The sequence below is a fragment of the Nocardia sp. NPDC055029 genome, from assembly GCF_053608525.1.
This window is the reverse complement of record NZ_JBSGVQ010000021.1, coordinates 1-114,646: the sequence shown is the minus strand read 5'-3', so window position 1 is coordinate 114,646 and position 114,646 is coordinate 1. Positions and strand designations below refer to the sequence as shown.

Genomic DNA, 114,646 nt, shown 5'->3' with positions numbered 1-114,646 from the left:
GGCTGTGCGACACGCTGCCGGATCTGCTCACCGACGGCGGCGTCGGGCTGGTCGTGCATTCGGCGCTCAGCGACCCGGAACGCAGTGTGCGCCAGTTGCGCGATCGCGGGACCGACGCGCGGGTGGTCGCCGAGGGCATCGTGCCGTTCGGGCCGGTGATGCGGGCCCGCGCCGGGTGGCTGGCCGCCCGCGGCTTCATCACCCCCGGCCAGCGCTACGAGGAATTGGTGGTGATCCGTGTCGATCGAACATCGTCCCGCGTCGTCGGCGACCCCGCCTGAGCCACGGCGGATCGTGCTCACCGACGACGGGCCCGCACTCGTCGACGGCCCCGTCGATGTCGTCACCGCCGACGGCACCGTGCTGCACTGCGACCGATTCGTGGTGGCGCTGTGCCTGTGCCGGCGGTCGAGCACCTACCCGCTGTGCGACACCAGCCACCGGCGCAGGCGACGCCGCGATCAGGAAGGCGACCGATGAACCCCCTCGTCGCGCCCCGACGTCCGCTGCCTGCCCCGCGCGGCGAGCTGTCCGCCGCCGTCGTCGAATCACTCAGGCGCCCAGCGGGTTCCGCGGTGCCGACGGCCGACGGCGCCGATCCCTACGGTGAGGATCTCCTGCTGACCCTGCACACCTGCTACGAACTGCACTACCAGGGCTTCGCCGAGGTCGACGAGAACTGGGAATGGGACCCCGACCTGCTGCGCCTGCGTCGCGACCTGGAACGGCGGTTGCTCGCCGCGCTGTCGGCCGACGTCCCCGGCGGCGACGACATCCACGCCGAACTCGACCGCCTGCTCGAACCCACCTCCGGCACCGACGGCGTCGCCGGCTTCCTCGCCGACCGCGGCACCCCCGACCAGCTGCGCGAGTACTTCGTGCACCGCTCGATCTACCACCACATCGAGGCCGATCCGTACGCGTGGGTGATCCCGCGCCTGCGCGGGCAGGCCAAGGCCGCACTGGTCGCGGTGGAATTCGACGAGTTCGGCGGCGGCCGCGGCGATCGCGTGCACGCGCAGCTGTTCGCCGACCTGCTGGCGGGCGCCGGGCTGAACCCCGGCTACCTGCACTACCTCGACGCGGTGCCCGCACCGATGCTGGCCCTGGTGGACATGATGTCGCTGTTCGGTCTGCATCGCGGCCTGCGCGGCGCCCTGGTCGGGCATTTCGCCGCCACCGAGATCACCTCGTCCCCCGCCGCCCGCCGCCTCGCCGACATCGCGCGTACGCTGCTGCCGCATCCCGCCTGCGTGCGTTTCTATACCGAGCACGTCGTCGCCGACGCCGTCCACGAACAGGTCATGCGCCGCGATGTCATCGCCGAACTGCTTCGTGCCGAACCGGAAACGGCGGCGGGGCTCGTCTTCGGCATCCAGGCGACGACCCTGCTCGAAGACCGATTCGCCGAACACGTCCTCGAATGCTGGCGCGCCGACCGCAGTTCGCTGCGGCAGGAGATCACCGATCCGCGAACAGCCGCCGGACCCGGCTGAAGGTGATGGCGACCGGATAGCCGCCCCTGGCCTGGTCGAACGGATCATGGTCGGCGACCAGATGATCGGTGATCGAATGCAGTACGTGCCAGCCGACTCCCGTCTCGTCGACCGGCTCGGTGTCGCCGCAGACGGCGTCCACCGAGACCCGGATCCGGAACTCGTCGGCGACGACATCGCAATGGATCTGGGACGAGGCGACGGCACCCAGGATCAGGCAGGTCGCCGCCTCGTCGAGCGCGACCCGGAGGTCGTCGACCTCGTCGACACCGAAACCGGTGATCAGGGCGATGGTTTCGGCCAAGGCCCGCAGCATGACGAGCTGCTCGAGATCGGCGTCGATCGTGATGTGGATCGACGTCGCGTGTTTGGACTCTGCAATGATCCGGTCGCTCGAATCCACGGTGGCCTCCTCCCGAGCTGACTGCACCGGAGTGGTTCACCGTGCGCCTACCCAGGATTGGCCGGACCGAAACACCGCGTGGACCGATCGGCCCTCAGCGCTCGCCGGGCTCGGGCTCCGATGCCTCGTCGAGGGATTCGTAGTACCGGAACAGCGGCCGGACGCCGACCAGGTCGAGCGCCCGCTCCACTTCGCGGCCTTCGGTGAGCAGGCGGAGATCGACGCCGGCGGCCCAGGCCTCGCTCTTGGCGGTGCTGAGCATGGCGGCGACCCGGATGCTCAGGAACTCGGTTTCGCGCAGATCCACCACGACGATGCGGGCGCTGGAATGCACCGCGCGGTCGAGCAGTGCCAGGAACGGCGGCATCCGCGCCGCATCGAGCTCGGTGCCGGTGTTCAGTACCCAGCAGCCGGGTCGTCCGGGGTCGCGCAGACTGAGCTCGGCCGCGGCGGGCGCCGATGGCCCGCGATACCACCGCAGCCGGCTCGACAACCGGCGATCCAGAACGACAGCCATAGAACCTCCTGTACGACAGGGTCGGCTGGAGGTCTCAACCTAGGACAATTCTGGCACGCGGCGCCGCTGGTGTCACTGCGCAGGCGCGTGCTCGGCGAGCGCCTGCTCGCGCAGCAGGCCCAGGGTGCGGGACAGGATCCGCGAGACCTGCATCTGGGAGACGCCGAGCTGCTCGGCGATCTGGCTCTGGGTCTTGGACTCGTAGAACCGCATGACCAGCACGCGCCGCTCTTCGCTGGGCAGTGCGGCGATCAGCGGGCGCACCGTCATCGCGTCCTCGGTGAGCTGGTAGCAGTGTTCTTCCACGCCGAGGGTGTCGGTGATCGCCTGGCTGGCGTTGTCCCGGTCGTCGTGGGTGAATTCGTCGATGGAGTTGGTCTGGTAGCCGTTGGCGGCGACCAGGGCCCTGGTGATCTCGACCAGATCGACCTCGAGCGCGTCGGCGAGCTCGCGGGCATTGGGCAGCCTGCCCAGCTGCTGGGACAGTTCCTCGGTGGCGGGCCCGACCCTGAGCTGGATCTCCTTGAGCCTGCGCGGGACGCGCACGGCCCAGGTGTGGTCACGGAAGTGCCTGCGCACCTCACCCATGATCGTCGGGATCGCGAAAGACAGGAACGACGATCCCCGGCTCACGTCATAGCGGTCGACGGCGAGGACGAGCCCCACCCTGGCGGTCTGGTCGAGATCGTCGAACTGTTCCCCGCGGCCCGCGAACTTGCGCGCGATGTGGTCGGCCAGCGGCAGACACAGCCGGATCACCTCCTCGCGGACGGCGTCGTAGTTCTCGTCCCCTGGTGGCAGCGCGCGCAGCTTCTCGAACCAGGGCTCGATGTTGTCGTAGCTGTCGCCGCGCGAGTGGGATCGCCGGGTGGTCGTGTTGTCGGCTGTCTCTGCTTCCGATGTCATTCGCCGATGCCTCGCTTCCAAACGGTTGCGGATATCCATGGGGTACCCATCGGTGCCACCGCTATGTCTTATTCGGAGCGAAGCCTGTCCCGGCTCAGGTCGCGGCGGGTCCGTGCACCCGCCGGATCCAGCCGAATTCGACGGTCGCCGGGTAGCCGTCGCCGACCGGATCGAAGTCGCCGTATTCGATGCGCAACGAGTCGGTCAGCGTCGCGACGACGTGCCAGCCGAAGGACTCCTCGTCGAGCGCGGACGGCGTGCGGATGACCGTCGCGATGCGGGCGCCGAGGGTGCCGTCGCCGGTGGTGAACACGCAGTCGAGCTGGGTGTCCGGGGCTGCGACCAGCATCAGCGCGGTCGCCACCTCGTCCAGCGCCAGGATCAGGTCGGTGACCTCGTCGAGGGCGAACCCGCGCACCAGCAGCACGGTCTCGGCCAGCGAGTGCACCATGGTCAGCTGGTCGAGTTCGGCCGGAACCTGGAACCCGACGGTCTTGGACCGGGGCGCGGTGTCGCGATCGTCTGCTCGCACGCCACCTCCCTGATCCACCGTCAACCGACTGGTCGGAGGGTACCCGGGCCGCGCCACGCCATTCACGCGTCCGCCCAGCGATTTCCGGGCTGCCTACCGTAGGCTCATTTCGGGTCGTTGCCGGTCGATTCGGGCTGGTCCGGCGGCTTCCCGGATCTCTTCCGGAGCGCCAGGACCACCGCGACGACGGCTATCAGAGCCACGATTGCGAGGATTTCCATAGGCGGCGCATACCCCACCCGCCGATCTCCAACCGCTGTTTGCCCTGCGGACAGCGCGGTAGTCCGACAGAGACGGTGTCCACTCGACTGGAGGCGATCATGGGTTTTCCCGAACACCAGCAGCCGCCAACTCCGCCCGACGAGGACGCGGGCACGCCGTGCGAGCAAGCTGGACCCGAACCGGATCAGGAGGGCCCCGCACTGCGCGGGCCGACCGGGGCGCCGATTCCAGGCGACGCGAGCATCCGCGCCCAGCAGGGCGGCGCGCTGACCACAGCCCAGGGTTTGCCCACCGCCGATACCGATCACGCTCTCAAGGCGGGCCCGCGCGGACCGGTGCTGCTGCAGGACATCCACCTGCGGGAGAAGATCACCCACTTCGATCACGAGCGCATCCCCGAGCGGGTCGTGCACGCGCGCGGTGCGGGCGCCCACGGCGTGTTCGTCGCCAACGGCGCGGCCGCCGAGCTGACCCGCGCGACGTTCCTCGCCGCCGACGCGCGCACGCCGGTGTTCGTCCGGTTCTCCACGGTGCTCGGCTCCCGCGGTTCGGCCGACACCGTGCGCGACACCCGCGGTTTCGCGGTGAAGTTCTACACTGACGACGGCGTCTACGACCTGGTCGGCAACAACATCCCGGTGTTCTTCATCCAGGAGGCGATCAAGTTCCCGGACGTGATCCACGCGGGCAAACCACAGCCGGATCGCGAGATCCCGCAGGCACAATCCGCGCACGACACGTTCTGGGATTTCGTCACCCTGCACACCGAAGCCACCGCGCACACCTTCTGGAACATGTCCGACCGGGCGCTGCCGCGCTCGTTCCGGATGATGGAAGGCTTCGGCATCCACACCTTCCGGCTGGTCGCGGCAGACGGCACCACCAGCCTGGTGAAATTCCATTGGAAGCCACGGCTCGGCGTGCATTCGCTGCTGTGGGAGGAAACCCAGCTCACCGCGGGCTTCGATCCCGATTTCCACCGCCGGGATCTGGCCGAGGCGATCGCGGCGGGCACCACGCCGGAATGGGATCTCGGCGTCCAGGTGTTCCCGGACACCCCCGATCATCTCTTCGAGGGCATCGATCTGCTCGATCCGACCAAGATCGTGCCGGAGGAGCTCGCGCCGGTGCGGATCATCGGCACACTGCGGCTCACCGCGAACCCGGTGAACTTCTTCGCCGAGACCGAGCAGGTCGCGTTCTGCCCGAGTCATCTGGTGCCCGGCATCGAGGTCACCGACGATCCGCTGTTGCAGGGCAGGCTGTTCTCCTATCTCGACACCCAGCTCAGCAGGCTCGGCGGCCCGAATTTCGCGCAACTGCCGATCAATACCCCGCACGCCGATGTCAATGACCTGTTCCGGGACGGTATGCATCAGACGGCCGTGCACCCCGGTATCGCCCCGTACAAACCGAATTCGCTGGGTGGCGGATGCCCGTATGCCGCGAGTCTGGCCGACCAGGCCTACGTCGAATCACCGACACCCATCCCGCCGCCGACCGCCAAGCTGCGGACCACGGCGAACAGTCCGGAGGCGGTGTCGTTCGCCGACCACTTCTCGCAGCCGCGCATGTTCTATCGCAGCCTCACCAAGGGCGAGCAGCGGCGGCTGGCCGACGCCTTCTCGTTCGAACTCGGCAAGTGCACCTCCGACACGGTGCGGCGACGTGCCCTGCGGATGCTGGTCAACGTCGACGACGAGCTGGCAGGCTACGTCGGCGGACAACTCGGACTCGACCCGCCCGCCCCGGACTCCGACCGCGTGGAACTCGCGCCGAGCCCCGCGTTGTCCCAGCGCAAGGGCGGCTTTCCGGTCGACGGCCGCACCGTGGCCGTGCTGGTGGACGACACCGCCACAGCCGGCGCCGTCGAGGAGGTCACCGACGCTCTCGCACAGGCCAAGGTGACCCCGTTCGTCGTCGCGGCGCACGGCGGTGCTGTCGGCGGTGTTCCGGTGGCGCGAACCTTCGCCACCATGCGATCGATCGAATTCGACGGCGCCCTGCTGCTGGGCGGCCCGCTCGATCCGCGGGTGGACCTGCTGGTCGAGGAGATGTGGCGGCACGGCAAGGCGATCGCGGCAGTCGGAGCGGCGGCGGAGGTACTCCAGCGCAACGGCGTCGACTTCGACGCACCCGGAATCACCGTCGCCGACGCCGTGACGGCCACCAGCGCGCTGCTCACGGACCTGGGTGAACATCGCGCCTGGGCCCGCATCGAACCCGAGTCATGAGCAGGCTCAGACAGAACTGTCCGGCTCGCGCCGCCGTTGAATCAGGGGGCCGACCAGCCAGACCCCCGTGAACAACAAGGCGAAGCAGATCCCCGCGACGATCGAGGCGCCCATGCCTGCCACGGTGTCGAAGATCAGCACGGTGACTCCGGTCAGCGCGACCCCGAGCAGGATCATCCCGGCGAACGCGTAACGATGGGCAGACGCGACGAGGTCGGCGAGCTGATGCCTGCGGAACAGCAGCCGGTGCGTGGCGACCGGGGCGACAAGCAGCACCGTCGCCGCGACCGACGCGACGACGGTGACCAGGTAGACCACCTGCATCGTCGTGTCCAGGATAGTGAACCTGGCCTGGAACGGCAGGGTCAGCAGGAAACCGGTGAGCAGCTGCACGCCGGTCTGCACGACCCGCAGTTCCTGCAGCAGATCGGCCCAGTTCCGATCCAGCCGCTGGATCTCGGTCTCGCCGCGAGCCTGCTTGTCCCATTCCGCGTCGTCGCGTGCCGTGCTCATCGCCCGATTCCTCTCACCCTATTCCGGGCATGCCCCCAGGCGTCGTCCCGAAACGGGCAGGGGCAGGTCAGGCACCGGATTGAAGCACTGCCGAACGGCTACTACCGCTACATGGACCACAGCACAGCCCCGCTCGTCGCCGCGGTCGCCGATTACCGCGGCTCGGGTCGATACGGATTCACACCACCGGGTCATCGCCAGGGTCGCGGGGTCGACGGGCGGGTGCTCGCCGCACTCGGCGCCGACGCGTTCGCCGGCGACATCCTCGCCGCGCCCGGCCTCGACGACCGGTTGTCCAGAGCAGGCCTGCTGGCCGAAGCCGAGGAACTCATGGCCGACGCCGTCGGCGCCGACTCCACGTTCTTCTCCACCTGCGGCAGCTCGCTGTCGGTGAAGGCGGCGATGATGGCCGTCGCGGGCGGCAAGGACGGCGGACTGCTGGTGGCCAGGGACAGCCACAAATCGATCGTCGCCGGGTTGATCTTCTCCGGGGTGCAACCGCACTGGATCACCCCGCGCTGGGACGCCGAGCGGCACTTCTCGCATCCGCCGTCACCCGCCCAGGTCGAGCAGGCCTGGCGCGACCATCCCGACGCCGCGGGCGCGTTGATCGTCAGCCCGAGCCCCTACGGCACCTGCGCCGACCTGCGCGGGATCGCCGAGGTATGTCATGCCCGCGGCAAACCGCTGATCGTCGACGAAGCCTGGGGCGCGCACCTGCCGTTCCACCCCGACCTGCCCACCTGGGCGATGGACGTCGGCGCCGATGTCTGCGTGGTGAGCGTGCACAAGATGGGCATGGGTTTCGAACAGGGTTCGGTGTTCCACGTGCAGGGCGACCTGGTCGATTCGGCCCGGCTCAGCCGCTGCGCCGACCTGCTGATGACCACCAGCCCCAACGTCCTGATCTACGCCGCCCTGGACGGCTGGCGAAGGCAGATGGTCGAATTCGGCAACGACCTGCTCGGCAACGCGCTGTGGCTGGCCCGCCGGACTCGTTCCGCGCTCGCCGAGATCGCCGGCTTCGACGTCATGCACGACGAGTTGCTCGGTGTCGAAGCCTCCCACGACCTGGATCTGCTGCAGGTCCTCGTCGACGTCTCCGCCACCGGCGCGACCGGGTACGCCGCCGCGGACTGGCTGCGCGCCCACCGCCAGATCGACCTGGGACTCACCGATCACCGGCGGGTGCTGGCGACGCTGTCGGCCGCCGACGACACCCAGTCGGTCGACGCGCTCGTCGACGGCCTCGCCCTGTGGCGCGCCGGCCTCGGCGAGCCCGCGCCGCTCGAGATCGCGCTGCCGACACCCCAAGACCTGCAACTGGAGACGGTGATGCTGCCTCGCGACGCGTTCTTCGCCCCGACGGAGCTGGTGCCCGTGCACGAGGCGGCAGGCCGGATCGCGGCCGAACAACTCACCCCGTATCCGCCGGGTATCCCCGCGATCGTGCCGGGGGAACGCATCGGCGCGGCGGTCGTGGACTACCTGCGCACAGGTGTCGCCGCGGGCATGAATGTGCCCGACGCGAGCGATCCCCGCTTGCATGCGATTCGGGTCGTCGCCGGGAGCTGAGCTGTTTGTGTCCCGCGGACCCGGGTAGGCGGTCTGTGGGTCCCCAAGACGGCCCACCGGCCACCGTCGGTGGCCGAGAGATCTGTCTGAAAGGAATGCCACATGGGTATCGCGGACAAGGCGAAGAACAAGGCCGAGGAGCTGGCAGGCAAGGCCAAGGAAGCCAAAGGCAAGGCCACCGACGACCGTGATCTGGAGAACGAAGGTCGCGGCGACCAGGTGAAGGGGAACCTGAAGGACGCGGGGGAGAAGGTCAAGGACGCCTTCCGCGACTGACCAGCCGACTCGAGCGGGCCATCGGCCGACTTACGGCCGGTGGCCCGCGGCTGTGCCGTCCTGCTCATGGACGGTGAGCAACAGATGATCGAAGCGGGCGCGGGTCGGCGCGTCGGCGCCGCCGAGCGCGGTCACCGCCGGCATCAGCGCCTCGCAGAGATCGCGCAGTTTGATGTTGGTCTCCTGCGAACGCCAGCGCAACACCCGGAAGGCCTGCTCGGCCGAGATGCCGTACACCGTCATCAACGCGCCCTTGGCCTGCTCGATCAGCGCGCGGGCCGCGACGATCTCCGGCACCGCCTCCTCGATGGTGTCGCGGCGTTCGTCGTCGACGGTGTCGGTGACATCGATGTAGAAGCCCTCGGTACCGGTCACCGCGCCGGTGGTATCACGCATCTGATCGCCGACGACCAGCACGTGGCGGACGGCGCCGGTGGTGTCGACGAGGCGATGGTGGCTGCTGAAGGGCAGTCCGGTGCTCACGACCTGGGCGAGCGTGTCGGCGACCTCGGCGCGGTCGTCGGGGTGCTTGTGCGCCAGCAGCAGTTCCGTCGTCGGTGTCACCGAGCCGGGGGCGTATCCGTGCAGCGCCGCGACCTCGTCGGACCACTCCCAGCGCTGCTCGGCCAGCCAGAACCGGAAACGTCCTGTTCGTTTCGACCCGGGAACGTCGGGTGTCAGCCTGGACTCGTCGCGCACCGCACTATCTTGCCCTGCCCGGTACCCGCTGTACACGGATCGTGCGTCACTCGGCGGAGTCGGGCAGCAGTTCCGCGATCAGCGGGCGAGGGCGAAGATCACCGCGATCAGTCCGGCCATGGCGACGACTTCGCCGACCAGGTCAGGAGATGTCGGGCCCTAGATCGCGCCTGATACGCGTGACCATGCCTTTCGCGAATTGCCTGCCGAGGGCCGGGGAGATTCGCTCCAGGTACCAGAGCATCTTTCCCCACTTGGGCACCACGATGATCGCCTCTCCGCGAAACACCCCATGCAGTGCGCGTTCGGCGAGTTTCTCCGGCGCCAGCGGCCGAAACCGCTCCCAATAGCCGAGGATCTTCTCCTCGCTGACGCCGTTCATGTTGATCCGGCCGTACTTGCCGCCGGTCAGAATCGGGGTCCGGATCACACCGGGGCACAGCACCGACACCTGCACGCCGTGCCGCTGCGCTTCGGTGCGCAACGTCATCGACAGGGCGACGACAGCATGCTTGGTGGCGCAATAACTGCCTTGTCCCGCCGTGGTGATGAGCCCGGCGATCGAGGCGGTATTCACGATGTGTCCCGAGCGCTGTTCGATCATGACCGGGTAGACAGCCTGGATGCCGTAGGCGACACCGCGCAGGTTGACGTCGATGACGTCGTTCCAGTCATCGACTGAGTAGGAGTCGATCTCACCGCCCACCCCGATACCCGCGTTGTTGAACAGGTAGTCGATCCGGCCCGACTGCCGCACGATGTCGTCGACGGCTTGCTGGAACGACGGGTAGCTGCGCACGTCCACCTCGATCGCGTGCGCCTTGCCGCCGCGGCTGCGCAGGCGGTGCGCCAGCTCCTCGGCGGCCTCCCGTTGGCGATCGGCGAGCCACACCTCGGCGCCCCCGTCTGCCAGCGCCTCGGCGAGCGCGGCTCCGATGCCGGAAGCACCTCCGGTCACCACTGCGATCTTCCCTGACGCGCTGGTCGCCATACAGCGGAATTGTATTCCGCCATTCCGCGCCGAGTCCACCATTCAGCCTCGGCGCAGCGCGGTGCGCAGGCCGCGCCGGATCGGTCCCGGCTCGGTGGGCGCCGTGGCGGCGAACTTGCGTTCGGAGGCCGTTTCCGGGGCGTCGTCGCTGGTCGCGAGGAGGAACGAGTCGGGGAGGGCGAGTTTGTTGATGGTGCGCAGGCTCAGCAGGTACTGCCGGGGCAGCGGGCCGGTGGTGTAGGGCAGGTCGTACTTGTCGCACAGTGCGCGCACCCGCACCGCGATCTCGGCGTAGCGGTTGCTGGGCAGGTCGGGGAACAGGTGATGTTCGATCTGATGCGAGAGATGGCCGCTGAGGAAGGCCATGACCGGCCCGGCGTCGAAGTTGGCGGTGCCGAGCATCTGGCGCAGATACCACTCGCCGCGGGTCTCGTGCTCGATCGCGGCGGGGGTGAATTTCTCTGCGCCGTCGGGGAAGTGGCCGCAGAAGATGACGACGTAGGCCCAGAGGTTGCGCAGCGCGTTGGCGGTGATGCCTGCGGTGAGGGTGCGGCGCCAGTGCCGTCTGCTGAGGAGGGGGAAGAAAAGATAGTCCTTGGCCGCCTGCCTGCCGATCTTGCGGACCAAGGCCCTGGTGTGCGCGGCCTTCTCGGCGTCGGTCGGCGCGCGGTCGCGCTCGGAGTACAGGCCGTGCAGGGCGATGCCCCACTCGAAAGTGGCTGCCAGGAGGAGGTTTTGGAGTGGTTGCAGGAGCAGGCGCGGGCGCCACTGCTGATCCCTGGTGACGCGCAGGACGCCGAATCCGACGTCGTCGTCCATGCCGACCACGTTCGTGAACATGTGATGGCGGTAGTTGTGCGAGTACCGCCATTGCGAAGACACCCCCGCCATGTCCCATTCCCAGGTGCGGGAATGGATTTCGGGATCGTTCATCCAATCCCATTGGCCGTGCGACACATTGTGCCCGATCTCCATGTTCTCGATGCTCTTGGCCGTGGCCAGCGCCGAGGTGCCCGCCAGCCAGCCCAGCCGCGACCCGGTACAGGCCAGCAGCACTCGCGCGCTCGCGTCGAGGATGCGCTGGAACGCGATCGTCCGCCGGATGTAGTCGGCGTCGTGCGTGCCGCGCCGGTCCTCGATGTCGCGGCGAATCGCATCGAGTTCCTCGCCGAGCGCGTCGACATCGGCTCTGCTCAGGTGCGCGTAGACCGCGACTTCGGTAATGGCCATGGGGGTCCTCGCCTGGTCGTAGCACCGATTCTACGGACTTCTACAGCGATCGTCTACAACGTAGACAAACGATATAGACGTCCACGGAACCTGCCGTGAGACGCGGTCGGGGTCAGAAGGCCGGGTCGGGGAGCGTCGCGGTGAGGCCGGTGAGCAGGATGTCGAGGCCGCGTTCGAGTTCGGCGGCGCCGTCGTAGGCGGCCAGCGTCGGGGCGAGCTCGCGCACCAGCGGGAACTCGGTGATCGGCAAGCGGTGCAGGCCGAGGCGCAGGACCTCGTCGGATTCCTCCGGCCGCTCCACCACTTCCTGGAGCTCGTTGAGCACGTGACCGTAGAGGAAACCGAACAGGGCGCGGTAGACGTGCAGTGCGTCGGCGCCGGTGAAACCGGCCCGGGTGAGCAGCTGCAGGATGTGCTCGAGCGGGCGGACCACCGCGACCGGGCGCATGCCGAGCGGCGTCGACAACGGCCGGGTCACCAGCAGTGGAACGACATTCGGGTGCGCGAGCGCCACCGCGCGGAACGAGCGGGCCACCGCGCGCAACTGTGCCGCCCAGTCGGGGTCGTCCGCGTCGACCACCAGCTGTTCGAACACCAGCTCGGCCACGCCGTCGAGCACGGCGGCCTTGTTCGGCAGGTGCCGGTAGATCACCATCGGGTCGCGCCCGACGGCCTCGGCCAGCCTGCGCATCGATAGCCCGTCGACGCCGTCGCGATCGACGATCATCAGCGCGGCGGACAGTACAGACTCCCTGGTCACCGTGCTGACGGGACGGCGGGCACCATCTGTCGAATCCTCGGCCATGGCGGCACCTCCGTCTGTTAGTTGTAGTTGTCAGTGTAGACCTACAACGTTGACAAGGGTGGGACATCGGCGTCTACTTGAGTGGTACAGGTCCCCGGAGCTGATACCGATTCCTCGGATCCCGGACGAAAGGACCGAACATCATGCGCATCCGCGAAGATCATCGATCCGGCCCTGCCGCGGCTCCCGCCCGCCATCAAGTACCGCCGCTGTACACGCCGCGGCTGCGGATGCGGGCACGCTCCTCGGCGGATCGATACATCGACGGCGCATGGTGGCCACGGTCGGACGACCTGGCCGCCGAACTGCCCGATCTGCTCGCGGTGCTGAGCGTGCGGCTCGGCCCGGTCTGGCGCGTCGTCTACGACCCGTCGTGCTGGGCGCAGGCGCCCGCCCGGATCACGGTCGCGGGGGAGACGGTCCGGCTCGACTCCTACCACTTCGAACTGTGGAACACGATGTATGTGTTCGGCCGCGACGCGAGCATGCTCGTGCTCCAGGTGATCCCCGCCGACACCGACGAACGTGTCGCCCACGAGGCCCTGATGGCCGCCGCATCCGATGCCGCCGAACCCGAGGCGACCCTGGAACCCCCGGAGCGTCCGCGCCACATCACCAACCACCAGGCCATGGGCGCGCCCGAACAGGACCGGCAGCCGTTCGGCATCCCGACCCGCACCCCGCGACTGCTGTTGCGCGCCCACGAAAGTCACGCCGAACTGTTCGACGGCGCCTGGTGGCCGCGGACGGCGAATCTCACCGCCGAACTCCACGACCTGATCAGCGCGCTCACACCCCGCCTCGGCCGGACCGCGCGAATCAGCTTCGACTGGAACGCGACCAGCCGCAACCAGCGCCGCATCGACCACCCCGACGACGTCGACCCGCAAGTCCCCGACGTCGACCAGCTCCCCGACACCATGCACCTCGTCGGCGTCGACGGCGTCCACCTCACCCTGCTGGTGATCGCGGCCGACACCCCACCCGACGTCGCCGACGCCCAGCTCCTGCACGCCGCAGGCCGGGTCGCCCACGACCCACCAGCACCGGCTGACCACGCGCCATGAGTGCTCGGCGCTGTCAGTCGGGCCGCCGCCCCGGCTGTGACCCGCTCGAGCGGTGACGCCCCGCCCGGCGGGACCGGGCGGGGCGGCGGTTTCCTTCGTTCAGGCGGCGATGGCGCGGCGGCGGGGTTCGAGTGCCGCGGCGACCAGGTAGCTGCCACCGCCGGCGATGGCCAGCACCCAGTAGGGGCTCGCGCCGTCGAGGAACAGCGCGGCCGAGGAGGTGAGGGCCAGCCAGGCGCCGAGGGCGTATTGCAGGACGTCGCGGTAGGCGGCCCCGCCTGCGAGGTAGAGCAGGCCGACGATGAGGCCGGAGCCGGTCGGCCACAGCAGCATCTTCAGATCGTCTTGTGCCAGTGCCGAACTCAGCGCGGTGATGACGAAGAACAGCGCGCCGAAACCGATCAGCCAGGACACGGCGAGCAGATTGCCGACCACCGCGTCCTTGCCGGTGACACCGCGCTGGGCCTTCATCGTCACGATGCTGGTGACGACCATCGCGATGGCCAGCCCGGCGATCAGCAGCACGCTCGGCACCGCGGCGGGCAATCGCAGGACGGGATCGTCGCCGTGGGACAGGGCATACGCGCCGTGACCGAGCAGCCACGCCATCCCGAAACTCAGGTAGGACGGACGGTTGTCGAGCAGAACGCGCAGCGCGGACGGACGGGTCTCGGTGGTGGAAACATGCTGGGACATAAGGGTTCTCCTGTGCGGTGGTGGTGAATCAGGGGACGATGACGACTTTGCCGACGACGGTGCTCGACTCGGCGAGTTCCATGGCGCGGGCCGCTTCGGCCAGCGGGACGCGGGCGGCGACCTGAGCGCGCAGGTCACCGCGCGCGGCGAGATCGAAGACCTGGCTCAGGTCCTCGGTGATACGGGCGCGGAAGCCCGCCCGGTTGCGCTTGCCCGCCCACAGATTGAAGAAATGCGCACTGCGCTTGTTGGGCAATACATTCCACAGCAGGATCCGGCCGAGCAGCTTCAGCACCGGCAGCCGCGAGTTGCCCGCGTCGTTCTTGGTGGCCGCTGTGCCGTAGGAGACCAGCGTGCCGTGCGGCGCGAGCAGCGCGAACGAATCGGTGATGCCGGGGCCGCCGACATGATCGAACACGGCGTCGACGCCGTCGGGGGCGATCGCCCGCACCTGCCGCGGCACATCGCCGCGATAGTCGACCCAGCTCGCGCCGAGCGCGCGCACGGCCTCGGCATTGCGCGCCGACGCTGTCCCGATGACGTGAATTCCGTTGGCGCGGGCCAGCTGGACGAGCGTCGAGCCGACCCCGCCGTTGGCGCCGTGCACCAGCACGGTCTGCCCCGGCCGCACCTTCGCGGTCCGGAACAGCATCTGCCAGGCCGTGATCCCGTTGACGACAAAGGTTTCCGCCTCGGCGGCATCGAGCGCCGCGGGCACCGTCACCAGGTCGGCAGCGTCGAGCACGGCATGGCTGGCCCAGCCGCCGATCTTGGTCAGCGCGGCGACCCGGGTGCCGATCAGCGCCGGTTCGACACCGGCCCCGACCGCGGTGACCGTGCCGACCAGGTCGTAGCCGGGCACGAAGGGAAAGGCGGGCTGGTCGTAGTACTTGCCGCGACGCATCTGCTGCTCGGCGAAGGAGACACCGCTCGCCTCGACCCGGACGAGTGCTCGCCCGGCGCCGGGCGCGGGCAGATCGCGCCGGGTGACCAGCAGCCCCTCGGGTTCGACGCGGCCGGGCAGGACGATTTCGGTGGCGATGGTGGACATGAGAACTCCTAGTGTGTGACTGGTCAATCACTCGATGGGTCGAAAAAATGCCCCGCGAGGGGGCAGTCAGGGGTCAGTGGGCGTGGGGGTGGCGGATGCCCGCGGTGACGATCTTGGCCCAGGGGCTGTCGTTGCCGTCCAGGCCGAGTGTGGTGATCAGGTGGCAGAGCTGCCCGAAGGCGATGAACCGCTGGACGTACTCGTCCGCGGCGCCCGAGCGCTGTTTGGCGAGGTCGGTCACCCTGGCCAGCCCGTCCCGCATCGCCGCGCCGATTTCCGGCACGTCCGCCACGGATTGCGCGTGGACCTGCAGCATCAGCAGGCTCTTGTCGCCGATGAGCTCGGCGTAGGCCCCGCCCATGTCGTAGAGGATCTGCTCGGGACTCTCGGCATTCGACCGCGCCGCACCCGCCGACATCGCCGCCTCGATCCGATCGAAGCACCGCTCGAGCGCCGCGACGAACAGCGCGACCTTGCCGGGAAACAGCTTGAACACGTACGCGGGCGAGATCTGAGCCGTCGCCGCCACCGTACTGATCGGCGTGCCGTGATAACCGGTCCTGGCGAACTCGACTATCGCGGCATCGACAACAGCATCGCGCCGCAGATCCGATCGGGAGAGGGTGACTCCGCTCTTGCTCATGTGAGTGACCGTACACTCACTCTTTCGGTGGTGTCAATCCCCGGTGGTGCGGAGCGGTTCACCCGTTCCGGGTGATGTCGGGACCAGCCCGCGAGTGGTTCGCTTGGCCTCGGAACTCCGTGCCCCGCCCAGGGAGGAATGTTTGTGAGCGCGTACCCGCCGATCGCTGAGCAGTGATCCGGTGTCGCGGACGAGCGGTCCCGACGTCAGGAGCGCCCCGCGCGGGGCGCTGATACCACTGGCGTTGGCGCAGTTCATCTGTAGCTTCGCGGGCTCGAACGACCTCGACACCACGGTGCAGGGCGTGCAGGTGGCGATCACGATCTTCCTGCTGGTGATGGCCGCGTTGATGATTCCCGGTGGCAAACTCACCGAGCGATACGGACGTCAACGCTGCTTTCTGGCCGGACTGCTGGTGTACGGCATCGGCGCACTGCTCAGCGCGGTGGCGCCGGGGCGGCTGTCGGGCCTGTCCCGCAGCGTGTCGAATCTCGGCTCCTCCCTCGGCACCGCGCTGACCGGCACCATTCTCGTCGCCGGTCTCACCGGCCACGCCTACGCCGCCGCGATGATCACCCTCGCAGGCATCGGGGGTCCTCGGCTTCATCGCCGCCACGCTCCTTCCTGATCGCACCATCACCGATCCCGTGTCATCCGGTACCGCCGAGAGTTAGGAGTCGTCATGCCGAAGTTGGAGATCAAGAGAAAGTCCGAACTCTCTCGAAAAGAGGTGTCCGAGCGGCTGATCGCGATAGGCAAGGCGCTGGCGAGCGGCTCGGAGGTGGAATTCGGCTCGGAGGGCGATTCGCTCGAGATCGTCGTCGCCGACCGGGTCAGCTGGGAATTCGAGATCGAGGTCGACGGTACCGAGACCGAAATCGAAATCGAGATCACATGGCGCGACGATCCGGTCGCTACACCGCCGGAACCGAAAGCCGCGGCTCCGGCCAAAACCACGCGTCGTACACGTGCTCGTAAACCGCCCGCCAAATAGTCGACGATCGGCGCCGTCGTGCTGAATCCTCGTGCTGGGCTCAGCCCGGTGAGATCGGCTCGAACGAACGGATCTCGTCGGCACCGGGGCCCACCACCCCCGCCGACGATTCCGGCATTTCGTTCCACGCGCCCGGCAGGTCGCGCAGCGGCTCCGAGACCACGAGTCGGGTCTCGGGGCCCAGCCTGCGCAGCACCTCGACCTCGGGGTGCAGTGCCCGCAACGCGGCCATCTCGGTCGAGAAGAACAGCGACCGCGATTGCCGCTCGCTGGAATAGCGGAAGACCAACAGGTATTCGCCGTCGGTTGTCGCGACCGTCATCTGCACCGGATGGTCGACTCCGTGCGCGTGCCCGACGTCCTCGACGAAACCGACCGCACGGGCGACAGCACCGAGGGGATCGTCGACGAGACCGAACGTCAAGGCCAGGTAGAACAGGGTTTCGGAGTCCGTCGAACCCTCGATGTCGGCGAAGAGCGCAGGTTCGACCGCCGCCAGCAGGTCGCGCCGGGTCTCGTGGAAGCCGCGCAGGGCACCGTTGTGCACCCACAACCACCGCCCGTGCCGGAACGGGTGACAGTTGCTGCGTTGCACCGCCGTCCCGGTCGAGGCTCGAACATGCGCGAGCAGCATCGGTGTGCGCACCTGACCCGCGATCTCCCGCAGGTTGAGATCGTTCCAGGCTGGTTCGATGCTCTTGTACACCGCGGGCTCGGCACCGAGGCCGTACCAGCCGAGACCGAAGCCGTCACCGTTGGTGGTGGTCGCGCCCAGACGTGAGTGCAGACTCTGGTCGATCAGGGAGTGTTCAGGGCGGAACAACAGATCCTCGGCGAGGATCGGCTCACCCGAGTACGCCATCCACCGGCACATGAATCCATTCAAGCAGAACGGAACCGCCGGCGATAGCTGTCAGATTGCCGCGTCGGCGAGCATTGTCCGGACGATGGCTGCCCACTCACGCAGGGTGGTACGGGCCGATTTCTCGGACGTGTGCAGGACCCGGCCTGCCACGGTGCCGCGCAGCACTGTGATGGTGAGATCGCGGATCACCGGGTAGCGCGGATGTGCCACCACTTCCGGGCCGAACAGTTCGTCGACGACGCGGACGAGGTCGCGGCCCGCGGCGCGTTCCGCGTGCTGGAGTGCGGCGGCCAGATCTGGGTCGGTGCGGGCGGCCGCCCACAGCTCCAGTTCGGCTTGGGCGGCCGGGCGGGTCATCGACTCGTAGAGAGCCGCCAGCGCCCGGTCGACCGGGTCGGCGTCCGCGTCGAACCGCGCCGCCGCGGCAAGGGCCGCCTGTTCGTTGCGCTGGACCAGGTTCTGCACCAGGGCTTTCGACAGTTCGGCGATGGTCGGGAAGTGGTGCAGCAGCGCGCCGCGGCTGAGTCCGGCCGCTTCCTGGACGGCGACGGTGGTCAGCGCGGAGTAGCCGCGCCGCACCAGCAGGTCGGTCGCCGCGTCGAGGATGCGGGCGCGGGTGGCCTGCTTCTGTTCTTCGCGCGTTGCCAACTCGGGCCCTTCTCGTCGTCGGCCGACGATTTCACAGTCACTATTGACTGTCAATGCTCCGACCCGCCATGCTTTCGACAGATTCTCCATCCCGGCACCTCGAATCCAGAAGGACCCCACCGTGTCGAACAGCAGCACGAACTCCGGCGGCCAGCCCGCGCCCTGGTACGAGAACTGGACCGAAGGCCCCGATTCGCCATGGCGGCATCGCCCTGATCCGGACTTCGAGCGCGAGTACGCCACGCTCACCTACGAGCGGGACGGGCGGATCGCCAGGATCACCTTCAACCGCCCGGACAAGGGCAACGCGATCACCCCGCACACCCCGCGGGATCTGGCGCACGCGGTGGAACGAGCCGACCTGGATCCGCGCGTGCACGTCATCGTGGTGTCCGGGCGCGGCAAAGGGTTCTGCGGCGGCTACGACCTCGATATATTCGCCGAGCAGGGCTTCGCGGGCGCGGACGGTCCGGACGAGGTCACCGGGACCGTCCTCGATCCGGTGGTCAACGCCGTCAACCACGATCCGCGGGGCATCTGGGACCCGATGATCGACTTCGCCATGATGAGCAGGTTCACCAAGGGATTCGCCAGCCTCCTGCACGCGAACAAGCCGACCGTGGCGAAACTGCACGGCTTCGCGATCGCGGGCGGCACCGACATCGCGCTGCACGCCGACCAGATCATCTGCGCCGACGACACCAAGATCGGCTACCCGCCCACCCGCGTCTGGGGCATCCCCGCCGCGGGCATGTGGGCGCACCGCCTCGGCGACCAGCGCGCCAAGCGCCTGCTGTTCACCGGCGACTGCATCAGCGGCAAGCAAGCCGCCGAATGGGGTCTCGCGGTCGAATCCTGGCCCGCCGACGAACTCGACGACCGCACCGAAGCCCTGGTACAGCGCATCGCCCGCATGCCGGTCAACCAGCTCATGATGGCCAAACTCGCGCTCAACTCGGCCCTGCACACCCAGGGCGTCGCCAACTCGGCCATGGTCAGCACCGTCTTCGACGGCATCTCCCGCCATACCCGCGAGGGCTACGCCTTCCAGACGCGCGCCGCCACAGCCGGTTTCCGCGAAGCGGTCCGCGAACGCGACGACCCGTACGGCGACCACAAGCGCGCCCAGTTCGAGCGCTGATCCGCGGCACTCAGGGCGTGACGATGGGGAAGGCCGGGTCGAATTCGTCGAGCAGAGTCCCGAACGTGTCGAGCATCGTGCGGTCGCCGTCGACGGTGATCTTGCCGCCATCGACCAGTCCCGCCGCGGTCTCGGGTTCGATCAGCACCGAGGTCAGGAAGGCCTTCGGGCCTCGCACCGTCAGCTGCGCGTCACCGGACTTGCCGCGCCGGGCATTGAGCACCCCGCGCCGGACCCACATCGTCCACTGTTCCCCGGCGTCGGTGAAGTCGAAGTCCATCCGCAGATCCACGCTCGCCGCCTTCTCGCCGATGATGTGCACCGAGACGAAGTCGAACAGGATCTCGATCGGCATGGCCAGGATGGAGTCCTGGCTGGCCGTCACATACGGCGGCGGCTGCGTGCCCTCGCGCAATTCCAGCGCCGCGGACAGGAAGATGCCACGCCACTGCGGCCCCTCGGCCTGGTAACCCATCTGCTCGTAGGCATCGGCCTGCAGGTCCTTGGCCCGCTGGTTGTCCGGCTGGGCGAACACCAGCTTGTGCAGGATCTCGGCCGCCCACCGGTAGTCGGCGGCGTCGATCGCGCGCTGCCCCTCGGCGAGAATATTGTCGGCGCCCGCGAACTCGACGAATCGTTTGGCGGCCTCGACCGGCGGGTGCGGATGCAGCGAGACCGGATCGCCGTCCCACATGCCCAATTCCTTGGTGTACACCGCGCGCACATCGTGGTGCAGGGTGCCGTGGTACCCGCGGTTGGCCCAGTTGCGCCCGAGTTCCTCCGGGAGCTCGATCACCTCCGCCGCTTCCAGCGGTGTGTAGCCCTTGTTGGCCAGGCGCAGCGCCTGGTCGTGGATGTATTTGTAGGTGTCACGCTGGGATTCGAGGAACGCGGTGACCTTGTCGTTGCCCCACACCGGCCAGGTGTGCGGCCCGTAGTGCACCTCGGCCTCGTCGCCCCAGCGTTCCAGGGTCTCGTCGAGATAGCGGGCGAAATTGCGGGCGTCGCGGGTGCGGGCGCCGCGCAGGGTCTGGATGTTGTGCAGGCTGTGGTTGGCGTTCTCCGCACAGGTCAGGGCCTCGAGCTGCGGTATCCAGATGTGCATCTCCTCGGGCGCCTCGGTGTCGGGGGCGTAGAGGAACTCGAATTCGATGCCGGCGATCTCGCGCCGCGTCCCGGTTTCGGTGATCAGATCCGTCGGCGAGATATAGGAAATCTCCGGCCCCTGGGAGGTGGCGATACCGATGCCGCAGGTGACGAACCCCGCGGGCCGGGCGGCAGCATCGAACCGAATGCGTAGGAACTGCGGCGCGCCATGGCATTTCCGGCGACCACGTTCTCGCCGATGGCGAACTTGTCGAACTGGTGTCCCGGCGCGATGATCGGCACCTTGCCCGAGGCCACGTCCTCGGCCGACACCACGCCCTTCACACCGCCGTAGTGATCGATATGGGTGTGGGTGTAGATCACGGCTTTGACCGGCTTGTCGGTGACGTGCTCGCGAATGAGCGCCATAGCCTGTTTCGCGGACTCGACGCCCGCCATGCAGTCGATGACGATGATGCCGTCGTCGCCCTCGACCACGGTCAGGTTCGCGATGTCGTTGTTCCGTGCCTGGTAGACGCCCTTGGTCACCTCGAACAGGCCACCGATGCTGATCAGCTGCGACTGCCGCCACAGACTCGGGTTCACCGTGTCCGGAGTCGGCGGGTCGTTGCGCAGGTAGTCGAATTCGGCCGGGTCGAAGACCACCTTCGCGCTGTCCGCGCCGGAATACACCGGGCCGGGCAGCGGCGCGATCAGTCCGCGCTGCGCATCGGTGAAATCGGCCCTGTTGTCCAGGTCGTAGCGCTGGGTAGCCGCGCGATTGGTCTCCGCCGTCGCAGCGGTGGCGGGCTTCGCCGATCGGCACATGGGCGCTCCTGTCGGGGGATTGGCGGCCTTTCCCCGATCGTGGCCCGGCAGGAGCGGCCCCACATCACCCGTCCCGGATGAACTCCGGGATCGATTCACACCGGCGCGTTGCGCCACCAGCGCTCGTAGAGGTCCTGGCCCGAGGTGCCGCCTGCGACGCCCATCGCGCAGTTCTTCCGGGTCGGGTCGTCGAAGCGGAGCAGTAGCTCACCCGTCGGGCCTGCCACGTCGGTCTTGTCGTTCCAGGTGATGTGGCCCTGACCCGTCGGTCGGGTCCAGTTCTCTTCGCCGATGAATGTCGCATCCGGTGCGGGGTCGAATTCGTCGGCGGGTTTGCCGATTCCGCACCGCACCACGATGCGGAACACCGGATCGCGATTGCCGTTGCACGCCAACGCGTTCATCGAATCCCGCGTCTGCCGCACGTCGATGGGCCGGTCGCCGTCGACCGCGACGCAGCGCAGGCCCTGGTATCCGCTGTCCGCCTGCGTTGCCGGGAGCAGTTGCGGGAACGCCTTGACCACCCATTCGTGGGCCGCCCAGGAGTTCGGCTCGGCCTGCGCGAGCGGTGTGCTGGACGGAGCGTTCGACGACGTCGCCGAATCCCGTGTCACCACAAAGGCACTCGCGATCGCCACCGCGGCCACCAGGGCGAGTGCCCCGACCCAGAGACCGGCTTTGCCCCGCCGTCCCGGTCGTTGCGCGGTCGAACCGGGATTCTGGCCGACCCCGAGCGCGGTCGCCGCCGCGATGGCGAGCGCACCGCAGCTCGGGTAGCGCTGCGCCGGATCCTTGGCGAGCGCACGGGCGATCACCGCATCGATCCCGCCGGGCAACTCGGGGACGGTGGCTCTCGGTCGCGGCGGCGGATCCTGCAGATGCGCCATGATCACCGCGTCCATCGTCGCGCGCGGGAACGGTTTCGTGCCGGTCAGCAGTTCGTGGAGGGTGCAACCCAGCGAGTAGACATCGGCGCGATGATCGATCGCCCCGCCGGTCAGCTGTTCCGGCGCCGCGTAGGCGACGGTCGCCAGGATCGATCCAGCCTGGGTCAGCGCCGTGGTCGCGGCCACCGCCTTGGCGATGCCGAAATCGGTGAGTGCGACGCGGTCCTGTTGTCCTGGTATCGATTCGACGAGGATGTTGGCCGGTTTGACGTCGCGGTGCAGCATCCCCGCCCGGTGCGCGTGATCGAGCCCGCGCCCGACGGCGGCGACGATGTGCGCCACCCGATCCGGGGGCAGCGCCGCGCGGTCGCGGATCAGGGTGGCGGCATCGGGCCCGTCCATGAACCGCATCGCGATCCAGAGCCTGCCGTCCTCGACGCCGCGGTCGTAGACGCCGATGATGTTCGGATGATCCAGCCGGGCGGCGAGTTCGGCCTCGCGGATGAACCGCGCCCTGAACTCGGGATCGGCACTGTATTCCGCCGACAGCACTTTCACCGCGTCCAGCCGCGGCAACCGGGGATGCGCCGCCACATAGACCGTGCCCATACCGCCACTGCCCAGCACCCGCTCGATGCGATACCCCGCGAAAATGGTGCCCGGCAGCAACTTCCGGCTATCCACTGTGCACCAGTAGCGCGTATTGGGCCGAGATCAGCTGATGGACCTCCGTCGGATTCCGGCCGACGAGGGCAGCGGTGTACCGGCCGTACAGGACATGGCAGCGCGCCTGGGCGGGCCACTGCGGTTGCTGATCGAGGTTGTAGCAGTACACATCCGGCACTCCGGCGGGTGTGTCGAGCTGCCTGGACTGGTCGGCCGCGCGCATCTCCTCGGTGAACACCCGGCGCGCGCTGACCGCGTCCGGAAACCGTTCGAGCAGATTGTGGTGGTTCATGGCGACGAGTTCGATCGGTTCCTTGAAACCGAGATGCTTCATCAGCCGGGTGGCACGCGGGCCGAACACCACCCCGCTGATGCGCAGCGTGGACGACCAGCCCGCGTTGGCGTCGATGTCGGTGGCGATCACCGTCGGATACGACCAGTGCCCCGGCCCGTAGGGCAGCAGCCGCGACAGCATGCCCTCCCGATCCAGGGGCAGTTCGGCGAACCGGTCCGGCGCGGTCGCCGGAAAGTCACGCAGTCTGGGCAGCTGGACGTCGAATGTCTTGCGCACGAGCCCGGTCAGCACGGCCTGATCCGGAGTGGTGTGCGCGGCGAGCACGCTGACGACGAAGGACCCCTGCGCGATCGTCGCGGCCATGGTCGGCACCGCGGGACGCCAGTGCACGAACGCCGCGGGATACTCCGCGATCCGGACCGCCACATTGTCCGGGCTGATCGCGGCATCGGTGGCGTTCATCTGCCGCGCGGCCAGCTGTGCCCGCATCTCGTCGGGGAAACGCAGCAGCAGCACCGTGAGCAGGCGTCCCGCGCCGATGGCCGGCGACTTGCCACGGAAGTCGACGTCGCTGCCGCTGACCGCGAATCCGGCCAGCATGCCTTGTGATTCGAGCACGTCACGGACGGGCTCGGCCAGAATTCCGGCCGCTTTCAGCGGGGTCGGCAACGGCGCGGTCCGGTTCGCGACATCCTTGGTCAACGACGGATCCACCTCGACCGGATCGAGCGCGGCTTCGCCCATCCGCACCGATTCCAGCACCCGCCCGTCCTTCTCGGTCCCGGCACGCGACGGTGTCAGCGGGTCGACGCTGTTGGCTCCGACGTCGAGCACCGCCAGGTCCAGGCGTCGCGGAGCCGGCTCGCCGGGCCGCACGCATCCGCACAGCACGATGAGGGCCGCGGCAAGTACCGCCACGGCTCGAAGGCTGTCATAGCGGCGCATCCGGCCACCACCGTTCTCTGAGGACGGAGCCGGAGATGTCGCCGCTGACGCGAAGGCGGCAGAAATTGCGATCCGGTCCGTCGAACATCACGTCGAGTCGGCCGGTGGTCGCGCCGTCGCTCGTGGTGACCGTTCCCCACCGCACCCGCCCGGTGGAAGCGCCGCGCGTCCACAACTCTTCCCCCTCCAGCTGGACGATCGGCGTCCACTCGGCGATCGGGGTCCGGTCCCAGTTGCAGACGACGGAGAGCACGTCGACCGGGTCGCGGTCGCCGAGACAGCTCACCCCACCGACCTCGACCGGCTGATCGAAGGAGATGAAGTTCTTGTTCTCGTCGGCGTACAGGCAGGTGTTGAGTTCCTGGTAACCGACGGCGCCGGGCGCGACCGGCAGCAGGTTCGGGAAGGTCTCGGCAACGAGGGCGGCCGCACCCCAGGCCGACGAATTCGTGGTCACCCTGGTGGGGGCGCTCTCGGCCGACTCCGCCGAATCGCCGCGCCCGATGCCGACCGCCAGCGAAACACCTACCGCGACAACCGCGATCGCCGCACCGGCCAGAATTCCGCGACGGCGCACCGAACCGGTCTCGGTTCCGCCGCCGATCCCGGCCGGCAACGCCGCGTGCGCGGCCGCGGCCAGCGCACCGCAGCTCTGATAGCGGTCCGCGGGATCCTTGGCCAGCGCCGTGGCGAGGACCGAGTCCAATCCCGCTGGTACCCGGCGGTTTTCGACAGACGCCAGGGGCGGCTCGGCGTAGAGGTGCGCGTACATCACCGCCGCCGGGCTGTCGCGCGGATACGGCACCGTCCCGGTGAGCAGCTGATACAGCGTGCAACCGAGCGAGTACACATCGGCCCGATGATCGACCGCGTCGCCGCTGATCAGCTCGGGCGCCGCATAGGCCAGCGTCGCGGAGAATCCCGTGCCCTCGGACAGGGTGCCCGCACCGTCCGCGGTGCGCGCGATACCGAAGTCGGTGACCAGCACCCGATCCGGTTGCCCCGGTTCTTCGGCGAGCAGCAGATTCGCGGGCTTCACGTCACGATGCTGCAAGCCGACCCGATGGATCTCGTCGAGCCCGTTGGCGGCCTCGGTCAGGATCCGCAGCGCGCGCTCGACCGGGACCGCCGCGTCGCGCCGGATCAGTTCGGCGACATCGCCACCGTCGACGTACTGCATCGCGATCCACAGGCGGCCGTCGTGCTCACCCCGGTCACGCACCGCGACCACATTCGGATGCTGCAGCCGCACCGCGACTTCGGCCTCGCGCAGGAACCGCGCCCGGAACTCCGCGTCACCGGCGTGCCGGTCGGACAGGATCTTCAGCGCGTCGTGCCGCGGCAGGCGGGGATGCCGCGCCAGATACACCTCACCCATGCCGCCCGCGCCGAGCCGGCGCTCGATGCGGTACCCGGCGAAATCCATGCCGTCAGAAGGGTGCATCAGGCCACCACCGGTCATACAGTTCCTGCCCCGTGCCCGCACCGACCACGACGACCATGCAGAAGTTGCGTGTCGGCTCGTCGAAAGACAGTCCGAGGACGCCGCGCTGCCCCATGGACGCCGTCATGGTCGACCATTTCACGCGGCCGCGCCCGGACGCGCGTTCCCAGCGCTGATCGCCGAGGACGACGACCCCTTCCTCGTCCACCAGGTGATAGGTGCTGCGGTTCGCCGAACACTGCACGTCCACATCCCGGATCGGGTTCTGGTTGCCGGTGCACCGGATGTGCGCGACATGATCCGGGGCCCGGTCGAGGTCGGCGGCCTCGCCGGTGCCGTCGACGATGGCGGCGCACCGGATGCCCTGATGCCCGGTCCGGGTGGGCGTCGCGGGGAGCAGCTGTGGCAACGCGTCGACAACGAAGGCGTATCTGCCCCAGGTCAATCCGGCCCGGCCGGTCGGCGCAGGAGGACTTGCCGTGGAATCGCTCGAATCGCGGGTGGCCACTACGACACCCGCGATCGCCACCACCAGGGTGACGGCCACCGCGGCGGCGACGGTGTACCACCGTGCGCGGCGTGCCGGCTTCGGCGCCGGTACACGGACTGTGGTCCGCGGCGGCTCGGCCGGTGCGGGAATGTCGGCCGCCCGGACCGCGAAAGCCGTCTGATCCACCGGTTGTCCGAAGGCGCTCGCTGTCGCCGCCGCCAATGCCCCGCAGGACGAATAGCGCTCGTCCGGGTTCTTCGCCATGGCGCGCGCGATCACCGCATCGATGGCGGGTGGCAGATCCGGCCGCAGCGCGCCTGCGCTCGGTGGTGGCTCCAGCAGATGCGCCTGCATGACCGCGACCACCGAATCGCGGGGGAACGGTTTGGCGCCGGTGAGCAGTTCGAACAGCGTGCAGCCGAGGGCGTAGACGTCGGCGCGGTGATCCACCTGCCGGTCGGCCAGCATTTCCGGCGCGGCATAGGCGAGCGTCGCCACGACGGTCCCCACCTCGGTGAGCGCGGTCCCGTCGCCCGCCGCCCTGGCGATCCCGAAATCGGCGACCAGTACGCGATCAGGCATGTCGTCGAGCTGTTCGATCAGGATGTTCGCCGGTTTGACGTCCCGGTGCAGCATGCCGGATCGGTGCGCCTCGTCCAGGCCACGCGCCGTCTCGGTGACGATGTGCACCGCGCGCTGCGGCGGCAACGCGCCGTCGCGGCGGAGCAGACCGGCCGCGTCGACACCGTTCACGAACTCCATCGCGATCCAGAGCTGACCGTGCTCGACACCGCGGTCGTGTACCGCGACGATGTTCGGATGATCCAGCCGGGCGGCCAGTTCCGCCTCGCGCAGGAAACGGGCCCGGAATTCGTCGGCGGCGCCGGAGTTCTCGGGCAGGACCTTCACCGCGTCCCGGCGCGGCAGGCGCGGATGCCGGGCGACATACACCGTGCCCATACCGCCGCGTCCGAGCACCCGCTCGATCTCGTATCCTGCGAAAAAGGTTCCGGTGGTGAGTGTTTCGACCATTCATCTACTCGCTGTTCACCAGCAGCGCGTACTGCGCCGCAGCTCGTTGCTGCACATCCCGGTAGTCCCGGCTGAAAACCAGTGCGACATAACGTCCGTGCCTGAGCAGGCAGCCGAACTGGTTCATCGACGCGGTGGACTTCAGCGACTCCGTGCAACGGACGTCGACGAGACCGGTCGGTGCCGCGACGTCCACCCGACCCTCGGCGGTGGTGAGACGTGCGAAGAACTTGGTCGCCGTCGCCGCGTCGGCGAAGCGCATGAGCCGGTCGAAACGATTGAGGCCGAGCAGTTCGATCCGCTCTGCGGAGGGCCCGTTGAAGCGTTCGGTCCCGCGCGGCCCGTACACGAGGCCGCGAGCCTGCACCAGGCTGTTCCAGCCCGCGTTCTCGCCGAAGTCGCCCAGAATCACCACCGGGAACGGCCAGCGCCCCGGCGCTTCCGGGACCATCCGGCCCAGCATGCCGTCGCGATCCAGCGCCAGGTCGGCGAATTTCTCGGGCTGGGTCACCGCGAAATCGCGGAGCAATGGCAGCTGTACGTCGAAAGTCTTGCGCGCCATCGAGACCAGGGCGTCGTGATCGGGGGAGATGTGTCCGGCGAGCACGCTCACCACGAACGAATCCCGCGCCACCGTGGCCGCGATGGTCGGTTCCGTCGGACGCCAATGACCGCGTGCGGTCGGGTGTTCGGGAATCGTGACGGCGACATTGCCTGCGGCCAGGGCGGCGTCGACGGAGTCGATCTCCATGGCTGCCCGCTGTGCCGCGGCGGAATCCGGGAATCGCAACAGGATGACCTGGAGCAGCCTGCCGCCACCGATCGCGACCTGGCCCGGTGTATCGGTGGAGCCCACGCTGAAACCGGCGAGCATGCCGTGCCGTTCGAGGACGGCGCGGACCGGATTGGCCAGCAGCGCAGCCGCTTTCGCTGCGGTCGGCAGGGGGACAGCCCGGGAGGTGAGCCCGTATCGCAGGGCCGGATCCACGTCGGCGGGATTGGCCATGACCTCCGCCATCCGCACCGACTCGAGGACCCGGCCGTGATAGTCGCTGCCGTGCGCGGGCGCGAGCAGCGGCGTGCGGCTGTACGGGCCGACATCGAGTGCGGCGGGGTCGGGCACGGGAGCCGGATCGCCCGCCACCGTGCAGCCCGAGGTCACCGCCAGCACCACACCCAGCGCCAGGAGCATGCGCACGAGCTTCACAACGGGGCCTCCGTCCACCAGCGTGCCCGCAGATCCGCGCCCGACGGCGCCCCGGTGACGACGATGTAGCAGAAATCGTGTCCCGGATCGTCGAAGTACAGCCGCAGGTACCCGACTTCCGCGGACATATAGCCGAGGTAGGTTCCCCAGTGCAGCGTGCCCGCGCCAGAAGGGCGAGTCCACTGCTCGTCGCCCTCGGCACGATCGAAGGTGACCGGCGGGGCGATCGGGGAACGGTCCGCGTTGCACACCACTTCGACCGTCTGGACGGGTTCCCGATTGCCGTTGCAGACGACCCGTCCGGTCGGGACGAGGACATCGACCGAGACGTCCCGCATGTTCTCGTCGATCGGCCGGCAACCCCAGATCTCCTGGTAGCCGGTGCCGAACTGCGAGGCGGGCAGCAGCGTGGGAAAAGCCTGCGCGAGATAGGTATACGCGCCCCACGACACCGCGTCCACGTTGGTCTGCGGGCCGAGCGTGGTCGCGTTCGGCGAGGATCCGGAACCGTCGCGGCCCAAGCCGACCGCCGCCGTCGTCGCCGCGATCAGCGCGACAGCCAGCGCGGATCCGATCAACAGCCGACGCCGCCGGGTAGCCGGGCGCGGCAGCCGCGGCGCCGCCCCGAGCCGGACCGTCGACTGCGCCGCCGCGTGTACCGCGGCAGCCAGCGCGCCGCAGCTCGCAAACCGGTCGGCGGGATTCTTGGCGAGCGCGGTGGCGATCACCTCGTCGAATCCCGGTGGCGCACCCGCGCTTTCCGGTGGGGGAGGGGGCTCGTTCAGGTGCGCGTACATCACCGCGGCCGGGGTGTCGCGGGCGAACGGCACCGACCCCGTCAGCAGCTCGTACAGCACACAGCCGAGCGCGTACACGTCGGTCCGGTGATCCACCGGCCCACCGCTGATCTGCTCCGGCGCGGCGTAGGCCGGCGTCGCGCTGAGCCCGCCACCGGTCGACATCGTGGGTTCGTCGGTGGGCCTGGCGATGCCGAAATCGGTGACCAGCACCCGGTCCTGGCGGCCGTCCTGCTCGGCGACCAGGATGTTGGCCGGCTTCACATCCCGGTGCAGCAGGCCCTTACGGTGCAGCGTGTCCAGGCCTTTGGCGACCTCGGTGACGATCCTGACCACCCGGTCCAGCGGCAGCGCCGCGGGTCCGCGCCGGATCAGCTGCGCGAGGTCGACGCCGTCGACATACTGCATCGCGATCCACAACCGGCCGTCGTGCTGGCCGCGGTCGCGCACCGCGACCAGATTGGGATGGTGCAGCCGCGCCGCGATCGTGGCCTCGCGCAGGAAGCGCGCGCGGAAGACCGGATCGCCGGTGTGCCCGTCGGCCAGGATCTTCAGCGCGTCCTTGCGGGGCAGTCGTGGATGCTGGGCGAGAAACACCGTGCCCATGCCACCCATACCGAGGCGTCGTTCTATCCGATACCCGGCGAAATCCATGCCATCAGTGACAGTCAACCGCACTGCCTTCCCCGACCGAACAGCACCGGGACCCTTCCGGCGCGTGCCGGCCGTCCTCCGCGAGGTCATGCGATGAGGCGCAACCGTTTCGGATCGGAGCAGCCGACGGGGGCGACTATAACCCTTCCACGCCTCTCTATAGCGTAGGTATACATCGTTGACACCGCGGGGATCGCGGCGAAGACTTGGTGGCACACCGAGGCCTGCGGAAGAAGTTCCACCATGCCGGACAATACCGTCTCCGGACAGTCCTACGACAACGCGTCCACGGCCGTCACCCGGGTGGCTCAGAACAGTGTCTTCGAACGATTCGCCCGCGCGGGCTTCGTCATGAGCGGCATCGTGCACCTGCTCATCGGTTATATCGCCATCCGGATCGCGCTCGGCGGCGCAGGGGGAACCACCGACCAATCCGGGGCCATGGCGGAGCTGGCAGCCAAGCCAGGTGGTGTCTTCGCGCTCTGGGTGGGTGTTGTCGCGTTCTCGCTGATGGCGCTGTGGCGATTCGCCGAAGCGGCCCTGGGCAGCTCGTCCGAACCCGAGGCCGACAGCAAGAAATCCGAAGCCTTCAACCGGGTCAAGGCATTCTCCCTGGCCGTCGTCTATCTGGCCTTCGCATTCTCCGCCTTCGGATTCGCCCGGGGCGGTGGTTCGTCCAGCAGCGAGCAGAGCACGGGGATCACCGCTCGCATGATGCAATCCACGGCGGGCACGATCGCCCTCGTCGCCGCCGGGCTGACCATCATCGCGATCGGCGGCTATCACGTCTACAAGGGCGCGACGCAGAGCTTCCTCGACGACCTGAAAGGCCCGACCAGCGACCTTGTCCGCCGGCTGGGCACGGTCGGCTACATCGCGAAAGGGCTGGCCATCGCCGCCATCGGACTGTTGGTGATCGTCGCGGTCAGCCGATCCGAACCCGGGGAAGCCACCGGTCTCGACGGCGCGTTCAAAACCCTCGGGGCGCAACCCTTCGGAGCGGCGCTGCTGATCGCGGCGGGTCTGGGGATCATCACCTATGGCTTCTACAGTTTCGCCATGGCGCGCTACATCAAGATGTAGTCGTCACGGTGGTCGACACTCCGAACCCGAGTGCCGCGGTCGAAAGACCCACGGCTACTAGTCTTTCTGTCCATGGGGTCGACCAGCGGAAAGGCCGTGAATGCACCGGGCGCGAATTCCGCGGAGCGGTTATCGAACATGGTGGGGTGCAGCTATCGCGCCGAGGACGTCTACGTGGTGGGGCGGGAGAAGATCCGCGAGTTCGCGCGCGCTGTCCAGGACACGCACCCGGTGCACTGGTCGGAATCCGCGGGCGTGGAGTACGGCTACGGCGGGCTGATCGCACCGCTGACGTTCTTCTCCATTCCGGCCTTCCGGGCTCAGCTCGCGATGTTCGACGCTGTCGCCGGTGGCTACGACCTGAGCCAGATCATGCAAACCGATCAGGTGATCAACTACTACAAGCCGGTTCGTCCCGGTGACATCTTGTCCTTCGACGTCGGCCTCGAGTCGTTCCGCCAAGCCTTCGGCGGCGAACTCTTCGAGTTCAAGACGGTGATCACCGACCAGCACGGCAAGACGGCGATCATCTCGCGGACGAGTTTCGTCGGTCGATCCGCGGCCGCCGCGAGCGCGACTCCGTTCGGCGACAAGCTGGTGACGCAGGGTTTTCGCGACATCCGGTCGGCGACCGGCCTGGCGCTACGAGCATCCGATGAATCGCGCCCGGAGACCCTGCCGCAAGTCGAGCCAGGCGCGGGCAGCCACGCGCTCGCCTTCGAGACCATCTCGGTGGGCGACCAACTCCCATCGCGGCTCATCTCACTCACCCCCGGCGACCTGGTCAACTACGCCGGCGTGGCCGGGGACCCGAACCCCATCCACTGGCACGCCGAAGCGGCACACGCGGTGAACCTGGAAGCACCGGTCGCGCACGGCATGCTGACGATCGGCCTCGGCGCGGGATACCTCACCTCGTGGCTCGGTGATCCCGGTGCCGTCATCGAATGCGCGGTCAGGTTCACCAGCCCGGTCTACGTCACGAGCGCGGGCGCGTCCATCGAGTTCTCGGGAACAGTGAAGTCTGTCGATCCGCAACTCCGGACAGCCGTCCTGGCCATCACCGCCAAGTGCGAGGGACGCAGGATCTTCGGCCGCGCGACGGCCACAGTCCGCCTGCCCGCGGCGTGACGACCTCGCCAGGTACACAGACCGGGTTCATTTCGCATCCCCGGGACGAACCTGGCTCGCGTCCCGCATGTGCTCCGAATATGCTGTACTTCGTGTCGAATCTGCGGATCAGTGAAGTAGCTGCCTTGATGGGTGTCAGTGATGACACGGTGCGCCGGTATATCGACCAGGGCCGGCTCACGGCGATTCAGCTCGACAGCGGCCGCAAGGGTGTGGACGGGCGGGAGCTGGCGGAGTTTCTGCGGGAGGGCGCGGAGGCGCCCGATCCGGGAACCACCGTCGCGAGCTCGGCGCGGAACCGGATGCGCGGGATCGTCACGCGGATCGTGAAGGACACCGTGATGGCTCAGGTCGAGATGCAGGCCGGGCCGTTCCGCCTGGTGTCGCTGATGAGTCGCGATTCGGTCGACGAGCTCGGTCTCGAGGTCGGCAGTGTCGCGGTGGCCTCGGTCAAGTCGACTCATGTTGTTGTGGATATCCCGGAGATCTGATGAGGTTGAACATGATTCGTACAGTGCGCGCGGTCGCGGTGGTCGGTGCGGTGGCGCTGGCCGCGGTCGGCTGTGGGACCGACAAGGCCGACGAACCGGTAGCGGCGGGGGACAAGGTCACCGGCACTGTCACCGTCTTCGCCGCGGCGTCGCTGACCGAGACCTTCACCGAGCTGGGCAAGCAGTTCGAGGCGGCGCATCCCGGGGTGAAGGTGGTCTACAACTTCGGTGGCAGTTCGGCGCTGGCCGAGCAGATCAAGCAGGGCGCGCCCGCGGATGTGTTCGCCTCGGCCGCGCCGAAGAACATGCAGCAGGTCGTCGACGCCGGTGAAGTGACCGCGAAGCCGGTGATCTTCGTGCGTAACCGCCTCGAGATCGTGGTGCCCGCGGGCAATCCCGGCCACATCACCGGTCTGGCGGACTTCGGCAAGGCCGAGCCCAAGATCGCGCTGTGCGCCGAGCAGGTCCCCTGCGGTGCCGCGGCGAAGACCGTGTTCGAAGCCGCGGGTGTCAGCCCGCAGCCCGACACCCGCGAATCCGATGTGAAGGCCGTGCTGACGAAGGTGACGCTCGGTGAGGTCGACGCCGCGCTGGTCTACCGCACCGATGTGCAGGCCGCGGGGTCCAAGGTGGAGGGCATCGACTTCCCCGAGTCGGGCAAGGCCGTCAACGATTACCCGGTCGCGCCGCTGGCCAAGGCGCCCAATGCCGCTGCCGCCGCCGCGTTCGTGGAGTTCGTCGGCTCGGACCAGGCCCGTGCGGTCTTCACCAAGGCGGGATTCGACAACCCGTGACACGGGTCGCACGACGGCGGGCGGCAACGGGGCGGCGTCCGCTGATCCTGATGGTGCCCGCCGTCTGCGGTGTGGTCTTCCTGACCCTGCCGCTGGTGGGGATGCTGCTGCGCACACCGTGGCGGACGCTGCCCGAGCGGCTGGTCAGTGCCGAGGTCGGGCAGGCGCTGCGACTGTCGCTGGTCTGCGCCACCTCGGCGACCCTGGTGTGTCTGGTGCTCGGTATCCCGCTGGCGTGGTTGCTCGCGCGTGGTGATGTGCCCGGCCTCGGGTTCGTGCGCGCGCTGGTCACGGTGCCGCTGGTGCTGCCACCAGTGGTCGGCGGTGTGGCGTTGCTGCTGGTGCTGGGTCGGCGCGGCCTGGTCGGCCGGTATCTCTACGAGTGGTTCGGGTTCTCGTTGCCGTTCACCACCGCCGGGGTGATCGTGGCCGAGGCGTTCGTCGCAATGCCGTTCCTGGTGATCGCGGTCGAGGGCGCGCTGCGCGGCGCGGATCCGAGGTATGAGGAAGCGGCCGCGACACTCGGTGCGTCGCGGTGGCTGACCTTCCGCCGGGTTACGTTGCCCTCGGTGATGCCCGGCGTGGTGGCGGGTGCGGTGCTGTGCTGGGCCCGCGCGCTCGGCGAGTTCGGCGCGACGATTACCTTCGCCGGAAGTTTTCCCGGCACGACCACGACCATGCCGCTGGCTGTCTACCTCGCCCTGGAAACCGACCCCGAGGACGCGATCGTGCTCAGTGTCGTGCTGCTCGCGGTGTCGGTGGCCGTGCTCGCCGCGCTGCGGGACCGGTGGATACGAGGCCCGCTGTGACCTTGAACGCCGAAATCCGGATCACCCGTGCGTCTTTCGAGCTCGACATCGCCATCGAGGTCGCCCGGGGCGAGGTCGTCGCGCTGCTGGGGCCCAACGGTGCCGGCAAGACCACCGCCCTGCGTGCGCTGGCCGGGCTCACCCCGTTGAACGAAGGGCGGATCGTCCTCGACGACCACGTCTGGGACGCCCCGCCGGACCGATTCGTCCCGGCGGAACGACGTGAAATCGGCGTCGTGTTCCAGGACTATCTGCTGTTCGCGCACATGAGCGCACAGGAGAACGTCGCCTTCGGCCTGCGTGCTCGCGGACAGCGCCGCACCGAGGCGCGCGAACAGGCCGCACGCTGGCTCGAACGAGTCGGCCTCGGTGCCCATCTGCACGCGAAACCCCGTGCGCTGTCGGGCGGTCAGGCACAGCGGGTCGCGCTGGCGCGTGCCCTGGCCACCGACCCGCGGTTGCTGCTGTTGGATGAGCCGCTCGCCGCACTCGACGCGGGCACTCGACTGCAGGTGCGGGCCGACCTGGCCCATCACCTCGCCGACTACCCCGGGCACACCGTCCTGGTCACCCACGATCCCTTCGACGCGATGGTGCTGGCGGACCGGCTGATCATCGTCGAGAACGGCGCCATCGTCCAGGAGGGTGCGCCGACCGACGTCGCCCGCAGGCCGCGGACCGATTATGTCGCCGACCTGGTCGGGCTGAACCTGTATCAGGGCACGGCACAGGGAAACTCGGTCGATCTCGGCGACGGCGCGGTCTTCACCGTCGCCGAACCCGCGCACGGCGCCGTCCACCTCGCCTTCGCTCCCACCGCGGTGAGCCTGTACCCGGAACGCCCCAGTGGCAGTCCACGAAACACCTGGCAGGTCATCGTCACCGGCCTCGAACAGCACGCGCACACCACTCGGGTCCGGCTGTCGGGCGCCCCGGCCGTTCTTGCCGAGGTCACCCCCGCCACCGTCGCGGACCTGCGCCTGCACAGCGGCTCCCAGCTGTGGGCATCGGTGAAAGCGACCGAAATCCACACCTATCCGGCGTGATCGACACCGGCCGGAGCCTCGGCCGCCAGGACGTATACTCAGGCCTTCGCGCCTGAGCGCAGCGGCGTGGTCCTCAGTCGCAGAGCGCGTCACTGACCAGGTCGGCGGCTCTTGCTTCCTGCTCGATCATCTTCTCGGGCAGGGCCGTGGTCTGTGAGATGACGATGCTGCGTTTCCCGTCAGGGGTGACTCCGTCGCTGGTGATGAATCCGGCGTCGCCGCCACCGTGGCTCCAGTATTCGCCGCCGCAGGCGAGCGGGCGCTTGACCAGGCCAAGGCCGTATCGACCACCAGGCCAGAGCATCTCGACCTTCTCATCGATCTCGACGGTCGTCTGCATGTGCTCCAGCTCTGCGGGCCGCAGCAGTCTGCCGCCGAGCAATGCTCGGTAGAAGGTGTTCATGTCGGCGGTGGTGGAGATCAGATTCTCGGCGCCGTCCAGGATTTCGGTGGTGTCGACGAACTCGCTGCTGCCGGCGAACACCGAGTAGGCGCGCGCATGCGGGTCGGGCAGGGTGGTGCTCTGGCCCGGCCACACCGAATGCCGCATGTCCAGCGGCCGGAAGATCCGATGGTCGATCTCGGCTTGCCAGCTGTTGCCGGTGATCTTCTCGATGACGGCCTCGGCGAGAAGGAAGTTCGTATTCGAATAAGCCCACCCCGCACCGGGTTCGAAAGCGGGAGCCATCGCCATGGCCCGCTTGATCAACTCGTCCCGGGAGTATGAGTCGAATCGGTGTTGCAGATACTGCTCTTTCGAATCGAAGCCGGGGTAGTCGTCCAGCAGCCCGCTGGTGTTCTGGAGCAGTTGGCGGATCGTGATCCTTCGGCCATCGATCTCGTGCCCCGCTCCGGTCCCCGTGACGACCCCGGGCAGATGCTTCTCCACGCTGTCGTCGAGGGACAACTTCCCTTCGCCGACGAGTTGAAGAATCACCGTGGCGACGATGGGCTTGGTGGCGCTGGCAATCCGGAAGTACCCGTTGCCCGGCACCGGCCGATTCGTCCCGACCTCGGCCGCGCCGCTGACGACGACCGAACTCCGGCCCGTGCTGTCCACCGCGCCGGCCTGCGCTCCGCTGCCGCCGAGCGCCGTAATCGCATCCAGTCCTCGCTGGAGATCGGCCCAACTATCGCCAGGCGACGGCGCGCACGCCGGAACACAGAACACCAAGGCCGTGACCAAAGCCGCAGCGCCGCAACTCAACAGACGATGACGAGCCACAGGGCGCCGTCGTTCCTCCCCAACGAACACAGTTCTCTCCTGACGTCACTCATGACGCTAGTGCCTCGTTCGGGACAGTGATGCGGCAATCGGTGCCGAGGTGACACCTCGGCACCGATTGCCGCGGACGGAACCCGCGTGCGGCTGCCCCAACCCCGCGGCCGTCAGGCGGCGTCGAGGGCGGCGGCGATCTTGCGGGCCATCGCTGCCACAGCCGGGGTGGGCTGACCACTGTCGGCCTGGGTGGCGGCCTCGACGGCGACCAGGACCGTGTCGCGGAAGTTGCCTGCTTCGGCCGGGTCCTGCTCGGCGAGCAGGCGCACGGCCGCGGTCAGGCTCGGCAGCACCTGGTCGGCGAGTGCGGCGACGGACTTGCCGGGCAGGTGGATGTCCTTGGACTTGGCGGCGAGCACGTGCCCGACCAGACCGGTCGCCGAGGTCAGGGCGATGGAACCGTGCGAGATCCCCTTGTGCGGCGCGCCGGCGGAGGCGATCAGCGAGACGGCGCCGTAGGCGGCGGTGCGCAGGGTGCTCTTGTCCTGGTCGGTCAGGGTGATGGTGGTGGACATGGTGTGTACTCCTCGAAATCGGTTGTGGCACTGACTGTGTCGGTGCCGGCTGTTTTGTTCGATGTACACACTGTGGTCGGGCCGCCTGACACCGAGCTGACACACACCTGACGTCTCCACTGACAGCGGCACCAGGCCTCGCGGCAGCGGCGGTCCGTCTGCTCAGTGCTTGCGGGGCAGGGCGGCGGCGAACGCCACGCCGCGTTCGACCCACTCGCACAGGACCGTGTCGTCGGCGACGAGTTCCGGTGCGACGCGCAGCCAGCCGGTCATTTCGCGGCCGCCCATCGTCATCGGCGCGATCGCCGCGCCGTCGATCAAGTTCTCGCTCTCGGCAGGGTCGACCCGCACGAGCAGACCGCCCTTACCGCTCACCGCGACGGCCATATTGCCGCCGACGAGAAAGGCGAGTCCACCGAACATCTTCTTCTCATCGATGTCACCACGCGGATACACCAGCTCCCTGACCCGCTCGGCAAGCTCCGCGTCATACGCCATGCGCGCCAGTATGCGCCAGGCCACCGACAACCACCTGCGGTACGTTTGTTAGGTAACGCTAACTAATGGAGGTTTCCTTGGCTCGCCCCCGTACCACCCTGACGGTGCTGCGCACCGAACGTCTGTCCCCGCATATGGTGCGCGTGCACTTCCGTGCTGCCGGTCTGGCGGTCGGCGCGTTCACCGATTCGTACGTCAAACTCATCTTCCCGATAGACGGCGTCGAGGTGCTGCGCACCTACACCCTGCGCTTGATCGACCGGGCAGGCGAACAGGTCGCGATCGATTTCGTGTATCACGGCGACGAAGGCATCGCAGGACCGTGGGCAGCGCAGGCAGCCCCGGGTACCACCATCGATGTCTTCGGCCCAGGCGGTGCCTACGCCCCACGCGCCGAGGCGGACTGGCATCTGCTCGCGGGTGACGATTCCGCGCTGCCCGCCATCGCCGCCGCTCTCGAGTCGATGCCGGCGACGGCCGCGGGTATCGCCTTTGTGGAGGTGGCTGGGCCCGAGGACGAGCTCCCTGTCGCCAAGCCTGACGGGGTGGAGCTGACCTGGTTGCATCGAGGCGACCGTGCGCCGGGCGAAGCGCTGGCCGAGGCTGTGCGCGGCGCGGTCTGGCGTGCGGGACAGGTGCAGGTATTCATCCACGGTGAAGCGCACGCTGTCATGCACGATCTGCGCCGCTACATCCGCAGAGAACGGGAGGTTTCCGCCGAGTGGGCCGCATCGATCTCCGGTTACTGGCGGCGGGGCCGGACCGAAGAGGGTTTCCGGGAATGGAGGGCGGATCTGGCCACCCGCGAGTCCGCGCCCACGTCCAACTGACCGGCCGTACATCACTTGTTCCACTGGGGAGGTCCCTAGCCGGTCCGTGCCGGGTCTCAGCATCGATCGGCAGGAAACCGTGGACGTGCCCCTACCTGCGGTGGGAAGCTCGAAGGAGCCGGGTCCCTAATCCGAGGGAGCGTGCGACATGGTGGACCGGACGAACGGGGCGCAGCGACCGGAGAGCATCCGGAACGTGGCGCTGGTTGGCTGCAGCGGTGCGGGGAAGACGACGCTGGTGGAGGCGCTGGCGTTGGCGACCGGGACGGTGAACCGGGCAGGCCGGGTGGAGGACGGGACATCGCTGTCGGACTACGACGAGGTCGAACGGCGACAGCACAGATCTGTGCAGGTGTCGGTGGTCCCGGTGCTGTGGGGCGGGGTGAAGATCAATCTGATCGATACGCCGGGATGCCCGGATTTCGTCGGTGAACTGCGGGCCGGGTTGCGGGCGGCGGACGCGGCACTTTTCCTGGTGTCGGCGGCCGACGGAGTGGAGGGTGTGGCGGGGGCGACGCGACAACTGTGGGCCGAATGCGCGCGGGTGGGGATGCCGCGGGCGATCGTGATGACACATCTGGACACGGCGCGGGCGGAATACGCGGAACTGGTGCAGACCTGTCAGGCGCTGCTGACCGACGGAGCGAGCGATACCGTGCTGCCCCTGCACCTGCCCGTCTACGGGCCGAAGAGCCCCGACGGGCACCGGCCCGCGATCGGACTGCTGGAACTGCTCGAGCGGCGGGCGGCCGACTATCGCAGCGGGAAACGAGAGCGCACCGAACCTTCCGCGGAACAGCTCGCGGAGATCGACCCGGCCCGCGATCGGTTGATCGAGGCGATCATCGCCGAGAGCGAAGACGAAACGCTGATGGACCGGTACCTCGACGGCGAACCCGTCGAACTCGACACCCTGGTCGACGACCTGGAACGAGCCGTGGCGCGCGGAAGCTTCCACCCGGTGCTGTTCGCGGCACCGGCGGCCGAGGACGCGGAGCAGGGCCTCGGCACGCTCGAACTGCTGGAACTGGTCACGGCCGGGTTCCCGACACCGATCGAACACCCGCTGTCGGCCGTGCCGCGCGGCGACGGCGCCGCGCCCACCGCGCTGCGCTGCGATCCGGCGGGGGAACTCGCCGCGGAGGTCATCCGGACCTCGTCCGACCCGTATGTGGGACGGGTATCGCTGGTGCGGGTGTTCTCCGGCACGCTGCACAGCGATCACACCGTCCACGTCTGCGGACCGGAGCACGATGCCGACGACCGGGTCGGCGGAGTCACCGCGCCGTTGGGGAAACAACAGCGGACGCTGACCGAGGCCGTCGCCGGCGATATCGCGTTCGTGAGCAAACTCGGCCACGCGGAAACCGGCGACACCCTCTCCGGCACCGGGCAACCCCTGCTGATCGAGCCGTGGCAGCTGCCGGAACCCCTGCTGCCCGTGGCTATCCGGGCGCAAGGGAAGTCCGATGAGGACAAGCTCTCGCAGAGCCTGACCCGGCTCGTCGCCGAGGATCCGACCCTGCGGCTGGAACACAACGAACACACCCATCAGCTGGTGCTGTGGTGTCTGGGGGAAGCCCACCGGGATGTCGCGCTGGAACGGTTGCGCGGGCGGTTCGGGGTGCGGGTGGACGTGGAACCGTATCGGGTGGCGTTACGGGAGACGCTCGCCGCCGCGGCCGAGGGGCGCGGCAGGCTGGTGAAGCAGTCCGGCGGGCATGGGCAGTACGCGGTGTGCCAGATCCAGGTGGAACCGCTGCCTGCGGGGACGGGATTCGAGTTCGTCGACCGGGTGGTCGGTGGGGTGGTGCCGCGGCAGTTCATCGGATCGGTGGAGAAAGGGGCGAGGGCGCAGGCCGTGCGCGGGGTCACTCCCGGATATCCGCTGGTGGATGTGCGGGTGACACTGGTGGAGGGGAAAGCGCACTCGGTGGACTCCTCCGACGCCGCCTTCCAGACCGCGGGTGCCCTCGCTCTTCGCGACGCGGCGGACGCGTCAGGGACCCTGCTGCTCGAACCGGTTGCCGCGGTGCGGGTCACGGTCCCCGACGACCATCTGGGCGCCGTCCTCGGCGACCTGTCCACCCGGCGCGGCCGCATTCTCGGCACCGAACCGGCCGAGACCGGCCGCACCCAGATCCGGGCCGAGGTACCCGAACTCGAACTGAGCAGGTATGTCATCGACCTGCGATCGCTCACCCACGGGGCGGGGTCGTTCGCCCGCGGGTATCTACGGCACGAGCCGATGCCGGCCGCCGTCGCCGAACGGGCACGCAAGGAAAGCGCCGGGGCGTCGGCCTGAATCACCGGGCCCTGAAGGTGGTCCGGATCTGTGGCCGGCGGGTACGAGCCGGCCGGACACGAGGATGTCGTGCAACTGGATCGTTGCGTACCTGCCCTGATGGCGTGACGCGGCAGGCATCGAGTAGAACGGGGTCCATGGTCGAACGCGAGCACAACCTGGATAGCGACTCGCCCCCCGAGCCGCGGCGGCGGACCGGCGGGCGCTCGGCCCGGGTGCGCGAAGCCGTGCTCGCGGCGGCGCTGGATCAGGTCGCCGAACACGGCATCGAGGGATTGGCGATCGGTGATATCGCGGCCCGCGCCGGGGTCGCCGAGACAACGATCTACCGACGCTGGGGCACCCGCACCGCACTGCTCGCCGACGCCGTCACCGAACTCGCGGCCGTGGGCAACCCGACACCAGACACCGGAAGGCTGCGATCGGACCTGCGGCAACTCGCCGACCAGATCTCGCACCTGATCTCGCGCCCCGGCATCGCCAGGTTGCTCGGCACGGCCATCGCGCTGTCGGTCGACCCCGACGTCGCCACCGCCCGTCACCGCTTCTGGGACGACCGCTTCGAACGCACCGCACCCGTCATCGACAAGGCGGTCGAACGCGGTGAACTCCCCGCGGGCACCGACCCGCGCGAGGTCATCGAAACCCTCTCCGCCCCACTCTATTTCCGGTTGATGGTCACCGACCTGCCCCTGGACGACACTTTCGTCACCCGCTGCATCGACCAAACCATCGCCCTGTACAGAAAGACGGGCTGACCCGGACCACCGCGACGCCCGGTGGGAACGGGCGGTTGTCCGCACTGCCTGCGCCGGCTCCTCGCAACGCCGAGCGACACGGCGATGGCCGCGACGAAGGGTTTTCAGGCGGTCGGAACCCGCGGCAAGGTCCCGATCGGGTGATCGAGACCTTGCCGAGGATCACACAGTACGGAGCTGGATCAGCCGGCTATAGGGATGTCGATACCCGCTGCGCCGTGGACGGCGGACAGGGTCACCACGGTGTCGGGTTCGGTTTCGCCCGCGTACAGGGGGTCCTCGGTAGCCAGGATGACGGCGAGCTGGTGGCCGACGGGGACTCGATAGTCGGTGGCCTGCAAGCGCAGATCGACCGTGGTGGGATGTTTCGGTTCGGCGGTGCGCACCGTGGCCGCGGCATGGGTGATGATCTTCAGATTGCCGGTGACCACGTCGAGATCGAACAAGTAGGCGACCACGGTGACGGCATGGGTGGTGGGAGTCGCCGTCACACGAATCCGTGGGATACCCGCGATGTGGTGGGGCGACGGAAGCGGAGCGCTCGTCCACACCGCGCTGGTGGATCGATCGACCTCGGCGAACCTGTGACGCACGGGCATGAGCAGCCGCTCACGGAAGCCGTCCATGACCAGTTGGTTCACGGCGCGGACCTGCGGGTCACCGGAACGGATGGTCTGGCTGAAGTCCGAGGGCGGGTCGAGAACCAGTGCACCATCGGTGGATCCACTCGCGGGTGCGGCGAAATGGTAGGTGCGGATCGGGTTGGACGACCAGCTTTCCAGGCCGGCGAAGGAGGACACGGTGAAGCTATGCATGGTCTCGGTGTGCACGGCACCATCGCTGTCGATGCCGTTGTCGACACCCTTGAGATAGTGGTCCAGCCAGTCGTAGGCGGCCTCGGAGGTGCGAGTGTAGACACCGAGCAGCAAGCCCGGAACCTCCACTGCCCCATGGTCTCCGATCGCCAGATCCAAGCGCTTGGGGCCGGGGAACTCGGCGAAATAGCTCAGCAGCTGGTTCTGGGGAAAGATGGTCTCGTGCCAGTAGCTGGTGAAGAAGGTCGGCACGGGACGGCGTTCATCCGGGATGTGAGCCGGCGAGCGCCGTCGCGCGTAGTCCAGCACACCCTCGATATCGGTGTTCGTCCGGAAGTCCTCGAGTATCTTCACCAGCTCGGCGCTGGGCTTCTCGCTGATCGCGCCCAGGGCTTCGGCGGCGAGGATGTGGCGGGTCTCGTTGTCGTACAGCGCTTCGCCGAGATCAGCCCAAGTGCTCAGGGCGACCACTGCTTTCACGCGCTGATCGGACTGGGCCACCAGCTGGCTGATGCCTGAACCGTAGGAGATGCCCGCCATGCCGATACGTTCCTGGTCAACCTCGATCTCCGGTTGCGCGAGCGCCCAGGTGATCACTTGCGAGCCGTCCGCGACGTCTTCGGGACCGGCCACTGTCAGCTCACCACCGGACCCGGGCAGGCCGCGCTCGGTGTAGGCGACGACGGCGTAGCCGCGCATGAGCAGCCTGATCAGCGCCCCGGAGTACATTTTCCAGCCCGTGGGGTCCAGGCCGGCGGGAAGTACGACGAGTGGATGCGGGCCGCCGCTGGTCGGCCAGGCGGCCATGGCGTCGAGCAGTTCGCCGTCGTGGCCGGGAATCTGCACCTGAGTGAACCGGCACCGAGCGCGGACGGCGGCGATGTCGTCGATCAGGTATTCGGGGACGCCGGTCGCGTTCCCGGTGAGCAGATCATCAACGACGGCGAGTGCGGCGACTTCCTGATCGGGAGCGAGTAGGCGCAAGCGGTCAGGGCGAGCTTCTGGCATGGCGATCTCCTGTCGAATTGGTGTATTTCGGAGCAGCAGAACAGCTGTGCGACAAGCAAGGGAGCTACTACGGGACGAGACCCAAGCCACCCCCGCTCGCCAGCGATGCTACATCGGTCTCGACAGTTGGTGTGTTCTGTTGCAGCGGTAGATATTTGACATGCGAGAGTGCGAATATATGCGATCTCATTGTGAACACCCGTGTCTGGGTCGAGTGATTCCCAACGGGCCCGGACAGGTGACCAAGCGCCGCTGATTCGAGGCGCGAGAGGGGCTCGCAGGCAGATTCCGGATCGAAGAAGTCCAGGCTTCGTGAATGAGCTGGCCCACGCACGGCAGGCTTCACCGTGTCGCCACGGTGAAGCCTGCCGTGTTCGGTTATGGGTGGGGCAGTCGTCGATCTCCACGCACCGGCTGCCCCGTGTGGACGCTCTAGGAGCTTGCGATGGTGAGCTGCTTGGTCACCCAGAGCACCTCGTTGCCGTCGCCATCGTCGAGCCGGACGCTGACGTTGGCGGTGTGGCCCGCGACGAAGCTGTGGCCGTTCAGGGACGGAACCTGCTGGGTGAGGGTGATGGTCTGCCCGGTGCAGTTCGGGGTGGAGCGGGTCAATCCGAGCGCTCCGGACGCGGGGTCCTCGGCGACCACGGAGAGGGTGCGGACGGGGCCGTTGGCGTCGCAGGCGTACCCGAAGTTGACGCTGACGGTGGTCGAGGAGCTTCCGGCGACGGTGGCGGTGTTGACCTGTGCACTGGTCGCCGCGTAGGCGGGAGCTGCGGCGAGTACGACTCCGGCGATCATCGCGGGAAGTCCGAGCAGGGTGGCGGTGGTGCGGTTCATCTTCGTCCTGTTCCTCGGCGGTTCGGGGCCGATTCGAGGGTGTCGGCCCCGAACAAGCTCTCGGTGAGCAGTCCGGATTGGAAAGGTTATAGATCAGTGAATTCTATTGTCTCGCTGCATGTTTCGCTGAATAGCCTTCGATCCTGAGATCTTGATTCGGGGCATGCGGGCGTCGGCAGGCGGGCCGTTCACACCAGATGTGGAGCCAGGATTCTGCGTCACAGGATCTTCCGGTAGAACACGACACGTTCGCGTTCGGCGAAGCCGAGGGCGGCGTGCATCTCCTGGCCCGTGACGTTGGTCAGAAGAGCGTCGGAACCGAGTTCGGTGCAGCCCTGGTCTCGACCCCACGCCTCCAGCGCCGCGCACAGAGCCCGGGCTACTCCGCTTCGACGGTGGGTGGGGGCGACGTAGAGGCCTTCGAGGAAGGCAACAGGTGAGGTGTCGCATCCGTTGACGTAGTCATGGCGCAGTGTGACCTCGCCGAAGCCGACTGCCGTGCCGCGATCATCGCGGGCGAGAAATGCGGCCGCGCCGCGGGAGTCGTCGTATTGCTCGCCGACGTCGGCACGGTGCTCATCGACAGAGCTGTCGGGCCACAGCTGCGCCCGCAGGGAGGCCAACTCGTCCAGGTCGTCCGCCCCACAGGGATGTATCCGCATGCCCGCACAGTATGCCCGGGCGGACGTACACCGGAAGCGGACCGTGGATGCGTTCCAGTACCGCTCGTTACGCGCGAGGCGGGCGAGCTACGCGCAATGCCGCGCTGCCGAGGCTGCCTGCCAGGGTCGGGGCGGCGTGGCGGCGGGTATTCCACGAGAGCGGCTGGGTGCGACGCAGGTCGGCGAGGATGCGTTCGGCGCATTCCATCGCGCTGTCGGCGGCGAGCTCGGTGCCGACACCGCGCCCGCCCGCGCCGCAGCCGGCGAGGTAGAGGCCATCGATCGGGGTGTCGACGCTCGGCCGGTAGCGGCCGACCTGGTCCGGAGTCTGCGCTGTCGAGATGGCCGGGCCGAACTCCTTGCCGTTCCAGTGCTCCATCCAATGGGTGGTGGTGCGGTCGACGAACAGGGTGTGCGCGTCGAGGCCGGGAACGATCCGGCGCAGCTTGTCGTGGATGGCTTCCTCCCACCTGCGCGCCGGATCTTGCAGCTGTACATCGGTGGTGGGGGCCACCGCGCAGGCGGTGAGCAGCTGGTGTCCGGGAGGCGCCAGATCGGGATCGAAGTTGCTCGGCACCGGGCAGTAGAAGAGCAACGCGTCGGGGATTCTGCCCCCGTACACGTCGGCCATGGCCGAGTTCAACAGGTCGGCGTCGGCATGCAGCAGATCGCCGCTCTCGCCGAAACCGCCGATGAGACAACCGGTGTCCACCAATTTCCGGTCGAGCGCGAACTTCGCCTGCACGGCGATCACCGAGCCCTTGATCGCCTTCGCCGCCTCGACGTACTGCTGCGGCAGCGCACCCGGCTCGCACAGGTACAACGCGGTCGATCGGACACTCGAAGTGGAGATCACCATGTCGGCGTCGAGGACCGTACCGTCCGCCAGTTCGACGCCGCGCGCGGAGCCGTCCTTGCTGACGATCCGCTTGACTTCGGCGTTCGTGCGGATCTCGGCGCCGTGCTCGGTGGCGATGCGGCAGTACGTTTCCGGGATCGCGGAGGACCCCCCCTTCGGATAGGACAGGTTGTTGTCGAGGATCATGCGTTTGAAGCAGTAGATCGCCTCGCCGGCCGAGACCCGCTGCGGTTCGATGACGAAATACAACCCGAGCAGGAAACAGAAGATCGTCGCCAGCCGGGGATTCCGGGTGTACTGGGCGATGAACTCGGTGACGTCACGGTGCAGCCAGCGGTCGGCTTCCTCGTCGCTGATGGTGAGCAGGCGGGTCATCATCCGGACCGTCTGCGCGACTTCCACCGGCGTCAGGCCCATCTCGCGCACCATGCGCGCCGCGAACATCGGGTAGCGGTGGATGCGCGACGGCAAGGGCACCGAGGAATACGGAGCGGGCCCGCCCGCGGCGGGCCAGCGGATCTCGGCGATGTCGCGGGTGGTCCGGAATTCGATCGCGCCGGGTCTGCCCACTCGGGTGAGTACCTGGCCCAGCGGCCCGCGCTCACCGCGGGTGAACATGTGCGTGCCGAAATCGATGCTGAATCCCTGCTTTTCGTACCCCGCGCAGGCGCAACCGAGATGCCGGTTCTTCTCCAGGAGCGTCACTCGCAAGCCGGCGTGGGCCAGCAGTGCGGTCAAGGCGGTGCCGCCGATGCCGGCGCCGATCACGATGGCATGGGGGCGATCGGTGGTCATGTCATGGTTCCTTTCGAAGAGCACGACTACCGTCGGCCTGCGTGCTCGGCGCGCCGGATGCCGTCGTAGGCGCGGGGGTAGTACGAGATGGCGCTGCGGCAGGATCGCGAAGACTGCCCGGATGATCGCCGCGTACACCGCCAGTTCCAGCACATCGCGGCCGGTCCAGTCCAGCCCCAGGTCTCGGCGGACCGGTTCGGGGATGGAGGCGCGGGTCGCGCGATCGGCCACCCGGCGCAGCGGCGGCCACAATGCCTTCCAGGTCGGTCTGCCGAGCGGCCAGCCCGGTGGGGGCGGAGCATCGTGCAGGATTGTGAGCGTGGTGCGTGGCACGATGCCGATTTCGAGTCGGTCGAGCACCATGCGGTCGTAGTAGTCGTAGAAGACGTCCAGATCGCCGGGCATGTCCTGTGGGCGTAGCCCCATGGTCAGGCCGACGTAGCGCCACTCATGAAAGAAGCGGTGGCGCTCGTCCGTCGTGAGCGGTGTGCCGAACAAGTCCTGCATCCGGACGACCGCGTCGAAGATGGTGGCCCACACCCAGCGGTAGGCGTCGGGATCCATCGCGTGGTACTTGCGGCCGTCGGCGGTGACGCCCTTGATGCCGCGATGCGCTTCGCGGACACGACGGCCGGTTTCCTGGGCGTCGAGCCCGTCGTAGACGCAGCCCAGGATGGGCATCAGCGAGGTGAACAGCCGCTTCCAGGGCTGGGTGGCGTAGTACGAATGCTCGTCCACGCCCGCGTTCACGACCGGATGCGCGGTCTGCATGATCAGGCCGCTGACCAGGACCAGCGTCAGTCGACCGTCACCGACCACTCGGTAGGCCACGGTCTCGGTGTCCAGGGGGTGATCGCGGTCGGGAATCGTCGGCGCAGGAAAAGCGCTCGGTGCCGGCCTGGGCTGCGGGCTCACCGTTGAGCTGCTCGCCATCTGTTCCACCTCACTGTAAAACCAGAGTCGTAGGACAAACATAATCAATCTGTCCTATAGGACGGTAACACGAAATTTGTCCTATGGAGTCGCGGGTTCGGTCTCGATTCGCGATAGCCTCGACGGCGTGAACAACAGCGCCTACCCGATCCGTGGGCCCCTCGACGCCACCGCGGAGCGAATCCTGGACGCGGCACTCGTGTGCTTCGGTCGCGATGGGATCCGCCGCACCCGCATGGACGCCGTCGCCGCGGAGGCCGGGCTGGCGCGATCCAGTGTGTACCGCTACTACCGGCAGAAATCCGATCTCATCAACGCCGTCCTCATGCGCGAGCTCGAGCGCTTCCTGGCGGCGTTCGAGCTCGCTACCGGGGATGCGGCCGATCCGATCGCGGTCGCCACCGAGGGTTTCGTCGCCACCATCCGGTTCATCCGCGCGAGCCCGATCCTGAGTCAGCTACTGGTGGCCGACAGTGAAGAGCTGCTGCCGTACCTGACGGTGCGCGGCGGCTCGATCCTCGCCGTTGCGCGCGCGTATCTGCTGCAACGCCTCGTCGAGTTCGCGCCGGAAGACGCTGTGGATTTCGACGCGCGCGAGGAGTTGGCGGAAACCGCTGTGCGACTGGCGATGTCGTTCGTCTTCAATCGCGAGAGTGTGATCGATCTGGACGACGAGGCCGCGTTGCGCCGGTATGCCCGCCGCTGCGTGGCGCCGCTGGCCACACTGATCCTCACTGCGCCCGAACTGTCGTAGACCGTTTCGGGCCCGCGGGCGCCTCGCCGTCCACTCGAACGCGCTGGAACACGGAACGATCTTGCCGCGAGCACAGCCTCATCGAAATCGTGCTGCTGATCAACCAAAACGAGGGACTGGCGGCCACCATCACCGCCCTGCGCATCGGACGAGACCGGTTCCTGTCCGGGTAGCCGAGCAGGACCGCATCAACGCGGCATCGAATGTACGCGGCTCGTCCGCGACGACATCGCCACCCGCATCACGCAACTCGCCGAGCAGATCCGAACGGGGCTGATCGCATCGGCCTGGGCGAATCGGCTGTGCTCAGCGGCGTCGAGAACTGGGCCAGTGCGGAAGTGGCAATGGCGGCAACACCGGTGGGGTAGTCGACTCGTCCCCGGACAGCGGATGAACCTCACCGGTGAGCGCGGACAGCGCACCTGCGACCGGGCTGATCGGCTCGATCACCGGTGATCACCACCCCTGGCATCCAGGGCGAAAAGTGGCACAGCTGCCACTTGTGATTTGCATTCCCACAGGTCAGTGGTGTGGAAGGTTGTTCTCCTCCGTGTGCGAGTGCACTCGAACACGGAGCTCCGAATGTGGCATGCGTGCCACAAATCTGTGCGCGAGAGGGGACTCGCACACGAATAGTGGATCAGAAATCAACAAATCTGTGATCGAGTGCGATCGAATACAAATCGCAGGATCACCGACGGCAGACTAGCATGCCGAAACTTCATCGACGGAGCCGATTGTACAGCCGAGACATCCCAGCTGCAGCCCACACCTGTTCGGCTGCAACAGTGTTGTTTCGTTGTCTCACCAGCTTTGGTAGACGATCGCCCCAGACTCATCCTGGGTCCAGGGCGATCGCCGTTTCGGTCTCCCGGCGTAGCCGCACGTCTGTGATGAGTGGGCGATTTCGGTCAGGACGATGTAGCAGTGGGTTTCTGGGCGGCGGTGATCATCTCGTGCAGTACCTCGTCTGTCGGGGTCGGGGTGAGCCCGAACGCGGCAGTTGTCGCGGAGGAGTCCATCACGAACGGTCGGTTCATCTGGTACCGCATCTCGACCGTCTCGCGGGCTGCGGAATCGAACAGACCTGCCAGTCGCAGCGCTGCTACTGGTAGTGCGCTCACCCGGGCGGGCGGGGCCTCTGCGAGTTCCGCCGTGCGCACGGCGAGAGCACGTACCGAGACCGGCGGTGGTGTCGGTACGTGCCATGGCTTGCCCCACGCGGATTCGTCGGACGCCACCGCGACCAGAGTCCGAGCGACATCGCCGACGTAGGTCCAGCTGTGCGGTGCGTCGAGATCTGCGGTGATCGAGGCCCGGCGCCCGGCCAGGATCCGAGGCAGCACCAGCACCGTGAACGACGACACCACCCCGGCCCCCAGGTAGTCCGACCCGCGCACCTCGACGGTGCGCAGTCGTCCTGCCTCGTGGTCCGCGAGCGCGTCCAACCAGACCTGCGCTCGGACACGTCCTTTCACTGTGTTCGGCCGTAGGGGAGTTTGCTCGGTCATCGGTCCGTCGACGAGGCCGTAGCCGTAGAGGTTTCCGGTGGTCACCAGTACCGCGCCGGTCTCCCTCGCGACGGTTCTCAAAGCTGCGCCCAGCGGCGGCCATTCCTGCGGCCACCGGTGGTAGGCCGGGCCTGCGCAGCTGTACAGCGCCGCAGCGCCTTTGACATGGCGAGCCAGGGCGGCGGCGTCGTTTGCGTCGGTGGCGATCAACTCGATCGACGAGTGCGCAGGCCCACCTCCACGGCGGGTGACCAATCGGACTTGGTGTCCCGCATCGGCCAACAAATGCGCGGTCGCGGTGCCGACCGGACCTGCGCCGACGATGACATGCAATGACATGGGGTTATGCCTCTCGGAAACGTAAAGAGAACAGTGTTTCTGTTTCGGTTCACCGTACTCGGCGAGCTCCGTTCGGGTCAAGAACGATGTTCTTGAATCGACTCAGTGTTCTCAACCGTGCGACACTGGTCCGATGACCGCCAGATCACTACGCTCGCGCGTACGCGAGGAGATGACCGAGGAGATCAAGCGGGTCGCGCGTCGCCACCTCGCCACCCAGGGGGCGGACCTGTCGCTGCGCGCGGTCGCCCGGGAAATGGACATCGTGGCTTCTGCGCTGTACCGGTACTTTCCGAACCGGGACGCGCTGCTGACCGCGCTGATTCTGGAGGCCTATGAGTCGCTGGCGCAGGCCGCGGCTGCCGCCGACGCGGCGGTGGATCGGGTAGACGGTCGTGGCCGCTGGTATGCGGTCTGGCGCGGGGTGCGTGCCTGGGCGCTGGCGCACCCCGCCGAGTACGGACTGCTCTACGGCACGCCGGTCCCGGGGTACAACGCGCCGCCGGACACCGTCACGCCCGCCTCCGCAGTCGTGTTGTTGTTGGTGCGCATCGTCACCGACGCTGATCTGGGACCAGCTTCCGCCTCCACTTCGATGGCTGAGCCGCTCCGCGCCGACCTGCGCCGCCTGATCGACGAGCAGCCCGGAGACCTCGACGAGAACAGGCTCGCCCTGGTCTTCGCTGGCTGGACGCAGTTGTTCGGTCTCGTCAGCTTCGAGGTATTCGGCCGGCTGGATCAGACCGTTACGGCGGTTGCCGACCATTTCGATTACCAGGCGGCGATGATGGCCGACCTGGTCGGCCTGCCGACGCGATCGGTGTGAGCAGGGACGACGGCAGCGTGGCATTCGGGCGCTGGAGCAGGTCCCGGCGGCAACGGATATGGTTGCTCACGAGCGCCTGGTCCAAAACCGTCGCAGTGTGCGACCAGTTCACCGTCGTCGGAAGCTTGCACGCCAACAACTGGCTATCCGATCGGAGCAAACCTGATCGAATCCGTCGCGCTGACCGTATTGGTCTCCAAAGCCGGCCATGAGATTCGACTTGGTTCAAGGTGTGCGCTGAGCCGGTGCGTGGGAGTGCGGCGGCGCGGTTGAGCCTCGCGGGTCGCTCATCGCGCCGGCAGTGTGCGGTGAATGTGGCTCACCGATCGAATCTGCCCGCTGGTTGTGCGACGCATCGGGGAGGAGTGCTGCGCCCTTGTCCCGCTGTGCATCGTTGGGCCGCCTTTGACCGATGCTTGTGCGAGAACGAAGTCGACGATGGCAACGGACACTGCACGGCGTACTGGTTCGTGCAATAGATCATGTCCGGCGTCGGGGAACTCCCGCATCGTGACGGCCGGGTGCCGGGTGCACCAGTTCCTGATCGTGCCGATTGGTGCCCGTCGGTCGTCCTGCCCATGGAGGACAAGCGTCGGTACGTCGGGCGCTGGTACGTCGAGCGTATGAGCTAGTTGAGGTGTTCCGGTGAGGGCTACGCTCGAAATGTGTTTTACGGCTGGGGAACCGGATTGCATCGCGATGAGCGCCGTTCCTGCGCCGAGCGAGTGCCCGACCATGGCCAGCGGAATTGTTGCGTTGCTGGACCGAACGACCGAGATTAGCTGCAAGACCGAGGCGGCGAGATCGTCTACTGGCGGGAGCCCGTTGATCTCGCCTTCGCTCAAGCCGTGACCGATATGGTCGATGCCCCAGACTTCGATGCCATGCCGATTCAGGAACCTGCCGAGTTGGTGGTAGTCCGCGCTCTGCTGCCCAAGACCGTGAAGGAGGATCACTGCCATGCGAGGGCGCGCAACCTGCCAGCGCCGGTAGTGCACCAGCCCGCAGGGTCCATCGAAGAAAGGCACACCAGGAGTGTGCCAGACCTTAGCTTAGGCTTACCTGTGTAGTGGGTCACTCTTTGTGCTGGCGCTCCGACCCGCTGATGTCGCATCTGCGATCCGGTGGCGCCGGGTCGGCGAGGCATCGGCACGCGTCGTTGTTGGAGCAATGGTCTACTGCGGCCCGGCGGATAGCGAGGTGGTGCTAGATGGGAGGAGTCCCGGTGGCGGCCCGGCGGCGAAGTACTCGGCACGAAATGAGTGCCACCAACTGGCCTGTCCGAGTAACCCAGCACGTCGGCTCAACTTCAGTGAAGAGACTAGCCTGGCCACTGCGGGCACGGGCGGCCTTGCCGTAGCTGAGTTCGCCAAGCGTCCCGAGCGTCCGTTCGGCCGAATCGCGGTCGGCGTCATCATGGTCTTGGATGGGGCAGTCCGAGCCAAGACCTGTTCATGGGTCCTGCGGGCAGGGGCCCGGGGCTAATCTGCGGGTGCGTTGATGCTCAACGCTCATCTGAACGAGGCACCTCCATAGCCGTCCGCGAATACCTTGGCTTGCGGCCGGATCCTGTTGGGCACGAGCCTCTTTCGCCAGCTCATGGCCTGCGAGCGCCAGCAGCCGTCGCCGGTGATGGCGACCGCGAATGGGTCGAGGCCATCTTCGGGTCGGGCTAGCGACGGCGGTGCCAGGAATCAGACTCTCGCGGCACATTGGCTCGCGTTCCGGGTCTGCCTCGTATGGGCTCTGAGAGGGGCGGGAGTAGGCACGCAGCAGCATCGCTGCCCGGATATCGGTGACCGTAGAAGGCGCCCGGCGCGGGTTCGGCGTGCACCGTCGCAGCCGCTCAGCGGAAGGCGTCTTGCGTAGCGAGAATGGGATAACAGTCCGCAGACTATTGTAATCTAGGCCACAGTGATTAATAATACGTGACATGAGAGCACGATCACTGCAGATAGTTGCCACACCGGGCGGCGGTGTCTACCCGCTGCCATCGCTTCCTCAGCTGCCTTCCTCGGTCGGGGTGCCCGGCGCCGTGGCCGGAGCGCGGGGACGGTCCGAGTTGATGGTGGTTACGCGATGACCAGCACGTCGGATGTAATGCGTGAGGACGACGCTGACGTCGTCGTTACACAGCCACACGCACAGGCGTCGGTGGGGGAGGCCGACTCCGGAGCTACTCTCGGGATCCCCGAGCGACTCGGGATGTGGTGTGGCGCGGGGATGATTGTTCTGTTCGGTGCGGGATTCGCACTGGCCCAGTTCATCCCGCCGCCTGGTCCCGGTGATGCTGCGTCAACGGCTGCCTTCTATCGAGATGACGTCCTGCTGCATCGGTGCGGCGTGATTCTGATGATCATCGGCGGGACGTTGTGGATCCCGTTCGGTGCTGCGATTTCGGACCGATTGCGCCGTATCAAAGGGATCGGTACGACGGCTGCCACCGCGCAGTTCGGTGGGGCCCTCGCCAGCGGTGTATTGATGATGGTCTTCGGGAGTTTCCTTCTGGTGGCGGTGTTGCGCCAGGATATGCCGGACTCGTCATATCAGCTTCTGAGCCATACTACGTGGATGGCGTGGGGTGGGCTGTGGCAGCCAGGAGCGCTGCAGGCTGGTGCGACCGCGGCGGCTATTCTGAGTGACCAGTCGGAGAAACCGATGTTTCCGCGGTGGATTGGCTGGCTGAGTGCGTGGATGGCTTTCGGATCCTTGATGGGGTCGCTTATCCCCTTCTTTACCTCGGGCCCGTTCGCATGGAACGGATTTATCGGGTTCTTCATTGCTGCGATTCCGTTCTTTGCATTCCTCATTGTGATGTTCTTCGCGCTGTTGCGCCTTGCAGGTAAGGAGCGCCTCGGATGATCGGCTTGGCGCGGCAGGAAAAGTCTGAAAAGACTGTTCGTCTTCCGGGTGAGTCCGGTTCGTGGGTGCTCATCTTCGGGGAGATGTTCATTTTCACGTCCCTGTTCGGTGTTATCGTGTTCTACCAAGCGCGCTATCCCGAGATCTTCGCAGACGGGCAGCGTGACCTCGCTCAAGGCTTGGGTCTGCTGAACACAATCGTCCTGCTGGTCGGTTCGATCCTGGTGATCGCGGCGACAAATGCGGTGCGCTCAGCTAAGTATGATTCCGCTGGCCGCTTGCTGGTCGCCACGATGCTCACCGGGTTGGTTTTCATTGCGGTAAAGGCCGCGGAATGGTCGCTTCTCATCCACGAAGGTTGGTGGATAGATTCCAATCAGTACTGGATGGTCTATTTTGTGATCACCGGTGCGCACCTGGTCCATGTGGTGTCAGCAATCGGGCTCCTTTTTGTAGCGTTCCGGCGGGTTCGTTCGGGTCTCCCGGGCCGTTATGATCTTGCGCTATTCGAAACCGGAGCTTGCTACTGGCACATGGTGGATCTTCTGTGGCTGGTCATCTTCCCGCTCTTCTACTTGGTGAATTGATATGAGTGAAACTAAATCCATTCTGGTCAGTACGGTTCGTGGGAATACGGGCACAGTCTGGTTGGTGCTTACTGTACTGACTGCTGGTTCGTTCTGGTTGGGCGTCGAACATGCCTTGGGTACTACTCGCGCGTCGCTGTCGTTGATTCTTGTCATCGCATTCGTGAAGGCGTGGTTTGTAGCACGATATTTTATGGAGATGCGGCATGCTCCAATTGCCCTCCGTGCGGTAACTGATGGCTGGTTCCTGATCACCGCAACGGTGGTAATAGGAATGTTTCTGGCCTGAACGGGCAACCAAAGCCCGGGCCGGCCATGCCCAGTTCTATCCGCGTTGTTGAAGTCGAACCTAAGACGAGGGGCGCGACGTGGGCGGATCGCCCCGACCCCGAGGCGTGTGACGCCAAACAGTTCGGCGAGCTGTGCGCGGCCACGGCCACGCTTCCCTCTCGGATCACGGCGATCGGTCGAGGTAGTGCCGATACGACCTCGGGCAACGCCAAAACATTCTGGCCGATTCCGAGCCGCGACCGCGACCTCGTTGACGCCAAGGCGTCTTGTGAGATTTCGTTCATCACGGTCTCGGAGGTGTTCGGCCAGGGCGTGATTCGGGTCGTCGAGCGGATCTGCCGGGTGTCGTGGCAGGGATGTCGACGGCTGCGGGTTGTGGGCGCTTCATCGCACGTCGCTTCATCGCGCGTCGTGTCAGTGGGTATCGCAGACCTAGTTGGCCAAAGGCCAAGGGCTGGTGGCCCCCGCTGGTTCGCTCCGAGTGCCGGCGCGAACCAGCGGGGGCTAGTGTATGCGAACAAATACAAGCAAATGCCTACGCAAGGTTGACTTCTTGTGTCAGTCTAATCAGACTATGCGTACGGCAATGTGTGAATGGGTGACATGGCCCTTATGCATGCGCTGGAAGGAGTTCTGGGAAAGATGACGCAGGTCGAGGAGACGAAGCAGGTGTTGACCTCGGTTGACCCTGCAACCGGCGAGGCGGTCGCCGAGTTCCCGGTCATGAGTTCGAAGGAGGTTGATGAAGTCGTAGAGCGTGCGCGGGAAGTTTCCAAGTGGTGGGCAAGCCGCAGTTGGGCGGAGCGCGAGCGCTACCTCCTGCGCTGGGCATCGTGGCTGGTCGAACACGCGGATGAGTTGATCGACCTGCTGGTGGTCGAGCAGGGCAAGGCCCGCGAAACGGCCTTCCTCCTCGAATTGGTTCCGACGTTGGAACAGATTCGCTGGGCGGCACGAAACGCCCGGAAGGTGCTCGGTAGGCGCACAGTGTGGCCAGGAGCCCTGCTGTCGAACCACAGCGCGACCATTCAGTACAACCCTTATGGGGTCGTCGGAGTGATCGGACCGTGGAATTACCCGGTCTTCACCCCGGCAGGTCAGATGGCCGCATACGCACTGGCCGCTGGTAACACGGTCGTGCTCAAGCCGAGTGAATACACGCCACGGATCGGCAAGTTCCTGGTTGACTCGTTCGAGCTGGCCAATCCCGATGTGCCACTCGGCGTCCTGTCGCTGGTGACCGGTTATGGACAGACTGGTGCTGCGCTGTGTCGTTCGGGCGTGGACAAGATCGGATTCACCGGGTCTACCCCTACTGGCAAGCGCATCCTCGCTGCATGCGCTGAGAACCTCGTACCTGCCGTCCTCGAGTGTGGCGGCAAGGACGCCATGATCGTAGCCGAGGATGCTGATGTTCCTGCAGCTGCCAAAGCCGCAGCATGGGGTGGCATGGTCAACGCCGGGCAGACATGCGTGGGCATCGAGCAGGTCTATGTAGTCGACGGAGTCAAGGATCGCTTCCTTGATGAGTTGAGGACGCAGCTGCACGACATTCGGGCTGGCCAGGACCCAGATGCACCCTATGGTCCCATGACCACAGGACCGCAGGTAGAGACTGTTCGCCGGCATATCGACGACGCGTTGGACCGCGGGGCGACTGCGGTCGTCGGCGGCCGCGACTCGGTACGTGCGCCCTATGTGGACCCGGTTGTGCTCGTCGATCCGGCCGACGACTCGTTGGCGGTGACTGAGGAAACCTTCGGGCCAGTACTGGTTGTCCGGGCCGTATCCGATGTGGAAGAAGCGATCACTCTGGTGAATTCGCGTCGTTTTGGACTTGGTGCAAGCGTCTTCTCGAGGCGCCGCGGCCGCGAGATCGCGGATCGAGTCCGCAGCGGCATGGTTGGAATCAACTGTGCGCTGTCGTTCGTCGGAATCCCGTCGCTGCCCTTCGGTGGCGTGGGGGAGAGTGGATTCGGTCGTGTTCACGGTGCCGACGGGTTGCGCGAATTCGCGGTCCCCAAGAGCTTTGCCCAGCAGCACTTTGCAGTTCCGGGGATGGACACTGTCACGCTGCGGCCGTCGCGCTTCACCATAGATGCGATTCGCCGAGTTATGCAGATCCGGCATGGAAGGCGGCTGCTGTGAAAGTACGCGCATTCAAACAAGTTCCGTTGCCAGTGGATGTGGTCTGGCAGACGCTGATTGACCATGAGGGTATGTCCGAGTGGTCACCCGGAATACAGGTCACCCTGGAACGACCAGGGGATAGTGATCGTCACGGTGTCGGCGCGATCCGCCGCGTGAAAGGCCCTGGTGTCACCATTCGGGAAGAGGTGACCAACTGCGAAACCGAGCGATGGCTCGCCTACCGGGTGCTCTCCGGCCTTCCACTGCGGAACTATCGGGGAGAAGTATTTCTTTCGGGGCGCGGCGATGGATGCACCATCAGCTGGATGCTGATGTGCGACAACCGCTCAGCGCTGCTCAGGATCGCACTGGACACCTACGCAAATATTTTTCTCTATGCGCTTGTGCGTGCCGCTAGGCGACGCGTCCTGGTGCGGAAGTAAAGGCTGGTCGTATGTCGAAGTATGGGCTACATCGCGGTAGTGAGGAAGGCCTGTCCATCGCGATCGTTGGGAGCGGGTTCGGCGGCATTGCTGCCGCGATCGAGCTGCACCGCCATGGGCACTCCAACTTTGTGATCTTCGAGCGGGCTGACTCGGTCGGAGGTGTGTGGCGTGACAACCGCTATCCCGGAGCGGCGTGCGATGTTCCGTCTTCCATCTATTCGTACTCGTATGCTCTGAAGCCGGACTGGTCTGCAGTATTCGGTAAGCAGGACGAGATTCGAACCTACCTAGAGCGAGTCGCACGCGAGTTCGGCGTGCTCGATCGGGTGCAGTTGAAGACAGAGGTTGTGGCGGCAACATTTGTCGAATCATCCGGAACTTGGCGAGTTGAGTTGTCCACCGGCGAGGTGGCGGAGTTCGATGCCGTGGTGCTGGCAACCGGTCAGCTCAGTCGCCCGAAAATGCCGGATATCAAGGGTCTCGACGAATTTCGCGGTCAGGCATTCCACTCCGCGGAGTGGGATCATTCGGTCGACCTAACCGGCAAAAAGGTCATCGTCGTTGGCAGCGGGGCAAGTGCGATCCAGATTGTTCCTGCTATCGCCGACCAGGTGCGAGAACTCTCTGTGATCCAGCGGTCGCCGAACTGGGTTATCAGAAAGAGCACGAGGGTTCACGGCCCGATTGCCCGCCGCATACTCGCCGGCTCTGCACGCGCGCGAAAGCTACACCATAGAGCAATGTTTTTGGCCTACGAGACGCGATGGCCGCTTGTCTCGCGCCGGGCTAAGCCGATGAGAGCCCTGTCCGAGTGGTGGTACAAGCGGGTCATTCGTAAGCATCTCAAGGACCCGGAGGCGGTGCGCGCTGCGACGCCAAACTACACCATGTTGTGCAACAGGCTGCTGTTGTCCAATGACTGGTACCCCACACTGGCGCGAGATCATGTGCGCCTGATCGGTTCTGGTGTGGACCGGGTGGTCGAGGACGGGATCATTACGACGGACGGGCGACGAATCCAAGGTGATGTGATTGTCTGGTGCACCGGCTTCAAAGCCAGCGAGTTCCTGTCGCCGATCCGGATCACCGGCCGACGTGGCGCCGATCTCCACTCGATGTGGCAACACGGCGCCGAGGCGTATCTCGGCATGACGGTGGCGGGCTTTCCGAACATGTTCATGATGTTCGGACCGAACACCAACAGCATCACCAATTCCATCGTCTATTTGCTCGAACGGCAAGCGGAATACATTCGGCGAGGTCTGGCGGAGCTCGACAAGGCAGGCGGTGGTTGGTTCGATCTGCGGCTGTCGGAACAGGAGCGATTCCAGGAGTGGCTCCAGGAGAAACTTGGCGAGACGGTATTCACCGACACCTGCCCGGGCTGGTACACCAACGCTGAAGGCAAGGTCACCGCTATGTGGCCGTTGTCGCACCTGACTTACGCTAGGATGACCCGGCGGTTCGATACGTCCAAATACGAATATGGGCTCGGGCGCCAGGCAGATTCGGCGGCTGTGTAGCGAGCAGTTAGCGGAACAGGGCGGCTTCGCCGGCATCGACACGCTGTTCTGCGCCGACCACACCTCCATGCTGTTCGGCGACGCTGAGAGTGGTCATCGAGTGACGGAAGTCCATACATCAAATTGAAAATCCTGCGTCGCTGAAACATGTCAGTGGCGTGCTGTGCTGTCGCCGCGCCATAGTTACGCACCATGCGCGGTGACGGCACGCCCAAAGACCCGGCCGCAGTTTGTCCCTGGTGGCCGGAGTGCCGCAAGCGAAGGTCCGTCTGCGCGGACTGCGGCACGCTCCTGTAGGTCGTGCACCGGCTCCCCTTCCGGCGCACGACCTACCGGTGGTGCTCGCCTGGAATCGGAGCCGGGCGAGCACCACATTCGTTTTGCCATCGATACGGCGGATCCTCGCGAGGACTGCTTGAGCCGGATCCATGGCGAGGCCGAGACCGATCAAGATTCTGAAAGGCTACGTCGGCGGTCTTCTGGGGAATTCGACGGTAGCGCTCTGTCGACTGTGCCGAGGGGCTGTGCAAGCCTGACCTTGGGTCGTGACGCGCGGACCGCTGTCGAGCTGACCTTCCTATCACTGCGGAAGTAGAGTGAGCGCAGCGGTACGCATACTTGACACGATTGACACGATAGGCGACGATACGCGTAGGAGTCGAGCCTATTGCCTGCTGGTTTGGCCTCGACCTGTCGATTGATGGCGGCTCGTGCAGTAGTTGACATCACGTCAACAAGGCTGTGACTATGGGCCTATTGGCCCAGGTAAACGGGCTAATGCTTATTACAGGAGGTCAATTTGGTTACGGAGAGTGTCGTAGCTGGCAACGCAACGAAGCCGCCGTGGATGGGCGAAGAGCTCGGTGCCGTCGCTGACTTGGCGCGGGCGTTCTTCGAAAAAGAGGTTCTGCCACACGAAGCACGGTTCGCCAAGCAGGGGTATCCGGATCGCGAGCTCTTCCGCCGTGCCGGGCAGCTCGGGCTGCTGTGTATGTCGATTCCCACCGAGTACGGCGGCGGAGGCGGCAGTTTCGCTCACGATGCGGTGCTCTTCACCGAACAGGCGAAGGCCAGTGCCGGCTCTATGCACCTCGGGGTGCACTCCTCGATCGTTCCGCTCTACCTGCTGGCTTACGCTGCGGAAGAACAGAAGCGTCGCTGGCTGCCCAAGCTCGCCAGTGGCGAATGGGTGGGCGCCATCGCCATGACTGAGCCGGGCGCTGGTTCCGACCTGCAGAACATCACTACACGCGCCGTCCGCGACGGCGACGAATATGTCATCTCGGGCGCGAAGACCTTCATCTCCAACGGGTTCAACTGCGATCTGGTGATCATTGCGGCCAAGACCGACCCGACTGCGCGAGCCGCCGGCGTCTCGCTGCTGGTGGCAGAGGTCGGTGACGACACACCTGGATTCACCCGCGGCAAGATCATCGAAAAGTTGGGGCAGAAGAGCCAGGACACCACTGAGCTGTTCTTCGACGGCTTGCGCGTGCCTGCGACGAACCTGCTCGGCAGCGCCGAGGGGCAGGGCTTCGCGCAACTGATGAGTCAGTTGGTACATGAGCGTCTGCTGTGTGCCGTTACCGCGGTCGCTGCCACCGAGCAGGCGGTCCAGTTGAGCGTGGAGTACACCAAACAGCGCAAGGCGTTCGGGAAGCCCCTGTTCGATTTGCAGAACACCCGTTTCGAACTGGCGGAATGCGCGACCATCGCACGGATCGGCCGAGGGTTCGTCGATGACTGCGTGGGCCGCTATTTGAGCGGAGAACTCGACGCCGGCACGGCAGCCATGGCGAAGTACTGGCTCACCGACCAGCAGTGCGCCGTGATCGATCGGTGCCTGCAGTTGTTCGGGGGTTACGGCTACACCCTTGAGTATCAGATCGGGCGACTGTACGCCGATGCGCGTATCCAGCGCATCTACGCCGGGTCCAACGAAATCATGAAAGAACTGATCGCGCGCACGCTCTGATCGCGTCCGCTTCCAGGAAGGATCTGCTCACAATGAGCACCGAAGCATTCATCTTCGAAGCCATCCGCACCCCGCGCGGGCGTGGGAAGGTCAACGGCTCGCTGCACGGCACCAAGCCTGTCTCGCTGGTCGTCGGGCTCATCAACGCACTGCGCCAGCGCAACCCCGGCCTCGACCCTGCTGTAATCGACGATATCGTGCTCGGCGTCGTCTCTCCGCTCGGCGACCAGGGAGCTGTCATCGCGCGCACTGCCGCACTGGCTGCTGGTCTTCCCCACACCGTCGCGGGTGTGCAACTCAACCGCTTCTGCGGCTCGGGTCTCGAGGCCGTCAACACCGCCGCACAGAAGGTGCGCGCAGGTTTCGACAAGTTGGTCCTTGCCGGCGGCGTCGAGTCCATGTCGCGCGTGCCGATGGGCTCTGACGGCGGCGCCTGGCACCTCGACCCGGCCACCAACTTCGGCACCTATTTCGTGCCGCAAGGCGTGGGAGCGGATCTCATTGCCACTATCGAGGGCTTCAGCCGCGAGGATGTCGACAGCTACGCAGTACGTTCGCAGCAATTGGCCGCCAGCGCGTGGACCGGCGGGTACTTCGCGAAATCTGTTGTTCCTGTAGTGGACCAGAGTGGCATCACCATTCTCGACCGGGACGAGCACATGCGTCCGGAATCCACGGTGGAGGGGCTGGGCAAGCTGCCGGCGTCTTTCGCCACCGCCGGTGCGGTGGGTGGATTCGACGCGGTGGCGCTGCAGAAGTACCACGCAGTGGAGCGGATCGAGCACGTGCACACCGCGGCAAACTCTTCCGGCATCGTGGATGGTGCGGCACTGGTGCTGATCGGCAATGAGCAGGTCGGCAAAGACCTGGGGCTCGCTCCGCGGGCTCGCATCGTGGCCACCGCCACTTCCGGGGCTGATCCGACGATCATGCTGACCGGTCCGACGCCTGCGACCCACAAGCTGCTCGACCACGTCGGCCTCGGTGTCGACGATATCGATCTGTTCGAGATCAATGAGGCGTTCGCGGCAGTAGTCCTCAAGTACCAGAAGGACCTCGGTATCCCGGACGAGAAGCTCAACGTCAACGGCGGTGCCATCGCCATGGGCCACCCGCTCGGCGCCACCGGTGCGATGATCACCGGAACGATGGTCGACGAGCTGGAGCGCCGCGGCGCGCGGCGTGCGGTAATCACGCTGTGCATTGGCGGCGGCATGGGTGTGGCCACCTTGATCGAGCGAATCTGACACGGCGAAACTTCTTATAGCAGAAGGAAACACACTCATGAGTGAGAACATCATCCGTTGGGAGTCCGACGCTGACGGTGTCGTCGTACTGACCTTGGACGACCCGAATCAGTCGGCCAACACCATGAACCAGGCCTATATCGAGTCGATGACCGCGACCGTCGACCGCCTCGAGGCTGAAAAGGACTCGATCACCGGCGTCGTGCTGACTTCGGCCAAGAAGACCTTCTTCGCAGGCGGCGATCTCAAGGACTTGATCGCGACGACCCCGGATCAGGCCGCCGAGTTCTTCGCCTCAGTCGAGAAGATCAAGGCCGACCTGCGTCGGCTCGAGCAGCTCGGCCGGCCGGTTGTGGCAGCGATCAACGGTGCCGCACTTGGTGGCGGACTGGAAATTGCCCTCGCTTGTCATCATCGAGTGGCATTGAATGCCAAGGGAACCCAAATCGGCCTCCCCGAGGTCGGGCTCGGCCTGCTGCCCGGCGGCGGCGGCCTCACCCGCACGGTGCGTATGTTCGGCATTCAGCAGGCGCTGACCGCAGTGCTGATGCAGGGACAGCGCTACAGCGCGGCCGAGGCTGCTCAACTCGGGCTGGTTGACGACCTCGTCGAGTCTCGCGAGGAATTGCTCGTGAAGGCGCGTACGTACATTGCCGCCAATCCCTCTCCAACGCAGCCGTGGGATGTGAAGGGCTACAAGATTCCTGGCGGAACACCGGCGACGCCCGCGTTCGCGGCCAATCTCCCAGCGCTTCCCGCCAATGTGCGTAAGCAGATCAAGGGCGCGAATCTCCCTGCACCCGTCGCGATTCTGTCTGCGGCTGTGGAGGGCGCGCAGGTCGACTTCGACACCGCTTCGACGATCGAATCGCGGTACCTGACCGAACTGGTGATCGGGCAGGTCTCAAAGAACATGATCCAGGCGTTCTTTTTCGACGTGCAGCAGATCAACTCCGGCGGCTCCCGTCCCGCGGGTTATCCGACGCAGAAGTTCGAGAAGGTTGTCGTGCTGGGTGCGGGCATGATGGGTGCCGGTATCGCGCTCGTGTGCGCGAAGGCTGGAATCCAGGTGGTTCTGCGCGATGTATCGCTCGAATCCGCCGAGCGCGGCAAGAACTACTCGGTCAAGGTGCTCGACCGGGCTGTGGCCAAGGGTGCGACGACGCGAGAGCGGGCCGACGAGGTGCTGGCTCGAATCATCCCGACCGCTGATGTCGAACTGGCGGCCGGTGCGGACCTGGTGATCGAGGCGGTCTTCGAGGACCCGGGCCTCAAGGCAAAGGTATTCGCCGAGATTGAGCCGGTCGTTGCCGCGGATGCTCTGCTGGGGTCGAACACCTCGACGCTGCCGATCACCGGCCTGGCTGAGAGCGTCAGCCGCCCCGCCGATTTCATCGGCCTGCACTTCTTCTCGCCGGTCGACAAGATGAATCTGCTCGAGATCATCGTCGGCGAGCGGACGAGTGACGCAACCCTGGCCAAGGCCATCGACTTTGCACAGCAGATCCGCAAGACGCCGATCGTCGCCAACGATAGCCGGGGGTTCTTCACCAGCCGCGTCATCGGCAAGTTCCTCGATGAGGCCGTCGCTATGGTCGGCGAAGGCATCGCGCCCGCGTCGATCGAGCAGGCCGGTTTGCAGGCGGGCTACCCTGCTCCGCCCTTGCAGTTGCACGACGAGCTGACCTTGACCCTGCCGCGAAAGATCCGCCAGGAGACCAAGGCCGCCGACATCGCTGAGGGCAAAGGTTGGGCCGGGCATGGGTCGGATGCCGTAATCGATCGGATGATCGACGAATTCGACCGCAAGGGCCGCTCTACCGGCGCCGGCTTCTACAGCTATGTCGACGGTAAGCGGGTCGGAATCTGGGAGGGGCTGACTGAGTACTTCGGCAAGCCCGGCTACGAGATCCCGTTCGAGGACATGAAAGAGCGCATGCTCTTCGCTGAAGCGATCGACACCGTGAAGTGCTTCGACGAGGGCGTGCTGCGCTCGGTCGCCGACGCCAATATCGGATCGATCCTCGGGATCGGCTTTCCGGCATGGACCGGTGGTGTCATCCAGTACATCAACGGCTACCCGGGTGGATTGGCCGGATTTGTGGTGCGGGCGGAGGAGCTGGCTGCCAAGTACGGTTCCCGGTTCGTCCCGCCTGCCAGCCTTGTCGAGAAGTCTGAGGCAGGCGCAAAGTTCGAGTAAATGTCCGGTCTGCGGTGGCGCCGCCGGCAAAGGCGGGGCCACCGCAGCGGGCTGACACAGATTGCGGCTGTAGCTTCCCTCGCCAGTCAGTCTGGGCAGTTAGGGGGCACGTACCGGAGATGGTCAGCATCGTCTGAGTAGGCAAGTCGTGACCTCTGCACGGATGAGGCAGTGGTGTACGGGCCACTGCCTGCCTGCGGACTCGGCGATGCCACCATGTGACGGTCAGCCATTGGTCGATACTCGCCCGGCTGACGCTACTGATCTCATGCCAACGGCCAAGCGTTGGACGAGCTGGCCGACGGTCAGACGATCCATGTCCACGCGTAGTTATGCTTCAGTGAGGCGAAGGTTTCGAAGGTCTCTGTGCTTCGGATTCCTGGGCTCAATGAGATGTCGGTGAGAATTGCAGTGGCCAGAGCGTTTCGATCAGGGGCCACTAGCAGTGCGATCATGTCGAAATCGCCGATTACGCGCGTCAGTTGTGTGACGTCGCCGCGGCGGACCAGCGCCGCGGCGACCGCGGCAGCGCTGCCCGCTTCGGTCCTGATTCCGATGAAGGCGTGCGTTCCGATGCCGAATGCGGCGATATCGGAGACGGCCTGGATGTGGAAGACGCGTTCGGCCAGCATGTGCTTGATGCGGCCGCGGACAGTGCCCTCCGACACGCCGAGTTCGGCAGCGATGCTGCGATTGCTCCGTCGAGCGTTCTGCTGGAGCATCCGGATGATGCCGAGATCGACCTCGTCGATGGTGTCGGTGGGATGAGCCTCGGGCAATGTGCCGACATCGGCGGCCAGCAGCGCCCAGTTGGAGTCATATTTCAACACATCCAGGGCCATGCTGCCGCGAATCTCATCGACACCCTTGATACCTCGCAGCGCAGAGTCGAGCAGGGCGCCGATATGACGGTGGTCGCGGCCGAGCACTGTGACGATGATGTCGCAACGACCGGTGCAAATTGTCACCGACACTGTTTCCGGAAGCAGCGCGAGCTCGTTGGCTACGGCTTCCACTGCCCTTCCCGTTACGCGGACCAGGGCGAACGCGAAATCTCGGTGCCCGAACAGCCTGATGTCGGTGACCGCAACCACCCGCATAATGTCGCACTCTTCCAACCGGCGGAGGCGCCCGGCGACGGTCACTTCGTTCACCCGCAGCGTCTTGGCAAGTGACCTGCTGCTCTCTCGCCCGTCGATGCGCAGCTGTTCGATGAGCGCTCGATCGAGTTCATCGAGTACCTGAAGCTCAGAGCCGGGCCCGAGGTGCTGGCGGGGACGTTGAGTTCCCCAGCGAGTCGGATGTTCGATCGGTTTTGCCAACGTGGTGCCCGTTCTTCTCGAATTCGAAGGTGACATCCGCAAAGTGTATACGCATACTTGACATGGATGACGCCACAAACGAGACTATGCGCATTCACGGATTAGGAGCACACCATGTTCGATGACCACGCGCCCAAGACCCTGGCTGCTGCCTTCCAGGCGACCGCGCAGAAGGATCCGGACGCGATCGCGGTACGGACCCTCGGAGGTGCGAGCGAGGTCAGTTGGCGTAAGTACGCGGATCGGGTCCAAGCCCTCGCTGCGGGACTCTTCTCCTATGGGGTGCGTCCAGGCGACACTGTCGCGCTGATGCTGACCAATAGGCCCGAGTTTCACTTCGTGGATTCCGCCGCGTACCACTTGGGTGCGATCCCCTTCTCGATCTACAACACCTCGTCCGCCGAGCAGATCGCATTCTTGTTGCAGAGCGCTCAGCCGCGCGTGGTGATCTGCGAAGAGCAGTTTGTCGCTGTGCTTCAGAAGGCGACGCAACTCAGTGCGGTCGAACATCTGATCTGCGTCGACGGCAACCCTGCGGGCACGTCCACCCTTGCTCAGCTCGAGGCGGTCCAGCCTGCGGATTTCGACTTCGAAACCACTTGGCGCAGTGTCCAGCCCGACGACGTGCTCACCCTTATCTTCACCTCTGGTACCACCGGAGACCCGAAGGGCGTGCAAATCACCCACGCGAACATGCTGACCGAACTAGCTGCCACCAACACCGTGCTCGGCGCTGGGCCTGAGGACTCGGTGGTGTCGTTCCTGCCCGCAGCGCACATCGCCGATCGGTATGCATCGCACTACCTCAATGCCTATGTCGGCGTTCAGATCACGACCGTTGCCGACCGTACGCAGTTGATGCCGGCGATGCTCGAAGTGCAGCCCACCTTGTTCGGAACCGTGCCGCAGATGTGGGCGAAGATGCGGGCAGGGATCGACGCGATCGTCGCCGCCGAACCGGACCGGAGCAAGCGGGAGGCGATCCGAAACGCAATCGCGGTCGGCGAGGAGTATGTGCGGGCCCAGCAGGCCGGCGTCGTGAATGCCGACCTGGAGTACACCTATCAGACTTTCAATGAGAAGATTTTCGCGCCTATAAGGGCCAAGCTCGGTCTGGCCCGAGCTCGGTATGTGCAGACTGGCGCCGCGCCGATGCCCGAAGAATTGATCGTCTTCTTCAACGCTCTGGGCATCCCGCTCGTCGATGTATGGGGCATGTCCGAGCTTAGTTGCTTCGCGACCATGACTCCGGCCGGTGGCCTACGAATCGGCACGATCGGCAAGGCATTGCCGGGGGTCGAGATGGCTACCGCGGAAGATGGCGAACTGCTCGTTCGGGGATCGCTGGTGATGAAGGGATATCTTGGGCGCCCCGATCTCACCGCAGAGACGCTCGACGCCGATGGATGGTTGCACACCGGGGATATCGGCACGATTGATGCCGACGGCTATGTGCGAGTCATCGACCGCAAGAAGGAATTGATCATCAATGCCTATGGCAAGAACATGTCGCCGGCCAACATCGAAAAAGCAATCCGGTCGGATAGTGCCTTGATCGGTCAGGTCGTGGCAATCGGTGACAACCGGCCATACAACGTTGCGCTCGTGGTATTGGACCAAGATTCGGCTGCTCAGGTCGCCTCTGTTCGAGGTCTTCCGGTCGACCCTGCACTCCTTGCTGAGGACCAGGACGTGCGTGAAGCCGTTGCCGCCGCCATCGAAAGCGGCAACGCGAGGCTCAGCCGTGTCGAGCAGATCAAGAAATTCCGAATCCTGCCGACTTTCTGGGAGCCCGGAACCGATGTGCTGACCCACACGATGAAGCTGCGCAGGCGGCCGATCGTCGAACGCTATGCCGCTGAGATCGAGGCTCTCTACGCAGAGAGTGACCAGGCGGCACATCCCCAATCTGTCGATCTCGGGAACTGAAAGTGGAATCGGTGACCGCGTACTCCGAATACGAAGCCGCCTCCGGGATCGCCTACACGCGAATCGGCGAGGGCGAACCACTGCTGCTGATACACGGAATCGGCAGCAATAGGCACGCGTGGGATTCGGTACTGGCTGAGATCTCGCGGCACCGTGAGGTTGTCGCTGTGGATCTGCCAGGGTTCGGCCAATCCCGTTTGAGCGAAACCGCTGCGTCAGTGGAGGGATACGCGGACGCGCTCACTGCGTTGTGTACTGAACTGGGCCTGGAGCTTCCGCATGTCGCCGGGCATTCGCTGGGGGGTGCCATCGCCCTCGAACTCGGCCGCCGCGGCAGGGCTCGCTCCGTTACCGCGATAGCGCCGTTAGGATTCTGGCGCGCTGCTGGCGCTCTCTGGTGTCAGGCGACGCTGCGGAACGCCCACGCTCTGAGCCGCATCATCCGACCGCTAGTGCCGGTATTGGTTCGAACCTCTCTCGGGCGCGCCGCGGCTGGGGGTTTGTTTTACGGCAAGCCGACGAAGGTGGCGCCGGAACAGCTCGTGGCCGACACCCACGCGTTTCTGGACGGTGAGGCTTTCAGCCGGGTGTGTGACAGTTTTGGTGACTACGTGTTCTCCGATGTCGGGCGGCTGGACGACATCCCGGTGACAATCGTGTGGGGCCGCCGCGACCTGCTGGTGCCTGCACGGTGGCAGGCACGCCGCGCACGAACGATGTTGCGACGCGCAAGGCACATCCAGATGGGTGGAGCTGGGCATGTCGTTATGACCGATGATCCGGTGTCGACCCGGCTGCTGCTCACGGACAGATGGGGTTGAACGCACCGCTGTACCATGTCCTCTCTGCGGGGAGCGCCATTGGTGGGTCCTCGCCGTTCCCAATCGATGACGAGGCGGCAGTCGATGAGATTGTCGCCTTGGCACGAGATGCAACCGCATGGTGGACACCGATCTCGCGTCGCGATCGTGGACGCTGTCTGCTGCGATGGGCAGATCATCTCGCAGCGTCCATCGACGATTTTGCTGCAACCATGCACAGGGAACAGGCCCGGTCGGGCGCCCAGTGCCGCCTGGAGATCGAGGCGACTGTGGACCACATCCGCTGGGCCGCTCGCCACGCGGGGCGCGTGCTACGGAGTCGGCGGATCACCAAAAGGCTACTGGCGCGTGGCCACACCGCAACGGTCGAATACCTTCCGTATGGCGTCGTCGGCGTCATCGGGCCCGGAACCGATTCGGTGGTGGCGCCAGCCGGCGTGATCGCGGATGCGCTGGCAGTTGGGAACACCGTAGTGTTCAAACCCAGTGAGCATGCGTCAGCAGCCGGAAAGTTTCTCGTGGACGCCTTCAACGCTGCCAATCCGGCCCAATATCTAAATGTGGTCTCATTGACGACCGGAGATGGCAGCACCGGTGAAGCATTGTGCCGGTCGGAGGTCGACAAGATCGCGTTCATCGGATCAGGGCCTGTCGCCAGGAGGGTGCTTACGGTGTGCGCCGCGAACCTGATTCCGGCGCTCGTGTCCTGCGGGGGTGAGGACGTGATGATCGTGGCCGCTGATGCGGACCCCGCCGCTGCGGCGGCTGCAGCGGTCGCCGGTGCGTTCGGAACTGGCGGTAGACGTCGCCACCGGGTCGGGCAGGTTTACGTCGAGCACTCGGTGAAAGATGAATTTCTCGCTCGGGTGCGTACTGAGGTCGTGAGTGCCGGTGTTCCCCGAGAATTCGAACTTCCAGCGCATCAAGGGAAGCCCGATGCTGCCGATATCGTCTACCGTCACGTCCATAACGCGCTGCTGCTTGGCGCGACCGCGTTGGTCGGCGGCCGTGAATCCGTTCGGACCCCGCCTGTTGGGCCGGTTGTCCTGATCGATCCTCCGTCGGAAAGCCTTGTCGTTCTGGAGGATACGCCAGGCCCCGTTCTAGTCGTACGGACGATGGCCGGTATCGACGAGGCGGTTCATCTGGTGAATCGCCAGAAGTCGGGCCTGGGCGTCAGCGTGTTCTCCAGGCATGGCGGCCCAGCGATCGCTGAGCGGCTCATCACCGCAACGGTGGTTGTCAACAGTACGTTTTCGGCCACAGCGATTCCTGCGGTGCCGTTCGGTCGTCATCGGATGGGAGGGTACGGACGGTTCAACGGGGCCGAGGGCTTGCTGGAATTCGCGATGCCGAAGAGCGTGTGCATCTTCAGGTGATCGCGCAGCCGCCTCGCCCCTCGCACGGGCCAAACCCCCAGGTAGATGCGGCAATCTGATTGCCAATTGCTACGCATTCTATTGACGATGGACGGCCCCGATGGTAAATTGCGTTGGTAACGCCCTATTTTGTCTAGGTCGTTGTAGCTCAGCGCGACCCGCGGGGGAGTGATGTAGCTATAGGGATCGGGATGCATGTGAGTCGGTGTGGTCTCGGGCGCGTCGGTCTTCTTGCTGGCCGACCCCAGTGGAGTGGCTGGGCTGCGACCGTGGCGGCTCGCTCCGATTCTTCGTCGGCCTTGTCGCCGACTCGGTCCACTGATGCACGAGGAAAGGCATAGACCATGGAGACCACCACTGCTGTTGAGTCCGACCAGGTTGCTCCGCCGGAGCCGGCGGCAAGGCCGCAGGTAGCGGGACGGAAGCCGCGCCCAGAGGAAGTCGACTGGGCGCTGGGTCCGGGCTCGGTTTCCTGGAAGGTCATGAAGGATCCAGCGGTGTTCATCGTCGGATTGCTGCGAGAGGCGATGCTGCTGACACTGCATCCGGCATTCGCGTCGGCCGCGGTGGACCACGACAGCTTCGGTGACGATCCAGTGGGACGCTTCCGACGCGTGGCGATCTACACCTATGGCGCCACCTATGGCAGCAAGGCCGATGCCGAGCGGGTCAGTTCCATGGTTCGGCGTCGGCACGCCCAGATCAGCGGTGTCGAGCCGCTGACGCTGATTCCGTATCGGGCGCATGCGGAGTATGAACTCGCGTTGACGCAGGTGATGCTCACTGCTTCGTTCCTCGCGGCGTACGAAGAATTGCACGGTGATTTGACCAGCGTCCAGAGGGACCAATTCATCCAGGAAATGAAGGTTCCTGCCGCCTTGCTCGGGGTGGATCCGCAGAATATGCCATCGACCTACGGCGAGATGATCGATTTCATCGCTCATGCGCGAAACAGGTTCGCTACCGGTCTGCAGGCGCGCGAGACGCTGTCGCCATTCGGTGTCGGTGAATATCCGACCGGCACTGTCGTCGGTGACTTGCCGTTGATCAAGCGCAAGCTTGCGATGTTCGCTACCCGCATGGTCGTGGACATGTCCCTGCTCACGATGTCGTGGGAAGAGCGCGAGCTCGTTGCCATCAATCGACGTCCGAAGCTGGGTTCGAAGGGTGCTGTGCGACTGTCGCTTCGGTTGCTGTCAGCATGGTTTCGCAGTGAAAAGGGGAAGGTCGCCTTCGAATCCTTCATCAAGGTGCACGTTGCGGCAATCTACCGCCGGGCTCTCGAGGCCGATGCTGCGCCGGGCGGGCGCACCCGAGTGGCGGAATTCCAGGTTCCGGATGCGGCCGCGTTCTTGGTGGATCTGCCTGACCTGATGCGCAATTGGCCCGGGTCGACCGAGAAGTATTCCCTTGGGTTCGGGCGGGACGAGGCCGCTGCGGCTGGCGATGTTCCTGTGACTCCTAGGTCGGCGCGGGCGAAGCGCGGCCGATAGTTCTCCCGCCTACTGATCCGCGGCTTACAGGTTCTCTGTAAGCCGCGGATCTAGTCGCGCTAGCGGATGACTTCCGGCAATTAGCCTTTGGCGAGGATTTTGTCTACGCGTACATCGCGCTTCGCTGCATTATGCAACGGAGGGGTAGGCAGACTATCGGGATCGGGGTTCCGCCTGCAGGTGCGATAGTCCAGTGTCACACCGCTGCGTGAGGTTCCCGCGGTGTTACGGACGCCGGCGTACTGCACCGGTGTGATTGGACCGATCTGGCGCCACTTCGCTCATGGAGGGCGCTGTCGAAACGGCCATGGTGCAGTAGAGGAAATCGATCGCCCACTGCGCGAAACCGATACTCGGCGTAGGTCGTCGCCTCCGACTCTTCCACGACGCACAGGAGCCGGATGGGCGGGCCGCTTCGACCGATGCGGCAGAGGCTTTTGGTGGCGTCGAGCTTGGCGCGGTCGGCGGGCTCAACGAACACTGCGTTCGTCCTCGAAGACGCGTCTATCGCTGTACTCGGCCCTTGCGACAGAGTCCACTGGGTCGATGGCACGTAAGGAAAAGGCCGACGGTCCACTGGACCGTCGGCCTTTTTGCTCAGAGGCGTTCGATGATGGTGACGTTGGCGATGCCACCACCCTCGCACATGGTTTGCAGTCCATATCGGCCGTTGGTGCGTTCGAGTTCGTGCAGGAGCGTGACCATCAACCGCGCACCGGAGGCTCCGAGAGGATGCCCGAGCGCGATGGCGCCGCCGTTGACGTTGAGCTTGTCGGGGTCGGCGCCGACGTGCTTCAGCCATGCCATCGGGACGCTGGCGAAGGCCTCGTTGACTTCGTACAGGTCGATATCGGAGATCGCCATGCCCGCGCGCCGCAACGCGTAGTCAGTGGCGGGCAGGGGAGCGGTAAGGATGTTGATGGCATCATCGCCGAGCACGGAAAGGTGATGAATGCGTGCCCGTGGTGTCAGGCCGTGCGTCTTGACTGCGCGTTCAGACGCAACGAGGATGGCCGCCGCGCCGTCGGAGACTTGGCTGGACACCGCGGGTGTGAGCTGTCCGTCAGCGCGCAGCGACTTCAAACGAGCCATCTTTTCGAGGGTGGTGTCGGGCCGCGGGCCTTCGTCTGCGGCGAGGCCGCCGAACTGTGTGATCTCGCGGTCGAATCGGCCCTGCTGTTGTGCGGTCGCGGCCCGTTGGTGGCTGTTCAGTGCGAACTCCTCCATATCCAGCCGGGACAAGCCCCAATCCGACGCGATGCGTTCGGCGCTGGCGAACTGGGAGACTTCACCGGAACCGAAGCGTTCGATCCAACCCGGCGAGCTACTCCACGGATCGAACGCGCCGTAGGGTTCGCCTGCGGCGTAGGACGATCCGATCGGGTACTGGCTCATCACCTGGACCCCGCCCGCGAGGATCAGGTCGGCCGTGCCGCTCATGACCGCCTGTGCGGCGAAATGTACCGCCTGTTGGGATGATCCACATTGGCGGTCGATAGTGACACCGGGGACGGTGTGTGGGAGCCCGGCGACCAGGGCGCAGTTGCGGGCGATGTTGCCCGCTTGCGCGCCGATTGTGTCGAGGCAGCCGAAGATGACGTCGTCGACGGCGGCGGGGTCGAAGGCGCCGCGCTGGACGAGTGTTCTGATCGGGTGTGCACCCAGGTCGACCGGGTGAGCGGAGGCGTAACCGCCGGTGGGTTTGCCGATGCCGACCGGTGTGCGGGTGGCGTCGATGATGTATGCCTCAGGCACTGTCGTACTCCGTGATCTCTGGTACTGGAATTGGCCGGTCACTTGCGCCGCCGCGCCGACACATGGATATCAATTGGTGGTCAGCAACTTTGCGAATTGCTTCTGTGCCGCTGCCTGACGGGTGGGCACGTGCTCGGTGGGCACACCGGTGGCCGGGGGTGTGTAGCTGCGCAGGATCAGCTTCGCGACGCTGTCACGGTGCACTTCGTCGGGGCCGTCGTAGAAGCGCGCCGCTCGTGCGGCCCGATACATTCCTTCCAGGGGCAGATCGGCAGAGTAACCAAGGGAGCCGTGCGCCTGGATGGCACGGTCGATCACGTCGTGAAGGACTTTCGCTCCGAAGTACTTGATGAACGCGATCTCTTTGCGGGCGGCGGAGCTACCGTGCTGGTCGATCATCCAGGCTGCGTTCAATGTCATCAGTCGGGCAGCTTGGATCTCGGCTGCGGAATCGGCGATCCAGTTTCGGATGGTCTGTTTGTCCGCAAGCACGCCCTGGTGCAGTTCGCGGGAGGTGGCGCGTTCGCACAGCATGTCGAAGGCTCGATTGGCTTGCCCGATCCACCTCATGCAGTGGTGAATACGACCGGGACCCAGCCGCTTTTGGGCGATGCGGAAGCCATCACCCACAGCACCGAGCAGGGCGTCAGCCGGGACCTGAACGTTGTCGAACACCACCTCGGCGTGTGAGGGATAGTGGTTTGGCAGCACGATCGGGTTGTCCATGTTGGCGATATCGCGCACGATCCGTACGCCCGGTGCGTCGACGGGCACAATGAATTGTGATGCGCGGAGATGGGTTTCGGCGTCTGGGTTCGTCACCGCCATGACGATGATGAAGTCCGCGGTCGAGGCATTCGAGACGAACCACTTGTGGCCGTTGATGACCCAATTGCGGCCCTGCGGCACGGCGGTCGTGGACAGCCGAGTCGGGTCCGAACCGGCGTGGTCAAGTTCCGTCAACGCGAAGGCTGAGTACATTGCACCGGACAGGAGCGGCTCGAGCCATCGCTTCTTCTGCTCGGCAGTGCCTGCAGCGGCGAGGATTTCACTGTTTCCGGAATCTGGCGCCTGGTTGCCGAATACCAACGGCGCCACCCAGCTGGACCCGATGATCTCGTGCATCAATCCGAGCTTGACCTGACCATAGCCTTGGCCGCCCAGCTCCGGGTCCAGGTGCGCGGCCCACAGCTCTTGCTGCTTAACCTGCTCCTGGAGCGGTGCGACTGCGCGGCGGAGTTGCGTCCAATCCAGGCTCAAAGTCTCCAGCGGAAGCACTTCGGTGCGGACAAAATCCTGGATCCAGTCCAGTTTCTTCTGGAACTCGGTGTCGGTGGAGAATTCCCATGCCATAACGGTTCTCGATTCGTGTTTAGGGGAGGTGGTGATGGTTGATCAGGTCGTGGGCTCGGGCGAATAGGGATGTGGCAATGGTGTGTAGGCGCAGCCCCAACTCGGCTGAAGTGAGCCCAGCGCAGGACCGCGCATAGGTACCTTCGAGGATGATTCCGAGCTTGAAACAGGCCAGCACGGTGTACCAGTCCGCGGCCGATACATCGAAACCGGTGCGTTCGCCATAGCGCCGAACCAGTTCCTGTGCGGTGGGTAGCCCGCCTGCGCCCGCGAGTGCGGAGCCTATGGTGTCGACCCGCCGATCCGGGTCCGGCCAGGTAGCCAGCAGCCAGCCCAGATCTAGCATTGGATCACCGAGAGTGCACATCTCCCAGTCCACGATCGCCGCCACTTCGGGACCGTCAGGTGCGAACATGACGTTGGCAAGGTGGTAGTCGCCGTGCATGATCCCGATCGGGCCGGTGGCTGGCCGATTCCGGGTAAGCCACTCGGCGACTGGTTCCACTGGCAGTTCATGGGACGGGTAGCCGGCAAACCGTGTGTACGAATCCAGTTCGCTCAACCACCGTGGCACCTGACGTTCGAGAAATCCCTCTGGCCGACCGAATTCGGCAAGCCCTACAGCCTCGAAGTCAGTTGTACTCAGTATCGCGAGGGCATCGACAACTGCGAGCCCCATCTGATAGCGAACGTTTTCGTCCGAGGCGTGCAGCGTGGGCAGTTCGACGGCTGCGTTGAAACCGTCCACCGGCTCCATGAGGTAGAAGACCGACTCGCCCAGCACTGATTCATCAGGGCAAGAGGCGATCAACCGGGCATGCGGTACGGCTGTGTCGGCCAGTGCGGATAGCAGACGCATCTCTCGGCGCAGGTTGTCGTTGGTTGTCGCGCGCGGGTGCAACGGTCCGCGGCGCAGGACGAACTCAGTCGAGCTGCGGGTGAATCGCAGCATTATGTTCTGCGTGCCGCCTCCGATGGCGCGGAGATCGGTCAATGGACCGTGTCCCAAGCCCTCGATGTCCATCCAACTGGCAAGTGCGGACAACTCGGCTCCGGGAACGCTGAACTTTCTACTCGTCGCGGTCTCGCTCATCTGATGCCGCCGTCCAGGTTGAGTACCGCACCGGTGCAGAAGGAGGCTCGCGAGCTGGCCAAATACAGTGCAGCCCCGATGATTTCGTCCGGATTTCCGCAGCGGCCCAATGCTGCTTGGCTGTCGAGCCGCTCTCGTATCGCCTCGGTCCATGCATTGGAGATCTCGGTCAGGAATGGGCCGCACTGGATCGCGTTGACTCGAACACCGGATCGCCCGAAGGTTTGCGCCAAACCCTCGGTGAGGTTGTTCAGCGCGGCTTTGGCGGCCGCGTAGGGGATTGCTGTGGGATCTGGGCGGACCGCCTCGACCGAGGAGACGTTAATGATCGAGCCCGCGCCGGCCTCCGCCATCCGTGCCCCGATGACCGACGCCAAACGGAAGGGCCCCTTCAGATTGACGCCGATCACCTTGTCGAAATAGGCCTCCGTGACCTGGTCGACAGACGGGTACAGGGGTGAGAGTCCCGCATTGTTCACCAGCACGTCGACGCGGCCGAATTCCTGGTACACGGTGTCGATCAAGGTGTCACACTGCGCCCAGTCGCTGACGTTGCAAGCCACAGCCAGGGCCCGGCGCCCGTGCGCTGCTTGAGCTGCCTTTGCCACCACTTCGCAATCGGCGACCTTCCGGCTGGTCACGACGACGTGGGCGCCCTCGGCGGCGAACGCCCGGGTCATCTCCTGCCCTAGACCTCGGCTGCCACCGGTGACGACTACGACCTGGCCATCGAATTCCATTGGTACCCCGTTGTCTCAGCGGACCCTGCGGCAGGCCGAACGCCCGGACGCAGCGCCGCAATTAAAATGAGTGATCACTACATTATAACCAACCCCGAATCGGGAAGTCGAGGGGGTGATCGATGAGGATCTGGCAGCCCGGATCGGTGCTTCGGGCAGGGCGCTGCGGCGCCGTGGCCCTGTCAGCCGACCGGCCGGCATGCGTCGTGCTACGGGCCTGCCGAAATCCTTGGGAGGGGTGTCTCGCGTGATGGACGCAAGGCGAACGGAGGAATCTGCACGTGAGGTGGGCCTAGACTGTGTCGTCGTGAGCGAACCTGATCAGTCGACTAGTAGTGGCCCGCGCCGACCGGGTCGACCGCGAGGCAGCTTGGCCAGCAATACCGAGGCGACGCGGGAACGGATCGTGGACGTGGCGATCGAACTGTTCTCCACGGTGGGCTACCACGCTACGAGTGTCGCAGAGATCGGCAACCGCACGGACCTGCAGCCCGGTGCGTTGTACTACCACATCAAATCCAAGGAAGAGTTGCTATGGGAAATTCTACGGAGCTACACCGAGAAGGCCCTGGCTGGAGCGCAGCGGGTTGTTGCAGCGGATGTCGCTCCCTTGGAGAAGCTGGGACGGCTGATCGACGTCCATGTCAGCATCATCGCGCGACATCGTCGTGAGGTGCTCATTCAGATGCGCGATGCAGATGCCCTCAGTGTCGAGCACATGCGTGAGCTGCAGGTACTGCGGCAGGCAGTGCAGGAATGCTGGGAGGGTGTGCTCGAAGAGGGCTACCGCGTGGGCGAGCTTACCCGGGCCAGCCGCATAGTAGCCAATGGCTTGCTGGGCATGATGAATTCGGTCGCGCAATGGTACCGGCCTGGGCGAGGGCAAGGTGTCGACGAGATCGCGGCAGAGTTCCGGGGGATGGTCATCGACGGCTTGGCTAGGTAGGGCTTCGTCTCCTGGCCCCGCATGCGCTGCGGGCTTCTTTCGCCTTGATTTAATTGAGTGTACACTCAATACAAAAACCGGTGCGAGATGGACTCGACCAGCTGTTCCAGGAGAAAGAGCGCATGAGCATTGACATTGTCCGGGCCGCCATCGTCACAGGAGCTGCTCGCGGCATCGGTGCCGCCACCGCGAAGCGGTTGGCCGCCGATGGGTTCGCAGTCGCGGTTCTCGATATTGACGAAACAGCCTGCAAGACCGTTGTTTCCGAGATCGAAGCGGCCGGTGGTACTGCACTCGGTATCGGCGCGGACGTTTCGGATGAGGGCAGTGTCGACTCAGCAGTGAGCCAGACTGCTGCGGAGCTCGGCGCGCCTCTGGTGCTGGTCAACAACGCCGGAGTCATCCGCGACAACATGTTGTTCAAGATGACTACGAACGACTGGGACACCGTCATGAACGTGCACCTGCGTGGCTCTTTCCTCATGAGTCGCGCCGCGCAGAAGCACATGACTGAGGCGAGATGGGGCCGGATCATCAACTTGTCCAGCACATCTGCGCTCGGCAACCGCGGTCAGGCCAACTACTCGGCAGCGAAGGCCGGGCTGCAAGGCTTCACGAAGACTCTGGCGTTCGAGCTCGGCAAGTTCGGCATCACCGCCAACGCGATTGCCCCAGGTTTCATCGAAACCGAGATGACCCAGGCGACGGCTGAGCGGATGGGAGTGCCCTTCGAACAGTTCCGCGACGCGATTGTGAAGGGGATCCCGGTCGGCCGGTCGGGTAAGCCCGAGGATATTGCGAGCGCGGTGGCCTTCTTGGCGAGTGATGGGGCGGGGTACATCTCGGGCCAGACCCTGTACGTAGCCGGCGGCCCGACTGTCTGAGCGACCGGAAGAGCTGAAAGATGAAAATCTTCAACGGAATCGACGATTTCGTGCGAGCAGTCGGTTCGCACCTGGGCTACAGCGACTGGTATCCGGTCACCCAGGATCAGATCGACGTATTCGCCACCGCGACTGGTGACGATCAGTGGATTCATGTGGATCCGCAGGCGGCCGCCGAAGGGCCCTTCGGCGCCCCGATTGCGCACGGATTCCTTACGTTGTCGATGCTGCCTGTGCTGACCGGCCAGATCTGGCGCATCGACGGTTTGAAAATGGGAATCAACTACGGCTGCAACAAGGTTCGGTTTCCTTCTGTTGTGAAAGTCGGAGACCAAATACGGGTGGGTGTGGAACTGACCGCCGCCACCGCGCTTCCAGCCGGAACTCAGGTCACGGCGACCGCGACCGTCGAGGTCGCAGGTGGCGCCAAGCCTGCGTGCGTGGCTGAATGGGTGCTGCTGCTGGTCGATTGACCGACTATGCGCGGAAGTACCTGCCCGCCCGGGTCATGCGCCGTCGGCGCCGCAGCTCACTCCGGCTCGGCCGCGACGCCCCGGTTGACCCGGTCCATACCAACCAGCGGAAAGAACGACGACTGATGAGCCACTACAAGAGCAACCTCAGAGATATCAGATTCGAGCTGTTCGAGGTCCTCGGACTCGGTGACATCCTCGAACGCGGATACTACGACGATCTCGACTCCGAGACCGCCCACAATATCCTGGAGGAGGTGGCCAGGCTCGCCGAGGGGCCGGTCGCCGAATCCTTCGCCCAAGCCGATCGTGATCCGGTGTCCTTCGATTCCGCCAGCCACGAAGTCCGGATCCCTGACTCGCTACGTAAGTCAGTGCTGGCGCTGAAGGAGGCAGGCTGGTGGCGGCTCGGCCTTCCGGCCGAGCTCGGCGGCGTCCCCGCGCCGCCGCCTCTGGTCTGGGCCGTGCGGGAGATGTTGTGCGCGGCTAATCCGTCGGCCACGGCGTTCGAGATGGGCGCGCAGATGGCGGATGTGCTGTTCGACATCGGCACGCCGCTGCAGAAGCATTGGGCCGTACAAGGTCTGGAACGCGGGTGGGCGGGCACTATGGTGCTCACCGAGCCGGATGCAGGGTCAGATGTTGGCGCGGGCCGGACAAAGGCGATCCCGCAGCCGGATGGTACGTGGCACATCGAGGGTGTAAAGCGTTTCATCTCGGCAGCCGACGTGGGTGACCTCGCGGAGAATGTCTTCCATCTGGTACTTGCGCGGCCGGTCGGTGCTGGGCCGGGTACCAAGGGCCTCAGTCTCTTCTATGTTCCGAAGTATCACTTCGACTTCCAGTCGTTGGAATTGGGTAAGCGCAACGGTGTTTTCGTCACCGGTATCGAGCACAAGATGGGCATCAAGTCCTCGCCGACCTGTGAGCTAACCTTTGGCGGCACCGAGGTGCCCGCGGTCGGTTGGTTGGTGGGGGACGTGCACGACGGCATCGCGCAGATGTTCAACGTCATCGAAGGCTCACGGATGATGGTCGGCAACAAGTCCGCCGGCACCCTGTCCACCGCCTATCTCAATGCCCTGGAGTACGCAAAGCAGCGCATCCAAGGATCTGACCTCGCCCAACTCGCCAACAAGAGCGCTCCACGGGTAACCATCCTCCACCATCCCGAAATACGACGTTCCCTTCTCACCCAGAAGGCGTACGCCGAAGGTCTGCGATCCCTGTATTTGTTCACCGCAGCGCACCAGGGGAGGAGTCCACAACTGGCGCAGCATGTTTCGGGCGCAGACGCCGCGCTCGCGGCACGGGTCAACGACTTCCTGCTGCCGGTCGTCAAGGGCGTCGGATCCGAACGCGCCTATGACACCCTGAAGTTGGGCCTGCAGACGCTCGGTGGCTCGGGCTTCCTGCAGGACTACCCGCAGGAGCAGTACATTCGCGACACCATGATCGATACCCTCTACGAGGGCACCACCGCCATCCAGGCACAAGACTTCTTCTTCCGCAAGATTCTCCGGGATGGTGGGCGCGCATTCGACCATATCCGCGGCCGGATCGCAGACTTCCTCGCCGCAGGGGACCCAAACGACCGTCTCAGTCGCGAAAGGCGGCTGTTGGCAACGGCTGTCGATGATGTCTGTGCGATGGTGGAAATCCTCACCAGCTATCGCACCGCTGCCGACTCCGATCCTGCACAGATCTACAAGGTCGGGTTGGGTGCGGTGCCGCTGCTCTACGCTGCCGGTGATCTCCTCATCGGTTGGCGGTTGCTCGAACGAGGCACCGTAGCGCTGAAATCGCGGAGCGGCGACGCCGAGAAGGACTCCTTCTATGACGGCAAGATCATGGTGGCGTCGTTCTTCGCCAAAACTGTACTGCCGACCCTCGCTTCGACTCGCGCCGTCCTCGCGTCACTGGACACCGATGTGATGGGGTTGGACGAGGCAGCGTTCTGACAGACTCTCGGTCGAGCGCGAGATATTGCGGCGACCCGGTTTCAGGGTTCTGCATGCCGGCACCGGATTGCGGTTGTGCTCTATCACAGCCGCGATCCGGTCGTGCGTAGTGTGGAGGGGTCAAAGGCGAGCGGATGCTCGTGACAGTGGATCTGCGGCGACGCCGTCTATCGTGGCCGGCGATCTGCGGCGTTCAATAATGAAACGATGGGGTCGCCTGCGCCGCGACCGTGCGCCAGTTGCCTCAACCGGCGGGACGTCCCGAGCGGGGTGTGGGAATTCGGTGAGTACGAGAAGCTGGTGCTCACAACGATGACATGCTCCCGGGCGAGTGGAGATCAGGGTTGGACCATTGGCGCCAAGAGCGACGGCGTCTATCCGCCCTGCTCCGAGGATCGGACAGGCTGGCAGATGATGATACGGGAATCCTAGGCTCGCGACCGTCCCGATGGGCCAACAAGCGGCCCGCCGACGATCATTACCTGCATGGAGGTCGATCTCTTTGCCGACTATGGGTGTCGTTGATGCTGACAGTCGAACGTGCACTGCTCCGGCCACCACCGACCCCCCGTGTCTATGCGTAGTAGAATCTTTACTGAACTACGCATTATTGAACAAACTAGTATCATTGATGCTAGTCTGTGGGGTACATGGCAGATGGGCTAGCGCAACGTGCTGGGCGGCCTGCGGGATCGAGGGGAGATCGCGATGGCATTTGTAATCACGGATATTTGCATCGGCTGCAAGGACTCGTCCTGTGCGACTGAATGCCCGGTAGGCTGTATCCATCCACAGCCCGGAGAACAGGGATATGAGACCGCCGCGCAGCTTTACATAGATCCAGTGGCGTGCATCGACTGCAACGTGTGCTCGTCGGTGTGTCCGGTGGATGCAATCTATCCGGCCGATCTGGTCCCCGCAGAGCACGCGGCTAGCGTGCTCGCAAACGCAGTCCACTACGCTTCGTCTACCTCGGCGGAGGAACCGACTCCGCAATCGGCCCGGCCTGCGGTCGTTCGTTCTGGTGCGGTGGGGCGCATGCTCGGGTTGGTCTCGCGGGCGCGGCGAGGAAGTCGCGGCAAGGATGAGAACTAAATGGCTGGAATTGCTGAGGCGTGATGCAACTGTGGGTGGTTCAAAGTAGCCGTCGCCGCCCGATGGAGCTCACCGGGGAATGTCGCTGAGTATCAGGGACCTGTGGGGATTGCCGCCGACCTCAGCCCATTGCGCTGGATACAGGCTGTGTGTCACTGAGGCGGGGGCTTCGCGGCTTCTGTCGGCCCTCTTACTCATGCCGAGGTCGCGGTAGTAGACTAACGCCGACGCCGTGTTCGCCGAACGATTTGGTCCCAGCGAGTGCTCGATAGGGATCTGTGGCCGCCTGCATTGGGGCACTTACGTTGGCGACTAGCGCTCGAAAGCATCGGTTCCATTCCGAGGACCTGTACCAAGTGTCTGCGGCGAAAGTGGTCGCGTGGCATCGATCCGGCACCTTTCCGGTGCAATGCTGGGCGGTGCCTGTCAATATCGCGGGCTCCGCCCGTCTCGGTACTCATCGGCGGTGGTGCGGATATATGCCGATTGAGGGCTGTAGAAGGTGGTTGTCGTGCAGTCGACGAGTCTCGCGGCAGGCCGCGTCGTGGATACTCATGGGTCATCTGCTCGTTGTCGCCGACAGCAAACGTCGACACTCGCCGCACCGATCCCACTCCTGATGAGAAGTGTGAAACATGGCCACACCGCCTGTTGAGATGGCCGCTCCCAGCGGGTCGTACATCGCCTTCTATGCGGTCACCCTCTGTAGTCTGGCCGTTTCACTTTCGTGGTTGACCTGGCGGAGCTACTCTGCACGGTCATGGCTTCCGATATCGGTCGTCGCCGGCGGGCTGGCGGTCGGTACCGTGCTGCCGCCGATCTGTAACGCACTGACCTACGTGTGGTTTCCATCCAATATTCCTTTTGCCTACATCACCGCGTTCGGGATGCGAGATCCGGCGTTCGACCTCCTCGGATATGCCATGTTCTTCTCTGTCGGTGGTTGGTATTTCTACGAGCAGCTACGTGCTGGCCGCGGCAGGCGTGCAGTATGGGCGACCTTCGCGATATTCGCCGTGTTAGACCTAGTTCTCGAAGTGCCGTTCGTGGTGTGGGGTCTGTTCGAATACTATGGCGATCAGCCCTTCACGATCGCTGGCTTTCCGGCGCATTGGTGCATCATGAACGGCGCTGTTCCCATCGTATCCGGCGGACTCCTGTATCTCGCAATAGAACGCTGGCCATTTGGCGGCAACGTCGTGCTGCGAGTCGCCGCGGTACCCCTGCTGGCTGGCGGCCTACTGCTGTTGCCGATGGCACCGGTGGCTACCGCACTGAATGCCGAGATGCAGTCCAGGGTGCGATATGTGGCCGCCGTCGCAACTATGGCGATCTGCATAATTGCTGTCCGGTTTGTTGCCGAATGCTTCTCGGAGTCGACCGCTGGTGCGGGTCGACAAGGACTCGCCGACGCGGCATAGGCTCGGTCGCCGTGCCGGTCCCGAACACGAACTCCCTGGTGGGGGAGAGATTTGCCGAATGACCTCGACGCCAGGACGCGCTGGTCGGGGTCCGGGATGATTCTCGTCATCCTGATTGCTGTGCGACGCCTGATGCGCCCCAGTTGGCCGTACGTCAATTGGGGCGGGCACTCGGATTTATTGTGAAACACTCCACGTCGCCGTTTACGTGGACTTCCAGATGCCGATGCGCAGAAGTCGTGTCTTTCGTTGTAGATCCCCGGGTCGGTATTGCAGCTTACGTGGATTGGTCTTCTAATGGTTTCAGGGACAATTCCCGTAGGTCGAATATGGGATCTTCTGTTCGCTTCTAGGATACAGTGCATGTGTGGACTCCAAATCGATTGCGCGCCAAAGGCTGCGCAAGTTCGAAGGCCCGGAGGCAGCCGACCTGGCCATCTTCGCTGCGGCCGAAAGCCTGCTCACCGAAGGTTCATTGCAAGATCTCACGGTTTCTCAGATCCTGAAACTAGCGAAAGTTTCGCACGTGAACTTCTACTATTACTTTGCTTCCATATATGACGTTATCACGGCCATGGTCGTGCAACTTCTCGATGACATATATGGAATCGAAGCGCAAGTTTCGGCTGAATCGGACAAGTGGCAAGGGCGCAATGTCGAAGACCGTTTGCGGCGAATGTTCCAGCTGTGGATCGAGAAGAGTGCGGTGATCTGCGCGGCAGTCGAACACATTCATGGAGTTCCGCAGCTTGCCGAGGCGTGGCAACTCATGCTCGACCGTGCGGTGAACGACGTCGCTCGTGAAGTCGACGAACAGCGACAGGTTAGGGCTGCGACGGAGGGCGTCCCCGCGACGTTGGTCGGCGCAGTGCTGGTCTGTGGCTACGAGCGGGCCTTGTATGTCGGAGCACGCGCCTTCGACAGATGGCTCCGAAATTCTGAAGCAGCCGTCGAGTCACTCATCGCGGAGGTAGTTGCCGCAGTGTATGGCGATATCACGCCTGTGCGGCTGACGAGGGAACTGGCTTCCCAGGATGAGGCCGTCTCATTGCCGATTGCCGGCGGCCGAGCCTTCGCTTGTCTTTTTGGTCGAGACGGTGACCAAAAGTCCGGGGTGGCTATCTTGCGGGCGATGAACGAGCTACTCGCCGGGCGGACCCTAGATCAGCTCAGCGTGACCACAGTCGTAGAGCGGGCGGGTGTTTCCCCCGCTACCTTCTACTTCTATTTCGACAACATGGACGATGCCTTCACGGTTCTGTTCGATCGGGTGGCTGAGGAGATGATCGGACGATTCGAAAAGCTGGCCTCGGCGGACCGTACCGATCCGGACAGGATCAGGTGGGTGGTCACTTCGTGGCTCCAACTCGATCCGGAGTACTTGGGCGTGATGCGAAATTCCGTGCTCGAGTGGCCGCGGAGGCCCGAGTTGCGCCGGCGCTATCTCGCCGGCATGGCTGAGATGATCTCTCTGATGGCGGAAATGATCGAGATGGATCGGAATGCGGGTATTGCCGTCGCCGGCCCGCCGGCTCAGCAGCTGGCGTCCACGCTGATGTGGATGATCGAGCGAAGCATCGCCGGATCCCTGCTCGGCGAATCGCGCCTCCACGACCTGGTTTCAGTCGCAGCCTTCCTTGGTGACCTGCTGGTATCGGTTATCTACGGGAGTGGTCAACCGTCCGAGCGGCCGTAGACGCAGCTCCGCAGTTCGCACAGCGCTAGCGAACGGCGATGGGTTGGCAGGCGATTCGCCGAACAGACGACAGCCCCGCCCGTCGCCGTGTCCAAGAGATTGCGGTGCGGTGAGGACCGCTGGCACTATTGCGGTCCTCACCGGCATCCTGTTACATCGCAGTATCGAGCTGGGCTGTCTGCGGAGCTTTGGTGGCGCCAGGGTGGAGCTGTTGCCTTGGCATCGCAACGGTAATGAACCTGACGCAGGCAAGGCTGAACGCCATTGAAACGAGTGCGCACGCGTACTTCGCGGGCATCGACCAGTCCGAATTGAGCGCTGTCGAGATTGGCCACCCTACTGCGCCGCCTGCGGCGGCGAATACGACGGGGGGGACGGCAATCAGCCATAGCTGCTTCACGCCGCGCAGATGTGGCAGTAGTGATGCGACGACAGCCCCTCCCAGGATGGCGGCGAGGCCGTCGATGCCTGCCCACCACAGAGGGTAGCCCGCAATGTTCATCGGCGGGTCGCCGAAGAATCGGAGGATCCCGATCCATGAGCTGGCTCCGATAGCGAGGAAGTCGATCACGATGATGGCCCCATACAGCTTCCAGACGAATCCGGCCGTGACATTGGTCTGAAATGCTCTGGCGATGATGTACAACAACCCACCGCAGAACCACGCGTAACCGATCGGGACGAAGAGTGGCACTGACCGTCCGAATGAATCGAGGGTGGGCAGCGGTTGGTCGAGTGGGTAGGTGACCAAGATCGTGTTGTCGAACCAGGACTCCATCAGACCTGCGAATGCACCCCCCAAGAGTAGTGCCGGCAGTGCCGGACCGACCCGCCGCTCCTTCGGCGTTACGACCCAGTAGATGGCGAAACCGCTGGTGATGAAGGCCATTGCGATGGTGTACACGATCATGGCCCCATCGCGGGCTGGGAGGATGGGCATCTCCTGGAATGCGGTTAGGAACATCCGGACCTCACTTTCGTCGGGCGTAGCTCAGTGCACGACCCGCACAGAGAAGTGAAGCACAACCTACGTATTCGCGATGCCAAATTTGATACAAATGCTATCATGCGTAGATACTGACATGCTCTACTACGCGAATGTGTCGCGAATCGGTGATTGCCAAGATTGAATCGGGTTGCGAGTGGCCCGGCGTCGAAGGCGGGCGCCGACCGGCTGTGGCTGTGCGTGCTGAATCCGTTGCTGCGCATGTGGATCTGCGGACCGTGTTGGGTTGCGTTGCACCTCGATCGTGTGCAACGCGGGCGTAGGTGGGTGGTCGGCAGGCCACCCGTGTTGCGGAAGCATGTTGGCCACATGCGTATGGTAGAGGCTAAAATCATGCGCATGCTTGATTAATTGACCAGATCCGGTCATACTATGCGCATCGACGCGAACGTCTGACGCTTCGCGGGTTTCACACTGCGAGGAGATTGGACATGGCCCAGCCCACCTTGTCGGAGTCGTCGGCTCCGGCGGATTCAACGCCGGGGCAGGCCCGTCGACTGCAGCTCGACTACCGGCGTAGAAAGACGCTCGCGGTCGCTAGCGAGATCTTTGCCATGCGTGGCTACCACGCGGCGACGGTGGAGGAGATCGCAAAACGCGCCGGATTCAGCAAGCCCATCCTGTATACGCAGTTCTCGGGCAAGTTGGATCTGTACCTAACGGTTCTGCAGAGTCACATCGATACCTTTACCGGTAGCGTGCTGTGCGGGCTACGGTCGACCGCGGCCAACCCGGTCCGTGTTCGCGCTGCGGTTCAGGCATACTTCGACTTCGTCGACCATGAGACGCAAGGCTTTAGATTGGTTTTCGAATCGGACCTGACCAGTGAGCCGTCTGTGCAACTGCGGGTCCGTCGGGCGACCGATACGTGCATCAACGCGGTGAGTGAGGTGGTGGCGCACGAGTCGGGGCTGAGCTGGCACCAGGCTCATCTGATTGCCGCCGGGATGGTGGGAGCCAGCCAGTTCGCCGCGCAGTATTGGCTCGATACCGGCCGTGTGACGCCGAAGGATGAAGCAGTCGAAGCTGTCATTGCATTGTGCTGGGGCGGTCTTTCGGTCGTGCCACTGCGTCGCGCCGATTGATCACCGGCGCTCGAACCAACGTAGCCCTGGCCGGGCAAGCATCCAACGAGAACGCATGTCGCGGTCAACGGTCCTCGTATGGATCGCACGTGCGGCGGCCGGTACAGATGCCTGGCGCTGCCAATGCGGAGTTCGCAGGTGAAGGCGGTCATGAGTTCGGCTGGGCGCTACCCCCTCTGTTGCCTGCTGCGCAGCGTCAGAAGGAGATTCTGACCGAGAGTCCAGGTCTGGTGAAGTCGTCGCTGGTGTGCTGTGGATCGAGAACCCGCTCGGCCGAGCCCTGTTCGACATCGCGAGTTGGTCCATCGTCCGGCTCGAACGATGTCTTGCGTGCTCAATCATGGCAATGAGTGCGCATACTGCCAAATCTGTTGCGCAAGCGTGATGTATCGCGTAGTTTGACTCCTTGGTGTCGGTCCCGTCTTGGTTGAGTGCCATTGCGGGTGATCGTCGGTTGCGGTGTCAAAGTCGCATATCGGCGCGGATCAAACCGCCACAGTGATGGAAGGAACCTCTCGAAACATGGCCCTGCTGTCTCGACATGCTCGACGGATGGCGGGCGCTAGATACCGCCCCATGCGCAGGCGACGGCGCGCATCGGAGTCGTTCTTCCCCTTCGGGTTAGCGAAAATGGCACCTATCGCACCGCTGGCCGTCAAGAACCGTGAAGGAGGCGGTCGCGGATGACCACGACCACCAAAGTGCTCAACCGCCGGGCCGGTGATTTTTCGTACCTTGCAGCGCTGCGGGACCGAATCCGTCGTCCCGGGTCGGTCCGCACGCGAGTCCTTTCTCTCGTGCTCATTCCCAGTCTTGCGCTGATGTTTACTGCTGGCGCCTTTGCGGCAATGTTGGCGAAACAGGGAGTCGACGCGAAAAGGTGGTCGGATGCCCTGAGTACGTACGTCAACCTCACGCTCGAGTTTGTCGTAGCGGTACAAGCGGAGCGATCGGATAGTCAACGCGTTGTGGCCGGCGATAAACAAGCTGCGGTCGACTTGTTGGGGCGCCGGACCGCAACAGACGCCATCCTGCGTAAGGCTGCACCGGCAGGTCCTCGATTGCAAGAGTTGAACCCGGAAATAATGGCGAAGGCTCTACCGGAGTTTCAGGCTTCGGTTTCGACGTTGCCGACGATTCGTCAATCTGTGGACAGGCGGCAAGCCCAGATTTCCGAAATTGATGAAGTCTACTCTGACGTAGTCGAGATGTTGGTCACTATAATGAACAATCTGGCCCGCGCCTCCAGAGATCCAGAAACGGTTGCAGTCGAGATGCTCGCCGCTGATCTTTTGCTAACCGCTGACCAGTACTCCCGTGCGGTAGGTCTAGCCGGTGGAATGATAGTCGTCGAGGGCGATCCCACATTTCCGGAACGTATGAAGTATTTGCAACTGTCTGGCGGTTTTCGAAATCAGCTCGAATCCTTGGTGCCGCAGTTGAGCGCCACGGATCGTCGTGAATACGACAGGTTGACGGAAAGCTCGGAATGGCGGATGGCCCTCGCCGCCGATGAATCCTTGGGTGAATTCGGGGAGCTGCACGTACCGCTCGCAGATTGGGTGGCCGTCCACGATCGGATCGCACATACCCTGCACGGTCTCTGGAGTAGAAATTACAGCGCGGCCTTGGCTGCTTCAGCGGCGTCGGCGGGTGGTCAGATTGCGCGATCATCAGTTGTCGGTATCGCGATGCTTGCCGTGGTGGTGGCGACGCTTTTCACCTCTATGCGTATTGCCGCCACCCTGGTCAGGCGCCTGCGCTCGCTGCGAGACAAGACGATCGAGTTGGCGGAGCAGACGCTGCCGGAGATGATGCAGCGGTTGCACGAGGGACAGTCGGTGGATGTCGACAGCGAATTGGTGCGCGCAGATGAGGGGCGTGACGAACTCGGACAGGTAGCGGGGGCACTCTATACCGCACATAGTGCCGCGCTAGCGGCTGCGGCTGCGGAGGCGAAGGCGCGGACCGGCTTCAGTAAGGTCTTTCTGGACATCGCTCGCCGGAGTCAGGTGCTGGTCCATCAACAGCTCGCTGTGCTTGACGCTGCCGAGTCCAAACAGGACAACCCAGAGCACCTCGAGATGCTGTTCCAACTTGATCATCTGGCTACACGTGCTCGCCGGAATGCGGAGAACCTGCTTATTCTCGGTGGTGGCCAAGCTGGCCGCAAATGGCGACAGCCGGTATCGCTCGAGGAGATCGCTCGTAGCGCAATCTCGGAGACGCGTGACTTCACCAGGGTGACGGCAGTCAGGATGCCGGATGTACGCGTGGTCGGTACCGCCGTTGCGGATCTCATTCACCTGCTCGCGGAGTTGGTCGACAATGCGACATTCTTCTCACCTCCCGGTGCGCCTGTGACGGTTCGGGGGAACATCATCGGGAAGGGAGTCGTTGTCGAGGTCGAGGACCAGGGGCTGGGGATCCGGCCGGAGGAACGAGACCGGCTGAACGCATTGCTCGCCAGCCCGCCGGACTTCCAGGAGATGGCCACATCTCGCCACCGGCATCTCGGTTTGTTCGTGGTCGGCCAATTGGCGGTGCGCCACCACATCGGAGTGAATCTCTTGGAGTCGGCGTACGGGGGAATCAAAGCGATCACCATACTGCCGACCGCATTGTTGGACGGCGGCACCGATATGCTGACTACGATGCCTACGGGTTCATGGTCGGACCAGCCGCGTGCTACCGATGCTGTGATGATGCGGGCAAACGGTGAGCCTGCATTTCCACACCATGCCGAAGATGTTGAACGGACAGGGTTGCGGAGCGAGCAGCCAGCGTCCAGTGACACTGAACAACACGGAGTGGCAGTATTTTTGACCTCGAAACGCGATACCGCGCAGGAAGGTTGGGGGAGCCGGGTGCCGCTCCCGAAGCGTCAGCGGCAAGCGCACCTTGTGCCGCAATTGCAGGTCGAGCAGAGTACGGTCGTGCATGAGTCGCAGAAGCCCCGGCAGCGCAACGCGGATAACGCTCGAAATGTGATGTCCGCCCTGCAGACCGGAACCCGCGAGGGTCGTGTCTTCGCCGTGAAGAATCTGAATGGAAACGGATGGTCGGGAAATGAATAACTATGCCTCTTTCGATCCTCCCATGGACAGTCTGGACTGGCTTATCGATGACTTGATCGGCCGCCTGCCAGGTGCCGAAAAGGCGGTCGTATTGTCCGACGATGGGCTTGTAATCGCGCGCTCGCAGACTGTCGAACGAGAGGCTGCTGAACATCTTGCAGCGATGGCCTCTGCTCTCGGTAGCTTGGCCCGAGGGGTGGGAATCCAGTTCGGGAAGGGGGGAGTGCAGCAGACTGTGGTGGAACTCGAAGAGGGCTACCTGATAGTGACGGAGGCTGGGTACGGGGCTTGCTTGGCGTTGCTCACTTCGGTCGATTCAGACCTAGGGATGGTCGCCTACGAAATGAACGTGATCGTCGAAAAGGTTGGCGACAAATTGTCTGCCGCGCCTCGTGTCAGGATGGTTGATTCACGAGCTCAACGGCCATGAAGGACGACGAGGCAGACCGCTGGTTCGATGATGACCCCGGTCCGCTGGTGCGTCCATTCGCGGTAACCCGAGGGCGGGCGGGACGGAACGTTCACGATCTGGATTTGATCACTCTGGTCGTCGCGATCCGCCCACTTGTAGAGACTACAACCATGGATCGCGAATACGAGGAGATTCTGCGTATGTGCGACGGTTCGCCCGTTTCCATCGCTGAAATCTCCGCGCATTTGAAACTGATGCTTGCAGCGGTGAAGGTGTTGGTCAGTGATCTGATCAGTTCGGGTCACCTTCTCCACCAATCTCCCCCACAGTCGCTGGGTAGGGACAATATTCAACTACTGCAGGCGGTCCTGGAAGGCGTACGAAATGCCTGATTCGTCGGAACTTGGCACCCGGGCGGTAAAACTTTTGATCGCCGGTGGATTCGGCGTTGGAAAGACCACCTTTGTGGGAGCGGTGAGCGAGGTCGAGCCGCTGCGGACCGAAGAACAGCTTTCCGATATCGGCTCGGTCGTCGATGATCTGACCGGGGTCGAGACGAAGAAGACGACGACCGTCGCACTCGACTTCGGCCGCATCACCATCAACTCCGAGATCGTATTATACCTGTTCGGTACCCCTGGGCAGGATCGTTTCTGGTTCATGTGGCGCGAGCTGTCGATAGGTGCGCTGGGCGCCGTAGTGCTCGCGGATACGCGCCGGCTGGAAGATTCGTTCGCGGCGGTCGACTTCTTCGAGTCCCGCGATATTCCCTTTATCATCGCAGTGAACTGCTTCGACGGAGCGGATATGTACGAGGAGGCGGAACTGCGCAATGCCCTCGATATCGGGCTCAATGTTCCGATGCAACTCTGCGACGCGCGTGATCGCGCGTCTGCGAAACTTGTGGTCGTTCGCTTGCTCGAGCACCTCATCGCATCTGTGTGAATCTGGACGAGTTCGTGTGACGCGTGGGCCGATGCACTTCGTGGAGGCAAGCGCGCTGACGGAGGCCATTGATCTGCCGGCTCGTTGACATATCCCTGACCAGGCAGACCGAGAAACGCTCGTGAGTGCTGGTCGGCTTGCTGCAGCGGATCGCAGGATCCGTGGAGAAGCTGCGAACTCATCGAGTTCCACGTTCGCGTCGACCAGCGCGAGATCGTCCATCGGGGCTCTTTGGTCCCCTCGATCGGCGCTGGCGGCGGCAGCAGTTTCACTGTGTGATCTTCGGGTGCAGATGTGAAACCCGGCAGATCAGTCGATATCAGCAGCGCGAAATCCGCGGGCCTTGGTGTCGTGAGGCGGCCCCAACCAAGGCCAAACCCAGATCGCGTAGGAAACACAGCTTGTAGCCCTGCATCTACAGACTACGACGGTCATTTGGACGGTTGATACGCATCCTTGAGGCAAATTTGCTACGCAGATAGTTGCGGCGACCCGACTGCTGTGGCATGGTGATCCCACGGTTGAGTGATCGCAGACACAGTGAAGGTGAGTTGTGAGATCCACCTCAGAAGCCTGGTCTGCAAAGGCTCGGCAAAGTCTCTCGAGAAGCAATGGCAGAGGTCGGCGAGATGAGTGAATCAACAGCTATGGCTGTACTTGGAGGTGGGCCGAGAGCTGGGCGATACGGATCCAGCCCCGACGGTCCACTACCCTCCATCGACGGGCCCTCTGTTCGGAAGGGCTGGGGTCGGCGAGTCGCTGGGACGATGCGACAGAGCGTCGGCACCATCGGTCGCTCCGCGCACCTCACCGCGGAGGTTGTCCGCTTCACCGTCATCGATGTTGTCCGCCTCCGGATTCCGATGCAGGAACTCCTCACCCAAACGTGGGCCTTGCTGAAGGTAACGGCGGCACCGGCCCTGCTCATGGCAATCCCGATCGGTGCCGAGGTCTCGGTGCAGGTCGGCGGATTGATGAGTCAGGTCGGGGCCAGCTCGCTTGCTGGTGCAGCCAGCGGGCTCGGCGTAATCAGTCAGGGCGCACCGATGGCGACAGGGCTACTCATGAGTGGGGCGGCCGCTTCTGCTGTGGCTTCCGATCTCGGAGCGCGGACAATCCGCGAGGAGATCGACGCTATGCGAGTCATGGGAATCGATCCCGTCGAGCGGCTGGTGATGCCGCGGTTCATCGCCATGATCTTTATTGCACCGATTCTGTGCACACTGATCATTACGGCCGGTGTTTTCGCCGGCCTTGCGATCGCAGTCGCGGTCAGCGATGTGGTGCCGGGTAGCTTCTGGCAGTCGCTTGGCGCGTTCGCGACGACGACCGATGTCATGTTCGCGATGCTCAAAGCGTTGGTCTTCGCCGGCCTGGTCGTACTCATCGCCAGCTTGCGCGGATTGGAAGCCAAGGGCGGGCCGAGGGGAGTTGCCGACGCGGTGAACGCATCGGTGGTGCTGAGCGTGGTGTCGATCTTCATCGCGAATCTCGTCATCACCCAGCTGCAGTCCATGTTCTTTCAGAATCAGATTTCATGACCATGACCAGTGCATCGAAGTACACACCGTTTCCGCGGCTCAGCGCGATGATCCGGCCGATCCGGCGGGGCGTGGTCGGAGGCTTCCACGAGGTCGGCCGCGCGACGATTTTCGTGGCGAAGACGATCTACCTCCTCCCCAAAACAGTGCGGATGTATCGCAACCAGACATACAAGACCATGAACGGCATGGCATGGGGACGTGGCTCGGTGGTGGTAGACGGCGGCGTCGTGAGCCTGATGATGCTGCTCGGGGTGTCGGTCGGAATCGCCATTGCGGTTCAAGCCTACGATGCATTGAATCTGCTGGGGTTCGGGGCGCTGAGCGGAATCGTCGGATCTTTCGCCAATATTCGCGAAATCGCGCCGATCCTCACGGGTGTCGGATTCGCGGCCCAGGCTGGCTGCCGGATGACCGCGGAAATCGGATCCATGCGGATCTCCGAGGAAATCGATGCGACCGAAGCCCTTGGGTTGCAGGCTATTCCGTTCGTGGTCGGCACGCGCCTGATCGGTGGAATGCTCTGCGTCGTACCTGCCTATCTACTGGCGCTCGTCGTCAGCTTCATAACAGGCGGGACAATTATCAAAGTCTTCCGCGGAGAAGCGCCCGGCACTTACGACCACTACTTCAGTCAGTTCTTGAGCGTCTCGGAGGTCGGCTTCTCACTACTCAAGGCAGTGATCTTCTGTGGTGCCGTCACGTTGATTCATTGCTACTTCGGATACTTCGCTCACGGCGGTCCAGCGGGTGTCGGCGCGGCATCGGGAAGAGCGATCCGAATGAGCCTCATCGTGATCGTTGCAATGAACTTCATTCTCTCCGTATCCATCTGGGGTCTCAGCCCCGAGATGGTGTTCAAAGGGTAGGCGATGGAACAGGACTTCATTCGAGGCACAGCTCGAAGTCAGGCACTGGTGGTGGAGGCCACCGCGGCGGTCGTGGTGGTGGTCGTCATCCTCGCTGCGGTGCTGGGCATGGTGCATCAGCGCAAGCAAGAACATGCCGGCAAGATCTTGCTCGGGATCGAAACCCCCTACGTGGCACCCGGTGTGCTGGCAGGCACACACGTGATGATGCACGGAGTCGAAGTTGGCGAGGTGACCGAGCTCGGGCGCATCTCCGATGGAGTGCTGCGGATGACCGTCGCGCTGAATGCAGAGCGCATCGCGGGGCTGACGGACACGTTCGAGATCGACTATCGGCCGGAGAACTACTTCGGTGTCACGGCAGTCAATATCGTCGGCGGCACGGGCGGCGGGAGGCTAGTTTCAGGGCTGACGATGAGCAGGACGCCGGTTGGCGACTTCTCCATGGCGACAATGATCGAGAAGGGCTCGCTCGTTGTCGATGGGACGCTGACGAATGACATCATCACTTCCCTGGACAAGATTGTCCGCTACACGAACGGTCTGAATCCGATGATTCAGACGGGAATAGTGGTAGCCGACCGGATAGCGAAGACTCAGAAGGCGTTGCCGAGCGAATCGATCGGCCACTTCAATGACATTCTTGCGGTCCTCCCGGTCTTCAACCGCGAAGTCATCGGAAGCCTGAACGCTGTCTACTACTCCGGGTACAACCGGCTTCCGGATGGGACGATCGCGGTCAACGACGACATGATGGATCGCAACGACACAGCGCTCCAGCTCGCTGCCACCGACCTGTTCGGCGCTGCAGGTCAACTGCTGCAATCGCACCCTGACGAGCTCCTTCCTGTACTCGATGCGGTGCAGGCGATGGCAGGCGTCGTCCCCGATGTCCTGGCGCACGGAGCGCTCTCCGACAAGTTCCAAACGCTGGTTGCACAATACGATCGTGCGATGCCAGGGCCCGACGGCGCCAAGACACTCAATCTGCGAATCTCCTTGGAGCGCCTGCCAGTACTGGCGGCTGGCTTCGGCCTGCCCAGTGGAGGACAGGAGCCCCGATGAAAAAGCGCCGTATCATGATTGGCCTCCTGGTCAAGCTCACCATAGCCCTCGTCGTATCGGGAGTTTTGCTGAGTCTTGTCATGAACGCTATTCGAAATCCGGTCGAAGGAGATACGAGATCTTATTCGGCTGATTTCACGGACGTGTCAGGGTTGCATCCGAATTCTGACGTACGTAGCCGAGGCGTGCAGATCGGGAAGGTGACCGATATTCACATCGTGCGCGAGCACGGTGACAGCATCGCTCGCGTTTCGTTCACATTGGTCGAACCGTATCGTCTGACGACCAACACGATACTCGCCGTGAAATTCCAGAACTTGACGGGTATTCGCTACCTCGACCTGCTGGTTCCCCAAGATCCGGGTGTGCCGGCAGAGCATCTGGCGAGCGATCGAACCAAAGCATCGTTCGACATCACTAAATTGTTCAACGGACTTCAGCCAGTGCTCGAGACCCTGAGCCCTGAAGAGATCGATACTTTCGCTGCGAACGCATTGACGGTTCTGCAAGGTGATGGCACTGGTCTGGCTCCGATGCTCGATAGCGTGCAGAAGATCGCGAACATGGCTCGTGACCGTGAGCAGGTGATTTCGACACTGGTTCAGAACATGTCGCGGATCGACGACAGTATGGGCGGTAGATCAGGAAATGTGATCGAACTGCTGCGAAGTTTCAGCCTTCCGATCAATTCGGCGATGACCGTGCTGGATGAGTTCAGAAAGGCTGACTTCTTCGGTCCTGTGTTTATGGGGCCAGTGAACCAACTGTTGATCGCGATCGGTCTGGATCGTAATTTGGACATAAATAAGATTGTGGAATCGGCATTTTCTTCGCTGGGCGGAGCCGCAGAAGCGCTGAGGCTTATGCCGGTAGCTTTCGAAGGCCTGCAAGTGCCTGGTCTCACGAACCAGGGTATTGGATCCACGATGACCTGTTCGCATGGCGGCGCGGAACTTCCAGGCATGGTGAATGTTCTGCTGAATGGAAGCAAGGTGACGATATGCAACGCCGGTTGACGACCTCCGGTGGATCGGTCGGCGCCAGTATTCTCTCGGCTGTTCGGCGAATAGTCTCGAATGAATTCTCGCTCGGCATGACAGTTGTGTTCTTGGTGACAATAATTGTAGCCGCGACGGTGGGGCTGTACCTGGCGCCACCAGGACGTAAACAGCTCAGCTTCGAGACGACTGATGCGGCTGCTGTGCGGTCGGGCCAGGACGTGCGAGTCGCTGGTGTATCGGTTGGGAAGATCAGCGCAGTGACTCTCGGTCGCGATAGGGTGCGGGTGACTGCGGATATTGGTGCTGATACATTCATTGGCGACGATTCTCGAATCGAGGTCAGGATGTTGACGGCAGTCGGCGGCTATTTTGTGACCATTATCTCGATCGGTGAAAAGCCATTGAGTGATCAACTTATCCCTGCCGAACGAGTGACGATGCCGTACTCCATCGCTGATATTCTGCAAGAAGTGCCGCGCATCACCGATAATATTGATGGCTCAACGGTGAACGCGGATATCGAGCAGCTCGCGCAGGGGTTGCAGCACAATGCGGGTTCCGTCGGCTCGTTGATCGCCGGTCTCGACAGTATCGCCCGTGTAATGGCGACTCAGCGCCTGCAGATCCGGACGACCCTGGATCTGGCGACGGAGTACGCGGAGGCTTTCAACGGCAGCCGCGAGTTCCTTTTCGACTTCATTCGGAAGATCGAGGTCGTGCTGGGAACGTATAACACGTATAGGGATGGGTTCAATCGCGCTTATCAGCTAATGGGTGATGTGGTGATGCGGTTGGAGCCGATCGAACAGTACTTCCTGGCGAATAAGGAGGAGCTCCGCGCGGTGGTCCAGCAATTGCGAGATGGAATCGCTAACTTTCTGCAAGCGATGGACCCTGCCATCGGTCAGCTGAATCAGCTCCGTGGTCAATTGGGCGGCATTCTCACCCCAGAGGGTATCGCTGAGGTCGGTGGCGGCCAGTTGCTGGCGTCGCAGTTCTGTGTTCCGATTCCGGGACGGGAGTGCTGACATGGTGAGAAAGTATCGACTTCTGATCGGAGTGGCGCTCGTTGTCACCGTGACGGCAACCGCTGCCGTGGGCTACCGATTTGTGGGCTCTGCTGGGAAAGGGAGCCAGTCCGGGTACTGCGCGTTGATGGCCGATGCGGTGGGACTGTATGTAGGTAACCCCGTAACGCAGATGGGGTATCGAGTAGGTCAGGTCGACAGTGTTCGTCCTGAAGGAGACCACGTAGCGGTATCTTTTTCGCTCGACAACGAGCGGGCATACCCCGCAGACGTCAAGGCCGTCACCCGGTCGAAGTCCGTACTGGCCGACCGAAGTCTCGAACTGGTCGGAAACTATCAAGCCGGCCCGCGGCTCGCGCCTGGCCAATGTATCGCGCGGAAGGACACCGCAACACCTAAGAGTCTGGCCGAAATCACTGGGTCCGTTGCGGACTTCATCGACCACGTCGCACCGGGCGTGGACACGCGAAATGTGGAACTGGCCGTTGACGGACTGGCGCGAGCGCTCGCGGACAACGGTGATCCGACAAGGCGGCTGATGCAGAACGCGGCCCAGGCGATGGCTAGCCCCGATCGCATGGTGTCTGACATCGGAGCGATCCTCTTCCACGCTGCACCGTTGTCAACGGAGGCGCTCGCGCAGTGGTCGACCATCCGCAGCACCCTGGATATGATGCCGGGTGGTCTGACCGCCGCGACGTACGGCCTGTGGCCCGGCGTGGAAGATCTGTTGAGGGGTATCGGTCCGCTCGTTGCAGTGCTGTATGAAATACAGACCCAGTACGGCGACATCATCTGGCCGATGGCCGACAGTCTCGCGGACATAATCCATCTCGCGGCCACACGTTCGGAGGACATCAAGGGCCTGCTGGAATCTGTGCCGCCGATCGCTGCACTTCTCGGAAAAGCATCACGGAACGAGAACGTGGTGCAGTTCCTTCCCCCGACGGTCAAAGTTGGCGTGCCGAACGGACAGCAGATGTGCGATGTTCTCAACGTGGCGATCCCAGGAAGCTGTTCGTCGGACGGCGGTGCCCTCGACATTGTCGGGGTCAACCTGCTCGATCTGGTTATCGCGAAGAAGGGGCGATGAACATGAAGGCCTCGAGAACCCTGAAAACGGTCACAGCGACCGCTATTTCGGCTTGTGTCGTACTAGTCGGCACGTCTTGTGCGCTCGACCCGGACGATATTCCGTTGCCGGGCAATAGTATCGGCGACGGCTACGAGGTCACCTTCGAGTTCGCCAGCGCGATGAATCTTCCCGATCGCGCCAACGTGACGATGGATGGTCTTCGTATCGGCGAAGTCCGTGACATCAGCCTGTCCGGTCGATCGGTGCGTATCGTCACCCGCATCGGGAGCGACGCACGAGTTCCATCGAATGTGACCGCGATCATTCGTCAGAACACTCTGTTGGGCGATACTTATGTAGCACTAGAGCGGGACACCGGCCAGGCGGCGACAGAATTTCTGCGGGACGGCAGTGTTGTCCCCCCAGCCCGGACCACCTCGCCGCCGCAGGTCGAAGACGTCATGGTGGTGCTTGCGAACTTTATCAACGGCGGTAGTGTGCAGAAGGTACAAGACGCCTTGATTCGGATCAATCGGGTCATGCCGAATCCGCCGGATCTGTCCCAGCTCGCTTCGACCGTCGCGGTCGATCTGCACGATCTTTCGGAGAACACCGCTGAGATCGACCGGTTGCTTCAAGGGCTCAATGACACATCGTTGTCCTTCGTCGACCATGGTGCAGAGCTGCAAACACTGTTCAGTGATCCTGCTGCACGGTACTGGCACCGGTTGAATGCAAATGTTCTCAAGTATGTCGGGATCATTTTGCCCTCCATCGGCAGTATCTTCGAGGGGGGATATTGGATGGTTCCCATGCTTACCTCGCTGGCGGATGCGGCCACCACGATCCGGAGTACGGCAGAAGATGTTCCCGGGGACATCGAGACGTTGAATCAATTCTTGAACCGGACACTCGTGCCGTTCCTCCGAAATCCGTCTGTCAATGTCACATCGGTGGACACGGAGCAGGGCGACGTCTTGACCGCGGATATCGCCAACGTGCTTCGAATGCTGGGTGCCGTCAAATGAACATCCGGACAGGACTCTCGATGGGCGGAATGGCGACAATCGCGGTTGCCTCAGTCCTATACATGAATCACCTTGGGCTCGGGTTCACGATAGCCGAGCCGCACCGGACCGCGACGATGAGGGTGGCTGACACCAATGGGCTGACCATCGGTTCCAAGGTTCTATTGCGGGGCACGGAAATCGGCGCGATCCAGCAGATGGAGCTCACTGCATCCGGCGTCGACATTGTGTGGAACTACAGGGATGTCTATCAAATTCCCGTGCACAGCCAGTTTCGAATCGACACGCTTTCCGCCCTGGGTGAGGCATACCTAGCGGTTCTTCCCACGACCGAAGAAGGCCCGTTCCTCGCGGACGCTGCGCTGATTCCGACCGAAGATGTCACCGTGCCGGCAACGATCCAGGACCTGTCGGCCAGGCTGACGCGGCTGCTCGACGAGATCCATCCGGATCAGATCCGGGAAATATTCCGGGAACTCAACACGGCGCTGCCTGACGATGGCCTGGTTCTGGTCGATCTTTCCCGGGCGTGGACTCTGTTCGCGGATATGGCGGAACTTCGGGCGGTCGATCTGACAACGGTGCTCTCCAAGTTCCAGGCGTTGCTCGCCGACAGCGCCTGGATTCCCGGCGATCTTGATGGAACCGCAGCGATCATCAGGCCTTTCGGTGATGGCCTTGCCGGATGGCTCAACACATCCTCACGAACGACCTATGTGGCGTTGTTCCCGGAAGGCATCGCCGAAGGAACAGGTCCGTTCCTCGACAATCTCCAGCAGTTCTTGGACAAGGTGGCACCTGACCTCCGGGTTCTCGGTGTCGCTGTGCTGCCGTCGGTCCGCGCAGCTGCGGCGGCGATGCAAACGGTGGATATCGCGCGTCTACTCGATCAGGCGATCGCGGACAGCGCCGACGGCAGCGTCACGGTCCACGTTGGCGTGCCCTGACGAGACAGGCCGAAGTGGGCCACAATTGAGAGGTAGAGAAATGAGTGGTAAGCGTAGCGACACCAAGGAACCGGATGCGGTCGTGAAAGAGGAGGCCGAATCGGTTGGAGACACCTCGACGGGGGTGCCCGCAGGCAATTCCCGGCTGTCCGGTTGGCGGTCTGCAGCTGCCCGCGGGCGGAGCGCCGGGGAATCAGCCGTGAAGGTGAAGACTCTACTCGTGGCCGCACTCGTGGCGATACTACTTGTCGCGGTCGGCGCGATGGGATGGCAGGCGCAGAGCAAGGCGAACGAGCTCGACGCCTTGCAAGCGGAGTCTGCCGATCGTGCGAACGCAGAGCGGATCGCCCTGGACTATGCGGTGGCGGCAGCTGACATGGACTTCAAAGATATGCAGGGCTGGCAGACTAGATTGACGGATGGGACTTCCCCGGAGCTGTCCAACAAGCTGAAGCAGGCCGCCGCGTCGATGGAGCAGATCATTGCACCGCTGCAGTGGACTTCGAAGTCGGAACCGATCGTCGCGAGGGTGAGGTCTGTCGCCAACGACATGTACGCGGTGGATTGCTTCGTGAGCGTGCTGACGAAGAACAGCCAGGCACCGCAAGGGATTCAGTCGACAGCGACGTATCGGTTGACGATCGACAAGAACCGTGACTGGTTGATCACCGAAGTCGGTGGGATCGAGTCCGCGTTGTCAGGCAAGTAGGCGCTTGGCGCCTGAGCGCCCGGACCGGCTCAGGCACTCCAACGTCGAAAAGCATCCGGATCCTGAGCGCCGCCGTTGACGTCAATGCGTTGATCGGGATGTGGTCGCCTTCCTCACCTGAGAGGAAGGCGACGGCCTTACAATGTCCTCCGGTGGGCGATCCGTCCCAAGGCCAGCTCGTCATAGTGTGTGGCGACACCACGCCAGTGCTTGACCTTGTTGAACGCCCGCCCGACCACATTGCGACCCTTGTAGGCATCGGAATCGAATCCCGGCGGGCGTCCACCAGCACATCTACAACGTTTCCTGTTGGCGACCTGATCGGATCGTTGCGGGATCACCGCCTTGATCCGCTTGCCTCCCAACAGCTCTCGATTCGCTGCCGAGGAATACGCCTTGTCGGCCAGGACCCGATCCGGGTGACGTCGCGGCGGGCCGCCAAACAGCCTCGGCACGGCGATCGCGTCGAGCACCGCGGGCATCATCGGTGAATCCCCCGCCTGACCCGCGGTGACCAATACAGCCAGACCACGACCGTTGCCGTCGGTGGCCAGATGGGCTTTCGTGGCCAACCCGCCCCGAGACCGGCCGATCCCGTGATCGGCCGGCTCATAACTCACCATCCCGGTCGGCTGCGGTCCCGCCACCGCGACGAGTGTTGGCGCCGTGTTGATGAACCCGCACAATCGTCGAATCGACCGAGACCACCCAATCGAGGTTCCCGGTCGCATCCGCCAACGCGGTCAACGCGACCAACACCCGATCCAGGTGCCGTCCTCGGCATAACTGCGGTGGCGCTTCCACACCGTCTGCCACGGACCGAACACCTCGAATATGTCCCGCCATGGGACCCAGGTCCGCAACCGGCACAGTATTGCCTTAGAGCTCCTAACAAGTCCGATTGCTGAGTCGTCGCCAGCAGATCAGCGCAGCGGCGAGGTCGAGGAATCCCTGGTGGATGTCGGTGCGACGTTCCCAACGGATCGCCAAACGCCGGTATTGGTGCAGCAAGGCCAGGGTTTGCTCGACGATCCAGCGGCCGGCGGTGACCTTGTCGCGGGTTCCTCGGCGTGGGATGTAGCCGGTGATCCGCCTTTGCTCGAGTTCGTCGTAGACCCGCGGATAGTCGTAGCCCTTGTCCGCGATCAGGGTCGTGATCTTCTCGCGTGGTCGGCCGGGGCGTTCTCTCAGTGGCCGTACTCGGTCGAGTAGCTCGGGCAACACGAGGTGGTCGTTGACGTTGGTCGCTGATTGCACGACCGCGAGCGGAATTCTGTTGCCGCAGGTCAGGATGTGGTGTTTCGCTCCGGTTTTGCGGCGGTCGACCGGGCTGGGACCGGTGTCGGCGCCCCCTTTTTCGCCCGCACGTGCGAGCCGTCGGGGATGACGCGATCGAAATCGATCAATCCCGCGCGGTGGCAGTGGGCGAGCATCGTGGTGTGCACGGCCTCGAGCACCCCCGCGGCCTGCCAATCTCGTAGCCGCCGCCAGCAGGTCATGCCGGACCCGAATCCCAGCTCCTGGGGCAGGTCCTCCCACCCGATACCGGTGATCAGCACGAACAAAATCCCTTGCAGGACAAGCTGATCACTCATCCGAGCCGGTCCCGGTGTTCCCGGAGCCTTGACCGGCAGTAGCGGTTCGATCACTGCCCACAGCCGGTCGTCCACGATCCACGGCGCCGCCACGACGAAATATCCTGCACTACAGCAGGACTCGTCGCCACCCGTCCGAACCTGTTAGGAGCTCTTAGCCCGTTCGGGTCTACTGAGTGCCATCCGCGCGCCACGCTGAGGTTTCGAGGTTCCTGCGTGGCGGCGCGGTCGGCTGTTGCTGGTACGCATCCAGCGTTGTCACTGGCTCGACTACTTCCTGATTGGCACCGAGCGGAAGGTCAGCGGTGCAACCAGCAAGTGGGTTCGGAACGTATCAGTTCGACCAGATCTGTTCGATCGGAGTTCCCTCCGTCGGCGGAGGGGAGGGCGGACCGGCTGGTGTACGAGAGAAACGTGGGGCGGGAGCATGTTGGACTACCCCTTCCAACTCGGTCAAACCGGCGCGGGCCCGGATGTGCGAGTTCTGCTCGGCCTCGGAGAGTGTCAGGACCGGCGTGGTGCAGGCGTCGGTGTCCTCGAAGATTGCCCACCATTCATCGCGTGTCTTGGTCTTGAACTTCTCGGCGAACAGTTCGCGCAGCATGTCCTGGCTATGCGGGTCGAACTGGTGCGGCAAGTTCGCTGACTCGAGGCCGAGCCCGTCCAGAAATTCGGCGTAGAACTGCGGTTCGATAGCACCCACCGCCATGTACTTGCCGTCGGACGTCTCGTAGGTGTCATAAAACGCCATACCGGTGTCGAGCAGGTTGGTGCCGCGCTCATCCGACCATACGCCGGCACCCTTCATGCCCCAGATAAGGTGCGAAAGGGCGAGGACGCCGTCGATCATGGCGGCGTCTACGACTTGTCCTTTGCCGGAGTTTTGGCGTTCCACGAGCGCGGCGAGAATCCCGAAGACCAGGAACATGGACCCACCGCCGAAGTCGCCGACCATATTCAGTGGTGGAATCGGCCGCTCACCCTTGCGGCCGATGGCATTCAGCACACCGGTCAGCGAGATGTAGTTGATGTCGTGCCCAGCACGATCGGAGAGAGGGCCGTACTGGCCCCAGCCCGTCATGCGGCCATATATCAGCCGGGGATTGCGCTCTAACGCAATCTCCGGACCGAGTCCCCGCCGTTCAGTGACGCCGGGTCGGAACCCCTCGATGAGCACATCGGCCTTCTCTATGAGGCCGAGCACTCGCTCCACATCCTCAGGATTCTTGAGGTCGGCCTCGACAATGGTTCGGCTCCGCCACTGCGCCCGCTCGATGAGCCCGGGGAACATCCCACGTCGCTGCACGCGGACCACATCTGCGCCGAGGTCCGCGAGGAGCAGAGCCGCGTGCGGACCAGGACCTATGCCGGCAAGTTCTAAGACCCGGACGCCTGTCAGGGGTCCCTGCCCGGTGGTGGATCGAGTGCTCACACGCCTCACCTCTGTTCCTTCGTTTCTTCGTCCTATTTCGCCAGCCATGAGCTGGAGTTGACACAATGACAATAACCCTTGCGTCTGTGCGGTCCTTCATCGGCTTCGATGAGGTGCGCCGTCGCCTCTGTCGAGCCGGTACGGCTGTCAAGGTAGCCGTGTGAACTGCGGAGACTATGCTACTTGCGAGACATCTCGCCGTCGCACCTTTCCCGATTAGTGCAACGGGCGGGGAGGCACAAAGTTGACGCATGGAAAACAGAGACGCGCAACTTCGATGGGTCCAGCCCGGAACGGGTCGGTTCACGGGCACCCAGGGTTCGCCGTGCCGGCGTGCAGAAGGCCTGGCGCTCAGGCTCCTGCGATCTCAGGGCCTGGATGGATTACGGAGCTGGAGCTCCGAGACGGATCGAGCCAGGCGCCAAGGGCGTCGAGGTCTTCGCGCGTCAACTCGCCAGCCGCCTGCCTGCATTCGGTATGGTGGCCGGTTCCGAACTCCGGCCGCGTGTACATGCGACGATGGCAAACATGACAGTCCCACGCGGTCATGTCCCGACCCTCTGTTCATCCGCCTGGTTCTCGTCTAGCAACGCAGTTGTGCGAGCCATTCCGCGCTGAACCTGTGCTCTGGGAGAGACGGCTTCCCGTCCACTATAAGAACGCGTCTGCTTCGCCCGTTCATTTGTGAACAGGTCGTGCCGCAGCCAGATCGCCGGATATGGAACATCTGTTACGCGCGCCTCCACGGCCGCGTGGTATCCGACTGGGTTCACGCTGATCCCTCGATATCTCATAACCTACCCATCGGCGGAGGACCTTTGCAGGCCCTGATCGTTGATGAATCATGTCCATCCAATCGTCACCGGACTGCGTTCTCACCGCATCGGTCGGATAGCCGGTGGCATACCTGTTTTGTGCTCGCCGAGGTTGAGCGATGCGTTGGGATGCGCAGATCGTAGGGTCGAGGGTCTCGCAATGCTGCGACTCCAGGCATATTCGGAGTACAATGCGCCTCGCTCCGGCAACGCACTGCGGAATGGGGCAAGTCAAGTGCCCGACCCGACCACCACGTTCCCGAGGAGCGCGGCAGTGGCGATGCCGTTCAGGGCAACAACGGCAGCGCAATGTCCAGAGCCCGCGCGCCATGGCCCGCGGTCCTTCGGTTTGCCGCGCCGACATTCTCGATCGGGCGGCGCACCCAAGTCGTATTCGCGGTCGCCCGGCGCCTACTGACAGCGGCTACGATGCGTTGCGACAGTTCGTCGGCGTGGGCCGAAGTCGCTGAATCCCCGTCGGCCCAGGCCCCGTCAGCGGGTGGATGGTTTCTGAGGTCGGAATTCAGCGTGACCTCAGTGCCGAAGGACGGACGACTTTGCCGGTCGCACGCTCTTAAGCATCGAGCATCCAACCAGCCCGTCCGGTCGTCCTCCGGGCGGAACACCTAAAGAGGGATGGCTACGTCGACCAGTTCTCTGGCCCGGTCCGGTCACAATCGCCTGTTCGTCGATGGCTGCTGGACGTGCTAGACATGGCAAGTGCCAGTCGCTGCCGCCGCGGCCCTGGTGACCGGACAACGCGTTGTGATCGACGGTGCAAACGGTGCCGCGGTGTGTTCTGACAACGCTTCGTCGACAGAACAGGTCGCGAGTCTCCATCGTGTTCGCGCGATACTGGCGGACCATCTGCGTACGCGATCCTTGCTGTTGGTGGTGCCTCGGCAGACCAACACGCGCCGCAGATGGCCGGGGTAAAGGACGCCTGATCAGTCGCCTTGTGAAGGCCAGCTCGGGATAGCCTGCGGCAGATCATAGTTGGGGTTCAGAGCGAACTTCGGCGGGCGACGCTGGAGGAACGCGGACACGCCTTCTGTGAAGTCATCCGATGCTACGAGCTCGTTGAGTACCTGAGATTCGAGTCGATGCGCGGCCCAGGGACTTCCAGAGTCATACATGCCCCACATCATCTGCTTGGCTGCGGCAAACGCCACCGGCGCGACGTTCGCGCTGATCTCCTCGCCGAGCGAGTAGGCGACATCGAGCAATTCGGCATCTGGGCAAACACGCGACACCAGGCCACCGGTCAGAGCATCCTCGGCACCGAAAAGCCTGCCTGTGGTGACCCACTCCATCGCTCGGGACATGCCGACAAGTCGCGGCAAAAACCACGTCGAGCCTGCTTCGGGCACCAGACACCGTCTGGTGAAAACGAAGCCGAATCGGGCACGCTCCGAGGCGATGCGGATATCCATCGGCAGGGTCAGCGTCGCGCCGATCCCGATCGCAGGACCATTGACTGCGCCGATCACCGGCTTCCGCATCGCCGCGAACCGTAGTGCTGCCATTCCACCGGGATCTCGCATGATGCCGTCTGCGAAGCTTTCACCCGCACGCTCCGCCGAATCGAACTGCCCTGCGTCGGGATCGAGGTCGGCGCCTGCGCAAAATGCCCGTCCGCTGCCGGTGACGACAACCACCCGGACCGCGTCGTCACCTTCTGCCGCATCGCATGCGGCGATCAGTTCGTGCGCCATGACATGGGTATAGGCATTGAGCTTTTCAGGGCGTTGCAGCGTAATCGTCGCGGTCGCGCCAGAAACCGCATAGTCGATTTCTGTGAAGTTCATGGATGTTTTCCTCCCGATAGAATTGCCTGTGGAACCGACGCTCCAGGTCTGTTGTTCATTGCACTTGGCGGTCGCTTTCCTTCCAGTACTGTTTACGCAGTTCGCGTTTGAGGACCTTGCCTGCTCCCGAAAGCGGGAGTGAGCCGACGATGTCGAGGCTGCGTGGAGTCTTGTAGCCGGCGATCAGATCTTTGACGTGCTCGCGGATCTCCGCGAGCGTCAGCGCGGCACCGGGTTGACAGACAACCACGGCATGTACTCGCTCGCCCCAGGCCTCATCCGGAACACCGATCACTGCGCATGCAGCAACGGAGGCATGAGAGGCGAGGGCGTTCTCAACCTCGGCCGAATAGACGTTCTCGCCGCCGGAAACGATCATGTCCTTGACTCGGTCGACGATGTAGAGGTAGCCCTCGTCGTCCATAAAGCCGCCGTCCCCGGTGCGGAGCCACCCATTGCGCATCGTCGTGGCAGTCTCCTCGGGCATGTTCCAATAGCCCATCATCACATTGCCCCCACGTGCTTCGACTTCGCCGACCGTGCCCCGCGGAACCTCGTTGCCGTCGAGATCTGCGATGCGTATCTCCGCATGCGGCGCGGCCCGGCCTGCTGAGCGCAGCCTGCCCGCTTGGTGATCGGCCGGACTGAGCAAAGTGGCGATCGGCGAGAGCTCGGTCATCCCATACGCTTGAACGAAGCTGGCACGTGGGAACTCCTCCATCGCCCGCTGCAGGACAGCCTGCGAAATCGGCGACGCACCGTAGAGGACCGTTCGCACACTCGAAAGGTCGTGGTTCACCACTTCGGGGTGATCAACGAGCATTTGAATCATCACGGGAACCAGCACGGTCGCCGTAACCTGGCGTTGTTGAATTGCCCGCAATGTAGCGACGGGTTCGAACGCCGGGATGAACACATGCGTGCCACCTCGTATGAGTTGCCCGTGCCAGCCGCCGAGCGCGGCCAGGTGGAACATCGGTGCAGCGTGCAGGACGATCTCTCCAGGACCCAGCACGAACTCCGACGCCAGCGAGCCCAACGCCGATGTGGCCAGGTTCGCGTGACTGAGCATGACGCCCTTGGGGTGGCCTGTCGTGCCACCTGTATAGAAGATGCCTGCTAGTGCGGCACCACCTCGCCGTGAATCAGGGATCGGTCGAGCCGACTGAACCAGATCCTCATAGGACAGCATCCCTTCGGGTGTCGGTCCATCGCCACAGTGGATCACCATGCGCACCGATGGCGCTGCCTCTCGAATCCCGGGCACCAGAGGTGTGAACATATCGTCCACGAAGAGCACGGAGGTCTCGGAATCCGCTAGGGAGTAGGCGATTTCAGACATGCTCCAGCGGATGTTGACTGGAATCACCACCGCGTCAACCCACGGGACTGCCAGCAAATACTCATGGAACCGGTCTGAGTTCAGAGCGAGTATCGCGACCCGATCGTTGCGTGCTACACCGAGCTTGCGCAATGCGCCGGCAAGACGAGCGACACGGTCATGGACCTCCGCGACAGAGCGAGCACGATCGCCGCAGATGGACATGACGCTGCCTGGGTTCTGCTGCAACGCTCTGTGCAGGCCCTGAGTGAGATACATGGGTTCCTTACGCTCGGCAATCGGGCGGCACGGCGGACCCGCTTGCGTGACGCTGGCTACGGTAGCGGCGCCACTTCGTTGCGTCAAGAAAATGCGAATCATTTCGACGTCAAATGGTGGCATAGTGCCACTTAGGCTGGATGATAACTTCAATATGCGCAGTCTGATGCCTCTGTGATGGCGGGCTGGGTTGCCCGGAGGTGAAGGCGCAGACTGCGGCCCTGGACGGCTGGGCCTCGTGAGGGTGCGACCCGGGGCTGCCGCTTCCGGGCGCTGACATTGCGCGCCCTGCGTAGAAGAATCGCTATACAGGTACGCATACTTGATTGTTGGTACCGTCGAAGGTTACGATAGTTCTCGGCAAAGCTCCTAGGAGGTACGCATATCGTGCTTATTGCTCTGGAGTCGCGTCCGGTTCACCTAGTCGCTGAGCCGCTGGCGGCTCGCGTACTCATTGGCGCCAATGTCGCCATATCCTTCTGTGTGATCGTTGCAGCGCTCATCTACGCGTGGCGACGAAGGGACTCTTTCCCGCTACTGTGTACCGTCGGCGGTGCGTTGGCAGTAGTGGCGGCGGTTCCGGTTCTGGACCACCTGTTGCTGGTCTGGTACCCAGTGAGAAGTCCCTGGGTTGTCGTTCCGTTCGTAGACATCGGTATGCCCGCATACCTTCTCTTGGGATACCCCTGGTGCGTCGGAATGGGGTCATTTGTTGTGTGCCGATCGATACAGCGAGGGATCTCTCGGCAATCGTTGTGGTGGGTCTATCTGACGGTGGCTGCGCTTGATTTGATCATTGAGGCGCCATCCATGGCGGCGGGGGTGCGCATCTATTACCGGGCGCAGCCCGACTTCTACAAACACGGTCTGGCGGCGATAATCCCGTTCATCATGGCGGCAGTGGTGACGGGAACGGGAGTTGCTCTATATCATGTCATGCGGCGGATGGAGGGACGAGGAGCGCATCTCAGTTCGGTCGTAGTCATTCCAATTGCGGCAGTGGGGATCTTGGTTCTGACTCAGTGGCCGTTGATGATCGCCCTGCACTCGAACGCGACGATGATTGTCGTCTGGATTTCTGCGATCTTCGCCATTGCGGTCACTGTAGCGGCCATTGGCGCCGCATTTTCATCGGTCCCCACGACTGATGAGTCCCATGAGCCATTTGCAAACCGCCTCGGCCGGCGCCGCGGTGGTCACGGGATTCCCGACACTGTGCATCCGCAATACGGAACCGAGGTCGGTTTCGTACGGGCCGCCGAGTAGTGGCGGCCCGCGATGAATGTTCAGTAGATCTCGGGGTTCTTTCCGCCGCCATCGACGATGATGCGCTGGCCCGTGATGTACCCGCCCGCGGCGCTCGCGAGAAAGGCTACCAGGCCTGAGACTTCTTCTGGACGGCACACGTGGCCGAACGGGAACCGATCTTCGATGCTGGAAATATCAGCGCCTGCCGTCGCGCGAACCAATCGTTGACCCATGTCGGTGTCGATAAGCCCTGGTGCGACGATGTTTACACGGATGCCGTGGGGTCGCTCCTCACGAGAGAGTGTCCGCATGGCGGTTTCGAGGGCCGACTTGGCAACCGTGTAGGGGCCGGCATTTGGTGGGGCATCCTGCACCGTGGCGCTGGAAATCGCGATCACGTCTGCTCGTGGCGCTGCGCGCATTCCCGGAAGCAGGCGACGCACAAGATGGAGGGGGCCGAGTGCGTGGATTTGGAGAAGGCGCTCGAACTCCTCGTTGGTGCCGTCTGCGATGCTTTGTCCGCGGCTTGCAGTGCCGGCGTTGCTGACCAAGAGGTCGACCGTGCCGATCGAATCAACGACTTCGGTGAGAAAGGTGTCCACCGCGTCGGGCTCGCCGATGGACCCCGCGACGGCGATCGCTCTTCCGCCCGCTGCGGTGATATCTGCGACCACGCGTTGCGCGGCCTCCGCGTCTGATCGGTAGTGGACCGCGACCGCTGCGCCTTCGCGTCCTAGTTCGCGCGCGATAGCTGCACCGAGACCGCGGGAACCCCCAGTCACGAGGGCGATGCGGCCTTCGAGTCGCTTCTGCATGGACATCCTCCGATATCAATCTACTGTCAGTTTGCGTATTCTAGCATCTAATGTGATACGCATAATGTCAATATGGTTGGGTTGCATCCCGACTGCGACGGGATGCTGGGAGGAGTTGGCGCGCTATGAGGCACCCCACTCGGACGAGCGCAGAGGTCGTGTTGGCACCTCCGGTGCCGGACGGCGCGACCGCGGATGGAACGCCTGAGGCACTACTTTCGCCGGGCGCCGACAGGTTGGACGCGATTGATGCGGAGCTGTTGGATCTGCTTGTCGTCGACGGCCGAATGACCAACAGGGAACTTGCAGATGCGACAGGGGTCAGTGCCGCAACGGCTGGTGCGCGAATCCGGCGAATGGTGTCCGAGCGGGTCCTCGTCTTCACCGCCCTGTTCGATTGGGAGCAGGCCGGTTTCGGTTGGTTCGTCATCGTCACAGTAAACGTCGAGGCGCGAGCTGTACGCGAGGTCGCCGTCGATCTCGGTGCTTTGCCCGGGTGTGTCGGGGTCGCTACCGTACTCGGCGATGCCGATCTTGTCTGCTATTTCCTGGTCGCAGACAGGTCGGAACTGCACAGGTTTGCTACGTGCGATTTAGGAGGGGTGCAGGGCATCGGTTCGATCCGAGTCGACATGGCGACCCGTACGGAAGTAACTGCGTTGGGTCGTCGCTTCTTTCTCGCCCGGAAAGTGTCACCTATTCGGCTGCCTCACCCGGTTATCGAGCTCGATGACCTGGATTCCCGAATCATTGTGGAGCTCTTGAGCGACGGACGTCGGTCGAACCGGAGCATTGCCCGGACCATCGGGGTTTCGGAAGGTGCGGTACGCATGAGGCTCCAGAGAATGACCACATCGGGACTTTTTCAGGTGCAGGCGATGATCGAGCCGCTCGCGTTGGGGATGGTCGGCGTTGTGGCAACAATCGGTTTGGTAGTGGATCGGGACCGGATCGTTGCAGTGGCAGAGCAGGCGGCCGAGATTCCGGGGGTCCTTTTCGTCGCTATCGTGGTCGGGAATGTCGACGTGTCCATCTCGATCGGAGCTCACGATCAGCGAGAGCTGCTCGACGTCATTCGGCACAGGATCCGGACGCTTCGCGGCGTCAGGTCGATCGATACACTTCAAATGGTCGAGATTGTGAAGTTCACGCCGTACCTGAAGCGGATCGGGTGCTGATCACACCAGCCACGACCACGCATAGGTATGTTTAGTCGTAGCGTAGGTTTCAAATGTCTCAGTTCTCCGTACGCCGGGAATCTGCCTGATCTCATTGGTCAGGCAATCGATCAGTTCTTCCCGGGTCGGGGCGATAACTACCGCAATGAAATCGAACTCGCCCAGCGTCCTGCTCAACTGGGCGACCTCGGGCCTGGCAGTAAGGTCGCGGGCAACGTCCTGCGCGCGACCGCCGAGTGTGCTGATACCGACGTAGGCGTGCGCCGTGATACCGAAAGAAAGAACGTCGGAGATGGCCTGGATCCTGATCACCTTGTCCGTAAGCAGTCGCTTGACCCTGGTGCGTACCGTGCCCTCGGAGACGCCGAGTTCCGCCGCGATGCTGCGGTTGCTTCTCCGTGCGTCGACCTGCAGCTTTCCGATAATGGTGATGTCGAGCTCGTCCGTGGTATCGCTGGGGTGCGTGTCAGGAATTGTTCCTGGATCAGCGGACAGCTGGGCCCATTTCGATTCGAACTTCAGCACATCGAGCACTAGATGCCCGCGTACATCCTCGACCCCTTCGATGCTTGGAAGCGTCGTGCCGAACAGTTCGGCCAGGTGGTTGTGATCTCGCCCGAGGATCGGTGCGATCAGGTCGTAGCGGCCCGTGGAGATCGTCACCGCCACGGCCTCGGGCAGAGCCGCGATATCCGCGCCGACCTTCAGCACCGACCGTCCTGATGCGCGAATGAAGGCGATGGCGAAGTCGCGATGGCCGAAGACACGCATGTCGGTGACGGCGACGACTCGCATGATGGAGTTCTGCTCCATGCGCCGGAGGCGCGACGCCACTGTGACCTCGTTGATCCCGAGGGCTTGGGCAAGTGCTCGGTTCGTTTCGCGCCCGTCGACTACGAGCCGCTCGACAAGCGCGCGATCGAGATCGTCGAGGACCTCGGCTGCAGGGTCCGGGCGTGTGCTGTTCGAGTTCCGTGCCTCGGCGTTCTGCGCCTCATCCTCACGCGTCATGGCTGTGAGTATCGCAGACCGACGTCCGGAGGCTGGTTGTTGTGACCGCGTGGTGCGGGTAGGCGATCTGTCGAGCGACTAAGCCGGTACTTGCTGCACGCGGCTCATGCAACACTGCGAATCAGATAGGCTATTGGACTACGCATACTTGACCTACATAGATGTCGTAGACACACTGTGCGTATGATGCGAGTCGGTGGTCGGGCTCCGGCTGGACGGGTTGGAAGGAGTGCTGGTGTGGATGACGCCGGACTTACAGGCGAGAAGATCCTTCTCGCCGATCGACCCCGTGAATGGTCGAGTGCTCGCCGGGTTCTCGGTGGTGAGCGTCGATGAGGCGGGAGATGCCGTCCGGAGTGTGCGGGAGGTCTCGGGCTCGCGGGCCGCGCACACTGGAGCGGGCGAAAGCGCTGCCTCATGCCTAGCCCTCGTGCGGACTCTCGCGTATCCGGTGCGCGGCGACGAACCCACAAGAGGGTACGCGGTGCGGATTCAGTCTGTGCAGGCTTGGTTATGTCCAATCGTCGCGAAGGTGGAGCACGGCCCGTATGGCATGGACGGGGTGACCGGGCCGTGGAACTCACCAAGAAATTTGTCAATGCACTGGTGCGAGCCGCTCGGCAGCGCATGTTGGTGCGGAAGTGAAGGTTGGTCCGATGAGTGAAAAGGCTCTACAGCGGGGTAGCGCGCAGGATTTGTCTGTGGCAATCGTTGGTTGCGGATTCGGTGGTTTGGCAGCCGCAGTAGAATTGAAGCGCAGCGGTTTCACCAATTTTGTGGTGTTCGAGCGAGCCGGCGCAGTAGGTGGCGTATGGCGCGACAATCGTTATCCTGGTGCTGCTTGTGACGTTCCCTCTGCGATCTATTCGTTCTCCCACGCCCTCAAGCCGGATTGGTCGGCGCTCTTCGGTAAACAGGCTGAGATTCAGAAGTACCTGGACAGTGTAGCTCTCGAAACTCATGTATACCCGCGCATTCGATTCAACACCGAGGTCGTGGCGACTACATTCGATGAGCTGACAGGAAAATGGCACGTCGAGCTGGATTCCGGCGAGAAGGTAATTGTCGACGCGGTTATTATGGCTACCGGTCAGCTGAGTCGACCGAAAATGCCGAACGTCGAAGGGCTCGATGACTTTGCTGGAAAATCATTTCACTCGGCAGAATGGGATAGCTCGGTAGACCTGGCGGGCAAGAAGGTGATCGTAGTAGGCAGCGGCGCGAGTGCGATCCAGATCGTGCCGGCCATCGTCGACCAGGTGAAGGAGTTGGCGGTGATCCAGCGGTCGCCGAACTGGGTCATCCGCAAGAGCAAGCGAGTGCATGGTCCATTTGCGCGGGCTGTCCTCACTCGGTTCCCGCGCATGCGAAAGTTGCATCATGACATGATGTTCTTGGCCTACGAACTCCGTTGGCCGTTGGTATCGCGGAAGGCGAAACCCCTTCGAGTTGCCTCCGAATGGTGGTACAAGCGCGTGATTCGAAAGCATCTCAAGGAGCCGGAGGCGGTTCGTGCTGCCACGCCGGACTACACCATGCTGTGTAATAGGCTGCTACTGTCGAATGATTGGTATCCTGCGCTCGCGAAAAGTCATGTCTCGCTGCATGGATCTGGGGTGGAACGTGTAGTCGAGGATGGCATCATCACTGCAGCCGGAGAGCATGTCCGCGGTGACGTCATCGTGTGGTGCACCGGCTTCAAAGCGAGTGAGTTCCTCGCGCCTATTCGGATCACCGGGCGCAAGGGCGCCGACCTGCACGATATGTGGCGCCACGGGGCGGAAGCGTACCTCGGACTTTCGGTTGCGGGATTCCCCAATATGTTCATGATGTTCGGTCCTAACACGAACAGCATCACCAACTCGATCGTGTTCCTTCTCGAACGGCAAGCCGAGTACGCCCGGCGGGGTTTGCAGGAGGTTGTGAAGGCTGGTGGCGGTTGGTTCGACGTCGAGCCGCGCGAACAGGAAAAATTCCAGGAATGGTTGCAGGAGAAGCTGGGTGAGACTGTGTTCACCGACTCCTGCCCAGGGTGGTACACGAATGCCGAAGGCAAGGTTACGGCTATGTGGCCCCTGTCTCATATCACCTATGCGCGCATGACCAAACGGTTTGATGTGGCGAAGTACGAACACGGCATTGCCCGGACGCCCCTCGCGTTGCCCGTTAGAACGGAGACCATCGCGGTTCCGGAGCCATCGGGTGACGAATTCGTCGTGGATTGGCAGTGAAAGGAAATATCGGTCAGATGTTAGCCGTAACCCGTGTTGGAGTTCTTCGGGAAACGACTGTGGGTGAGCGGCGGGTCGCTGTGGTGCCCAAGATCATCCCCGCCCTGTCCAAGCAGGGTGTCGAGGTGGTCGTGGAAGCCGGTGCCGGCCTCGGTGCCCTCATCCCCGACGCGGCCTATGTCGAGGCGGGCGCGACCATCGGTGATCCGTGGTCGGCCGACGTCGTCGTCAAGGTGGCCCCGCCCAGCGATGCCGAGGTGGGCAAGCTGTCCTCCGGGCAGACCCTGATCGGGTTCCTCGCGCCCCGCAATGCCGAGAACCAGATCGGCGCGCTGCGCTCCGCCGGTGTGCAGGCGTTCGCGGTGGAGGCGATCCCGCGTATCTCGCGTGCTCAGGTGATGGACGCGCTGTCGTCGCAGGCGAATGTGGCCGGGTACAAGGCCGTGCTGCTCGCCGCGTCGGAGTCGACCCGCTTCTTCCCGATGCTGACCACCGCCGCCGGCACCGTGAAGCCCGCCACCGTGCTGGTGCTCGGTGTCGGTGTCGCCGGTCTGCAGGCACTGGCCACGGCCAAGCGTCTCGGTGGCCGCACCACCGGTTACGACGTGCGCCCCGAGGTCGCCGATCAGGTGCGTTCGGTCGGCGCCCAGTGGCTCGACCTCGGCATCGACGCCGCTGGTGAGGGCGGCTACGCCCGCGAGCTCACCGAGGACGAGAAGGCCCAGCAGCAGCAGGCCCTCGAAGACGCCATCAAGGGTTTCGACGTGGTGATCACCACCGCGCTGGT

105 protein-coding genes (1 of these 105 cut by a window edge) are annotated in these 114,646 nt (G+C 64.3%); 60 read left to right on the top strand and 45 right to left on the bottom strand.

Features of this window, described 5'->3' with window-relative positions; translation table 11 throughout:
• The 3 genes in view from ACWF9G_RS19450 to ACWF9G_RS19440 are tightly spaced (each overlapping or abutting the next) and all read left to right on the top strand, a layout consistent with a single transcriptional unit that may run on beyond the window.
• Window positions 1-281: the final stretch of a HemK2/MTQ2 family protein methyltransferase gene (locus ACWF9G_RS19450; RefSeq protein ID WP_452516865.1), read on the top strand. It extends 391 nt beyond the left edge of the window; the window shows 281 of its 672 coding nt (coding positions 392-672); the start codon falls outside the window, past its left edge; the stop codon is at window positions 279-281.
• Window positions 238-480, top strand: coding sequence for a CDGSH iron-sulfur domain-containing protein (locus tag ACWF9G_RS19445; RefSeq protein ID WP_379310729.1), 243 nt, complete (start codon window positions 238-240; stop codon window positions 478-480). The genes ACWF9G_RS19450 and ACWF9G_RS19445 overlap by 44 nt, the downstream gene beginning before the upstream one ends.
• On the top strand, window positions 477-1,496 hold the full coding sequence (locus ACWF9G_RS19440; RefSeq protein WP_452516863.1) for an iron-containing redox enzyme family protein: 1,020 nt from the start codon (window positions 477-479) through the stop codon (window positions 1,494-1,496). The genes ACWF9G_RS19445 and ACWF9G_RS19440 overlap by 4 nt, the downstream gene beginning before the upstream one ends.
• Here ACWF9G_RS19440 and ACWF9G_RS19435 read toward each other — a convergent pair.
• The 4 genes from ACWF9G_RS19435 to ACWF9G_RS19420 form a co-directional block, all read right to left on the bottom strand.
• Entirely contained in the window at window positions 1,462-1,899 is a 438-nt protein-coding gene (locus tag ACWF9G_RS19435; RefSeq protein WP_379310731.1) for an ATP-binding protein, read from the bottom strand. The two genes, ACWF9G_RS19440 and ACWF9G_RS19435, sit on opposite strands and share 35 nt — an antisense overlap.
• Window positions 1,900-1,993: 94 nt before the next feature.
• Window positions 1,994-2,416 (bottom strand): STAS domain-containing protein, encoded by a 423-nt coding sequence (locus ACWF9G_RS19430; RefSeq protein ID WP_452516861.1) that lies wholly within the window; start codon window positions 2,414-2,416, stop codon window positions 1,994-1,996.
• A 72-nt stretch (window positions 2,417-2,488) separates the two neighbouring features.
• Window positions 2,489-3,322: an RNA polymerase sigma factor SigF gene (locus ACWF9G_RS19425; protein WP_452516859.1), complete on the bottom strand. Its 834-nt coding sequence runs from the start codon at window positions 3,320-3,322 to the stop codon at window positions 2,489-2,491.
• Window positions 3,323-3,416: 94 nt separating this feature from the next.
• Entirely contained in the window at window positions 3,417-3,854 is a 438-nt protein-coding gene (locus ACWF9G_RS19420; protein WP_452516858.1) for an anti-sigma factor, read from the bottom strand.
• A 320-nt stretch (window positions 3,855-4,174) separates the two neighbouring features.
• On the opposite strand from ACWF9G_RS19420, the gene ACWF9G_RS19415 reads away from it, so the two are divergent.
• Window positions 4,175-6,310, top strand: coding sequence for a catalase (locus ACWF9G_RS19415; RefSeq protein WP_452516857.1), 2,136 nt, complete (start codon window positions 4,175-4,177; stop codon window positions 6,308-6,310).
• A 6-nt stretch (window positions 6,311-6,316) separates the two neighbouring features.
• On the opposite strand, the gene ACWF9G_RS19410 is transcribed toward ACWF9G_RS19415, so the two are convergent.
• Window positions 6,317-6,823 (bottom strand): DUF6328 family protein, encoded by a 507-nt coding sequence (locus tag ACWF9G_RS19410; protein ID WP_452516856.1) that lies wholly within the window; start codon window positions 6,821-6,823, stop codon window positions 6,317-6,319.
• Between the two features lie 111 nt (window positions 6,824-6,934).
• Between ACWF9G_RS19410 and ACWF9G_RS19405 the strand changes: the two genes are divergently transcribed.
• Both ACWF9G_RS19405 and ACWF9G_RS19400 read left to right on the top strand, forming a co-directional pair.
• Window positions 6,935-8,398, top strand: coding sequence for an aminotransferase class I/II-fold pyridoxal phosphate-dependent enzyme (locus tag ACWF9G_RS19405; protein ID WP_452516855.1), 1,464 nt, complete (start codon window positions 6,935-6,937; stop codon window positions 8,396-8,398).
• A 102-nt stretch (window positions 8,399-8,500) separates the two neighbouring features.
• The gene (locus ACWF9G_RS19400) at window positions 8,501-8,674 is read left to right on the top strand and encodes a CsbD family protein (RefSeq protein WP_452516853.1); all 174 of its coding nucleotides are present in this window, start codon (window positions 8,501-8,503) and stop codon (window positions 8,672-8,674) included.
• Between the two features lie 30 nt (window positions 8,675-8,704).
• Here the strand turns inward: ACWF9G_RS19400 and ACWF9G_RS19395 are convergent, their stop codons facing one another.
• The 4 genes from ACWF9G_RS19395 to ACWF9G_RS19380 all read right to left on the bottom strand — a co-directional run bounded on the left by ACWF9G_RS19395 (window position 8,705) and on the right by ACWF9G_RS19380 (window position 12,399).
• On the bottom strand, window positions 8,705-9,373 hold the full coding sequence (locus ACWF9G_RS19395; RefSeq protein ID WP_452516851.1) for a PAS and ANTAR domain-containing protein: 669 nt from the start codon (window positions 9,371-9,373) through the stop codon (window positions 8,705-8,707).
• Window positions 9,374-9,515: 142 nt separating this feature from the next.
• Window positions 9,516-10,364, bottom strand: a complete 849-nt coding sequence (locus ACWF9G_RS19390; protein WP_452516850.1) for an SDR family NAD(P)-dependent oxidoreductase — start codon at window positions 10,362-10,364, stop codon at window positions 9,516-9,518.
• Between the two features lie 42 nt (window positions 10,365-10,406).
• Window positions 10,407-11,594: a fatty acid desaturase family protein gene (locus ACWF9G_RS19385; RefSeq protein ID WP_452516848.1), complete on the bottom strand. Its 1,188-nt coding sequence runs from the start codon at window positions 11,592-11,594 to the stop codon at window positions 10,407-10,409.
• A gap of 112 nt (window positions 11,595-11,706) precedes the next feature.
• Window positions 11,707-12,399: a TetR/AcrR family transcriptional regulator C-terminal domain-containing protein gene (locus ACWF9G_RS19380; RefSeq protein WP_379310148.1), complete on the bottom strand. Its 693-nt coding sequence runs from the start codon at window positions 12,397-12,399 to the stop codon at window positions 11,707-11,709.
• Window positions 12,400-12,542: 143 nt separating this feature from the next.
• On the opposite strand from ACWF9G_RS19380, the gene ACWF9G_RS19375 reads away from it, so the two are divergent.
• Window positions 12,543-13,466 carry a DUF5994 family protein gene (locus ACWF9G_RS19375; RefSeq protein WP_452516847.1) on the top strand — a complete coding sequence of 308 codons (924 nt, stop codon included), beginning with the start codon at window positions 12,543-12,545 and terminating at the stop codon, window positions 13,464-13,466.
• A gap of 99 nt (window positions 13,467-13,565) precedes the next feature.
• Here ACWF9G_RS19375 and ACWF9G_RS19370 read toward each other — a convergent pair whose 3' ends face one another.
• The 3 genes from ACWF9G_RS19370 to ACWF9G_RS19360 all read right to left on the bottom strand — a co-directional run bounded on the left by ACWF9G_RS19370 (window position 13,566) and on the right by ACWF9G_RS19360 (window position 15,856).
• Window positions 13,566-14,162: an ABC transporter permease gene (locus tag ACWF9G_RS19370; RefSeq protein ID WP_379310150.1), complete on the bottom strand. Its 597-nt coding sequence runs from the start codon at window positions 14,160-14,162 to the stop codon at window positions 13,566-13,568.
• Window positions 14,163-14,190: 28 nt separating this feature from the next.
• Window positions 14,191-15,213, bottom strand: a complete 1,023-nt coding sequence (locus ACWF9G_RS19365) for a medium chain dehydrogenase/reductase family protein (RefSeq protein WP_452516846.1) — start codon at window positions 15,211-15,213, stop codon at window positions 14,191-14,193.
• Window positions 15,214-15,286: 73 nt separating this feature from the next.
• On the bottom strand, window positions 15,287-15,856 hold the full coding sequence (locus tag ACWF9G_RS19360; RefSeq protein WP_452516845.1) for a TetR/AcrR family transcriptional regulator: 570 nt from the start codon (window positions 15,854-15,856) through the stop codon (window positions 15,287-15,289).
• Between the two features lie 181 nt (window positions 15,857-16,037).
• Here ACWF9G_RS19360 and ACWF9G_RS19355 point away from each other — a divergent pair, with 181 nt between their 5' ends.
• Together ACWF9G_RS19355 and ACWF9G_RS19350 are read left to right on the top strand one after the other, a co-directional pair.
• Window positions 16,038-16,484, top strand: coding sequence for an MFS transporter (locus ACWF9G_RS19355; protein ID WP_452516844.1), 447 nt, complete (start codon window positions 16,038-16,040; stop codon window positions 16,482-16,484).
• 54 nt (window positions 16,485-16,538) lie between these two features.
• On the top strand, window positions 16,539-16,850 hold the full coding sequence (locus ACWF9G_RS19350; protein ID WP_379310154.1) for an amphi-Trp domain-containing protein: 312 nt from the start codon (window positions 16,539-16,541) through the stop codon (window positions 16,848-16,850).
• A gap of 40 nt (window positions 16,851-16,890) precedes the next feature.
• Here ACWF9G_RS19350 and ACWF9G_RS19345 read toward each other — a convergent pair whose 3' ends face one another.
• Window positions 16,891-17,712 carry a class II glutamine amidotransferase gene (locus ACWF9G_RS19345; protein WP_452516842.1) on the bottom strand — a complete coding sequence of 274 codons (822 nt, stop codon included), beginning with the start codon at window positions 17,710-17,712 and terminating at the stop codon, window positions 16,891-16,893.
• Window positions 17,713-17,763: 51 nt separating this feature from the next.
• Window positions 17,764-18,363 (bottom strand): TetR/AcrR family transcriptional regulator, encoded by a 600-nt coding sequence (locus ACWF9G_RS19340; protein WP_379310156.1) that lies wholly within the window; start codon window positions 18,361-18,363, stop codon window positions 17,764-17,766.
• Between the two features lie 121 nt (window positions 18,364-18,484).
• Between ACWF9G_RS19340 and ACWF9G_RS19335 the strand changes: the two genes are divergently transcribed.
• Window positions 18,485-19,504, top strand: a complete 1,020-nt coding sequence (locus tag ACWF9G_RS19335) for a crotonase/enoyl-CoA hydratase family protein (RefSeq protein ID WP_452516840.1) — start codon at window positions 18,485-18,487, stop codon at window positions 19,502-19,504.
• 10 nt (window positions 19,505-19,514) lie between these two features.
• On the opposite strand, the gene ACWF9G_RS19330 is transcribed toward ACWF9G_RS19335, so the two are convergent.
• The 8 genes from ACWF9G_RS19330 to ACWF9G_RS19295 all read right to left on the bottom strand — a co-directional run bounded on the left by ACWF9G_RS19330 (window position 19,515) and on the right by ACWF9G_RS19295 (window position 29,853).
• Window positions 19,515-20,609 carry an alkyl sulfatase dimerization domain-containing protein gene (locus tag ACWF9G_RS19330; protein ID WP_452516838.1) on the bottom strand — a complete coding sequence of 365 codons (1,095 nt, stop codon included), beginning with the start codon at window positions 20,607-20,609 and terminating at the stop codon, window positions 19,515-19,517.
• Between the two features lie 83 nt (window positions 20,610-20,692).
• On the bottom strand, window positions 20,693-21,418 hold the full coding sequence (locus ACWF9G_RS19325; protein ID WP_452516836.1) for an MBL fold metallo-hydrolase: 726 nt from the start codon (window positions 21,416-21,418) through the stop codon (window positions 20,693-20,695).
• Window positions 21,419-21,513: 95 nt separating this feature from the next.
• Window positions 21,514-22,989: a serine/threonine-protein kinase gene (locus ACWF9G_RS19320; RefSeq protein WP_452516835.1), complete on the bottom strand. Its 1,476-nt coding sequence runs from the start codon at window positions 22,987-22,989 to the stop codon at window positions 21,514-21,516.
• Entirely contained in the window at window positions 22,982-24,184 is a 1,203-nt protein-coding gene (locus ACWF9G_RS19315) for a DUF7373 family lipoprotein (RefSeq protein WP_452516833.1), read from the bottom strand. The genes ACWF9G_RS19320 and ACWF9G_RS19315 overlap by 8 nt, the downstream gene beginning before the upstream one ends.
• A gap of 13 nt (window positions 24,185-24,197) precedes the next feature.
• On the bottom strand, window positions 24,198-25,655 hold the full coding sequence (locus tag ACWF9G_RS19310) for a serine/threonine-protein kinase (RefSeq protein ID WP_452516831.1): 1,458 nt from the start codon (window positions 25,653-25,655) through the stop codon (window positions 24,198-24,200).
• Window positions 25,642-27,177, bottom strand: coding sequence for a serine/threonine-protein kinase (locus ACWF9G_RS19305; RefSeq protein WP_452516830.1), 1,536 nt, complete (start codon window positions 27,175-27,177; stop codon window positions 25,642-25,644). The genes ACWF9G_RS19310 and ACWF9G_RS19305 overlap by 14 nt, the downstream gene beginning before the upstream one ends.
• Window positions 27,178-27,181: 4 nt before the next feature.
• Window positions 27,182-28,384 carry a DUF7373 family lipoprotein gene (locus ACWF9G_RS19300; RefSeq protein ID WP_452516829.1) on the bottom strand — a complete coding sequence of 401 codons (1,203 nt, stop codon included), beginning with the start codon at window positions 28,382-28,384 and terminating at the stop codon, window positions 27,182-27,184.
• Entirely contained in the window at window positions 28,381-29,853 is a 1,473-nt protein-coding gene (locus ACWF9G_RS19295; protein ID WP_452516828.1) for a serine/threonine-protein kinase, read from the bottom strand. Before ACWF9G_RS19295 ends, ACWF9G_RS19300 begins: the two co-directional genes overlap by 4 nt.
• Window positions 29,854-30,078: 225 nt before the next feature.
• Between ACWF9G_RS19295 and ACWF9G_RS19290 the strand changes: the two genes are divergently transcribed.
• From ACWF9G_RS19290 to ACWF9G_RS19265, 6 genes are all read left to right on the top strand, one after another.
• Window positions 30,079-30,918 carry a DUF1206 domain-containing protein gene (locus tag ACWF9G_RS19290; protein ID WP_452516826.1) on the top strand — a complete coding sequence of 280 codons (840 nt, stop codon included), beginning with the start codon at window positions 30,079-30,081 and terminating at the stop codon, window positions 30,916-30,918.
• A gap of 138 nt (window positions 30,919-31,056) precedes the next feature.
• Window positions 31,057-32,049, top strand: a complete 993-nt coding sequence (locus tag ACWF9G_RS19285) for a fused (3R)-hydroxyacyl-ACP dehydratase subunits HadA/HadB (protein ID WP_379310165.1) — start codon at window positions 31,057-31,059, stop codon at window positions 32,047-32,049.
• A 92-nt stretch (window positions 32,050-32,141) separates the two neighbouring features.
• The gene (locus ACWF9G_RS19280) at window positions 32,142-32,540 is read left to right on the top strand and encodes a TOBE domain-containing protein (RefSeq protein ID WP_379310170.1); all 399 of its coding nucleotides are present in this window, start codon (window positions 32,142-32,144) and stop codon (window positions 32,538-32,540) included.
• Between the two features lie 11 nt (window positions 32,541-32,551).
• On the top strand, window positions 32,552-33,334 hold the full coding sequence (gene modA / locus ACWF9G_RS19275; RefSeq protein WP_452516824.1) for a molybdate ABC transporter substrate-binding protein: 783 nt from the start codon (window positions 32,552-32,554) through the stop codon (window positions 33,332-33,334).
• Entirely contained in the window at window positions 33,331-34,143 is an 813-nt protein-coding gene (gene modB / locus ACWF9G_RS19270; protein ID WP_452516822.1) for a molybdate ABC transporter permease subunit, read from the top strand. The genes modA and modB overlap by 4 nt, the downstream gene beginning before the upstream one ends.
• Window positions 34,140-35,189: an ABC transporter ATP-binding protein gene (locus ACWF9G_RS19265; RefSeq protein ID WP_452516821.1), complete on the top strand. Its 1,050-nt coding sequence runs from the start codon at window positions 34,140-34,142 to the stop codon at window positions 35,187-35,189. The genes modB and ACWF9G_RS19265 overlap by 4 nt, the downstream gene beginning before the upstream one ends.
• A 73-nt stretch (window positions 35,190-35,262) precedes the next feature.
• On the opposite strand, the gene ACWF9G_RS19260 is transcribed toward ACWF9G_RS19265, so the two are convergent.
• The 3 genes from ACWF9G_RS19260 to ACWF9G_RS19250 all read right to left on the bottom strand — a co-directional run bounded on the left by ACWF9G_RS19260 (window position 35,263) and on the right by ACWF9G_RS19250 (window position 37,481).
• Entirely contained in the window at window positions 35,263-36,249 is a 987-nt protein-coding gene (locus ACWF9G_RS19260) for a serine hydrolase domain-containing protein (protein WP_452516819.1), read from the bottom strand.
• Window positions 36,250-36,578: 329 nt separating this feature from the next.
• Window positions 36,579-36,983, bottom strand: coding sequence for a hypothetical protein (locus tag ACWF9G_RS19255; RefSeq protein ID WP_452516818.1), 405 nt, complete (start codon window positions 36,981-36,983; stop codon window positions 36,579-36,581).
• A gap of 162 nt (window positions 36,984-37,145) precedes the next feature.
• Window positions 37,146-37,481, bottom strand: a complete 336-nt coding sequence (locus tag ACWF9G_RS19250; RefSeq protein ID WP_452516816.1) for a TfoX/Sxy family protein — start codon at window positions 37,479-37,481, stop codon at window positions 37,146-37,148.
• Window positions 37,482-37,546: 65 nt separating this feature from the next.
• Between ACWF9G_RS19250 and ACWF9G_RS19245 the strand changes: the two genes are divergently transcribed.
• The 3 genes from ACWF9G_RS19245 (at window position 37,547) to ACWF9G_RS19235 (ending at window position 41,374) form a co-directional block, all read left to right on the top strand.
• Window positions 37,547-38,311 carry a siderophore-interacting protein gene (locus tag ACWF9G_RS19245; protein ID WP_452516814.1) on the top strand — a complete coding sequence of 255 codons (765 nt, stop codon included), beginning with the start codon at window positions 37,547-37,549 and terminating at the stop codon, window positions 38,309-38,311.
• Between the two features lie 148 nt (window positions 38,312-38,459).
• Window positions 38,460-40,616, top strand: a complete 2,157-nt coding sequence (locus ACWF9G_RS19240) for an elongation factor G-like protein EF-G2 (protein WP_452516812.1) — start codon at window positions 38,460-38,462, stop codon at window positions 40,614-40,616.
• 137 nt (window positions 40,617-40,753) lie between these two features.
• A complete protein-coding gene (locus ACWF9G_RS19235) occupies window positions 40,754-41,374 on the top strand; it encodes a TetR/AcrR family transcriptional regulator (RefSeq protein WP_452516810.1) in 621 nt (206 codons plus the stop codon).
• Window positions 41,375-41,556: 182 nt separating this feature from the next.
• Here the strand turns inward: ACWF9G_RS19235 and ACWF9G_RS19230 are convergent, their stop codons facing one another.
• The 4 genes from ACWF9G_RS19230 to ACWF9G_RS19215 all read right to left on the bottom strand — a co-directional run bounded on the left by ACWF9G_RS19230 (window position 41,557) and on the right by ACWF9G_RS19215 (window position 47,286).
• Complete coding sequence (locus tag ACWF9G_RS19230; RefSeq protein WP_452516808.1) at window positions 41,557-43,197, bottom strand: CocE/NonD family hydrolase; 1,641 nt, start codon at window positions 43,195-43,197, stop codon at window positions 41,557-41,559.
• A gap of 432 nt (window positions 43,198-43,629) precedes the next feature.
• Complete coding sequence (locus ACWF9G_RS19225) at window positions 43,630-44,037, bottom strand: hypothetical protein (protein WP_379309660.1); 408 nt, start codon at window positions 44,035-44,037, stop codon at window positions 43,630-43,632.
• 218 nt (window positions 44,038-44,255) lie between these two features.
• Complete coding sequence (aac(6'), locus tag ACWF9G_RS19220) at window positions 44,256-44,699, bottom strand: aminoglycoside 6'-N-acetyltransferase (protein ID WP_452516807.1); 444 nt, start codon at window positions 44,697-44,699, stop codon at window positions 44,256-44,258.
• A 67-nt stretch (window positions 44,700-44,766) separates the two neighbouring features.
• The gene (locus tag ACWF9G_RS19215) at window positions 44,767-47,286 is read right to left on the bottom strand and encodes an oxygenase MpaB family protein (RefSeq protein ID WP_452516805.1); all 2,520 of its coding nucleotides are present in this window, start codon (window positions 47,284-47,286) and stop codon (window positions 44,767-44,769) included.
• A gap of 127 nt (window positions 47,287-47,413) precedes the next feature.
• Here ACWF9G_RS19215 and ACWF9G_RS19210 point away from each other — a divergent pair, with 127 nt between their 5' ends.
• Window positions 47,414-48,040, top strand: a complete 627-nt coding sequence (locus ACWF9G_RS19210; protein ID WP_452516803.1) for a TetR/AcrR family transcriptional regulator — start codon at window positions 47,414-47,416, stop codon at window positions 48,038-48,040.
• A gap of 911 nt (window positions 48,041-48,951) precedes the next feature.
• Here ACWF9G_RS19210 and ACWF9G_RS19205 read toward each other — a convergent pair.
• The gene (locus ACWF9G_RS19205) at window positions 48,952-49,890 is read right to left on the bottom strand and encodes an NAD-dependent epimerase/dehydratase family protein (RefSeq protein ID WP_452516802.1); all 939 of its coding nucleotides are present in this window, start codon (window positions 49,888-49,890) and stop codon (window positions 48,952-48,954) included.
• Window positions 49,891-50,023: 133 nt separating this feature from the next.
• Here ACWF9G_RS19205 and ACWF9G_RS19200 point away from each other — a divergent pair, with 133 nt between their 5' ends.
• Window positions 50,024-50,716: a TetR/AcrR family transcriptional regulator gene (locus ACWF9G_RS19200; protein WP_452516800.1), complete on the top strand. Its 693-nt coding sequence runs from the start codon at window positions 50,024-50,026 to the stop codon at window positions 50,714-50,716.
• Between the two features lie 287 nt (window positions 50,717-51,003).
• Here the strand turns inward: ACWF9G_RS19200 and ACWF9G_RS19195 are convergent, their stop codons facing one another.
• Window positions 51,004-51,744 (bottom strand): alpha/beta hydrolase, encoded by a 741-nt coding sequence (locus ACWF9G_RS19195; protein ID WP_452516798.1) that lies wholly within the window; start codon window positions 51,742-51,744, stop codon window positions 51,004-51,006.
• Window positions 51,745-52,795: 1,051 nt separating this feature from the next.
• Between ACWF9G_RS19195 and ACWF9G_RS19190 the strand changes: the two genes are divergently transcribed.
• From ACWF9G_RS19190 to ACWF9G_RS19150, 9 genes are all read left to right on the top strand, one after another.
• Window positions 52,796-53,578, top strand: coding sequence for a hypothetical protein (locus tag ACWF9G_RS19190; protein ID WP_452516797.1), 783 nt, complete (start codon window positions 52,796-52,798; stop codon window positions 53,576-53,578).
• Window positions 53,575-54,165 carry a cytochrome c oxidase subunit 3 gene (locus tag ACWF9G_RS19185; protein WP_452516795.1) on the top strand — a complete coding sequence of 197 codons (591 nt, stop codon included), beginning with the start codon at window positions 53,575-53,577 and terminating at the stop codon, window positions 54,163-54,165. Before ACWF9G_RS19190 ends, ACWF9G_RS19185 begins: the two co-directional genes overlap by 4 nt.
• Window position 54,166: 1 nt before the next feature.
• Window positions 54,167-54,454, top strand: coding sequence for a cytochrome C oxidase subunit IV family protein (locus ACWF9G_RS19180; RefSeq protein ID WP_452516793.1), 288 nt, complete (start codon window positions 54,167-54,169; stop codon window positions 54,452-54,454).
• 644 nt (window positions 54,455-55,098) lie between these two features.
• Window positions 55,099-56,604, top strand: a complete 1,506-nt coding sequence (locus tag ACWF9G_RS19175; RefSeq protein WP_452516792.1) for an aldehyde dehydrogenase family protein — start codon at window positions 55,099-55,101, stop codon at window positions 56,602-56,604.
• Window positions 56,601-57,029: an SRPBCC family protein gene (locus ACWF9G_RS19170; protein WP_452516790.1), complete on the top strand. Its 429-nt coding sequence runs from the start codon at window positions 56,601-56,603 to the stop codon at window positions 57,027-57,029. Before ACWF9G_RS19175 ends, ACWF9G_RS19170 begins: the two co-directional genes overlap by 4 nt.
• Before the next feature lie 11 nt (window positions 57,030-57,040).
• Entirely contained in the window at window positions 57,041-58,555 is a 1,515-nt protein-coding gene (locus ACWF9G_RS19165) for a flavin-containing monooxygenase (RefSeq protein WP_452516788.1), read from the top strand.
• Window positions 58,556-59,402: 847 nt separating this feature from the next.
• Entirely contained in the window at window positions 59,403-60,530 is a 1,128-nt protein-coding gene (locus ACWF9G_RS19160) for an acyl-CoA dehydrogenase family protein (protein WP_452516786.1), read from the top strand.
• 32 nt (window positions 60,531-60,562) lie between these two features.
• On the top strand, window positions 60,563-61,777 hold the full coding sequence (locus ACWF9G_RS19155; protein WP_452516784.1) for an acetyl-CoA C-acetyltransferase: 1,215 nt from the start codon (window positions 60,563-60,565) through the stop codon (window positions 61,775-61,777).
• Window positions 61,778-61,814: 37 nt separating this feature from the next.
• Entirely contained in the window at window positions 61,815-63,977 is a 2,163-nt protein-coding gene (locus ACWF9G_RS19150; protein ID WP_452516782.1) for a 3-hydroxyacyl-CoA dehydrogenase NAD-binding domain-containing protein, read from the top strand.
• A gap of 305 nt (window positions 63,978-64,282) precedes the next feature.
• On the opposite strand, the gene ACWF9G_RS19145 is transcribed toward ACWF9G_RS19150, so the two are convergent.
• Window positions 64,283-65,335, bottom strand: a complete 1,053-nt coding sequence (locus tag ACWF9G_RS19145; RefSeq protein WP_452516780.1) for an Lrp/AsnC family transcriptional regulator — start codon at window positions 65,333-65,335, stop codon at window positions 64,283-64,285.
• Between the two features lie 78 nt (window positions 65,336-65,413).
• On the opposite strand from ACWF9G_RS19145, the gene ACWF9G_RS19140 reads away from it, so the two are divergent.
• The 4 genes from ACWF9G_RS19140 (at window position 65,414) to ACWF9G_RS19125 (ending at window position 70,921) form a co-directional block, all read left to right on the top strand.
• Entirely contained in the window at window positions 65,414-67,228 is a 1,815-nt protein-coding gene (locus ACWF9G_RS19140; protein ID WP_452516778.1) for an AMP-dependent synthetase/ligase, read from the top strand.
• A gap of 11 nt (window positions 67,229-67,239) precedes the next feature.
• On the top strand, window positions 67,240-68,049 hold the full coding sequence (locus ACWF9G_RS19135) for an alpha/beta fold hydrolase (RefSeq protein ID WP_452516776.1): 810 nt from the start codon (window positions 67,240-67,242) through the stop codon (window positions 68,047-68,049).
• Window positions 68,046-69,428: an aldehyde dehydrogenase family protein gene (locus ACWF9G_RS19130; RefSeq protein WP_452516774.1), complete on the top strand. Its 1,383-nt coding sequence runs from the start codon at window positions 68,046-68,048 to the stop codon at window positions 69,426-69,428. Before ACWF9G_RS19135 ends, ACWF9G_RS19130 begins: the two co-directional genes overlap by 4 nt.
• A gap of 344 nt (window positions 69,429-69,772) precedes the next feature.
• Entirely contained in the window at window positions 69,773-70,921 is a 1,149-nt protein-coding gene (locus ACWF9G_RS19125; RefSeq protein WP_452516772.1) for an oxygenase MpaB family protein, read from the top strand.
• Between the two features lie 597 nt (window positions 70,922-71,518).
• On the opposite strand, the gene ACWF9G_RS19120 is transcribed toward ACWF9G_RS19125, so the two are convergent.
• The 4 genes from ACWF9G_RS19120 to ACWF9G_RS19105 form a co-directional block, all read right to left on the bottom strand.
• Window positions 71,519-72,676, bottom strand: a complete 1,158-nt coding sequence (locus ACWF9G_RS19120; protein WP_452516770.1) for an acetyl-CoA C-acetyltransferase — start codon at window positions 72,674-72,676, stop codon at window positions 71,519-71,521.
• Between the two features lie 69 nt (window positions 72,677-72,745).
• Window positions 72,746-74,029 carry an acyl-CoA dehydrogenase family protein gene (locus ACWF9G_RS19115; RefSeq protein WP_452516768.1) on the bottom strand — a complete coding sequence of 428 codons (1,284 nt, stop codon included), beginning with the start codon at window positions 74,027-74,029 and terminating at the stop codon, window positions 72,746-72,748.
• A gap of 19 nt (window positions 74,030-74,048) precedes the next feature.
• A complete protein-coding gene (locus ACWF9G_RS19110) occupies window positions 74,049-75,122 on the bottom strand; it encodes a phosphotransferase family protein (RefSeq protein WP_452516766.1) in 1,074 nt (357 codons plus the stop codon).
• Window positions 75,119-75,862: an SDR family NAD(P)-dependent oxidoreductase gene (locus ACWF9G_RS19105; protein WP_452516764.1), complete on the bottom strand. Its 744-nt coding sequence runs from the start codon at window positions 75,860-75,862 to the stop codon at window positions 75,119-75,121. The genes ACWF9G_RS19110 and ACWF9G_RS19105 overlap by 4 nt, the downstream gene beginning before the upstream one ends.
• Before the next feature lie 412 nt (window positions 75,863-76,274).
• Between ACWF9G_RS19105 and ACWF9G_RS19100 the strand changes: the two genes are divergently transcribed.
• From ACWF9G_RS19100 to ACWF9G_RS19065, 8 genes are all read left to right on the top strand, one after another.
• A complete protein-coding gene (locus tag ACWF9G_RS19100) occupies window positions 76,275-76,808 on the top strand; it encodes a TetR/AcrR family transcriptional regulator (protein ID WP_452516762.1) in 534 nt (177 codons plus the stop codon).
• Window positions 76,809-76,930: 122 nt separating this feature from the next.
• Window positions 76,931-77,692, top strand: coding sequence for a 3-oxoacyl-ACP reductase FabG (fabG, locus tag ACWF9G_RS19095; protein WP_452516760.1), 762 nt, complete (start codon window positions 76,931-76,933; stop codon window positions 77,690-77,692).
• A 20-nt stretch (window positions 77,693-77,712) separates the two neighbouring features.
• The gene (locus tag ACWF9G_RS19090; protein ID WP_452516758.1) at window positions 77,713-78,165 is read left to right on the top strand and encodes a MaoC family dehydratase; all 453 of its coding nucleotides are present in this window, start codon (window positions 77,713-77,715) and stop codon (window positions 78,163-78,165) included.
• Between the two features lie 125 nt (window positions 78,166-78,290).
• Window positions 78,291-80,126, top strand: a complete 1,836-nt coding sequence (locus ACWF9G_RS19085; protein ID WP_452516876.1) for an acyl-CoA dehydrogenase — start codon at window positions 78,291-78,293, stop codon at window positions 80,124-80,126.
• A 207-nt stretch (window positions 80,127-80,333) separates the two neighbouring features.
• Window positions 80,334-80,558, top strand: a complete 225-nt coding sequence (locus tag ACWF9G_RS19080; protein ID WP_452516756.1) for a DUF6283 family protein — start codon at window positions 80,334-80,336, stop codon at window positions 80,556-80,558.
• 276 nt (window positions 80,559-80,834) lie between these two features.
• Complete coding sequence (locus tag ACWF9G_RS19075; RefSeq protein WP_452516754.1) at window positions 80,835-81,221, top strand: 4Fe-4S dicluster domain-containing protein; 387 nt, start codon at window positions 80,835-80,837, stop codon at window positions 81,219-81,221.
• Window positions 81,222-81,856: 635 nt separating this feature from the next.
• A complete protein-coding gene (locus ACWF9G_RS19070) occupies window positions 81,857-82,642 on the top strand; it encodes a hypothetical protein (RefSeq protein WP_452516752.1) in 786 nt (261 codons plus the stop codon).
• A 367-nt stretch (window positions 82,643-83,009) separates the two neighbouring features.
• Window positions 83,010-84,338, top strand: a complete 1,329-nt coding sequence (locus ACWF9G_RS19065; RefSeq protein WP_452516750.1) for a TetR/AcrR family transcriptional regulator — start codon at window positions 83,010-83,012, stop codon at window positions 84,336-84,338.
• Between the two features lie 151 nt (window positions 84,339-84,489).
• On the opposite strand, the gene ACWF9G_RS19060 is transcribed toward ACWF9G_RS19065, so the two are convergent.
• Window positions 84,490-85,248: a hypothetical protein gene (locus ACWF9G_RS19060; protein ID WP_452516748.1), complete on the bottom strand. Its 759-nt coding sequence runs from the start codon at window positions 85,246-85,248 to the stop codon at window positions 84,490-84,492.
• A 527-nt stretch (window positions 85,249-85,775) separates the two neighbouring features.
• On the opposite strand from ACWF9G_RS19060, the gene ACWF9G_RS19055 reads away from it, so the two are divergent.
• From ACWF9G_RS19055 to ACWF9G_RS18990, 14 genes are all read left to right on the top strand, one after another.
• Window positions 85,776-86,429: a TetR/AcrR family transcriptional regulator gene (locus tag ACWF9G_RS19055; protein ID WP_452516746.1), complete on the top strand. Its 654-nt coding sequence runs from the start codon at window positions 85,776-85,778 to the stop codon at window positions 86,427-86,429.
• A gap of 683 nt (window positions 86,430-87,112) precedes the next feature.
• On the top strand, window positions 87,113-89,506 hold the full coding sequence (locus tag ACWF9G_RS19050; RefSeq protein WP_452516744.1) for a sensor histidine kinase: 2,394 nt from the start codon (window positions 87,113-87,115) through the stop codon (window positions 89,504-89,506).
• Window positions 89,499-89,936, top strand: a complete 438-nt coding sequence (locus tag ACWF9G_RS19045) for a roadblock/LC7 domain-containing protein (protein WP_452516742.1) — start codon at window positions 89,499-89,501, stop codon at window positions 89,934-89,936. The genes ACWF9G_RS19050 and ACWF9G_RS19045 overlap by 8 nt, the downstream gene beginning before the upstream one ends.
• Complete coding sequence (locus ACWF9G_RS19040; protein ID WP_452516740.1) at window positions 89,933-90,310, top strand: DUF742 domain-containing protein; 378 nt, start codon at window positions 89,933-89,935, stop codon at window positions 90,308-90,310. Before ACWF9G_RS19045 ends, ACWF9G_RS19040 begins: the two co-directional genes overlap by 4 nt.
• Window positions 90,303-90,863, top strand: a complete 561-nt coding sequence (locus ACWF9G_RS19035; RefSeq protein ID WP_452516738.1) for a GTP-binding protein — start codon at window positions 90,303-90,305, stop codon at window positions 90,861-90,863. Before ACWF9G_RS19040 ends, ACWF9G_RS19035 begins: the two co-directional genes overlap by 8 nt.
• Before the next feature lie 767 nt (window positions 90,864-91,630).
• Complete coding sequence (locus ACWF9G_RS19030; protein ID WP_452516736.1) at window positions 91,631-92,404, top strand: ABC transporter permease; 774 nt, start codon at window positions 91,631-91,633, stop codon at window positions 92,402-92,404.
• Window positions 92,401-93,273 carry an MlaE family ABC transporter permease gene (locus ACWF9G_RS19025; protein ID WP_452516734.1) on the top strand — a complete coding sequence of 291 codons (873 nt, stop codon included), beginning with the start codon at window positions 92,401-92,403 and terminating at the stop codon, window positions 93,271-93,273. The genes ACWF9G_RS19030 and ACWF9G_RS19025 overlap by 4 nt, the downstream gene beginning before the upstream one ends.
• Before the next feature lie 3 nt (window positions 93,274-93,276).
• Window positions 93,277-94,338 (top strand): Mce family protein, encoded by a 1,062-nt coding sequence (locus ACWF9G_RS19020; RefSeq protein ID WP_452516732.1) that lies wholly within the window; start codon window positions 93,277-93,279, stop codon window positions 94,336-94,338.
• Entirely contained in the window at window positions 94,335-95,354 is a 1,020-nt protein-coding gene (locus ACWF9G_RS19015) for an MlaD family protein (RefSeq protein WP_452516730.1), read from the top strand. The genes ACWF9G_RS19020 and ACWF9G_RS19015 overlap by 4 nt, the downstream gene beginning before the upstream one ends.
• Complete coding sequence (locus ACWF9G_RS19010) at window positions 95,339-96,367, top strand: MlaD family protein (RefSeq protein WP_452516728.1); 1,029 nt, start codon at window positions 95,339-95,341, stop codon at window positions 96,365-96,367. Before ACWF9G_RS19015 ends, ACWF9G_RS19010 begins: the two co-directional genes overlap by 16 nt.
• A 1-nt stretch (window position 96,368) precedes the next feature.
• The gene (locus tag ACWF9G_RS19005) at window positions 96,369-97,460 is read left to right on the top strand and encodes an MlaD family protein (RefSeq protein WP_452516726.1); all 1,092 of its coding nucleotides are present in this window, start codon (window positions 96,369-96,371) and stop codon (window positions 97,458-97,460) included.
• Window positions 97,457-98,470 (top strand): MlaD family protein, encoded by a 1,014-nt coding sequence (locus ACWF9G_RS19000; RefSeq protein ID WP_452516724.1) that lies wholly within the window; start codon window positions 97,457-97,459, stop codon window positions 98,468-98,470. The genes ACWF9G_RS19005 and ACWF9G_RS19000 overlap by 4 nt, the downstream gene beginning before the upstream one ends.
• Complete coding sequence (locus ACWF9G_RS18995) at window positions 98,467-99,417, top strand: MlaD family protein (RefSeq protein WP_452516722.1); 951 nt, start codon at window positions 98,467-98,469, stop codon at window positions 99,415-99,417. The genes ACWF9G_RS19000 and ACWF9G_RS18995 overlap by 4 nt, the downstream gene beginning before the upstream one ends.
• Before the next feature lie 40 nt (window positions 99,418-99,457).
• Window positions 99,458-100,126 carry a hypothetical protein gene (locus ACWF9G_RS18990; RefSeq protein WP_452516720.1) on the top strand — a complete coding sequence of 223 codons (669 nt, stop codon included), beginning with the start codon at window positions 99,458-99,460 and terminating at the stop codon, window positions 100,124-100,126.
• Between the two features lie 137 nt (window positions 100,127-100,263).
• On the opposite strand, the gene ACWF9G_RS18985 is transcribed toward ACWF9G_RS18990, so the two are convergent.
• The 6 genes from ACWF9G_RS18985 to ACWF9G_RS18960 all read right to left on the bottom strand — a co-directional run bounded on the left by ACWF9G_RS18985 (window position 100,264) and on the right by ACWF9G_RS18960 (window position 107,376).
• Complete coding sequence (locus ACWF9G_RS18985) at window positions 100,264-100,773, bottom strand: IS5 family transposase (RefSeq protein WP_452516718.1); 510 nt, start codon at window positions 100,771-100,773, stop codon at window positions 100,264-100,266.
• A 96-nt stretch (window positions 100,774-100,869) separates the two neighbouring features.
• Window positions 100,870-100,998, bottom strand: coding sequence for a hypothetical protein (locus ACWF9G_RS18980; protein ID WP_452516875.1), 129 nt, complete (start codon window positions 100,996-100,998; stop codon window positions 100,870-100,872).
• A 16-nt stretch (window positions 100,999-101,014) separates the two neighbouring features.
• Window positions 101,015-101,814, bottom strand: a protein-coding gene (locus ACWF9G_RS18975; protein ID WP_452516716.1) for an IS5 family transposase whose coding sequence is annotated in 2 segments (ribosomal slippage) — window positions 101,015-101,469 and window positions 101,469-101,814 — 801 coding nt in all. Because the reading frame shifts where the segments join, the coding sequence is not laid out codon by codon here.
• A 241-nt stretch (window positions 101,815-102,055) separates the two neighbouring features.
• On the bottom strand, window positions 102,056-103,153 hold the full coding sequence (locus ACWF9G_RS18970; RefSeq protein ID WP_452516714.1) for a CaiB/BaiF CoA transferase family protein: 1,098 nt from the start codon (window positions 103,151-103,153) through the stop codon (window positions 102,056-102,058).
• Between the two features lie 1,762 nt (window positions 103,154-104,915).
• On the bottom strand, window positions 104,916-105,776 hold the full coding sequence (locus ACWF9G_RS18965) for an enoyl-CoA hydratase-related protein (protein WP_452516712.1): 861 nt from the start codon (window positions 105,774-105,776) through the stop codon (window positions 104,916-104,918).
• A 55-nt stretch (window positions 105,777-105,831) separates the two neighbouring features.
• Window positions 105,832-107,376 (bottom strand): acyl-CoA synthetase, encoded by a 1,545-nt coding sequence (locus ACWF9G_RS18960; RefSeq protein ID WP_452516710.1) that lies wholly within the window; start codon window positions 107,374-107,376, stop codon window positions 105,832-105,834.
• A 774-nt stretch (window positions 107,377-108,150) separates the two neighbouring features.
• Here ACWF9G_RS18960 and ACWF9G_RS18955 point away from each other — a divergent pair.
• Window positions 108,151-108,642: a hypothetical protein gene (locus tag ACWF9G_RS18955; RefSeq protein ID WP_452516708.1), complete on the top strand. Its 492-nt coding sequence runs from the start codon at window positions 108,151-108,153 to the stop codon at window positions 108,640-108,642.
• 20 nt (window positions 108,643-108,662) lie between these two features.
• Here ACWF9G_RS18955 and ACWF9G_RS18950 read toward each other — a convergent pair whose 3' ends face one another.
• A complete protein-coding gene (locus ACWF9G_RS18950) occupies window positions 108,663-109,439 on the bottom strand; it encodes an SDR family NAD(P)-dependent oxidoreductase (RefSeq protein WP_452516706.1) in 777 nt (258 codons plus the stop codon).
• A 158-nt stretch (window positions 109,440-109,597) separates the two neighbouring features.
• Here ACWF9G_RS18950 and ACWF9G_RS18945 point away from each other — a divergent pair, with 158 nt between their 5' ends.
• Window positions 109,598-110,617 (top strand): Lrp/AsnC family transcriptional regulator, encoded by a 1,020-nt coding sequence (locus ACWF9G_RS18945; RefSeq protein WP_452516704.1) that lies wholly within the window; start codon window positions 109,598-109,600, stop codon window positions 110,615-110,617.
• On the opposite strand, the gene ACWF9G_RS18940 is transcribed toward ACWF9G_RS18945, so the two are convergent.
• A complete protein-coding gene (locus ACWF9G_RS18940; RefSeq protein ID WP_452516702.1) occupies window positions 110,618-111,628 on the bottom strand; it encodes an Lrp/AsnC family transcriptional regulator in 1,011 nt (336 codons plus the stop codon).
• A gap of 656 nt (window positions 111,629-112,284) precedes the next feature.
• Here ACWF9G_RS18940 and ACWF9G_RS18935 point away from each other — a divergent pair.
• Window positions 112,285-113,859: a flavin-containing monooxygenase gene (locus ACWF9G_RS18935; protein ID WP_452516700.1), complete on the top strand. Its 1,575-nt coding sequence runs from the start codon at window positions 112,285-112,287 to the stop codon at window positions 113,857-113,859.
• 17 nt (window positions 113,860-113,876) lie between these two features.
• Window positions 113,877-114,646: NAD(P)(+) transhydrogenase (Re/Si-specific) subunit alpha (locus ACWF9G_RS18930; RefSeq protein ID WP_452516698.1), on the top strand; the 770-nt coding region annotated here is incomplete at its 3' end.

What these genes read in the sequence shown, in the direction of transcription:
- ACWF9G_RS19440 (WP_452516863.1), top strand. Translation starts at nt 477, where the DNA reads ATGAACCCCCTCGTCGCGCCCCGACGTCCGCTGCCTGCCCCGCGCGGC.
- ACWF9G_RS19430 (WP_452516861.1), bottom strand. Translation starts at nt 2,416, where the DNA reads ATGGCTGTCGTTCTGGATCGCCGGTTGTCGAGCCGGCTGCGGTGGTAT.
- ACWF9G_RS19425 (WP_452516859.1), bottom strand. Translation starts at nt 3,322, where the DNA reads ATGACATCGGAAGCAGAGACAGCCGACAACACGACCACCCGGCGATCC.
- ACWF9G_RS19415 (WP_452516857.1), top strand. Translation starts at nt 4,175, where the DNA reads ATGGGTTTTCCCGAACACCAGCAGCCGCCAACTCCGCCCGACGAGGAC.
- ACWF9G_RS19410 (WP_452516856.1), bottom strand. Translation starts at nt 6,823, where the DNA reads ATGAGCACGGCACGCGACGACGCGGAATGGGACAAGCAGGCTCGCGGC.
- ACWF9G_RS19405 (WP_452516855.1), top strand. Translation starts at nt 6,935, where the DNA reads ATGGACCACAGCACAGCCCCGCTCGTCGCCGCGGTCGCCGATTACCGC.
- ACWF9G_RS19400 (WP_452516853.1), top strand. Translation starts at nt 8,501, where the DNA reads ATGGGTATCGCGGACAAGGCGAAGAACAAGGCCGAGGAGCTGGCAGGC.
- ACWF9G_RS19390 (WP_452516850.1), bottom strand. Translation starts at nt 10,364, where the DNA reads ATGGCGACCAGCGCGTCAGGGAAGATCGCAGTGGTGACCGGAGGTGCT.
- ACWF9G_RS19385 (WP_452516848.1), bottom strand. Translation starts at nt 11,594, where the DNA reads ATGGCCATTACCGAAGTCGCGGTCTACGCGCACCTGAGCAGAGCCGAT.
- ACWF9G_RS19380 (WP_379310148.1), bottom strand. Translation starts at nt 12,399, where the DNA reads ATGGCCGAGGATTCGACAGATGGTGCCCGCCGTCCCGTCAGCACGGTG.
- ACWF9G_RS19375 (WP_452516847.1), top strand. Translation starts at nt 12,543, where the DNA reads ATGCGCATCCGCGAAGATCATCGATCCGGCCCTGCCGCGGCTCCCGCC.
- ACWF9G_RS19370 (WP_379310150.1), bottom strand. Translation starts at nt 14,162, where the DNA reads ATGTCCCAGCATGTTTCCACCACCGAGACCCGTCCGTCCGCGCTGCGC.
- ACWF9G_RS19365 (WP_452516846.1), bottom strand. Translation starts at nt 15,213, where the DNA reads ATGTCCACCATCGCCACCGAAATCGTCCTGCCCGGCCGCGTCGAACCC.
- ACWF9G_RS19360 (WP_452516845.1), bottom strand. Translation starts at nt 15,856, where the DNA reads ATGAGCAAGAGCGGAGTCACCCTCTCCCGATCGGATCTGCGGCGCGAT.
- ACWF9G_RS19350 (WP_379310154.1), top strand. Translation starts at nt 16,539, where the DNA reads ATGCCGAAGTTGGAGATCAAGAGAAAGTCCGAACTCTCTCGAAAAGAG.
- ACWF9G_RS19345 (WP_452516842.1), bottom strand. Translation starts at nt 17,712, where the DNA reads ATGGCGTACTCGGGTGAGCCGATCCTCGCCGAGGATCTGTTGTTCCGC.
- ACWF9G_RS19330 (WP_452516838.1), bottom strand. Translation starts at nt 20,609, where the DNA reads ATGCACATCTGGATACCGCAGCTCGAGGCCCTGACCTGTGCGGAGAAC.
- ACWF9G_RS19325 (WP_452516836.1), bottom strand. Translation starts at nt 21,418, where the DNA reads ATGTGCCGATCGGCGAAGCCCGCCACCGCTGCGACGGCGGAGACCAAT.
- ACWF9G_RS19310 (WP_452516831.1), bottom strand. Translation starts at nt 25,655, where the DNA reads ATGCACCCTTCTGACGGCATGGATTTCGCCGGGTACCGCATCGAGCGC.
- ACWF9G_RS19305 (WP_452516830.1), bottom strand. Translation starts at nt 27,177, where the DNA reads ATGGTCGAAACACTCACCACCGGAACCTTTTTCGCAGGATACGAGATC.
- ACWF9G_RS19290 (WP_452516826.1), top strand. Translation starts at nt 30,079, where the DNA reads ATGCCGGACAATACCGTCTCCGGACAGTCCTACGACAACGCGTCCACG.
- ACWF9G_RS19285 (WP_379310165.1), top strand. Translation starts at nt 31,057, where the DNA reads ATGGTGGGGTGCAGCTATCGCGCCGAGGACGTCTACGTGGTGGGGCGG.
- modA (WP_452516824.1), top strand. Translation starts at nt 32,552, where the DNA reads ATGATTCGTACAGTGCGCGCGGTCGCGGTGGTCGGTGCGGTGGCGCTG.
- ACWF9G_RS19255 (WP_452516818.1), bottom strand. Translation starts at nt 36,983, where the DNA reads ATGTCCACCACCATCACCCTGACCGACCAGGACAAGAGCACCCTGCGC.
- ACWF9G_RS19250 (WP_452516816.1), bottom strand. Translation starts at nt 37,481, where the DNA reads ATGGCGTATGACGCGGAGCTTGCCGAGCGGGTCAGGGAGCTGGTGTAT.
- ACWF9G_RS19245 (WP_452516814.1), top strand. Translation starts at nt 37,547, where the DNA reads ATGGAGGTTTCCTTGGCTCGCCCCCGTACCACCCTGACGGTGCTGCGC.
- ACWF9G_RS19240 (WP_452516812.1), top strand. Translation starts at nt 38,460, where the DNA reads ATGGTGGACCGGACGAACGGGGCGCAGCGACCGGAGAGCATCCGGAAC.
- ACWF9G_RS19235 (WP_452516810.1), top strand. Translation starts at nt 40,754, where the DNA reads ATGGTCGAACGCGAGCACAACCTGGATAGCGACTCGCCCCCCGAGCCG.
- ACWF9G_RS19230 (WP_452516808.1), bottom strand. Translation starts at nt 43,197, where the DNA reads ATGCCAGAAGCTCGCCCTGACCGCTTGCGCCTACTCGCTCCCGATCAG.
- ACWF9G_RS19225 (WP_379309660.1), bottom strand. Translation starts at nt 44,037, where the DNA reads ATGAACCGCACCACCGCCACCCTGCTCGGACTTCCCGCGATGATCGCC.
- ACWF9G_RS19215 (WP_452516805.1), bottom strand. Translation starts at nt 47,286, where the DNA reads ATGGCGAGCAGCTCAACGGTGAGCCCGCAGCCCAGGCCGGCACCGAGC.
- ACWF9G_RS19205 (WP_452516802.1), bottom strand. Translation starts at nt 49,890, where the DNA reads ATGTCATTGCATGTCATCGTCGGCGCAGGTCCGGTCGGCACCGCGACC.
- ACWF9G_RS19200 (WP_452516800.1), top strand. Translation starts at nt 50,024, where the DNA reads ATGACCGCCAGATCACTACGCTCGCGCGTACGCGAGGAGATGACCGAG.
- ACWF9G_RS19190 (WP_452516797.1), top strand. Translation starts at nt 52,796, where the DNA reads ATGACCAGCACGTCGGATGTAATGCGTGAGGACGACGCTGACGTCGTC.
- ACWF9G_RS19185 (WP_452516795.1), top strand. Translation starts at nt 53,575, where the DNA reads ATGATCGGCTTGGCGCGGCAGGAAAAGTCTGAAAAGACTGTTCGTCTT.
- ACWF9G_RS19180 (WP_452516793.1), top strand. Translation starts at nt 54,167, where the DNA reads ATGAGTGAAACTAAATCCATTCTGGTCAGTACGGTTCGTGGGAATACG.
- ACWF9G_RS19175 (WP_452516792.1), top strand. Translation starts at nt 55,099, where the DNA reads ATGACGCAGGTCGAGGAGACGAAGCAGGTGTTGACCTCGGTTGACCCT.
- ACWF9G_RS19165 (WP_452516788.1), top strand. Translation starts at nt 57,041, where the DNA reads ATGTCGAAGTATGGGCTACATCGCGGTAGTGAGGAAGGCCTGTCCATC.
- ACWF9G_RS19160 (WP_452516786.1), top strand. Translation starts at nt 59,403, where the DNA reads ATGGGCGAAGAGCTCGGTGCCGTCGCTGACTTGGCGCGGGCGTTCTTC.
- ACWF9G_RS19155 (WP_452516784.1), top strand. Translation starts at nt 60,563, where the DNA reads ATGAGCACCGAAGCATTCATCTTCGAAGCCATCCGCACCCCGCGCGGG.
- ACWF9G_RS19150 (WP_452516782.1), top strand. Translation starts at nt 61,815, where the DNA reads ATGAGTGAGAACATCATCCGTTGGGAGTCCGACGCTGACGGTGTCGTC.
- ACWF9G_RS19145 (WP_452516780.1), bottom strand. Translation starts at nt 65,335, where the DNA reads ATGTCACCTTCGAATTCGAGAAGAACGGGCACCACGTTGGCAAAACCG.
- ACWF9G_RS19140 (WP_452516778.1), top strand. Translation starts at nt 65,414, where the DNA reads ATGTTCGATGACCACGCGCCCAAGACCCTGGCTGCTGCCTTCCAGGCG.
- ACWF9G_RS19125 (WP_452516772.1), top strand. Translation starts at nt 69,773, where the DNA reads ATGGAGACCACCACTGCTGTTGAGTCCGACCAGGTTGCTCCGCCGGAG.
- ACWF9G_RS19115 (WP_452516768.1), bottom strand. Translation starts at nt 74,029, where the DNA reads ATGGCATGGGAATTCTCCACCGACACCGAGTTCCAGAAGAAACTGGAC.
- ACWF9G_RS19110 (WP_452516766.1), bottom strand. Translation starts at nt 75,122, where the DNA reads ATGAGCGAGACCGCGACGAGTAGAAAGTTCAGCGTTCCCGGAGCCGAG.
- ACWF9G_RS19105 (WP_452516764.1), bottom strand. Translation starts at nt 75,862, where the DNA reads ATGGAATTCGATGGCCAGGTCGTAGTCGTCACCGGTGGCAGCCGAGGT.
- fabG (WP_452516760.1), top strand. Translation starts at nt 76,931, where the DNA reads ATGAGCATTGACATTGTCCGGGCCGCCATCGTCACAGGAGCTGCTCGC.
- ACWF9G_RS19090 (WP_452516758.1), top strand. Translation starts at nt 77,713, where the DNA reads ATGAAAATCTTCAACGGAATCGACGATTTCGTGCGAGCAGTCGGTTCG.
- ACWF9G_RS19085 (WP_452516876.1), top strand. Translation starts at nt 78,291, where the DNA reads ATGAGCCACTACAAGAGCAACCTCAGAGATATCAGATTCGAGCTGTTC.
- ACWF9G_RS19080 (WP_452516756.1), top strand. Translation starts at nt 80,334, where the DNA reads ATGGGGTCGCCTGCGCCGCGACCGTGCGCCAGTTGCCTCAACCGGCGG.
- ACWF9G_RS19075 (WP_452516754.1), top strand. Translation starts at nt 80,835, where the DNA reads ATGGCATTTGTAATCACGGATATTTGCATCGGCTGCAAGGACTCGTCC.
- ACWF9G_RS19070 (WP_452516752.1), top strand. Translation starts at nt 81,857, where the DNA reads ATGGCCACACCGCCTGTTGAGATGGCCGCTCCCAGCGGGTCGTACATC.
- ACWF9G_RS19060 (WP_452516748.1), bottom strand. Translation starts at nt 85,248, where the DNA reads ATGATCGTGTACACCATCGCAATGGCCTTCATCACCAGCGGTTTCGCC.
- ACWF9G_RS19055 (WP_452516746.1), top strand. Translation starts at nt 85,776, where the DNA reads ATGGCCCAGCCCACCTTGTCGGAGTCGTCGGCTCCGGCGGATTCAACG.
- ACWF9G_RS19050 (WP_452516744.1), top strand. Translation starts at nt 87,113, where the DNA reads ATGACCACGACCACCAAAGTGCTCAACCGCCGGGCCGGTGATTTTTCG.
- ACWF9G_RS19045 (WP_452516742.1), top strand. Translation starts at nt 89,499, where the DNA reads ATGAATAACTATGCCTCTTTCGATCCTCCCATGGACAGTCTGGACTGG.
- ACWF9G_RS19040 (WP_452516740.1), top strand. Translation starts at nt 89,933, where the DNA reads ATGAAGGACGACGAGGCAGACCGCTGGTTCGATGATGACCCCGGTCCG.
- ACWF9G_RS19035 (WP_452516738.1), top strand. Translation starts at nt 90,303, where the DNA reads ATGCCTGATTCGTCGGAACTTGGCACCCGGGCGGTAAAACTTTTGATC.
- ACWF9G_RS19030 (WP_452516736.1), top strand. Translation starts at nt 91,631, where the DNA reads ATGCGACAGAGCGTCGGCACCATCGGTCGCTCCGCGCACCTCACCGCG.
- ACWF9G_RS19025 (WP_452516734.1), top strand. Translation starts at nt 92,401, where the DNA reads ATGACCATGACCAGTGCATCGAAGTACACACCGTTTCCGCGGCTCAGC.
- ACWF9G_RS19020 (WP_452516732.1), top strand. Translation starts at nt 93,277, where the DNA reads ATGGAACAGGACTTCATTCGAGGCACAGCTCGAAGTCAGGCACTGGTG.
- ACWF9G_RS19015 (WP_452516730.1), top strand. Translation starts at nt 94,335, where the DNA reads ATGAAAAAGCGCCGTATCATGATTGGCCTCCTGGTCAAGCTCACCATA.
- ACWF9G_RS19010 (WP_452516728.1), top strand. Translation starts at nt 95,339, where the DNA reads ATGCAACGCCGGTTGACGACCTCCGGTGGATCGGTCGGCGCCAGTATT.
- ACWF9G_RS19005 (WP_452516726.1), top strand. Translation starts at nt 96,369, where the DNA reads ATGGTGAGAAAGTATCGACTTCTGATCGGAGTGGCGCTCGTTGTCACC.
- ACWF9G_RS19000 (WP_452516724.1), top strand. Translation starts at nt 97,457, where the DNA reads ATGAACATGAAGGCCTCGAGAACCCTGAAAACGGTCACAGCGACCGCT.
- ACWF9G_RS18995 (WP_452516722.1), top strand. Translation starts at nt 98,467, where the DNA reads ATGAACATCCGGACAGGACTCTCGATGGGCGGAATGGCGACAATCGCG.
- ACWF9G_RS18990 (WP_452516720.1), top strand. Translation starts at nt 99,458, where the DNA reads ATGAGTGGTAAGCGTAGCGACACCAAGGAACCGGATGCGGTCGTGAAA.
- ACWF9G_RS18965 (WP_452516712.1), bottom strand. Translation starts at nt 105,776, where the DNA reads ATGAACTTCACAGAAATCGACTATGCGGTTTCTGGCGCGACCGCGACG.
- ACWF9G_RS18960 (WP_452516710.1), bottom strand. Translation starts at nt 107,376, where the DNA reads ATGTATCTCACTCAGGGCCTGCACAGAGCGTTGCAGCAGAACCCAGGC.
- ACWF9G_RS18950 (WP_452516706.1), bottom strand. Translation starts at nt 109,439, where the DNA reads ATGCAGAAGCGACTCGAAGGCCGCATCGCCCTCGTGACTGGGGGTTCC.
- ACWF9G_RS18940 (WP_452516702.1), bottom strand. Translation starts at nt 111,628, where the DNA reads ATGACGCGTGAGGATGAGGCGCAGAACGCCGAGGCACGGAACTCGAAC.
- ACWF9G_RS18935 (WP_452516700.1), top strand. Translation starts at nt 112,285, where the DNA reads ATGAGTGAAAAGGCTCTACAGCGGGGTAGCGCGCAGGATTTGTCTGTG.